Source organism: Gordonia asplenii (assembly GCF_012933505.1).
GTDB lineage: Bacteria > Actinomycetota > Actinomycetes > Mycobacteriales > Mycobacteriaceae > Gordonia > Gordonia asplenii.
This window is the reverse complement of sequence record NZ_JABBNB010000007.1, coordinates 115,159-230,501: the sequence shown is the minus strand read 5'-3', so window position 1 is coordinate 230,501 and position 115,343 is coordinate 115,159. Positions and strand designations below refer to the sequence as shown.

Sequence of the window (115,343 nt, the reverse complement as noted above, 5' to 3'; positions counted from 1 at the left end):
GACCTGCGCGGCATCCGCGACACCCTGCTGGCCGATCACGCGGCAGCGTGGCAGGCACGTCCGTTGAGCGCGCCGATGGTCGACGGCGTACCACTCGACGTCATCGCCGCTCCGTCGAAAGTCGTTGTGCCGCCACTGATGCGGGGCTACCTGCGCCTCGGCGCCAAGGTCTGCGGCGACCCCGCCGTCGACGATGTGTTCGACGTCGGCGACTTCCTCACAGTGCTCGACGGTGACGCCACCTCCTCTCGCTACCGCAGGCGCTTGCAGGACACGGTGTTGCGGCTCACCGCGCAGGGCGACGCGTGACCACCGCCGTCGATCACCGACACGCGTGGTTTCCGTCGAGCCCGTGCGACGCGAGCTGCGTGCGAACGACGTCGCAGCCGGCCGGGCCGATGCGTCGGGTGTGGCGGTACTGTGCGCTGGCCACGGTGCTCGGTTGCCTCGCCCTGACGTTCCCGTTCGTACTCGTCGCGCCGCGCATCGTCCGGCGCCGCTATCTGAAATCCTTCTCGCGAAAACTGTTGGGTTCGTTGGGGATTCGCATCGACGTCGACGATCGTCGCCCGTTCCCGGCGCGGGCCCGCGGGCTGGTCGTCGCCAACCACGTGTCCTTTCTCGACGTTCTCGCGATCGCCGCGGTCAGTCCCGCACATTTCGTCGCGAAGTCCGATGTGCTGGAGATGGGCCCCGTCGCGGTGGTGGCCCGGATGCTCGGCGTGATCACCGTCGAGCGGGGTTCACTGCGACAGCTGCCCGCGACGGTCGACGCCGTGGTCGATGCGCTGCACCGGGACAAGTGCGCCGCGGTCTTCCCGGAGGGCACCACCTGGTGCGGTCGCAGCTCGGGTCGGTTCCGCCCGGCGTTCTTCCAGGCCGCCATCGACGCCGGGGTACCCGTGCTCCCGATGACGCTCAGGTACTCCGATTCCGATGGAAATCTCTGTCCCGCACCGGCATTCATCGGCGACGACGAAGTGGGCGACACGATGGGCCGGATCCTGGCCCAGCGGTCGATGACGGTGACCGTCGTCGTGCACGAGCTGCAGCTGCCGGTTCCCGACCGCCGTTACCTCGCGTCGACCTGCGAACGCCTCGTATTCGGCGACCGCTCGGACGACCTCGGGCCCCTGGTCGTGGCCGATCCGCGACGCCCGCACACGCACCCGATCGCGGCGTAGCGCCGCGCTTACCCGCTCATCGAGTGCCGACGCGAGGGAAGTGCTGCGAGCCCTCCTCCGCTCATCGAGTGCCGACGCGAGGGGAGTGCTGCGAGCCCTCCTCCGCTCATCGAATGCCGACGCGAGCGCAGCGAGTCGTCGGTGTATCGAGATGTGGTGAGCCGAACTCGGGAGACGACCCCGGTGCGGACTGACCGACGAACACTCTGACCGGTTTGATGTGTCTTCCCCCGCTCATCGAGTGCCGACGCGTGAGGGGAGCGCGCCGCGCTTCCCCCGCTCATCGAGTGCCGACGCGAGCGCAGCGAGTCGTCGGTGTATCGAGATGTGGTGAGTCGAATTCGGGAGACGACCCTGGTGCGGACTGACCGGCGAACACTCTGACCGCTTCGATGTGCACCGGCTTGGATACTTCGTGTCACCGGACCCCTCGTTACACCGAAGCTCGTACCTCGCTTCGGCACTCGGGGATCGATTGTGGCCGAGCCCTTCCCCCGCTCATCGAGTGCCGCGCCCTCCCCCGCTCATCGAGTGCCGACGCGAGCGCAGCGAGTCGTCGGTGTATCGAGATGTGGTGAGCCGAACTCGGAAGACGACCCAGGCGACAACCGAACGATCGCGCCTTCGGCAACTCGGGGTCGATGGAATGCGCTGAGCTTTCGGCACTCGATGACGCACATCGGGCGGCGGGAATTTGTTCGACGCCGTTGCGCGTTTATCCTTGACACGACCATGTCTTCTTCACCTCGTGCCACCGTCTACCTCGACAATGCCGCGTCGCAGGCCATGTTGCCCGTCGCCCTCGAGGCAATGATTCATGCGCTCACCCTGGCGGGCAACGCGTCGTCGCTGCACGGCTCGGGCCGACGCACCCGTAGGCTCCTCGAAGAGTCGCGCGAGACCATCGCTGCAGCGCTCGGCGCACGGCCTTCGGAGGTTCTGTTCACCTCCGGCGGCACCGAGGCCGACAACCTCGCCGTCAAAGGCATCTTCCTGGCTCGCCACCGTGCTGACCCGCGCCGCAGGCGCATCGTCCTGTCCGCCGTGGAGCACCACGCCATCCTCGATTCAGCGGAGTGGCTGGCCGCCGCCTACGACGCCGAGCTGGTGATCCTTCCGGTCGACGCGCAGGGTTTCGTCGACCCCGACGATCTGCGACGCGACCTCGCCGAACACGCCGAGCACACCGCACTCGTCTCGGTGATGTGGGCCAACAACGAGGTCGGCACCATCGAACCGATCGCCGAGTTGGCCGCCATCGGCAGCGAGTTCGGCGTTCCGGTGCACTCCGACGCGGTGCAGGCGGTCGGCCACGTGCCCGTCGACTTCGCCGCCAGCCAGCTCTCGGCGATGAGTCTCGCTGCTCACAAGTTCGGCGGTCCGCAGGGCATCGGCGTCTTGCTGATCGGCCGCGACGTCGAGTGTGTTCCGCTGGCACACGGCGGCGGGCATGAGCGCGATCTGCGGTCGGGAACGCAGAATGTCGCCGGAGCGGTGGCCATGGCTGCCGCATTGCGCTACAGCGTCGACCACCTCACCGAGGCCGCGGCATCGACGTCGGCCCTGGCCGATCGTCTCACCGACGTCCTGCTCGCGTACCCGGACACCGTCCGCAACGGACCGGCCGATCCTGCGTTGCGACTACCCGGCATCGTGCACGTCACCTTCGAACACTGCGAAGGGGACTCGCTGTTGATGCTGCTCGACGCCCAGGGCGTCGAATGTTCCACCGGCTCGGCTTGCACCGCCGGGGTCGCCCAGGCCAGTCACGTACTGCTCGCCATGGGTTTGTCGATGGAGGCGGCCCGCGGTTCGTTGCGATTCAGCCTCGGCCCCGCGACGAGCCTCGACGACATCGCCGTCGTCGCCGACGTATTCGGGCCGATCCTCGATCGGGCCCGCGCCGCGGGGCTGGTCGGATCCGGCAGACTCCCCATCGCTGTTCAGGAAGGAAGCCACGCATGAGAGTTCTCGCGGCCATGAGCGGCGGCGTCGACTCGGCGGTGGCGGCCGCCCGCGCCGTCGACGCCGGGCATGACGTGGTCGGCGTGCATCTCGCGCTGTCCAGCGCGCCCGGTGCCCTGCGCACCGGCTCGCGGGGCTGCTGCTCACGCGAAGACGCCGACGACGCCCGTCGTGCCGCTGACGTTCTCGGCATCCCGTTCTACGTGTGGGACTTCGCCGACCGGTTCAAGGAAGACGTCATCGACGACTTCGTCGCCGCCTACGCCGCCGGCGAGACACCCAACCCGTGCCTGTCGTGCAATGAGAAGATCAAGTTCTCCGCGCTCGCCGAGAAGGCCATGGCACTGGGCTTCGACGCGTTGGCGACCGGCCACTACGCACGCCTCGACGACGGAGAGTTGCGGCGCGCGGTCGACGACGACAAGGACCAGTCGTATGTGCTCGCGGTACTCACCGCCGAGCAACTGTCTCGTGCGCTGTTCCCGGTCGGTGACACCCCGAAGGAACAGATCCGCGCCGAAGCCGCCGAGCGCGGACTGTCAGTCGCGAACAAGCCCGACTCCCACGACATCTGCTTCATCCCGACCGGAGACACCCGAGCCTTCCTCGGTGCCAAGATCGGCATCCGGCCCGGCGCCGTCGTCGACGCCGACAGCGGAGCCAAGCTCGCCGACCACGACGGCGTGCACGGCTTCACCATCGGCCAGCGCAAAGGACTCGGCATCGAGGCGCCCGCCGCGGACGGCAAACCCCGCTACGTCACCGGCATCGACGCCGAGTCCGCGACCGTCACGGTCGGCTCGGTTGAGCATCTGCAGGTGTCGTCAATCGTTGCGACACATGCCATTTGGACGTCCGGGCAGGCACCGGACGCGCCGGTGGACTGCATCGTGCAGGTGCGCGCGCACGGTGGTCTGGCCCCCGCTACGGCTACGCCGACCGTCGTCGACGGCGAGGCGGGCATCGAGATCACGTTGCACCGGCCGCTCACCGGCGTCGCCAAGGGACAGGCCGCGGTGCTCTACGCACCCGACGCCGCCGCGGGCGACCTCGTACTCGGGTCGGGGCGGATCACGGCGACCGTCAGCACACCCGAGGTGGCGTTGGCCCGGTGAGCGGCGACATCTCGCCGACGATCCCCGCCGGGATCGGCACCGGCGTCGGCTCGATGCCCGGAACCGATCCTCGCTCCACAGCGAAATTGGTTGCCGCAGAGCTCGATTGGCCGTTTCTCGCCGAACTTCCCGCGCGTGGCCTGGGGGCTGACATGATCGGCCGAACGGCGTCGGTGCTGGTCGAGATCGCGCTCGACACCGCCCGCGTGTCGCCGGGTGAGCACCCCACCTACCGGATCGCCGGTCGGCCCGGACACCTGGTCAGCAGAGCGCGCGGATACCTCGACGCCGATCTTGACGCCGCCGAAGAGGTCTTCGAACGCACCGGGCTGCGCGGCGATGGCCGGCCGTTCACCATCACTCTGTGCGGCCCGTACACGTTCGCCGCGACCGTCGAGTTGGCGTCGGGCCACAAGGTGCTGCATGATCGCGGCGCTGTGCGCGACGTCGCCGCGTCGATGGCCGAAGGGCTGGCGGAGTTGGCCGCCGACGTCGAACGGCGCCTCGGCTGCGCCGTCATCGTGCAGCTCGACGAACCGCTGATCGGCGCGGTCCTCGACGGCCGCGTCCGACCGCTCACCCGGCTCGACGTGATGCCGGAAGTGAGCGCCGAGGGAGCCGCGGCGCTGTTGGGATCGATCGCCGCGCGAGTCAACCGCCCCGTCGTCGTGCACAGCTGCGCGACGCCGCGCTGGGATGTGCTGAGTCAGCTGTCGAATATTGCGGTATCCCTTGATGTTTCGACGCTCGACGCCGCCCAGTACGACAGCTTCGGAAGCTTCGTCGACCGTGGCGGCCGGGTCGTCGCCGGCGTGATCCCGACGACGCGTCCATCGCGCCCGATCAGCGTCGATCGGACCAGCAGCCGACTGGCCGACCTGATCGACCGGATCGGCTTGCCACGCAAGGTGTTAGCCGAGCAGGTCGCCGTGTCACCGACCTGCGGGCTGGCCGGCGCGGATCAGGCGTGGGCGGGCAAGGCGCTGGGGATCGCGGCGCAGATCGGTCAACTGTGCGCCGAAGATCCGATGGCGCTGTAGGCGATTCCGATCGGCGATCGCTGGGGAATCGTTGTCGGGTGGCCGGATCGGCGAGCCGGCGTGAAGAAGATCGGCAAAGTAGTAGGTCGGCAAGGGCAGAATGCCCTCGCGGGGACAACTATCGACAGATTTTCGCAAGCGCCGTTCGACTGCCACTACCATCGAACAGCATGCGTTCACACACACTCGCGCGACGTCGTCGAGGCTGACAGATGTGCTTGCAATGTAACGCGGCACCCGTCTATTTCGGGGAGCCCATTCCAGGGTGGCTTCTTGCTCGTTCTCGGGTGGCTGACCCCGATTGGCCGATGGGCTTTTGGGGGTTGATCGAAGGCCGGGACGACCCCACCTTCATCTGGGAACTCACTCCGACGCCGAGCCCGACATGGGCAATGACCGAGGAGCAGGAGCAGGCCTGGTGGGACGCCGAGACGACATCAACGGAGGATAAGGCACGCGAGTTCTTCTTCGACGAGCCACTCGGTGAGCAATACCGGGAAGTGTTCGCTCGTACGACTATCCGGGTGGGTTATCGGCTGTCCGTCGCGGCTATGCAGCGTGGCTACGACCCTGATCTGGCCTGGGACCTCTGGTTCTTCGACTATCTGGGGGAGTACCTTCGGACCGCGCCCGCTCAGTTCGACGAGGAGTTCGACCGCGACTTCGTCGCGGCTGGCGGGCGTATCAACACTGCGATCGGCCGAGGCCCGTTTACACCGCCGCTGACGATTTCGACCTTGCCGTCGAAGCATTGAATGGCACGGCCCTGATCGGTGTCGGAACGCATCGAGCCAGCAGAAGCTGACACGCACCTCATTCGCATGCATACACCTCACGCATCCGGTGAGGTGTACGCACGTGAACGAGGTGAATCCGAGAGATCGCCTGCCCAATCCGAAAGACTGACTTCCCAGCGCAGGCGTATTGCCTACGGGTTCTCAGTCGATCGCTGGCCGTCCAGCTTCGCCAGCGACTTCTTGGGCGCGATCAGGCGATAACTCGCATCGAGCAGTTCGGCGACCTCGGTCCAGTCGGTCTCGTCGTCGAGGACCAGCCCGACCCACCCGTACGCACCCAGGTAAGCGGGCAGAAAGAAGCGTGAATCGGTAAGCAGCGCTTCGCGTTCGGCCGGATCGGCGATCACCAGAATCGACTGGTCGTGGCGCACCCGGTTGCCCTTCTCGCCGCCACCGTAGTTGCCGAACATCTTGCCGCAGCGGAACGTCGGGCGCCCGTGTGCCACGACTTCGGTGGTATCCGGCAGCTCGAGAGCGACCTTGCGGACGCGGGCGAGTACGGGATCGTCGTCGTCGAACATGATCGGATGGGGCATGCAGTCGAGCCTAGTGCCCCGGTCGATCGCCTGCCGGTGGTCAGTAACTGAAAGTCACCGCGGGCTCCGTGCCGATCCACTCCCACAATTGCACCGTGCCGCCGAGGTCGGCATTGGGCAGGGTGAGGCTGCCGGTCAGTGCCTTTGCCGTGAAACAGATGGGGCAGATCAAGAATCGGCCACCCGCATCCGAAAACCGTTGCAACAGTGCGGCTATCGGCGGGCATCCGTCGCAGGCGGTCCCGACCGCGGTGCCCTCGACGGCGAGCCGCACCGCCTCCTTCGTCAGGAAGATCAACGTCGGGCGTCCCTGTTCCGCCGCGCCGACCGCGACAAGCAGTGCGACAGTGACCTTTTCGGGGTCCTCCAATCCTGTGCACAGGCTTACCGCCGCGCGTGCGAGCGCGGTCATGCCCGTGCGTCCTGCCACCCGCCGCACAGCAGGTCGATCACCTCGACGGTGGCGCCGAGGTTCACATACGCGTGCTGCTCGGCGACGAGCGGCCCGGCGTCGGGCGAATCAGGTGTGCGCCGGATCGTCCACCGCGCGTGCACCCGAGAACCGATGACGTCGGTCGAATGGCCGAGCACTTCGAACGTTCGGCCGCCACCGAACCAATGCTCGAACTGCGCGACGACGGCCGCCGTGCCGGTGAGCTCGAACGGTCCGGGCGGCACCAGGGCCCGCAGGCGGACGTCGGGGCTCAAGGTGGTTCCGAGAGCGGCGAAGTCGCGGGTGACTATCGCCGTCGTCATGCGGTCGTAGGCGGGGACGTCGGAGCTGGTGGACGGGACTGAGCGGGATTCTGAAATGGTCATAGCCAAGTTCTACGAGGATCGGCGGGCCCGATCATCGGGCATTTACCGGATCTTTCGGCCACCGTGCCCATGCATCGGGTTGCAGAGCACCCGGCCCTATTCCGCTCCCACCAGCCCGTGTCGCATCGCGAACATCGCCGCCGCGCCCCGCGTGCTCACGCCGATCTTGGCGTAGATGTGCTCGACGTGGGTGCCGACGGTGCGCCGTGAGATGTGCAACCGCTCGGCGATCTCCTTGTTGGGCGTCCCGCGGACCAGCAGTGCCAGGACCTGAATCTCGCGATCGGTCAGCCCGGCGACCGCGGAGGTTCGCCGCGATACCCGATGCCCGGCCGCCGTCAGCACCGCGCGCGCCGCGGCGTCGTCGAATCTGCCCTCGCTGACCTGCTGGCGGAGCATGGCGGCGCGCTGCTCGGAGGGCACCGCACCCCGATGCGGGCGTTCCTCGGCCATCGTCTGATACCAGTCGGCGACGGCGAGAATTCGGGCGGTCATCGGCAGGGCGGCACCCGATAATCCGCGCGGATATCCCGAACCGTCGACGCGCTCATGCACCATGGCGGCCAGGGAACCGAGTTCGGCGAGGCGCGGTTGACGCCGCAGGATGCTCTCGGTCAGATAGGGGACCGATCGGATCCGCTCGATCTCGGCGGTGGTCAACGGACCGGTCTTGTCCCAGATCCCAGTCGACACACCCGTCCGCCCGAGATGGCACACCAGTGCCGCGTTTCGCACCAGACGACATTGCGCCTCGGTGAGTCCCGCCGCCGACGCCGCCGCCTGGGCGAGGCGTGCGCTGGCACGCGAGTGGCCGGTGAACCAGGGCGATTTGAGGTCCGCGTAGTCGCCGAATACTTCCATCGCAGAATCGAATTCCATTGGTGTCAAAGGACTCTCGAGTGTTTTCGCGACCTGCGTCACCATCTCGCAGACATCGGTGTGCGTGAGTTCGTCGAAGATAGTGGGTGCGTGTTCGATGAGGAGATCTACCAGATCGGGGTCGAACTCGGTGCCTCGACGATCACGCAGCATCTCCACTGCGGCGTCCAGTCCGCTTTGCCGGTGCAGCACTTCGGCGTCGTCGGCGATCTGGACCACCCGGACCACCGGGTCGATGGCGAGGCCGCCGATCCCGTCCGGGGTGCCGTTGCCGTCCCAACGCTCGAACACCTGGCGTAGCGACTCGCGGACCCGCGGTGACAGTTCCAGCCGGTCGGCGATGTCACCGGTCGTCTGGCAATGTGTCACAAACGAATCGGTGGCGTCGGAAAAGCCGCTCGCCAGTGCTCGGGCGACCATGGCGACGCCCTCCAGCGGCGGGCGTCCGCGCATCACCTGGGCGAGCATGAAGCGCATCATCTCCATGCCGGTCTTGTCGACGAGGTAACTCTGTGAGCGCACGCGCAAGTCGTCGCCGAAGGAGCGGGCCATCTCGTGCGAGTCGGAGATGCAGCCGACCCAGGCGAGCAGCGACACATAGAACACCGACGTCCGCTGTTCCGGCGTGAACCCCGCCCGGACGCCCAGTTCGGTGGCGATGAGTGTCTGGCGCAGCACGTGATCCTCGGGCAGCCCGAGTCCGAGGTCGGTGGCGATCGACAGCGATGCAACCAGTTCGGCCATCCGCGGCATCGGCGCTGACTCATGCACCGTCCCAGCGTACGGCCGGTTCGGATGGGCTGTCTGTGGGCTGGGCTAGGCTTTGCGACGTGGCAGAAGTGAGTGCGCAGGCACGTGAAGAGTGGTCGAAGTTGGCCGACGAGGTCCGTGAGCATCAGTTCCGGTACTACGTCAAGGACGCGCCGGTCATCACCGACGGCGAGTTCGACGAGCTGCTGCGCCGCCTGCAGGCCCTCGAAGACGCCAATCCCGGTCTGGCGACAGCGGATTCGCCGACCAAGCTGGTCGGCGGCGGCTTCTCGACGGCCTTCACCTCCGTCGATCATCTAGCGCGGATGATGTCGCTGGACAACGTTTTCGACGCCGACGAGATGCGTGCCTGGGTGGCGCGCACCGAGGAGGCCGCGGGCGGCGGCGGTGAGGGAGCCGACGGCGAACCCAACCGGATCGAGTTCCTCTGCGAACTCAAGATCGACGGTGTCGCGCTGAACCTCGTCTACGAGAACGGCGTACTCGTCCGCGGGGCGACTCGCGGCGACGGCCGCACCGGTGAAGACGTCACGCTGAACGCACGCACCATCGACGACATTCCCCATCGACTCGCCGCGAGCGAGGCCTACCCGGTGCCCGCGGTCCTCGAAGTACGCGGTGAAGTGTTCTTCCGAGTGGAGGATTTCGAAGCGCTCAACGCCTCGCTCGTCGCCGACGGCAAGGCGCCGTTCGCCAATCCGCGCAACTCCGCGGCGGGCTCGCTGCGCCAGAAGAATCCGCAAGTCACCGCGCGTCGCCGCCTCGGCATGATCTGCCACGGCATCGGCCATACCGAGGGGTGGCGGCCGCAATCATTGCACGATGCGTATCTCGCGCTCGGCGAGTGGGGCCTGCCGGTATCGGCCCACACGTCGAAAGCTGTTGGCGCGCAGCAGATTCTGGACAAGGTGGCGTACTGGGGAGAGCATCGCCACGACGTCGAACACGAGATCGACGGGCTGGTGGTCAAAGTCGACGACGTGACGGTGCAGCGTCGGCTCGGCGCCACCTCACGCGCACCCCGCTGGGCGATCGCCTACAAGTACCCACCGGAAGAGGCGACCACCAAACTTCTCGACATCAAGGTCGGCGTCGGTCGTACCGGCCGGGTCACGCCGTTCGCGTTCATGGAGCCGGTGCTGGTGGCCGGCTCGACGGTGGCCCGCGCGACGTTGCACAACGCGTCGGAGGTCGTGCGCAAGGGCGTGCTCATCGGCGACACGGTCACCATCCGCAAGGCAGGCGACGTGATCCCCGAGGTGCTCGGACCCGTCGTCGAACTGCGCGACGGTTCCGAGTACGCCTTCGAGATGCCTGCCAACTGCCCGGAGTGCGGTGCGGAGCTGCGGCCCGAGAAGGACAGCGATGCCGACATCCGGTGCCCCAACCAGGAGTCGTGTCCCGCGCAGCTGCGGGAGCGGCTGTTCCATCTCGCCGGGCGCGGCTCATTCGACATCGAGGCGCTCGGTTACGAGGCGGCCACCGCGCTGCTGAGCGCGGGTGTCATCACCAACGAGGGCGACCTGTTCTCGCTCACCGCCGACGACCTGATCAAGACCGATCTGTTCACCACCAAGGCCGGAGCATTGTCCGCGAACGGCAAACGGCTGCTCGCCAACCTCGACGGCGCGAAGAAGGTCGCGCTGTGGCGGGTGCTGGTCGGACTGTCGATCCGCCACGTCGGGCCGACCGCCGCGCGCGGGTTGGCCACCGAGTTCGGTTCGTTGGACGCCATCGAATCCGCCGACGAAGAACGGCTCGCCGCCACCGACGGCGTGGGGCCGACGCTGGCGAAGAGCGTCATCGACTGGTTCGCGATCGACTGGCATCGCGACATCGTCGAAAAGTGGCGTGCCGCAGGCGTTTCCATGGTCGACGAGCGTGACGAGTCGATCGAGCGGACGCTGGAGGGAAAGACCATCGTGGTGACCGGGTCGCTCGTGGACTTCTCGCGCGACAGCGCCAAGGAGGCGATCCTGAGCCGAGGCGGCAAAGCCTCGGGGTCGGTGTCGAAGAAGACCGATTACGTCGTCGTCGGGGAGTCGGCCGGCAGCAAGGCCGAGAAGGCCGAGTCGCTGGGCGTGCCGGTGCTCGATGAAGACGGGTTCAAGCGGTTGCTGGCGACGGGTGCTCCGTAGTCGGGTTTCGTTGCGTCAGCAGCGTGGTCCGGGGTGCGCAGACGGTGTGCGGCAACCACAGTGCCTGCACCGGCACCAGCGGAGGTTCGGCGACGTCGAGGACGACGACTCGGCCGTGCAACGTCGTTCCCGCCTCGTCGGTGACGAACGCGCAGGCGTCCGGATAGCTGACGACCGCGCTCGCGGGCGGTACGCCCTGAATCCGGCTCACGATCAGCGTCGGGTCGAAACCCGCACGGCGGCAATGGGATACGAGATAGTCGGTGTAGAACGATCGATGTTCGGGCGCCCACACGACGATCGGGCGTCCGGACAGCTCGGCGATGTCGACCCGATCGCGCCCGGCCCACTCGTGCGACGCGTTGACCGCGATCCGCAGCGTTTGGTAGGAGTGGATCGCGCAGGCGAGGGTGTCGGGTGTCGCGACGCCGCGGCGCAGCACCACGTCGACGTCGCTGTCGAGCAGCATGGGTTCCATCTGTGCGGGATAGACCTGCCGTACGGTGATCGAGAGGTCGGGGTGGGCGTGCACCACCGGATCGATGAGGGCGTAGATCTCGTCGCGGGAGAACGCCGGTGAGTAGCCGACGGTGAAGGTCTCTGCTTCGTCGGCGGCGACGCGGAGCACCTCGGCGGCCATTCGATCGGCGCCCGCCAGTAGGGGCAGGGCGCGATCGAACAGTTCGCGCCCCGCGGTGGTCAGTTCCAGCTTGCGGCGAGATCGATCGAACAGTGCCACGCCGAACTCGCGTTCGAGACTGCGGATACTGACCGAGAGCGCTTGTTGAGTGATGTATGTCTGCTCGGCCGCGGCGGCGAGCGACGGCGCGGACACGACGGCGACGAACTGTTCGAGTTTGCGGAGATCGAGCCTGGTGGGCGGCATGAAACAAACAGTAGTTCAGCGCGGGCACCGCTCGTGGTCGTCGGGTCGCCACCATACCTGGACTCATCAATGGCGGCTCCAGTTCGCTGATTGAGCCGTGAGGAGCGTGAGCGCCGAGCGTGTCGAAATCCCAGGTTTTCGACTCGGCTTCGCCTCGCTCAACCCCCTGGTGGCTGCGCATTGCGGACTGCCGGTGATTCCGGGTTGCCCGCGATGAGGGCCGATCAGTTGCCGGCCGAGATCACTTTCTTGCTCGCCAGCACTGTGGACACGATGCCGGTGAGGTAGCCGAGCCGGGCGATCTCCGACGGGCGGAAGTCGGGACCGCCCATCCGGCCGAGCAACAGCGCCTTGCGGCCGTCGCCCAACGGAGCGGCGGCCATCCGGGTGTCCATCGCGCTCCACGGCTCCGGCACCCAGTCGGCGTCCGAGTCAAGCTGTGCGGGCACCGTCAACGGCAGCCAATCCACTTGTGCCAGTTGAGTTTCCGGAGCTCCAGAACTTCCGAACAACTGCACGACGCCGGTCGGGCCGGCGGTCACGACCGTCGCCCAGGACACCCGCAGCACCCGTGGGGCCTCGTCGACGAGCACCTGCAGGCGCTGCGTCGACTTCGCGGTGGCCACGTGGTCGACCAATTCGAGTTCCCGATGGGTGTCGAGGACGCCGTCGTACGGCCGGATCGAGTCGACGCGGACCCCGTCGACGCGCTCGGCGGCGGTGATCAGTGCGTCGGGCAGCGAGCCGGGGGACAGATCGACGACGATGTCGTCGACGGCATAACCCTGACCGCGCTCGACGACCTCCAAGGACGCGATGTCTGCGCCGACGGAACCGAGTGCGACGGCGAGCATGCCGAGGCTGCCGGGACGGTCTTGCAGATACACGCGTAGGAGAAATGCCACGCTTGCCATTCTGGCACCGCCCCGCGCCGCGTGCCCGACCAAGGTGTCTCGGTCACATTTCCGAGAGGGCTGTGGCGAGCCGATAGGACGACGCCGATACGCTTGTCGCAACCACGTGCATCAATTGTGAAGGGGACGATCTTCAAGATGTCCGCAGACTCTGCGAGCGAGAAGCAGACCATCTCGCGCGACGAGGTGGCCCACCTCGCCCGGCTGTCGCGCCTGGCGCTCAGCGACGACGAACTCGATCACTATGCGACCCAGCTCGATTCGATCCTCGCGCACGTTGCGCAGGTGACCGAAGTCGCCGCCGACGATGTCCCGCCGACCGCACACCCGGTTCCGCTTGCCAACGTGTTGCGCCCCGACGTCGCGGTGCCGTGCCTGACGCCGGAGGAGGCGCTCTCGGGCGCGCCCGCCGTCGAACAAGATCGTTTCGCCGTTCCGCAGATCCTCGGGGAGGAATAGTGGCAGACCCACGCAGCAGCAATGAGATCACCGGTCTGACCGCAGCCGAGCTGGCGGGCAAGATCGCCGCCCGCGAGATCTCCTCGGTAGAGGTCACTCAAGCGCATCTGGACCGGATCGCCGAGATCGACGACTCGCTCGGCGCATTTCTGCACGTCAGCGGGGCCGAAGCGCTCGTGGCGGCCAAAGCCGCCGACGACGCCATCGCCGCCGGTGAGCCCGCATCGGCGCTCGCGGGCGTGCCGATCGCGCTCAAAGACGTCTTCACCACCACCGATGCACCCACCACCTGTGGATCGAAGATCCTCGAAGGCTGGGTTCCGCCGTACGACGCCGCGGTTACTGAGCGGCTGCGCGCCGCCGGACTGCCCATCCTCGGCAAGACCAACATGGACGAGTTCGCGATGGGCTCGTCCACGGAGAACTCCGCGTACCAGGTCACGCGCAACCCGTGGGACACCGACCGGATCCCCGGCGGTTCCGGCGGCGGCAGCGCGGCGGCCCTGGCGTCGTACCAGGCTCCGCTCGCCATCGGCACGGACACCGGCGGGTCGATCCGTCAGCCGGCCGCGGTGACCGCGACCGTGGGCGTGAAGCCCACCTACGGGACCGTTTCCCGCTACGGTCTGGTCGCCTGCGCGTCGTCGCTCGATCAGGGCGGCCCGTGTGGACGCACCGTGCTCGACACCGCACTTCTGCACCAGGTGATCGCCGGGCACGACCCGCGCGACTCCACGTCGGTCGACGTCGCAGTGCCCGACGTCGTCGCGGCCGCGAAAGCCGGTGCGACGCAAGATCTTTCCGGCGTGAAGGTCGGCGTCGTGAAAGAACTGCAGGGCGAGGGTTACCAGTCCGGTGTGCTGGCGTCGTTCAATGCCGCGGTCGACACGCTCACCGCGCTCGGCGCCGAAGTGGTCGAGGTCTCCTGCCCGCACTTCTCCTACGCGCTCGGCGCCTACTACCTGATCCTGCCGTCGGAGGTGTCGAGCAACCTGGCCCGCTTCGACGCGATGCGCTACGGATTGCGTGTCGGCGACGACGGCACGCACAGCGCCGACGAAGTGATGGCGCTGACCCGCGACGCGGGCTTCGGGCCAGAAGTCAAGCGGCGCATCATGATCGGCACATACGCATTGTCGTCGGGCTACTACGACGCGTACTACGGTCAGGCGCAGAAGGTGCGCACACTCATCGCACGCGACTTCGCCGCCGCCTACGAGAAGGTCGACGTTCTGGTCAGCCCCACCACCCCGACCACCGCGTTCAAACTCGGCGAGAAGGTCGACGACCCACTGGCCATGTACCTGTTCGACCTGTGCACCCTGCCGGTCAACCTGGCGGGTGTCGCCGCGATGTCGGTGCCGTCGGGACTGTCGGTTCCGGACGCTGGGAGCGAAGCGAGCGGGTCCACTCCCAGCCGCGGATTGCCGGTGGGCTTGCAGATCATGGCGCCGGCGCTGGCCGACGACCGACTGTACCGCGTCGGCGCGGCCTACGAAGCGGCGCGCGGAGCGATCTAGGGGGCCTGCCGCTTGGTTGGGTCGGGCTGGAGCGCTAGCTGTAGCAAGGGCCGTCCATCCCGCTGGTTGAGCCGGGCTGGAGCGCTAGCGAAAGGCCGTGTCGAAACCTCGTAAGACGTCGTTGCCAGATCGCAGAATGCCTTGAGACGGTTGGCAGTTCGGCTCGCTATGGTTTCGACTCGCTGCGCTCGCTCAACCGGCGGGAGGGTGCGTCATCCCGCTGGTTGAGCCGGGGTGGAGCGCTAGCGAAAGGCCATGTCGAAACCTCGTAAGACGTCGTTGCCAGACCGCAGAATGGCTTGAACCGGTTGGCAGTTCGGCTCGCTATGGTTTCGACTCGCTGCGCTCGCTCAACCGGCGGGTGGGTGCGCCATCCCGCTGGTTGAGCCGGGCTGGAGCGCTAGCGAAAGGCCGTGTCGAAACCTCGTAAGGCGACGTTGGCAGATCGCAGAATGCTTTGAAATGGTTGGCAGTTCGGCTCGCTATGGTTTCGACTCGCTGCGCTCGCTCAACCAACGGGAGGGTGCGCTCGCCCAACCAGCGGGCGGGTGCACTCGCTCAACCCGCAGGCTCGACTCCACCTTGTTCGGTTCCGTACCGGTGGCCCGACCCTGTCGGAACGTCAAGGGCGCCAAGGAGATCTATCGACGTCTGCAGAAAGCTCACCACCGGTAGCCAGGGCGGGTGGGGTGTCGCGCGGCCGATGATTCGCGCATCGTCGGGCAACCGTGCGGGACGCCAGAGCAGGCTCGGCGACCACTGAGCCACCGGATCGCTGGCGTTGACGAGGATCGTGCGGCGCGCCGCCGACCTCGGGACCGAGTCACCCGGCACTCCAGCCTCGACGGTGTCTGTCACCTCGACGCCGTGCGCGGCCGCCCATGCTCGTGCGGCGTCGGCGCCGATCGCCCCGAGGCTCTGCCCGTACAGGACCAGTGCCGGCCTGGCACAGGAAGCAGTCTTGCGCATGGCCGCGTCGAGCTGCGCGACCAGCGTGATCGCGCTGCGGCCGGCGGCGTCGCGGTCGGTGACGAACGCCTTCCACGACGACACCGCCGAGTACTGCAGGCTGATGATCGACACGTCGTCGTCGAACCGAGAGCGCATGCCCTCGATCGCCGCGGCGTCGACCCACCCGGAACCGGTCGGCACCGCGACGACGACCGCGCGCCGGCACAGCCCGCCGCCGTCGACCCACCGCCCGACGACCGCATCCGCACGCCGGGTCAAGCTGCCCGGTGTGAGCGAGCCGTAGTCGACGCGATCAGGGACGGAAACCGTTGCGACGACTGCGGGTTCAGCCGCGGCATCGGCGGGCGACACGTACCCGACGACGACGGTGCCGACCAGCACGGTGGCCCACGCGGCAACCCTCGGCGTCATCGAGACGAGCGCGCACACCGCCACCGGGAGCGCCGCTACCGCCAGCGCCCACCCGCCCCCGACGTCGGGGACCCCGATCTGAACTCGCAGTAGGTGTTGCCACCACGTCGCAGCGATGACACAGGCGGCGAATCCACCGCCGCACCACGAAAGTGCGCGTAGACGAGCTCGATCAGACCCGGGCCCGGCGACCCGGCTCACCGCGAGACCCGCGATCGTGCCCGCCGCCGCGCACACCGTGACCACGACGCTCGCGAGTATGGCTCCGCGCGGCAGCATTCCGGGGTAGAGCCCGACCGCAGCCCCGGCGAGTGCGCCCGCCGAAGCCGCCACCGGCGGGATGGTCAGTGCCGATGTTCGGCCGACTTTCATCATCGCCCCACCAGCGATTCGACGCCGCGCTCGCCCACGCCGACGGTGATGTCGAGGACGGTCTCGCCGCGCGCCGGTGGTCCGTCGTGTTGACGCCAGGTGTTGATCCCCAACCCGGCCTTCGCCAGGTATGCGGCTGCGACGCAGCCTGAATCGACGCAACTCGAACGCATCCGGTCGACGAGCATGGTGTCGAGCGCCAGACGCGCCCAACCACCGAGCGGATGGCCGATCTGCTCGGCGTAACGCAACAGGTCGTAGCCGAAATCGTGTGTGCGGCAGAGGGGTTCGAATCGGGCGGGCAACGTGATCGGCGACGAGCACGACCCGGTCGGATTGGTTGGAAACCACCCGTCGCGCAGATGCTCGACGACGGGCCGGTATCCCATCGTCGTTGCGAAGCCGGCGGGGAGCAAACGCTGCGCGTCGGCCGGGTGCGCACCGACCAGCGCGGTGACGACTGCGGCAGTCGCCCGGTCTTCGGTCGCGGCCGGTGCGGGTTGGTCGCGCGTCGCGGACGCGGCCGTGCCGCCGCCGAGCATCGCAAGCACGCAGACCGATACCACGGCAAGGGCAAAGACGGCTCGGTGGAATAACTTTCGGGCTCGATGGAGGCTCATGACAGTGACGCTATGGACGCAGCGCACTGAGCCACATCGTGCTCAGGAACAGAACCGGCGTCGTCGAACCGAGGGAGTCGGCGAGTGCGCGTCGCACCTGTGGGGGAGACGAGAATCGCTCTGGAGTATGACGACATCGGGTAGGGCGCGGCATACCGTGGCACACATGGGTACGAGCAAAGACAAACCGCGCCGGCGCCCGCTGCGCGCATTGCGACGCACGGCGTCGAACTCGCTGTCGGGGGTTCCGGCACTGCAAGATCCGGCGATTCACGCCTATCTGTCGCGCTCGACGAATGTGTTCTTCCTGGTGGTCGCTCTGATTCTGTGGTCCGTGGCCTGGCCGACGTTACCGATCACCCACGACCTGCCCGCCTACGCGCTGCCGGTGATGTCGGGTGCGGCTGTACTACCGGTGGCTCTCGCCTGGGCGAGCCCGACGATCGGTTGGGGAGTGTCGGTGGTCGCCGCCGTCGTGATGGCGCTGTTCGTGCCGACCGTCGACGGCTGGCCGTGGTCGATTCAAGTCACCCATCTCATCGCGCTGTTGGTCCTGACGTTGATGACGTGTCTTCGCGGGCCGCTGCGTCAAGTTCCGCTGGTCGCCGCGTCCATGATGGTGCTGCTGTGGTTCGTCGCACCCGGCGATCAGCGCGGCGGGTGGATTTTCGCGATCGGATTCATCGCCGTCGTGTCAGCACTGCTGCGCTATCTGTTCGCGTCGCGGCGCCAACTCGCCGAACAAACCGAAGAGACCGAACTGGCGCAGTCGCAACAGGCCGTGCTGCGCGAACGCGCCCGTATCGCCCGCGACCTGCATGACGTTGTGGCACATCGCATGTCGATGGTGGTCGTGATGGCGCAGACCGCGCAGTACCGCCTGCCCGACGAACTCACCCCGGCGACCGTCGACGAGTTCGACGCGATCGCGTCGGCCGCCCGTGAATCGCTCGACGAGGTCCGCCAACTACTCGGAGTACTGCGACTCGACAACGGTGCACTCGCCGCGCCGAATCCGGGTATGGCGGATATCGATTCGCTGATCGCGGCTACCCGCGGCGCCGGCGTCGCGGTGACGTTCACCGACGCGACCGACCATGAGCAGATCGGTGAATCGGCGGCACTCGTCATCTACCGGATCGTGCAGGAGTCACTGGCGAACGCCACCCGGCATGCGCCCGGCGCACAGGTGATGGTCGCACTGGTGGGATCGTCGGAGGCGACCACACTGTCGGTGGTCAACTCCTTCCCGACTGCCGATCCGATCGACGCGGGCGGCAGCGGCGTCGGACTTCTCGGAATGGGTGAACGCGCGAAAAGTGTTGGGGGACAGGTGACTAACGGCCCGACCACGGACGGCGGGTTCGCCGTCCACGCGGTGATTCCGCACCGCGCGCCGGCCGCGCGCGAGACCGCGGACACGCCCGACCTGCGCCGCGACGACCCGGCGGGCGGTTCCGATCGCGTCGACCTATCGAAACCCATTGGAACCGAACAGCTTTCAGTGTCCGGGAGCGGCACCGACGACGATGCATCCGTCGCCGCCGAGGATCCGTCGCACCGATAGACTCTCCACGTGTCGATAACGGTAGTCGTCGTAGACGATCAGGCCATGGTGCGAGCCGGATTTTCCGCGTTGCTGGCCGCGAGCCCCGACATCTCGGTGCTCGGTGACGCCGACGACGGCGTCGCAGCCGTCGAAGCCGTCGCCCGACTGCGACCCGACGTCGTGCTGATGGATGTCCGGATGCCGCGTCGAGACGGGTTGTGGGCGGCCGAGCAGATCATCGCCGGCGGGTCGTCGACGAAAGTACTGATGCTGACCACCTTCGACATCGACGACTACGTGTACGAGGCGTTGCGGATCGGGGCATCGGGTTTCATGCTGAAGGACGCACCCGCCACCGAGCTCACCCGCGCGGTGCGCGTCGTCGCAGGTGGAGACGCATTATTGGCCCCGTCGATCACCAAGCGGCTGATCGCCGAGGTGACGTCGACGCGACGTCGGCCGATGCGCAGCCGTGCCGCCGACGAACTGACGCCGCGGGAGCGCGAAGTGCTCGACCTGGTGGCCGACGGCAAGTCGAACGGCGAGATCGCGGGCGAGTTGTTCGTGTCCGAGCAGACCGTGAAAACCCACGTGTCGAGCGTGCTGGGCAAGCTTGGCCTGCGCGACCGCGCGCAAGCGGTGGTGTTCGCCTACGAGAACGGGCTGAAATAGCCGTAACACACGGTCCGAGGTCGGCGACAGTGGATACGGCGCGCGCAGGCACAGCCATCGCACTACATTTGAACGCATCCACCGAACTGCGCGACCTGAAAGGTGATTCATGGCCAAGCGGCTGGGCATCCTCACATCCGGCGGTGATTGTCCGGGACTCAATGCGGTGATCCGTGGTGCGGTCCTCAAGGGTGATTCCGTCTACGGCCAGGAATTCGTGGGCTTCATCGACGGCTGGAAGGGGCTGGTCGAGGGAAACGCGATTCCGCTCGACCGGCGCTCGGTGCGAGGGTTGTCCAGCCAGGGCGGCACGATCATCGGCACCAGCCGGGTGGGCCCGTATCGGGAGCCCGACGGTGGGGCGGACAACATTCGGCAGCGGATGAAGCGGCTGGGTATCGACGGGATCATCGCGATCGGCGGGGAGGGCACCGCCAATGCCGCCAAGCGGTTGTTCGAGGACGGCGTGAACATCGTCGGGGTGCCCAAGACCATCGACAACGATCTGGCGGCGACGGATTACACGTTCGGGTTCTCCACGGCGGTGGAGATCGCGACGGAGGCGATCGACCGGTTGCGGACGACGGGCAATTCGCATAAGCGGTGCATGGTGCTGGAGGTGATGGGCCGCCACGCCGGGTGGATCGCGTTGTTCTCCGGTATCGCCGGTGGGGCGCATGCGATCTTGATTCCGGAGCAGCCGGAGACGATCGAGCAGATCAGTGAGTGGGTGCGCAGTGTGGTGCATCGCGGTCGGGCGCCGATGGTGGTGGTCGCCGAAGGATTCACGTTTCCGGATATGGATCAGGCGCATTCGACCAAGGGGCTCGATGGGTTCAACCGGCCACGGCTGGGTGGGATCGGTGAGGTGCTTGCCCCGTTGATCGAGGAGCACACCGGGATCGAGACGCGGGCGACGGTGTTGGGGCATATTCAGCGTGGTGGTGCGCCGTCGGCGTTCGACCGGGTGTTGGCGACCCGGATGGGGATGGCGGTCAGTGACCTGGTCGCCGATGAGGGGTGGGGCAAGATGGTCGCCCTGCACGGCACTGACATCGTGCGGGTCGACTTCGCCGACGCGCTGGCCAATCTGAAGACCGTCCCGCCGCAAAGCTACGCCGACTACCGCCAACTCTTCGGCTAGAGTGTGTTTCGCTAGAGCCGATCTTCACGTTCTGAATGGTTGCGGTCGGAGTCTGAGTACAGTCGGATCATGGCCGCAATCAGCCCCGGATCGCCGTCGGCGCTGCGCACGCTGAATCGCTCACGTGTGCTGGAGGTACTCGCCGCCGGATCCGACGTGCATCAGGCCGAGTTGGCGCGGATGACGGGACTCGCACCGGCGACCGTCTCCAACATCGTGCGCGAACTGCACGACGACGGAATGGTCACCACGGTGCGCAGCGGGCGCCGTACCTCGGTGCGACTGGTGCGCCGCAGCGGCTACGTCGTCGGGATCGACGTCGGGCACCGGCACATCGGCGTGGCCGTCGCCGACACCGACGGCACCATCCTCGGCGAGGATTTCCGTCAGCTCGACGATCCGGTCACGGCGTCGAACACGCTACGCCGCGGGCGCCAGATCCTCGACGGCCTGTTCGCCCGGACCGGCGTCGACGCCGAGGACATCACCGCGATCGGCGTCGGAATTCCGGCGCCGGTGGATCGCGCGGGGTTCGTCGGGTCGCCGACGATTCTGCCCGGCTGGGTGGGGGCCCACGCAGCCGACCTGGTCGGCGCGGAATTGGGCGTCGACGCGCCGGTGACGGTCGCCAACGACGCGAATCTCGGTGCGCTGGCCGAACATCGGTTCGGCGTCGGCGTCGGAACGCAGAACATGGCCTACGTCAAAGTCGGGGCCGGGGTGGGCGCCGGGCTGATCGTCGACGGGAGACTGCTCACCGGCGCCAACGGCACCGCGGGGGAGATCGGGCACAACTGCTACGACGAGTACGGGGAGGTGTGCCGGTGCGGAAACCGGGGCTGCCTGGAGACGCTGGTAGCCGCTCCGCAGGTGGTGTCGCTGCTGACCGCCACCCACGGGGTCGCGACCCTCGACGAGCTCGTCCACCGGGCCACCGCCGGCGATCGGCCGAGCGTGCGCGTGCTGCAGGACACCGGGCGGCAGATCGGCCGCGCGATGGCAGATCTGTGCAACCTGATCAATCCGGAACTGATCGTGATCGGCGGTGAGCTGGCCCGCGCCCACGAAGTGCTGCTCCCGTCGATCGAAATGATCATCGCGCGCACCGCCGTGCCCGCGGCGGCGAGTGATCTGCGCTTGTCGGTCGCGCGATTCGAGGGGCGGGCCCAACTGATCGGAGCCGTCGCGATCGCCGTCGATTGCGTATCAGTAATGTTCAAGTAATGAACAATTGAAGAGTTGCTTAAGAAATTTTCAGTCATTGTCTGTACATGAAGCGTTCCAGCTTCTAATGTGAGTTGACTCACATTACGCCCGGCATAAGGTCCGGCGGAGCGAAAGGAACGCAGATGAGCGAAGGCGGTGCGTTGCCCGATGAACCCTCCATCTTCGGCGACGAAGATGAAGGCAGTGGCAAGGGCGTGATTCGCATCGCGTCCGTAGCCGCTCTCGGTGGCCTGCTGTTCGGATACGACAGCGCGGTCATCAACGGCGCGGTGGACGCGATTCAAGTGAAGTTCGACGTTTCGGCTGGAGTGCTCGGCTTCGCCGTCGCCTCCGCACTGCTCGGTGCCGCGGCCGGCGCGATGACAGCCGGCCGCATCGCCGACCGGCTCGGCCGACTGCGCGTGATGCAGATCGCCGCGATTCTGTTCCTGATCAGCGCACTCGGCACCGGTTTCTCGCCGAATCTGGAGATCTTGGTGCTGTTCCGGATCATCGGCGGTGTGGCGATCGGCGTCGCATCGGTGATCGCACCCGCATACATCGCAGAGACCTCGCCCGCGCGAATCCGCGGTCGACTCGGATCGCTGCAGCAGCTCGCCATCGTGCTCGGCATCTTCCTGTCGCTGCTGGTCGACTATCTGTTCGTTCAGCTGGTTCCGCAGTCGACGATCGACGCCGCGGACGCAAAGGTCGACGGCGAGAACATGAAGGCCGCGATGGACCTCGCCACGTCGAAGGGCCTGACGCCCCCGGCGATGACGTCCTCGCCCGACGCGGTTCGAGACTTCATCAGTCAGCACGGCGGGACCGCGGTGAAATACCTTCCGCACGCCGTCATGGACGTCGGCCCCCTCGAGGCATGGCAGTGGATGTTCCTGGCCATGGCCATTCCGGCCATCCTGTACGGCGCCCTGGCCCTCACCATCCCCGAGTCGCCGCGATTCCTCATCTCGCAGCAGCGTATTCCGGAGGCGCGGGCGGTTCTCGAACGTCTGCTCGGCGAACAGAACCTCGAAATCACGATCAACCGTATTCGTTCCTCGCTGAACACGGAGACGAAGCCGTCGTGGAAGGATCTCAAGCGCCCGGCCGGGGGGATCTATCCGGTCGTCTGGGTGGGTCTGCTGCTGTCGATCTTCCAGCAGGCCGTCGGCATCAACGTGATCTTCTACTACTCCAACATCCTGTGGCAGGCCGTCGGATTCAAGGAGAGCCAATCGTTCCAGATCAGTGTGGCGACCTCGATCGTCAACGTTCTGGTGACCATCGTGGCGATCGCCCTGGTCGACCGCATCGGCCGAAAGCCGTTGCTGCTCATCGGTTCCGGCGGCATGTTCGTCACCCTCGGCGTGATGGCGGCGTGCTTCGGCACAGCGACGGTCGTCGACGGCAACCCGAAGCTGGACGGGGCCGCGGGCCCGATCGCACTCGTCGCCGCCAACCTCTTCGTCATCTTCTTCGGTGTCAGCTGGGGTCCGGTCGTCTGGGTGCTCCTCGGTGAGATGTTCCCGAACCGCTTCCGTGCGGCCGCGCTGTCGGTCGCCGCGGCGGGTCAGTGGGCCGCCAACTGGGCGATCACCGTGTCCTTCCCGCCGCTGAAGGACTTCTCCCTCGGCGTCGCCTACGGCATGTACTCCTTGTTCGCGTTGTTGTCGTTGCTGTTCGTGAGCAGATTCGTGCAAGAGACGAAGGGGAAATCGCTCGAAGACATGGATGCGATGGCTGGAATCGTCGACGAACCGGCACCGAAGGCAGGCTGAACCGCTATGCCACGCAAGATCGCAGTACTGGGTCCCATTCCGAAAGACCACATCGTCACCCACCGGGGCGAGGTCTTCGACAAGTACGGGTGTGTCATCTACACGACGGCTGCCCTCGCGTCGATGCTCGGACCCGACGACGTCGTCTGCCCGATCGTGCACGTCCGCAAGGAAGACCGTGCACCGATCACCGAGATCCTCGGCAGGTTCGACAACATCGACATGACCGGCATCCGCGACGACCACGACCGCGGTGACGTCATCGAGTTGATCTTCCGGGATCAGAACTACCGCGACGAGAAGCAGGTCGGCTTCATGCAGCCGATCAAGCCGAAAGACGTGGAATTCGCGCTCGACGCCGACGCGTTCGTGTGTGTTCCGGTGACGGATTACGAAGTGGGCCAACAGACTCTGGCCTACATCCGGCAGAACAGCGACGGAGTGATCTTGCTCGACGGCCACGGCCCGACCGTGTCGTTGACCACCGGCGGACAACGGGTGCCGCGCATGTGGATCGACCGGGACTACTGGCTGCCCAACATCGACATCCTCAAGATGAATCTCGAGGAGGCCGGGTGCAGCTGGTTCCCGCCGCCGGGCGGAGATCCGGACCTGCTCGGCAAAGAATTGCCGCTCGAGCAGCTGCCGGAGTTCGCCGAGCACTGCTTGCGCAAGGGCGTCAAGGCGGTGTGCGTGACGCTCGACGAAGAAGGGTGCCGGGTGTTCTGGCTCGACACCGCAGGGGTGATGCAACAGCAGACCGTTCCGCGTATTCCGGTACAGGAGGTCGTCGACACCACCGGATGCGGCGACTCCTTCGCTGCCGGAATGGGTTTCGGAATGCTGGAGTCGAACGGCGACGTGGTGGCCGCGGCTCAGTTCGGCAACGCGATGGGTGCCCAGCGGTGCGCGGGACGCCAGATCGACGTGTATCTGTCACTGGCGCAGACCAAGGAGCAAATCGAATCCGTGTACGGAAAGGTCGGGATCGGATAGTCATGGATGTTCAGTCGCCGGAGTCACTCGAACTCGCCGCGCCGGCTCAGCGCGGCGCGTGGACGGTCACCGAATCCGGTTGGGATCCCACGCGGGCCAACTACTTCGAGACCGTGTTCACGGTCGGCAACGGACGGCTGGGCACCCGCGGGTCGTTGGAGGAAGGTCACCTCGGCGATGTGTCGGGGACCTTCCTGGCCGGTGTGTACGACGCTCACGATTCGCCGGTCATCGACCTCGTCAACGCGCCGGATTGGCTCAACACGGTGGTGTACGCGGATTCGGAGCGACTCGACGTCGACACTCTCGACGTCGTCGAGCACGAGCGCGTATTGGATCTGAAAACCGGTGTGCTGCATCGTCGTACGGTGTTCGCACTCGGCGACGGCGCGCGCGTCGAGGTGGCCACCGCGCGATTCGCCAGCATGGCCGACCGCAATCAGTGTCGGTTGCGGGTGCGGGTCACCCCGCTCGACCGGGCCGTCGACCTGTCGATCACCACGCGGATCGACGCGCATCGGCGGAACATGGAGTCGCTGCCGATCTACCCGGAGGGCACCACGTTCGACTACGAACGCAAGTGGGACAAGTGGTCGTTGTCGCGGCATCTGCGGGAGAAGGGCCGCGGCTTCACCGGCGACGTCGGGTCGATCGTCACGCAGACCATCGACTCCGACGTCGAGATCGCCTATGCCATGCGGGTTTGCGCGGTCGGCGACCTGACCGGCCGGTCGCGCAAGCAACGCCACGAACGCGTCGAGGAGACCCTGGAGTTCCGCGCCGAGCCGGGGGTCGCCGTCGGCTTCGACAAGGTGGTCGGCATCGCAACCTCACGTGACGTCGGCGTCGAGCGGAGTCCCGCGCAAAGAGCCTCGGCCGCGACGGAATCGGCTGACTTCGATGCCGCGCTGGCGAAGTCCGAAGCGGTATGGGCGCAGCTGTGGGAGTCCTCGGAGTGCGAGATCGTCGGCGACGACCGTGCCGCGCTCGCACTGCGATTCTCGGTGTACCACTTGCTGATCGCGGCCAACCCCGACGATCCGACGGTGAACATCGGGGCCAAGTCGCTGTCGGGTGAGGGCTATCGCGGTCACGTGTTCTGGGACACCGAGATCATGATGCTGCCGTTCTTCCTGTTCACCCAGCCGCGCGCGGCGCGCGCACTGCTGGGCTATCGGCATCACACCCTGCGCGGCGCGCGGGAAGTGGCCGCCGACAGCGGTTTTCGTGGCGCGCGCTATCCGTGGGAGTCGGCCGACACCGGCCGCGAGGAGTGCCCGGTCACCACACCGGACGGAAAGAATCGGTTCTACACGCGCGACGAGGAGTTGCACGTCACCGCCGACGTCGCGTATGCGATCTGCCGCTACGCGGAAGTCACCGGCGACGTCGACTATCTGTACGGCGAGGGAGCCGAAATCCTGTTCGACACTTCGCAGTTCTGGGTGAGCCGCTGTGTCGACGACGGTGACCGAGCGGTGCTGCTGACGGTAATGGGACCCGACGAGTTCCACTCGCATATCGACAACAACGCGTTCACCAACCGCATGGTGCAGTGGCATCTCGAGCAGGCGGTGCGGGTCTATCGGGAGATGGCCGAACACCGTCCCGACGAGCTTGCGCGACTGCGCGACGCACTGTCGATCAGCGACTCCGACGTCGAGGTGTGGGCCGATCTGGCGGCGCGGATCGTCGCACCAGTCGATCCCGACGTCGGGCTCATCGAGCAATTCGACGGATACTTCGAGCGGCTCGAAGTCCCGATCACGGTCTGGGACGAGAACGACATGCCCCAATATCCCGCGGGCTATCACCACTTCAACTGCGAAGACACCACGCTGCTCAAGCAGCCCGACGCGGTGATGCTGATGTTCATGTTGCCCGACGACTATTCGATGGAGACCCGGCGCGCCAACTATGACTTCTACGAGGCGCGGACCCTGCACAAGTCGTCGTTGAGTCCGTCGATCCACGCCATCGTCGGGTTGCAGGTGGGCAACAGCTCCAAGGCCGAACAGTACTTCGCGCGTTCGGCTTTCGTCGACCTCGACGACAACCAGGGCAACACCGAAGAAGGCATGCACATCGCCTCTGCGGCCGGCACCTGGCAGGTCGTCGTCCACGGATTCGCGGGATTCCTCGCGGGCGTCGACGGACTGTCGTTCGCGCCGGCTCTGCCGGAATCGTGGGAGCGGGTGAAATTCTCCATCCACTGGCGTGGGCGAGTGGTGAAGGCCGACCTCGGCCACGACGTCAACCGCTTCACACTGGTGGGCGATGGTGAGCCCGAGGAAATTCACGTCCACGGCGCGGCGGTCGTGCTGACGCCGGGCGTCGAGGTGGAGGTGGAGGCCGTCGCGACCGTGTGAAATCGCAACCGCTACGCGCCGACGTCCTTGCCGAAGTCCACACTCGCCGGGGCGATCGCGGCTGCCGGCACGATCGGCTCGCGCGGGATGATGATCCACAGCAGCAGATAGAGCAGGAACTGCGGACCGGGTAGCAGAACCGAGGCTACGAAGGCGATGCGCACCAGATTCGCGTCCCAGCCGAAGTATTCGGCGATGCCTCCGCATACCCCGCCCAGCCAGCTCTCCGAGCGGGACCGGTACAGCTTGCGGGGCTCGGCCGGGGGAGTGGAGCCGGGGAGGTTGGAAAAGGCGTCGGCGGTCATATCGGGTTCTCCTGATCGTTGTCGGTTGCCGTTGACCACCACGGTAGGTTCGCCGACGTCGGGCCCGCATCGGTGAAACCCCCGACCTGCACCTGAACTCTGGCCGAATACACTGGTGAACATGACTGCGGCGACCACTGACTCACTGCTCGACTACGACGACGTCATCGCGTCCTACGACCCGGTGCTCGGCATGGAAGTGCACGTCGAACTGTGTACGACGACCAAGATGTTCTGCGGCTGCCCGACGACGTTCGGCGCCGAACCCAACACACAGGTGTGCCCGGTGTGCATCGGCCTGCCGGGGTCGCTGCCGGTGGTCAACGCCAAGGCCATCGAGTCGGCGATCCGCATCGGTCTCGCGCTGAACTGCTCGATCCGACCGTCGTCGCTGTTCGCGCGCAAGAACTACTTCTACCCCGACCAGCCGAAGAATTACCAGATCAGCCAATACGACGATCCCATTGCCTACGAGGGCCACCTCGACGTCGTGCTGCCCGACGGTACTCCCTGGCGCGTCGAGATCGAGCGCGCGCACATGGAAGAGGACACGGGTAAGTCGCTGCACATCGGCGGCACCGGACGCATTCACGGTGCCAGTCACTCGCTGCTCGACTACAACCGCGCCGGCGTCCCCCTCGTCGAGATCGTCACCAAGCCCATCGAAGGTGCCGGTGAGCGCGCCCCCGAGGTCGCCCGCGCCTATGTGACCGCGCTGCGCGATCTGCTCAAGGCGCTCGGCGTCTCCGACGTCCGGATGGACCAGGGGTCGCTGCGCTGCGACGCCAATGTGTCGCTGATGCCCAAGGGCGCAACGGAATTCGGTACCCGTACGGAGACCAAGAACGTCAACTCGCTCAAGAGCGTCGAGGTGGCGGTTCGGTACGAGATGCGACGCCAGGCCGCGGTGCTGCGCGACGGCGGTGAGGTGATCCAGGAGACCCGGCACTTCGCCGAAGCCGACGGCACCACCTCGGCGGGGCGTCGAAAAGAAACCGCCGAAGACTACCGCTACTTCCCGGAGCCGGATCTGCCTCCGGTGCAACCGGATTCGGCGTGGGTCGCCGAACTGGCAACCACGCTGCCGGAGTTGCCGTGGGTGCGCCGGGCGCGGATCCAGGCCGAGTGGGGAGTGTCCGACGAGGTGATGCGCGACCTGGTCAATGTCGGGGCGATCGACCTCATCATCGAAACCACCGAAGCCGGCGCACCCGCCGAGGCGTCGCGCAGCTGGTGGGTGTCTTTCCTTGCGCAGCAAGCGAATACGCGCGGGGTGGAGTTGGCCGAACTGGCCATCACGCCGGCGCAGGTGGCGAAGGTGATCGCTCTGGTCGACGACGGCAAGCTCACCAACAAGCTGGCCCAGCAGGTCGTCGCCGGCGTGCTCGACGGCGAGGGGGAACCCGAGCAGATCGTCGCCGACCGGGGACTCGAAGTGGTCCGCGACGACTCGGCACTGCAGAAGGCCGTCGACGAGGCGCTCGCCGCCAACCCCGACATCGCCGACAAGATCCGCTCCGGCAAGGTCGCCGCGGCGGGCAAGATCGTCGGTGACGTGATGAAAGCGACTCGCGGACAAGCTGATCCGGCTCGGGTTAAGGAATTGGTGCTCGCCAGCGTCGGCGTCGAATAGCGTTCGGATACCCGCCCGCCGGGACACAGACAATCGGCGCCCTCCGCACGGAGGGCGCCGATTGTCTGTATCAGCGTTTGTCTTCCTGAGGCGTCGGAGCCAGGAACCGCACGACGCGATCGTCGGTGCTGACGGGCTTGCCCGACTCCCGGTTCACGGTTGCGAACTGGAGCATGCCGTTGGCCAGTCCGGTGATTCGGCCGAGCGCGCCGTACTGGTCTTTGAGCACGACGGTCGGCTTCTGTACGGTCGGCTTCGACTGCGTGGGCTCATTGAGGGCTTCGATGTGCTTGGTGCGCGTCGTCGTGACGTAGATGGCGTTGTTGGTCGCGGCACAGCCGGCGATCTGCGGCTTGTCGGGCCAGGTCCACAGCGGCTTGAGACCGGCCTTGCTGACCACCGACAGGCGATCCTCGGTGGCGGTCTGGTCGGCGAGGTAGAGATTCGACGTCGACAGGCTTGGGCACAACGACACGTTCGAGCCGAGTCCCGAAGCGAGAATCTTCGGTGCGACGTTGCCGCCGGACGTGAGCGAGGTGATCGACAGTAACTTGCCCGCCAACGAGGCCGGATTGTCGGCGGCCGCCGGATCGCCCGCATTGCCGGTCGCGACGATCAGTTCGGTCGGGGAGTTGAAGAACATCGCCCCCATGTTGCCGGTCGGCCCCTTGGGGATGCCCACCAGAATGGGCTTGGCGACGTCGCCGGGCGCGATCCGCACCACCCGGTTGTCGGACGGAGTGGTGATCAGGGCGTAGATCAGCTGATCCTGGCTATAGGTCGGGGACTTCGCGAAGGCGATGAGGCCGCCGTCGCCGGAGCCGTCGACGGAGAAGCTCGCCACTACTTTGTGCTCGCTGTAGCGCTTGGCGGTGATGATCTTGCCGGTCGTCCGCTCGGCGACGACGGTCACCGCGCCATCGGCGTCGCCGGGTACCAGATCACCGGTCGACGCGAGGCAGGTCGTGATGACATTGGGGTCCGGGTCGACGCAGGGCCCGGGGGGCGGCGGCGATTCGGTCTCCGTCGACGGCGGTGTGGTGGACGTGCGGACCGGTACCATCGGCGGCTCGGAGCTGAACTGGCCAGCCTGCGCCTGCCGGTCCTGAACGGAGAAGTCGGTGCAGGCGGTCGCCGCGAGCAATGCGGCCACCAACACCGTGAGCAGCGCGAAACGATACCCGCGCGAACGACCGCTTTCCATGCACACCACAGTAGGGGATCGGTCACCGCGCCCGCGTTTTCGCTGCCGGCCGGGCCGGCACGGTTGCTCTGCGCGGTCGACGAATACGCCCACGCTGGCGTGATTCCTCAGCTGTCGGTGCCGCGACGCGCGGCCCGGCGTCGAGGCCAGGAGCGTCGCATGGGACTAGAGTGGCTCAAGTGAGCAAACGTAACGATTCGTCGGGCCCGGACGCCGACACGGCGACGTCCCCGTACGACGACCCGACGTCGGCGTTCACCGTTCCCGCAGGCCTGCGGCGCGTCGAAGACCTCGACGACATCGACCCCACCGAACTAGCCACGACACCGCTGGTCGTGCCCAGTCGAAGCAAGCTCGACCGGCGGCCCGCCGGCGCGCAGCGATCCGAACAAGCCGACAGCCTCGATGCCGCCGACGACGATGCGATCTCCCGCGACACGTCCCCGCGGGTGGTCAAGCGAGTGCAACCGCGCACCCCGACGCCGATCACCGAACTCGGCGGCGAACCCCCGCTGCCGCTGACGAAACCGCTCGACGACGACGAACCGTACGGCGACCAACCCTATGACGACTCGCCGACCGAAGCCGTCGACTTCGGCGATGTCGGGGCGACGACCGAAGCATTCGACGTCGAGCCGGCGTCGAAGGGCGAAGCCAGGGCCACCCGCGTCGATCCGGTGCCCGACGTCGAGGCCCGGCGCGGAACCCTCGACGCAGGTCTGCTGCTGCTGCGCGTCGCCGTCGGACTGATAGCGCTGGCGCATGGGGCGCAGAAACTGCTGGGCTGGTGGGGCGGTCCGGGACTGAGCGGGTTCGAAGCATTCCTGCTCAACGCGGACAAACCGGCCATCGGCTTCGCGCCGCAGGCCGCGCACTACCTGTCGATCGTCGGGCCGATCATCGAAACGGGTGCCGGCGCGCTGCTGGTACTCGGTCTACTGACGCCGCTGGCGGCATCGGGACTGCTCGGCACGATGATCATCGCGGCAACCTACCGCGTCACCCTGCACGGCAGCTTCTCCTTCTTCGCCGCCGCGGACGGCGTCGAATACGAACTGCTGCTGGTCGTCTGTGCGGCCGCGCTGGTGCTGACCGGGCCGGGTCGAATCGCGCTCGACGCCCGCTGGGGTTGGTCGCGGCGACCGATGTGGGGCTCGCTGGCCTTCCTCGTCATCGGCATCGCGGGAGCGATCACCACGTGGATCGTGTTCAACGGGGTCAACCCGCTGCGCTAACTCGCCCCGGCCGGCCCTACCCGCTGGTTGAGCCGGGCGGAGCGTCCTACCCGCTGGTTGAGCCGTGTCGAAGCGCGCCCCGCCCGCTGGTTGAGCCGGACCGGAGCGTTAGCGAAGGCCCGTGTCGAAACCTCGCAAGTCAACGAAGCCAGCGCATCCAAACAGACCGTGGAACAGCGGAGGATTGACTCACCGTGGTTCGACACGGGCGCGTCTCGCTGCGCTCGGCGGGCCCGGCTCAACCAGCGATTGCTCGGCGGGCCCACCAGCGGATGGGTCGGCGGGCCCGGCCACCGCTCGCCTCTAGTCGACGCGGCGCACGGCACCCTTGTCGGCCGATGTCGCCAACTTCGCGTAGGCGCGCAACGCGGTGGTGACCTTGCGGTCGCGATTCGCCGGCTGCCACGGCCGCTCGGAGGCTTCCATCTTGGCCCGACGTTCGGCCAGCACGTCGTCGTCGACGAGCATCTTCAGCGTGCGGGTCTTGACATCGATGAGGATCTGGTCGCCGTTCTCGACCAGGCCGATGTCGCCGCCCGAGGCCGCCTCGGGGGAAGCATGGCCGATGACCAGGCCCGACGACCCGCCGGAGAACCGTCCGTCGGTGACCAGCCCGCATTTCTTACCCATGCCGGTGCCCTTCATGAAGGCGGTAGGGTGCAGCATCTCCTGCATGCCGGGACCGCCCGCCGGTCCCTCGTAGCGGATCACCAGCACCTCGCCGGCCTGCAATTCCTTCGACAGAATGGCGTGGACGGCGTCCTCCTGGCTTTCGACCACCCGAGCCGGACCCTGGAAGTGCCACAGCGCTTCGTCGACGCCCGCGGTCTTCAAGATGGCGCCGTTCTCGGCGAGGTTGCCGTGCAGCACGCACAGACCGCCCTCGACGGTGTAGGCGTGCTCCTTGTCGCGAATGCACCCGTCGGCGGCGTCGGTGTCCAGCGACTCCCACTGGTTCGACGTCGAGAACGGTTCGGTGGTGCGGACTCCGCCGGGCGCCGCGTGGAAGAGCTTCACGGCCTCGTCGGTGGCGCTGCCGCCCCGAATGTCCCAGTCGGCGAGGTATTCGTCGAGCGATGGCGCATGGACGGGGTGCACATTCCGGTTGAGCAGCCCCCCGCGGTTGAGTTCACCGAGGATCGCGGGGATGCCGCCCGCCCGGTGGACGTGCTCCATGTAGTACTTCGGCGAGTTCGGCGCGACCTTCGCCAGGCACGGAACGTTGCGGGAGATGCGGTCGATGTCCTTCAGATCGAAGTCCACCTCGCCCTCCTGAGCGGCGGCCAGGATGTGCAGGACGGTATTCGTGGAGCCGCCCATCGCGACGTCGAGCGCCATCGCGTTCTCGAACGCCTCACGCGTCGCGACGCTGCGCGGCAACACGGACTCGTCGTCGTTCTGGTAGTACCGCTTGGCGATGTCGACGATGAGGTCGCCCGCCTTGGTGAACAGATCGCGGCGGGCGACCTGCGTCGCCAGGGTGGAACCGTTGCCGGGCAGCGACAGACCGAGCGCTTCGGTCAGGCAGTTCATCGAGTTGGCGGTGAACATGCCCGAGCACGATCCACAGGTCGGACACGCCGAGCGCTCGACCTCGAGCAGTTCCTGGTCGTTGACATTGCCGTCGGCCGACGCGGAGATCGCGTCGATCAGGTCGGTGCCCGGACGGACCACGCCGTCGATGACGACCGACTTGCCCGCCTCCATCGGACCGCCGGAGACGAAGACCGTGGGGATGTTCAGTCGCATCGCGGCGTTGAGCATGCCGGGAGTGATCTTGTCGCAGTTGGAGATGCACACCAGCGCGTCGGCGGTGTGGGCGTTGACCATGTACTCGACGGAGTCGGCGATGATCTCGCGGCTGGGCAGCGAGTAGAGCATGCCGCCGTGGCCCATCGCGATGCCGTCGTCGACGGCGATGGTGTGGAATTCACGGGCCACGCCACCGGCGGCACGCACGGCCTCGGCGACGATGTCGCCGACGTTCTTGAGGTGTACGTGACCCGGGACGAACTGGGTGTAGGAGTTCGCGATCGCGACGATCGGCTTGCCGAAATCGTCGTCGGTCATGCCGGTGGCGCGCCACAATGCGCGGGCTCCGGCCGCTTCACGTCCAACGGTCGTGGTCCGTGACCTCAAGGTAGGCATGGGAATTCCTCTATTGATGTTGTGCCCGCGAGCTGTGCGGGTATACCGGGTCTCGCCCGGGTGAACAGTGTCAACGCGACGACGGTCAGCGATAATTCCGTCGTGTGCCGGCCGCTGCAAGGGTCACCCGCGCGGGGTGACTGTCACGTTACTCCGCTGATCAGGCCAGATCGTCCACGCCGTCGAATGGATCGGGAATCCGGCCGCGGCTGGCCAGCGACAGCAGGGGCAGATCGCCGAACCCGACGGCGGGCAGGCGCACGAACGACTTGTCGGTGCGGACCGCACGCGCCGGGCCCCACTTGGGGAATTGCAGTCCGTCGAGCTGCGACCACGCGATGTCGGTGGTGCGCAGCGTCGACACGACGCGCAGTCCGTCGTCGGTGACGACGGTGCGCAGCCGATAGATCCAGTAGGCGAGCGCCACCGGGATCAGCAGTACCCACCCCAGGGCGACGAGGTTGATGCCCGCGATGACGATCGCGACCAGTGCGGTCAGCAGTACCGCGAGGTAGGCGACGCCGGAGATGCGGATCGTCACGGGTAGTTCGACGGTTTCGCTGGTTTCGGTGTCTGACACAGGCCTATTGTGGCACTGTTGGAAACGATCCCAATATCTGGGATTCGCGTGTCATCAGTTTGACTCGGCAACGTCGATCGACCTAACGTGAATCCCGTGATGAATGAAGGACTCCTCGTAGTAATCGGTCGGCGCGTCGCCTGACCGGTCACTTCGTAGACCTCCACCATCGACGCGCCACCCTCGCACAGCATCGCTGTCGGGGGTTTTTTCTTGTCCAGCAATCGAGATGGGACGCCACCGTGAGCGCACCAACTGTCGGAAACGGCAACGCGACACAGACACCTGCAGCCCCGGCTGCACCTACCGCCACCGTTCGCGCGGTGGGCACGATCGGACAGCACACCGTAGCGCCGGAGCGCGTCTCCGGTGCGCAGTCGGTCGTGCGTTCGCTCGAGGAGCTCGGCGTCGACGTCGTATTCGGCATTCCCGGTGGTGCGGTGCTCCCGGTCTACGATCCGCTGCTCGACTCGCAGCGGGTGCGCCACGTGCTGGTCCGCCACGAGCAGGGCGCCGGCCACGCGGCCACCGGATACGCGCAGGTCGCGGGTCGGGCCGGGGTGTGCATGGCGACGTCGGGTCCGGGTGCCACCAACCTGGTGACGCCGCTCGCGGACGCCCAGATGGACTCGGTGCCGGTGGTCGCGATCACCGGACAGGTCGGGCGCAGCCTGATAGGCACCGACGCCTTCCAGGAAGCCGACATCTCCGGTATCACCATGCCGGTGACCAAGCACAACTTCCTGGTCGCCAACGCGATCGACATCCCGCGGGTGATCGCCGAAGCCTTCTACATCGCCGAGAGCGGCCGCCCGGGCGCGGTGCTCGTCGACATCCCCAAGGACGTGCTGCAGGCCCAGACCACGTTCTCCTGGCCGCCGCAGCTCGACCTGCCCGGCTACCGTCCGGTCACCAAGCCGCACGGCAAGCAGGTGCGCGAGGCGGTTCGGCTGATCAACGCCGCCAAGGCGCCGGTGCTCTACGTCGGCGGCGGCGTGATCAAGGCGGAGGCGTCGGCCGAGCTGCTGGAGCTGGCCGAACTCACCGGCATCCCGGTGGTGACCACGCTGATGGCGCGCGGCGCATTCCCTGACAGCCACGACCTGCACATGGGCATGCCCGGTATGCATGGAGCCGTGGGAGCCGTTGCGGCGCTTCAGCGTTCGGATCTGCTGATCACCCTCGGCGCCCGCTTCGACGACCGCGTCACCGGGCAGCTGTCGTCGTTCGCGCCGAACGCGAAGGTGATCCACGCCGACATCGACCCCGCCGAAATCGGCAAGAACCGCGAGGTCGACGTGCCGATCGTCGGCGACTGCAAGGCCGTCATCACCGATCTGGTCGAATCGCTGCGCAGCGACCGGGCGACCGGCAGCACCGGGCAGGACCTCACCGAGTGGTGGACCTACCTCGACGACATCCGCAAGACCTACCCGCTGAGCTACGACGCTCAGTCCGACGGTTCGCTCTCGCCGGAGTTCGTCATCTCCGAACTCGGCAAGGCCGCCGGACCCGACGCCGTGTACTGCGCGGGTGTGGGACAGCATCAGATGTGGGCCGCGCAGTTCATCTCCTATGAGAAGCCGCGCACCTGGCTCAACTCGGGTGGCCTGGGCACGATGGGCTATTCGGTGCCCGCGGCGATGGGCGCGAAGATGGCGGCACCCGACACCGAGGTGTGGGCCATCGACGGCGACGGCTGTTTCCAGATGACCAATCAGGAACTGGCCACCTGCGCCATCGAGGGCATCCCGATCAAGGTCGCGCTGATCAACAACGGCAACCTGGGCATGGTCCGGCAGTGGCAGACGCTGTTCTACGAGGAGCGCTACTCCAACACCGACCTCGCGACGCATTCGCGGATGATCCCCGACTTCGTCAAGCTGTCCGAGGCACTCGGGTGTGCCTCGTTCCGCGTCGACCGCGCCGAGGACGTCGCCTCCACGATCGCCGCGGCCCGCGAGATCAACGACCGTCCGGTCGTGATCGACTTCATCGTCGGCGCCGACGCCCAGGTGTGGCCGATGGTCGCCGCGGGCACCGGTAACGACGAGATCATGGCGGCCCGCGACATCCGTCCGCTGTTCGACGAAGAGGACGCCGCCGACGAGCCGGCGACCATCCACCAGACGATGGGCCAGACGACCAACGCTGCGATCAAGGAGAACGACCAGTGACCACACATACCCTGTCCGTGCTGGTCGAGGACCGTCCGGGCGTGCTCGCCCGGGTGTCCAGCCTGTTCTCGCGGCGCGGCTTCAACATCAGTTCGCTCGCGGTGGGCCCGACCGAACTCAAGGGACTCTCGCGGATGACGATCATGGTCACCGTCGACGACTTCCCGCTCGAGCAGGTGACCAAGCAGCTCAACAAACTGATCAACGTGATCAAGATCGTCGAGCAGGATCCGACCAACTCGGTTTCGCGCGAATTGATGATGATCAAGGTGCGTGCGGATGCGTCGGTGCGCAGCGAAGTCATCGAGGTCGTTAATCTGTTCCGTGCAAAGGTCATCGACGTCAGCACCGAGTCGTTGACGATCGAGGCCACCGGTACCACTGAGAAGCTTGAGGCACTGCTCAAGATGCTCGATCCCTACGGCATCCGGGAGATCGCGCAATCGGGCGCGGTCACGCTGGGCCGCGGCCCGCGCAGCATTTCCTCGAACCGCTAGCCGGTTCGCGGTGCCGGGAGCGATGGCGAGCGGCCCGAAGCAACAACCAACAACACCTAGAAAATAATGTGAAGGGACAATAACTGTGGCAGTCGAGATGTTCTACGACGACGATGCCGACCTGTCGATCATCCAGGGCCGTAAGGTCGCTGTGATCGGCTACGGCAGCCAGGGCCATGCGCACTCGCTGTCGCTGCGTGATTCCGGCGTCGACGTCGCGATCGGCCTGCGCGAGGGCAGCGCGTCGCGCGAAAAGGCGGAGGAGCAGGGCCTCAAGGTGCTGACCGCAGCCGAGGCAGCCGCTTGGGCCGACGTCATCATGGTGCTCGCACCCGACACCAGCCAGGCCAAGATCTTCACCGAAGACATCGAGCCGAATCTGAAGGACGGCGACGCGCTGTTCTTCGGGCACGGACTCAACATCCACTTCGACCTGATCAAGGCGCCGGAGAACGTCACCGTCGCCATGGTCGCCCCGAAGGGACCCGGTCACCTGGTCCGTCGCCAGTTCGTCGACGGCAAGGGTGTGCCCTGTCTGATCGCGGTGGACCAGGATCCCAAGGGCGAGGGCCAGGCTCTCGCGCTGAGCTACGCCAGCGCCATCGGCGGTGGGCGTGCCGGCGTCATCAAGACCACCTTCAAGGAAGAGACCGAGACCGACCTCTTCGGTGAGCAGGCCGTGCTCTGCGGCGGCACCGAGGAACTCGTCAAGACCGGCTTCGAGGTCATGGTCGAGGCCGGCTACGCGCCCGAGATGGCCTACTTCGAGGTGCTGCACGAGCTCAAGCTCATCGTCGACCTGATGTACGAGGGCGGCATCGCCCGCATGAACTACTCGGTCAGCGACACCGCGGAGTTCGGCGGCTACCTGTCGGGCCCGCGTGTCATCGACGCCGACACCAAGGAGCGCATGAAGGCGATCCTGGCCGACATCCAGGACGGCACCTTCGTCAAGCGCCTCGTCGCCAACGTCGAGGGCGGCAACAAGGAACTCGAGGGGCTGCGCAAGGCGAATGCCGAGCACCCGATCGAGGTCACCGGCAAGAAGCTGCGCGACCTGATGAGCTGGGTCGATCGGCCGATCACCGAAACTGCCTGAGTTTCAACAGTTTTCACACATCGGCGCCGCTGGGAGATGTCCCGGCGGCGCCGTTGTCGTCGGTCCCGGCGGCCGGGGTCAGTCGCCGACGACCAGCGTCGCTCCCGACGCCAGCAACGTCGACGCCGACAATCCGAACATCGCGTGGAACGTGTCGCTGAAATGTGACGGACTCGCGAACCCGGCGTCGACGGCGGCGGTCGTCAGATCCCCGCCTTTCGCGATGCTCTCGCCGACCCGGCACATCCGTGTCCACAGACGATAGCGCCGGAAGCTGGTGCCGGTGTGTGCGGCGAACAGCTGAAGGAAGCGTGACGTCGACAGATGCACCTGCGCCGCCAGATCTGCGGCGGAGTAGTCGTGACCGGGGTGTGCTCGCAATGACGCGGTGGCTTGCGCGATGCGCTCGTCTGCGATCGAGTCCGCTCCCGCGGCGACGTCGAGTACCGTGACCGGATCGATCGGGGACGCGCGCAATGTTCGCAGAATTTCTTTCTCGCGCACGTGGTGGAGCGCCAGCGGCCCCTCGATCTGTGACATCGCGTCCCGGCAGCGCTGCACGCGCCGCGACCCGGCGTCGAAGTAGCAGAACGCGACCGTCGACGCGGTGCTGACCCGGTGGATCGTTCGGGGTGGGATCAACACCGTCCGACCGACGCAGGTGTGGCCCGCCGCGCGGACCTCGACGTCGGCGCCGACTCCCGTCACCATAACGCTGACCGCCGTCGAATGTGGTTGCAGCGCAAGGGAGGGGCCGACGTACAAGGCATGACCCGCCCACAGCCACACGACAGCGGCAGGATCGTCGGTTTCCGGAAGCGGGGCGACCGTCACATCGGCGATGATTCCACGAAACCGGGCTCGAGTGGGCCGGACATCTCGCAGGAGCCGCCGTGAACATGACCTTGACAGTGCTGTTGGTGATCGTCGGGCTGATCAATGCGGTACCGGGACTCGCCGCGGTGGTCCCCGGCGCGATCGGACGGGCGTACGGGGTCGACGCCGGTGACCGCGACGTCGCGACGTTGTTGCGTCACCGAGCGGTACTGCTGTTCCTCGTCGGCGCCGCACTGACCGCGGGCGCGTTCATCGAGCCGTTGCGCGACGCCGCGATGATCGGGGGAGCGGTATCGATGATCAGTTACGCCGCATTGGTCTTCGGCGGAGCGGCGAACCGGCGACTTCGAGTGGTGGCCGTCGTCGACGTCGGCGCGCTGGGACTGCTCGCCGTCGCAGTGTGCCTGCGACTGGCCGCATGAACCGACCGAAAGCACCGCGCCCCGGACGAGTCGTCCGGGGCGCGATGAAAAACGTTGTGCGGCAGGAATGCCCTAGATCGGGGTGTATCCGCCGTAGGCCGGCAGCGAGCGCACCCGAGCGAGGATCGGCTCGATGTTGGTGCCGGTCTCGGGTCCGATGCACGAGGTGAAGTAGTAGGCGTTCACCATTCCGATGAGGCGGTCGCCGACGACCACCGGGCTACCGGAATCGCCCTCCACCACGCAGATCTGGCTGTAGTGAGCGGTGTCCTCGGAGAACCAGACGATGCCACAGGTGTTGCCGGTGGTACGGCCTTCTTTGCAGGCGATGGTCGGGAACGACGCTGCCCGCGGGTCGATCGCACGGATCGTGACCCCGTGCACCGTGCGCAGCGGCACGACCTTGGCGGGGTCGAAGGCGATGATCGCCATGTCGAGATCGCTGGCCGAGTAGGTCACCGTGCCGATCTGACCACGGTTCTGGTAGGTCTCGGAGTACACCCGCTGGCCGGGGGTACCGCAGTGGCCGGCGGTGATGCCGATGAGCTTGCCGGTCTTGGAGTGGCCGATCGTGGTCAGGGTGCACGCCGCGGCGCTGTTGCCGCCCTTGAGGACCAAAATGCCTGAGCCACCGCCGATAAATGCCTTCGCGGGTGCCGCGACCGCTCCGCCGGCACCCCAGCCGGCCAGCACGGTCGCCGCCATGATGGCGAACAGCGCAGACAGCTTCCTAATCATTCAGTCTCCAAGTCATCGAGGTACCGGGCAACACAAACACCGTCACCGTACCGGCCTAGTCTGAGAGATCGATGCTGCGGAATCCAGTCGGCCCCCAGCCGCAACCAATCTGTGATGTCAGTAATGCTCGTCACAACGTACCCGCTGAAATGTCTTGTGCCTAATCGGACGCCTCATCACGTGCGCATATCAGCAGGTGACCGGCTGCAGGCGCCGCGTCCGCGCCATCTAGACTGATCGCGGCAGCAGACTGCGCGTCGCTCGGGTGCGCCGTCGGGTCGCTGCCGAAGACTTAGTCGACACCGAATGCGGGAGTTTAATCGTGACCTCAGCTGGACGTCCAGTTGTTCTGATCGCCGACAAATTGGCACCTTCGACCGTGGACGCCCTGGGCGACGACGTCGAGGTGCGGTGGGTGGACGGTCCCGACCGTCCCAAACTGCTTGAAGCCGTCGCCGACGCGGACGCGATCCTCGTACGCTCGGCCACCACCGTCGATGCCGAGGTCCTGGCGGCCGGACCGAAGCTGAAGATCATCGCGAGGGCCGGCGTCGGCCTCGACAACGTCGACGTCCCCGCCGCCACCGAGCGCGGCGTGATGGTGGTCAACGCTCCGACGTCGAACATCCACACCGCTGCCGAACACGCCGTCGCACTGCTGATGGCGGCCTCGCGCCAGATCCCGGCCGCCGACGCCACCCTGCGTGAGCACACCTGGAAGCGGTCGTCGTTCAACGGTGTCGAGATCTTCGACAAGACCGTCGGCGTCGTCGGACTGGGCCGCATCGGTCAGCTGGTGGCCGCACGGATGGCCGCGTTCGAGACCAAGATCATCGCCTACGATCCCTATGTCTCGGCCGCGCGCGCCGCGCAGTTGGGCATCGAGCTCGTCACGCTCGACGAACTGCTCGAGCGCGCCGACTTCATCACCGTGCACCTGCCCAAGACTCCGGAGACCCTCGGGCTGATCGGCGCGGATCAGCTGGCGCGCACCAAGAAAGGCGTCGTCATCGTCAACGCCGCGCGCGGTGGACTCGTCGACGAGCAGGCACTCGCCGACGCCATCACCTCCGGTCAGGTCCGGGGTGCGGGTCTCGACGTGTTCTCCACCGAACCGTGCACCGACTCGCCGCTGTTCGACCTCCCGCAGGTCGTCGTGACGCCGCACCTCGGAGCGTCGACCAGCGAAGCGCAGGACCGCGCCGGCACCGACGTCGCCAAGAGCGTGCGCCTGGCGCTGGCCGGCCACTTCGTCCCCGACGCCGTGAACATCACCGGTGGCGCCGTCGACGACGAGGTAGCACCGTGGTTGGAGGTCGCGCGCAAGCTCGGCGTGCTCATCGGCGTGATCAGCCCGGAGGTCCCGGCGTCGATCGTCGTCGACGTCCGCGGCGAGCTGGCGTCGAGCAACGTCGAGGTGCTGGGCCTGTCCGCGCTGCGCGGTCTGTTCTCGGCCGTGCTGGACGACCCGATCACCTTCGTCAACGCTCCCGCGGTGGCGCAGGAGCGGGGCGTGACCAGCGAGGTCACCACCGCCACCGAGAGCCCCAACCACCGCAGCGTCGTGGACGTCAAGGCAGTCCTGGCCGACGGCACCGTGCACAACGTGGCCGGCACCGTCAGCGGCCCCCGGCAGGTGGAGAAGATCGTCAACATCAACGGCCGTAACTTCGACCTGCGCGCCGAGGGCAACAACCTCATCGTCAGCTACGCCGATCAGCCGGGCTCGCTGGGCAAGATCGGTACGGCGCTCGGCAACGCCGGGGTCGACATCCTGGCCGCCGGTCTGTCGCAGGACGCCGAGGGTGACGGCGCCACCGTGCTGCTGCGTGTCGACGACGTCGTGGCCGACGACGTGGTCGCCGCGGTCGGCGAGGCCGTCTCCGCAACTCTGATCGCACAGGTGGATCTGTCATGACAACATCGCTGAAGCTCGCCGTCATCGCCGGAGACGGCATCGGACCGGAGGTCGTCGACGAGGCACTCGCGGTGCTGCGGGCGGTGGTGCCCGACGTCGAGACCACCGACTACGACCTCGGCGCCCGCCGCTACCTGCGCAACGGTGAGCTGCTGACCGACGCCGACCTCGAATCGCTGCGTGAGCACGACGCGATCCTGCTGGGCGCCATCGGCGACCCGCGGACCGTGCCGTCGGGCGTCCTCGAACGTGGCTTGCTGCTCAAGATGCGCTTCGCGCTCGACCACCACGTCAACCTGCGCCCGTCCAAGCGCTACGACGGCGTGACGTCGCCGCTCGCCGGAAATCCGGAGATCGACTTCGTCGTGGTCCGCGAGGGAACCGAGGGGCCCTACACCGGCAACGGCGGCGCTCTGCGTATCGGCACACCGCACGAGGTGGCCACCGAGGTAAGCGTCAACACCCGCTACGGGGTAGAACGTGTGGTGCGCAACGCTTTCCAGCGCGCATCGGCTCGCCGTAAGAAGCTCACGCTGGTCCACAAGACCAACGTGCTGACGTTCGCCGGGTCGTTGTGGCAGCGCACCGTCGACGAGGTCGCGCCCGAATTCCCTGACGTGACAACCGATTACTGCCACGTCGATGCCGCGACCATCTACCTGGTCACCGATCCGGGCCGCTTCGACGTGATCGTCACCGACAACCTGTTCGGCGACATCATCACCGACATCGCCGCGGCTATCGGCGGCGGCATCGGTCTGGCGGCGTCGGGTAACATCGACGCGACCGGCACCAATCCGTCGATGTTCGAGCCGGTCCACGGCTCTGCTCCCGACATCGCCGGCCAGAACAAGGCCGACCCGACCGCGACGATCCTGTCGACCGCGATGTTGTTGCGCCACTTGGGCAAAACGGTCGAGGCCGGTCGCGTCGAGGCCGCAGTCGTGGCCGATCTCGCCGAGCGTGGCGACGCCGCCCGCTCGACCACCGAGGTGGGCGAGAGCATCCGAGCACGCCTGTAATAGGGGCGCAAACCCTGCACTATCTATCGTTCCCAGCACCTCTCAGGTGCTGGGAACGATGTATTTTGCAGGGTTTGCGGGCAGGTGGATCTAAACGGGGCCGTGCTGCGTCTAAGAGACATGCATCCATTTCCGATCGACGGCGACGGTTACATCCGCGCCGATACCGCACTGTCACTCGGTTTCAGTCCCCAGCAACTTCAACGGGCAGCAGCTAAGGGAGACCTCGACTGGATCGCGTCCGGTGTATACGCTGTCCCCGCCGAGCGGACTCCCGAGGCACAGCATCGATTCGAGGTGATGGCGGCGACCACCTCTCCTGCTGTCGCGGTCAGTCACGCGTCGGCGGGTGTCGTGCACGGACTATCGATGCTCGATGCCGATCTCAGTCGGCTTCATCTCACCTCGGCGACCTCCGACGTCGGATACAAACGCACGCGCCGACACGTGCATCCGGGCCCCTTGACGCCGGACGACATCGTGCAGGTCGACGGTCTGTGGGTGACCAGTCGCGAACGCACCGCGTTCGACGTCGCGCGCACGTCGACGTCGGGATTCCCGGCGGCGCTGGCCGCATTCGACTCGGCATTGCGCACCGGGGGCGACCGAACCGTGATGCAAGCGTATGGCGCGCAACCGCGCACCGGCGTCGGCGTCGCCCGGCGGGCGTTGACCTTTGCCGATCCGTTGTCGGAGAACGCAGGCGAATCGTGGGGGCGTGCGCAGATGATCGAAGGCGGCCTCGTCGTTCCCCGGTTGCAGCATGAGGTGTTCGACGACGCTGGGACGTTCATCGCCCGCACCGACTACGACTGGGTCGATGAGAACGGAGCGATCGCGATGGTAGGCGAGTTCGACGGCCTCGGCAAGTACCTCAAGTATCTGCAGCCTGGGGAGGATGCGCAGGACGTGATCCGGCGCGAAAAGAGGCGAGAAGGCAGACTGCAGGACCTCGGGATCATCGTGGTGCGCTGGACGTGGGCGGATTTGAAAGCTGGTCGGGTGGTCTCTCGGATCGTCGCGCAGATGCGGGCGATCGGGCTTCCCACCCCGCCGCCGTCTCGGCCCAATCCGGCGCTCGCCCGGCGTCGTCGGTCCGCGTGATCTTTACAAACCCTGCACTATCTGCCTTCCCCACCACCCACTGATGGCTGAAAATGGTGGATAGTGCAGGGTTTGCGGCCACATACCTACCGCGGATCCCTCGGCACCAACGGCAACGCGATCAGCGGCGCGATCGCGGTGACGGCAAACGCGATCGGGTAGCCGACGCCGTCGATGGTCGTCGCGATCAGCGGCACCGCGGCCGAGCCCGCCAGATACTGTGCGGTGTTCTGGAAAGCCAGTGCACGCCCGCTCCACGACGGCCCCGCGAATTCGGCGACCGAGGTGAATGCGAGACCGTTGTCCGCGACGGTGATGATCGACGCGGCGACCATGATCGCGATGGCCACGGGGGAGTTGAAGGCGTCGGTCACGGCCAGCAGGATCGTCGCGGTCGCTGCCGCCGCGGCGATGATGCGGATCGGCCGCATCCGCGAACCCCACTGATCAGACCACCGTCCCGCGGCGATACGGCCAAGCGCCCCAACGATTTGCGTCACCGTCACCAGCACGCCCGCCGTCGCCGGGGCCCAACCGCGATCCACCATCAGCCACACCGGCACGAACGTCCACAACGCCATCTGCGGTATCACCAGCAGCACGCTGACGCCGTGCACCCGCCACAGAAAGTCGCTGTGCCGGTACGGGTTGGGCGCCGCAGCGGCCGAGGCGCCCGCGGGATGCGGAGGGTCGATGATCACCAGCGCGGTCACCGCCAGCGCGATCGTCGCCAGGATCGGGAACACCGCGGTGCCCGCGGCCAGCCCGACGTGCTGTGCGAGCACCGGAACCGTCATCGCGCTGACCCCGACGCCCAGCGGCTGCGCCATCTGCCGGATGCCCATCGCGGTGCCGCGCTGCGCAGCCGGAAACCAGCCGACGACGATCCGCCCGCCCGCGCCGTTCGTCGACGCCGCGCTCGCGCCGGCGAGCAGCAGAGTCGCGCCCAACAGCCACGTGGGCGCTGAGAACGCGGCCGCGACAACGGTTCCCGTCGTCGCGGCGACGGTCCCGCCCAGGGACAGCAGCAGGATGCTGCGCTCTCCGTAGCGATCCAGCGCCGCGCCCCACGGGATCGTCGTGATCATCAACCCGATCGAGGCCATCATCGCCAACAGTGACGCACTCGGCAGACCGATGCCCGTCGAGCGCTGCAGTTCGGGAATCAGGAAGGCGCCGCCATTGACGACGCACGCGGTCGACAGCGCGGCGAGCGTCGACGCCCCCAGGATGCTCCAACGTCGTGCTGTTCCGATCTCGCGGGGAACTGTAGCGATGGTCACGTTCACCTCCCGGATGGGGCCGCATGCGCGGCAGTCTCAAATATTGGGATGACAATTCCAAATGTTAGAACACGAGCCGACCCCGTGTCCATGCGCGTCCCGGCATCTGGGATAGGCTCTAGCCATGCGTTTAGGTCGAGTAGCGAGCCCCGACGGTGTCGCCTTCGTCGCCGTCGAGGGCGAACAAGGTGCAGAAACCGTTCGGGAAATCGCCGAGCATCCCTTTGGAAATCCGACGTTCACCGGCCGTAGCTGGCCCCTCGCCGACGTGCGCGTGCTCGCGCCGATCCTGGCGAGCAAGGTGATCTGCATCGGCAAGAACTATGCGGCGCACATCGAGGAGATGGGTGGGGTGGCCCCCGACGGAACGACGATCAAGGTGGCCGATCCCGTCATCTTCATCAAGCCCAACACGTCGATCATCGGGCCCGAGGTGCCCATCGTTCGCCCGCCGTCGTCGGAGCGAGTCGACTACGAAGGCGAACTCGCCGTCGTCATCGGCCGCCCCTGCAAGGACGTCAAAGCGGCTCAGGCGAAGGACGTGATCCTGGGCTACACCGTCGCCAACGACGTTACCGCGCGCGATCAACAGGCCGCCGACGGCCAGTGGACCCGCGCGAAGGGGTACGACACGTTCTGCCCGCTCGGACCGTGGATCACCACCGACGCCGACGTCTCCGACGTCGAGATCCGCACCGAGCTCGACGGCGTCGTCAAACAGCAGTCGCGCACCTCGCTGATGCTGCACGACGTCGGGGCCGTCGTCGAATGGATCTCCGCCGTGATGACGCTGTTGCCGGGCGACGTCATCCTCACCGGCACGCCGTCGGGCGTTGGGCCGATGACGGCCGGTCAGCGGGTGTCGGTCACCGTGGAAGGTATTGGGACACTGAGCAATCCGGTGGTGGACAAGCAATGAGTCGACATGCGGTGAGAAATCTCCCGAAGACCGCCCGCCTCAACGGCATCGAGATCTCCTACGAGGACTCCGGCGGCACCGGTCAGCTCGTCGTGATGGTGATGGGCACCGGCAGCCCCGGCCGCGTGTGGAAGGCCAATCAGCAACCGGCGCTCGTACGGGCCGGTTACCGCGTCGTCACTTTCGACAACCGCGGCATCGCCCCGACGTCGGAGTGCGCCGACGGTTTCACCCTCGACGACATGGTCGCCGACACCGCGGCACTCATCGAACACGTCGGTGGCGGACCCGCCGTCGTCGTCGGGACGTCGCTCGGTGCGCGGATCACCCAGGAACTCGCGCTCGCGCGCCCGGATGTGGTGAAGGCGGCCGTGATGATCGCGACCTACGGCCGTACGACGCCGCTGCAGGAAGCGATTTCGGTGGGTGAGCGGGCGCTCTACGACAACAAGATCACACTGCCCAAGGAGTACGAGGCGGCGATCACCGCGCACCTCAACCTCTCGCCGCACACGCTCGCCGACGACCGCTCCGCGCGCGACTGGCTCGACATCATCGGCTACTCGCCGCAGACCGTGACGCCTGGCGTGCGCGCGCAATTCGAGCTCCACAACGCTGAACCCAATCGTCTCGACGCCTATCGGGCGATCTCCACGCCCGCGCTCGTGATCGGGTTCGCCGACGACCGCACGCTGCCGGTACATCTCGCACGCGAGGTCGCCGACGCCATTCCCGGCGCGAAATACGAACAGGTGGAGAAGGCCGGACACTTCGGGTATCTGGAGCAGCCGGCGGCGGTGAACAAGCTGCTGCTCGACTACCTCGCGAGCGTGACCTAAGAAGTCCGTCCGTCTCGCACAAATCCCGCTGAACTCGGATAATTCCCCCTCGTGACGGTGGATTGTCCGAGTTCGGGGGGATTTTGAGTTTGTCGTGCACGCGCGGCTACCGTTTACCCCATGACTTCTGCAGTACGCGTCCGTTTCTGCCCATCACCGACCGGCACCCCGCACGTCGGCCTCGTCCGCACCGCACTGTTCAACTTCGCGCAGGCCCGTCACACCGGAGGCACCTTCGTCTTCCGCATCGAGGACACCGACGCCGCTCGCGACAGCGAGGAGTCCTACCAGGCGATCCTCGACGCCCTGCGCTGGCTCGGCCTGAATTGGGACGAGGGGCCCGAGGTCGGCGGACCGTACGGGCCCTACCGGCAGTCGCAGCGACGCGACATCCACCGCGACGTCGTGGCTAAGCTCCTTGAGGCGGGCGAGGCGTATGAGGCGTTCTCCACTCCGGAGGAGGTCGAAGCCCGGCACAAGGCAGCCGGCCGCGATCCGAAACTGGGCTATGACAACTTCGACCGCGACCTCACCGCCGAGCAGCGAGCCGCATATCTGGCCGAGGGTCGCAAACCCGTTGTGCGCCTTCGTATGCCGGCCCAGGACATCGTCTGGGACGACCTCGTCCGCGGCACCATCACCGCCAAGGCGGGCACCGTGCCCGACTACGCGCTGACGCGTGCCTCGGGCGATCCGCTCTACACGCTGGTCAATCCGGTCGACGACGCCATGATGAAAATCACACACGTGTTGCGCGGCGAGGACCTCCTCTCGTCGACCCCGCGACAGATCGCGCTCTATCAGGCGCTGATCCGCATCGGCGTCGCCGAGTCCGTGCCTGAGTTCGCCCACCTGCCGTTCGTGATGGGGGAGGGCAATAAGAAGCTCTCCAAGCGTGACCCGCAGTCCAACCTGTTCCACCACCGCGACCGCGGGTTCATTCCGGAGGGTCTGCTCAACTACCTGGCACTGCTCGGCTGGGGCATCGGCGGCGACAACGACATCTTCTCGATCGACGAGATGGTCGCGGCTTTCGATGTGCGGCAAGTGAATTCGAATCCCGCGCGCTTCGACCAGAAGAAGGCCGACGCGATCAACGCCGAGCACATCCGGCGACTCGAACTCGACGACTTCACCGCCCGGCTCAAGAAGTTCTTCTTCGATCGCGGGTACCTCAGCGAGCCGCTCGACGACGCGATGTTCACCACGCTGGCCGACCTGGTGCAGACCCGAATCCAGGTACTCGACGACGCCTGGGGGCTCGTTTCGTTCCTCTTCGTCGACGACGCCGACTTCGTCGTCGACGAGAAGGCCGCCGCCAAGAATCTCGGGGCCGACGCCAAGCCGGTGCTCGACGCGACCGTCGCCGCGCTCGACGCCGTTGCCGACTGGACCACGCCGGCCATCGAGGAGGCGCTCAAGACCGCGCTGATCGACGGTCTGGAACTCAAGCCGCGCAAGGCCTTCGGACCGGTGCGCGTCGGCGTTACCGGATCGCAGGTCTCGCCGCCGTTGTTCGAGTCGATGGAACTGCTCGGCCGCGAGCGCAGCCTGGCCCGTCTGCGTTCCGCCGCAGAGGTGGCCGCCCAGGCCTGACGCTGTGCGGGGACGGCTGCCCGCCGCTGGTTGAGCGAGCGTAGCGAGTCGAAACCGCCTTCCCCGTTGGTTGAGCGAGCGTAGCGAGTCGAAACCACGCAACTGACGCCGAGAATCCACGACGATGCGAAGACCGGCGCGATGCGCGAAATCGGCTGTGTCACCGTGGTTTCGACTCGCTCGTCGCTGGCGCTCCTGTCGGCTCAACCGGCGGAGGGAGCGTCGCAGCAACCCCACCCGAAGAAATCGACCGAAAATATAGCCTGACCTCAACGTTTGTGCTTTTACCCGGTGGTGGTGATAACCTCTTTCTCGGCCCAATCGAGGGCGTCAGGAACGCGAACTGACGACCGAGAAGGGGTTATCCCATGGGGTATGGTGTAATTGGCAACACAGCGGTTTCTGGTACCGCCATTCTAGGTTCGAGTCCTGGTACCCCAGCGAACACCAGTTGTTTGCGATGCCGTAAGGTAGTGCGAGCAAAAGGAAGTTCCTTGGCCCCGTCGTCTAGCGGCCTAGGACGCCGCCCTCTCAAGGCGGTAGCGCGGGTTCGAATCCCGTCGGGGCTACAACGAAAAGGTCCCTCCCGAGATTTCGGGAGGGACCTTTCTCATTTCCGAGTCGGTCGAACTCAGCGAGCCGTGAGTCTCACAGGTACTGCGCCGTGGATCCGGCGAGCGGCAGTTCCGGCAGGCCCAGTTTGCGATGATCCCACGACCGAACCCGTTGCGGCACAACGCGAACAGCGACGCGCTTGTTCATCATCTGCTCGACGGCGGGCTTGAGATCGTCGCTGTAGGGCCCGTTGTAGCGTTCCCACACGCTGATGCCCGCGCGCAGGCAGGTGTCGGGGTCGTCGTAGATCTCGGCCGTGCCCTCGATCGCGACGCCGCGCAATTTGTCGTAGGTGAGGCCGTCTTCGACGCTCACCGACACCTGCGGATTGCGACGCAGATTGACCGCTTTCTGCGACTTCGCCTTTGTCTCGAACCACAATTCGCCGTCGATGAGGCCGTACCACATCGCGACGAGATGGATTCGTCCGGTGAGTCCGGTCGTCGCGAGTGTCGCGGTGCGGCTGCGCGTGAGGAATTCGGTGATCTCGTCGTCGGACATGACGATCTGATTGCGTTGATTTGCTCCCATAGCCGCACATTACCGGCGCGGGTCAATGCGGCGACGAGAGCCTCTTGTGAATGGCGTCCGCCGCCGCCACGAGGTCGGCCGCCCACCGGGCGCCGGGGCGTCGGCCGATCCGGTCGATAGGCCCGGACACCGAGATCGCGGCCACCACCTCGCCGTCCGCGTCGCGGACCGGGGCCGACACGCTCGCGACACCCGCTGCCCGCTCACCGGCGCTCTGCGCCCATCCGCGACGCCGGATCTCGACGAGGGCGCGCTCGCCGAAGGTGCTGTCGGGCAGCAGCGCTCGTTGAGTCGACGTCTCCGCCCACGCGAGCAGGACCTTGGCGGCCGAACCGGCGTTCATCGGCAGTCGACTGCCGACGGGCACGGTGTCGCGCAGACCGGTCGCCGGTTCCATCGCGGCGACGCACACCCGCTCGGCGCCTTCCCGGCGATACACCTGCACGGATTCGCCGGTGATGTCGCGCAGGCGCGGCAGCACCATCAGCGCGGCCTCGGTAACGGGATCGGTCGCCGACGCCGACAGTTCGGCCAGCGCCGGACCGGGTATCCACCGGCCGCCCGCGTCGCGGGCCAGCATCCGGTGCGTCTCCAGTCCGATGGCGAGGCGATGCGCGGTCGCGCGGGGCAGTTCGGTGGCCTCGCACAGTTCGGTGAGATTGCGCGGCGCATCCGCGACGGCCCGAACGACGGCCATCGATTTATCCAAAACGCCGATTCCGCTGACCGGCGCCGATGCGGTATTGTATCCCATAGACCGATACTAGCTGTCCACATAGTGAGATGCCAAGACCGAATAGCGGTATCCCGCCGGACATCAGCCCGCTCGTGTCGGTGACCCGATTGCCGAACTATCAAGGTGCGTTTCTTCATGAGTAACAGCTCCAGCCGACCCCGCACCCTCGCCGAGAAGGTGTGGGACGACCACGTCGTCGTGCCCGGCGAGGCCGACGCCTCCGGTGCGCGCAACCCCGACCTGATCTACATCGACCTGCACCTCGTCCACGAGGTCACCAGTCCGCAGGCGTTCGAGGGTCTGCGGTTGGCCGGTCGACCGGTGCGGCGCACCGATCTGACCATCGCCACTGAGGATCACAACGTCCCGACGATCGACATCGACAAGCCGATCGCCGACCTGACCTCGCGCACCCAGGTGGAGACCCTGCGGCGCAACTGTGAGGAATTCGGCGTGCGGCTGTATCCGATGGGCGACGCCGACCAGGGCATCGTGCACGTCGTCGGGCCGCAGCTCGGACTCACCCAGCCCGGCATGACGGTGGTGTGCGGCGACAGCCACACCTCGACGCACGGCGCGTTCGGCGCGCTGGCGATGGGCATCGGCACCTCGGAGGTGGAGCATGTCCTTGCGACACAGACGCTTTCGCTTCGCCCCTTCAAGACCATGGCCATCAACGTCGACGGCGAACTGCCGCCTGGGGTCTCCAGCAAGGACCTCATCCTGGCGGTGATCGCGCAGATCGGTACCGGCGGCGGACAGGGCTACGTGCTGGAATACCGCGGCCCGGCCATTGAGAAGCTGTCGATGGAGGCCCGAATGACCATGTGCAACATGTCTATTGAAGCGGGTGCACGCGCAGGCATGATCGCGCCCGACGCTATAACCTATGAATTCCTCAAAGACCGGCCGCACGCGCCGCAGGGGGCCGAATGGGATGCCGCGGTGGCCTACTGGGACAGCCTGCGGACCGATGACGGCGCCGTCTTCGATGCCGAGGTGCACATCGACGCCGCGTCACTCACCCCGTTCGTCACCTGGGGTACCAACCCGGGGCAGGGCGCTCCGCTGGGCTCGGCGGTACCCGACCCCGCCGCGATCGCTGACGAGACCGACGCGCTGGCCGCGCGGAAGGCGTTGGAGTACATGGATTTGACGCCGGGCACGCCGCTGCGCGACGTCGAGGTCAACACCGTGTTCGTCGGGTCGTGCACCAACGGCCGCATCGAAGACCTGCGGGTCGTGGCCGATGTTCTCAAGGGCCGCAAGGTTTCCGACGGGGTGCGAATGATGATCGTGCCCGGGTCGATGCGGGTGCGCGCGCAGGCGGAGACCGAGGGGCTCGGCGACATCTTCACCGCCGCCGGCGCCGAATGGCGACTGGCCGGTTGCTCGATGTGCCTGGGCATGAACCCCGACCAGCTCAACCCCGGCGACCGCTGTGCGTCGACCTCGAACCGCAACTTCGAGGGACGCCAGGGCAAGGGCGGCCGTACCCACCTGGTCTCACCGGCCGTTGCCGCCGCCACCGCGGTACGCGGAAAGCTCTCCGCCCCTGCCGATCTCGCCTGAGATCGTCCGCCCCGACCCTCTCTCCACAAGCTAGGACTCATCATGGAAGCCTTCGAAAGCCACACCGGAATCGGTGTGCCGCTGCGTCGCAGCAATATCGACACCGACCAGATCATTCCCGCCGTGTTCCTCAAACGCGTTGCGCGGACCGGATTCGAGGACGGTCTGTTCGCCGGCTGGCGCACGGATGCGGACTTCATTCTCAACAACGAACCCTGGAGTGCGGGTTCGGTGCTCGTCGCCGGACCCGACTTCGGAACCGGTTCTTCTCGTGAACACGCTGTGTGGGCGTTGATGGACTTCGGATTTCGCGTCGTCATCTCCTCACGCTTCGCCGACATCTTCCGCGGAAACTCCGGCAAGGCCGGCCTGCTCGCCGCTCAGGTGGAGCAATCCGACGTCGAATTGTTGTGGAAGCGGCTCGACGCCGAGCCCGGCCTGGAGATCACGGTGAGCCTCACCGACAAGACCGTCACCGCGGGAGATCTGGTGGTGCCCTTCGCAATTGACGATTACACCCGGTGGCGGCTCCTGGAGGGACTCGATGACATCGGGCTCACCCTGCGGGAAGTCGAGGCGATCTCCGCGTACGAGTCGCAGCGGCCCGAATTCAAGCCGACGACGGTTTCTGCCGACTGATCCCGTTCCCCCACAAAGGACTTCCGGCACTGTATGCCGTAACCTCGTGCCGCGTCGGCGATTTCGACGCGGCACGCTCTAATCAGCGTGGAAGATGGACGTTTTCAAATTTGACGTTTACCGTGTTGTGTTAGCTGCCCAACCGGTGGGTTGCTGGAAGCTTGCGGAGGATTCATGAACAAGGCAGAGCTCATCGACGAGCTGAGCAAGAAGCTCGAGACGGATCGCAAGACCGCGACCGATGCCGTCGAGCACCTCATCGACACCATCGTGCGGGCCGTGCACCGCGGTGACACGGTGACGCTTACCGGTTTCGGCGTATTCGAAAAGCGCAAGCGCGCACCGCGTGTCGCACGTAACCCGCGCACCGGCGAGACGGTGAAGGTGCGCGCGACGTCGGTGCCGGCGTTCCGCCCGGGCGCTCAGTTCAAGGCTGTGGTGGCGGGCAAGCAGAAGCTGACCGCGTCCGGCCCGGCGGTTCGCCGCGGCGGTGCCACCGCGGCACCCGCGAAGACCGCGGCCAAGAAGGCCGCGCCGGCCAAGCGGGCCACCGCGACGAAGACGACCGCTGCGAAGAAGGCCACTCCGGCCAAGAAGGTGACTCCCGCGAAGAAGGCCACCCCGGCTAAGAAGGTCACCGCCGCGAAGAAGGCCACTCCGGCCAAGAAGGTGACTCCCGCGAAGAAGGCCACCCCGGCTAAGAAGGTCACCGCCGCAAAGAAAGCCGCACCCGCCAAGAAGACCGCGGCGAAGAAGGCTCCGGCCAAACGCGCCCGGTAGCACGGCCCGACACGCGCATGGGTCCTCGACGGCTCTTCCCCCGTCGAGGACCGAATTGCCCCGCCGACGGCCGAATTGTTCTGTGAGTCAGTTCTGATCGGCTACGAGGGCAGCGGCGACGCGATGTGGTCGGCGGCGACCACATCGCCGTCGGACATCGAGACGACCCAGACGCTGGCCTTTCGGTTGCGATTGGGTGCCAGACGCACGCCGTCGTGGTGAGTCCACCAGCTCATCACCGGCGGAATCACTTTTCCCTGACTGCAGACAGCGCGGACATAAGTTGTGTCGCATGCCAATTCGACGACACGTTCGCGGGTCGTAGCAGGGTCGGCCGCAAATGCCTCTTCGGTCAACAGCGGTTCCACCACGACGTCGGTCCCCAGCCGATCGGCGAGTGGCCGGACCGTCTGGATGCAGCGCACCCGGTCCGCCGCGTGTACCCGTTGCGCCCCAAAGGCTTCGAGCACATCGGTGAGCGCTTCGGCTTGCGCACGCCCGTTCTTGTCCAGCGGCCGCAATCGGTCGTCGCCCCGGTACTGCGAGCGGCGGCCCGCCTTGGCGTGCCGGACCAACAGGAAGGTGTGCAGTTGCGCGGGCGTGGATGCGAACTGCGCCAGGATCTTTCGATCCAATTGGTAGGTGAGCCGGCGTCGGGCCTTCGCCAGATCGAACCAGTCGAACTCGTCGACCTCGTGGTTCGCGACGAACTCTCCGCCGGTCGCGCGCGCCGACCAGTAGTGGACCTTCTTGACCGTATGGTCGTTGAGGTCGTAGGCCACCCTCGACAGATGGCGGCCGAGGACGGTGGAGAAGCCGGTCTCCTCGGCGATCTCACGCACCGCGGTCCGGAAGATCGACTCGCCCGCTTCGGCTTTGCCTTTCGGGAGAGTCCAATCGTCATAGCGGGGCCGGTGCACCAGCCCGATCTGAACGCCGGATCCCGCCGGGGCGGTGCGCCACAGCACACCGCCGGCCGCCCACACGATTCGCCGTCCGTTGGAAGGATTCTTCGTCGTCATCGTCTCGTGAGTCTATGGTCGTCAGGTTACGAACTGCCAACCGCGAGACGGCGATGTCGTGCCATCAGCTCGCGCTGATGATCATGGACTTCTTCGCCCTCGGCGGGCGATGCCGTCCAGTTGCCGTCGGAATTCAGCGTCCAGCAGCGCGTACGCGGATCCAGCGCTGAGGCAAAGACATCGGCGAGTTCGGCGGTCAGCCGCTCGTCACGCACCTGGACCATCACCTCGACGCGCCGATCGAGATTGCGGTGCATCATGTCGGCCGATCCGATCCAGTACTCGTTCTGCGCGCCGAAATGCAGCATGCGGGAGTGTTCGAGGAACTGTCCGAGAATCGACCGGACGACGATGTTCTCGCTGATGCCCGGCATACCCGGCCGCAGCGCGCAGATGCCGCGCACCACCACTTCCACCGGGACGCCGTTCTGCGACGCCCGATACAGCGCGTCGATGACGCCCTCGTCGACGAGCGCGTTGGCCTTCAACTGAATTCGGGCGGTGGTGTCCCCGGCGCGGAAACGCTCGATCTCGACGTCGATGCGGTCGACGATGCCGGCCCGGATGCCGGCGGGTGCCACCAGCAGATTTCGGTACTCCTGCTTGCGCGAGTACCCCGTCAGGGTGTTGAACAGGTCGGTCAAGTCGGCGCCGACCTCGGGCGCCGCGGTGAACAAGCCCACGTCCTCGTACAACCGCGCGGTCTTGGGGTTGTAGTTGCCGGTACCGATATGGCAGTACCGCCGGATCGCCGAACCTTCGCGGCGCACGACAAGGCAGGTCTTGCAATGTGTTTTCAGCCCGACGAGGCCGTACACGACGTGCACGCCCGCCTGCTCCAGCTGCCGCGCCCACTTGATGTTCGCCTGCTCGTCGAAGCGTGCCTTGATCTCCACGAGCGCCACCACCTGCTTGCCCGCCTCGGCTGCGTCGATCAGCGCGTTGACGATCGGCGAGTCGCCGGAGGTGCGGTATAGCGTCTGCTTGATGGCGAGCACCTGCGGGTCGGCCGCGGCCTGCTCGATGAAGCGCTGGACGCTCGTCGAGAAGGAGTCGTAGGGATGGTGGACCAGCACGTCGCCTTCGCGCAGGGTCGAGAAGACGCTCTTGGGGGTTTCGCGTTCGCCGAAAGCCGGATGGGTGACCGGCACGAACGGCCGCTCCTTGAGATGCGGGCGGTCGAGGCCGTAGATCTCGAAGAGCGACGAAAGGTCAAGCAGCCCCGGCACTTCGATCACATCGCCGGGATCGACGTCGAGCTCGCGCAGCAGCAGCTCGAGCATGTGCTCGCTCATATCGTCGGCCACCTCCAGGCGGACCGGCGAACCGAAGCGGCGGCGGGCCAGCTCGCGTTCGAGCGCCTGCAGCAGGTCCTCGTCGCGGTCTTCCTCCACCTCGAAATCGGCGTTGCGGGTGATCCGGAAGGCGTGGTGCTCAACGACTTCCATGCCGGGGAACAGCAACGACAGATTGGCCGCGATGAGCTCCTCGAGCGGCATGAACAAGGCAGGGCGATGCGCGGGCGGAGTGTCCTCGCCGTGGCGGCCGGTCGACTCGGCAGGCACCAGTTTGTCGACACGGACGAAACGCGGAACGTTGTCGGGCACCTTGATGCGTGCGAAATGCTCGCCCGGCTCTCCCGAATCACGCACTGTCACAGCCATATTCAGCGACAGGCCACTGATATACGGGAATGGGTGGGCCGGATCGACGGCCAGCGGGGTGAGGACCGGGAACACCTGCTCGGTGAAGTACTCGACCAGGCGGGCCTGCTGGGTGGGATTGAGATCCCCCCACGAGACCACGTGAATGTTGTTCTCCGCCAACGCCGGTTGCACGGCGTCGAGAAAGACGCGCGCGTGCCGGTTGGCGACCGTCTGGGCGCGGCCGGCGATCCGCAGCAATTGCTCCCGTGGTGACAGTCCGTCTGCCGACCGCACCGACAGTCCCGTCTCGTCGCGGCGTTTGAGCCCGGCGACGCGGACCATGAAGAACTCGTCGAGATTCGACGAGAAGATCGCAAGGAATTTCGCCCGTTCGAGCAATGGCATCGACGTGTCCTCGGCGAGCGCGAGAACGCGGGAATTGAAGTCGAGCCAGCTCAATTCGCGGTTGAGGTAGCGATCTTCGGGAAGGTCGGCGGACGCGTCGGGAAGTGGAGTGGCGGCCGGGGGAGCCCCGGGACTGGGATCGGTCGGGCGGACTGCGGCATCGTCGGGACTCACCGGTCAATCATGACGCATCTCGTTCGCGTGCGAGTGCAGACGGTCGAGCTTCGATCCACTGACTCGTGTGCTTGCCCATCCCGAGCGCCGCGGCGGCCCGGAGATCGGCCAAGGTGTCGACGTCGGTGCGTAGACCCGGCCAGTTGTCACCCAGCGGATCGAGGTCGACGGCACCGGCCGCCCGATGCGCCGCGGCCGATCCGCGGCCGAAGGCGGTCGGTTCGTCGATGTCGGTGTGACGCACCAACATCGTCGTGCCGGTGCCTTCGCGGTCGGCGACCACCGCACGCGGATGGGCTAGGGCCGCGGTCAGCGCGTCGTCGAACTCGGCGGGCCGTACGGCGGGGATGTCTGCCTGCAGCAGCGCGATGGCGACGAGATCGCGGTCGGCCGACCGCGCGGCGTCGGCGCCTATCGCGAAGGCGGCGTTGAGCGAGGAATCGCGGCGGGGGTCGTCGACGTGTGTCACGCCATGGCGTCCGGCCCAGTCGGCGATGTCGGTGTCCGGGCTCACCACGACGATGTGTTCGACACCGGCCGCACGTACGGCATCGACGGTGTCTGCGAACATCGCGAGTACGAGGCCAGCGCGATCGGGGATCGACGGGGCCAGCCGGGATTTGGCGTTGGCGAGTTCCTTGACCGCCAGCACGACGGCGACCTCGCCGCGCGTGGCACCCAGGATGGGCGGGGAGTCCATGCGTCCATCATGACCGCCGAACGGGGCAGCCGCTTTGGCGGGGCGGAGTCGGCACCGCCGATCTGCCCCACCGGATACTCTTGGATCGGTCAGTTGACGGCGGTTCCCGGTGAGACGGGCTGGGCGTGAAGGAGTCGCAGGTGCAAGCGGTAGTGATGGGCGCAGGGTCGTGGGGCACGACGACGGCGAAGGTTCTGGTCGACGCGGGCACCGACACCCGGATCTGGGCACGACGCCCCGAGATGGCCGATCGCATCAACGCCGAGCATCGAAGCGACTACCTGCCGGGTGTCACGCTGCCCGACGGCCTGCGGGCGGTCACATCGGTCGCCGAGGCACTCGACGGCGCCGACATCGTCGTCTGCGGTGTGCCGTCGCAGACGCTGCGCCCCAACCTCGCCGAATGGAAGCCGCTTATCGCGCCGAACGCGTCGTTGGTGTCGCTGGCCAAGGGCATCGAGACGTCGACCCTGATGCGGATGACCGAAGTCATCGGGCAGGTGACCGAGTTCCCGGCCGACCAGATCGCGGTGCTGTCCGGACCCAACTTGGCCCGCGAGATCGCCGAGCAGCAGCCGGCCGCCACGGTGATCGCCTGCACCGACGAACAGCGCGCCATCGAGATTCAGAATGCGTTCTCCACCAACTACTTTCGGCCCTACACCAATACCGACGTCATCGGCTGCGAGATCGGCGGCGCGGTGAAGAACGTCATCGCGCTCGCGTGCGGCATGGCGTCGGGCGTCGGGCTGGGGCAGAACACCCTGGCCACGATCATCACCCGCGGTCTGGCCGAGACCATCCGGCTCGGCGGTGCCGTCGGCGCGAGCATCGAGACGCTGGCGGGGTTGGCCGGCATCGGTGACCTGGTGGCGACGTGCTCGTCGCCGCTGTCGCGCAACCGGACCTTCGGCGCTCGCCTCGGTGAGGGAGCCACCGTCGCCGAGGCGCAGGAGGCCACCAACGGTCAGGTGGCCGAGGGAGTGAAGTCGTGCTCGTCGGTGCGGGCGCTGGCCGAGAAGCACGGTGTCGACATGCCGTTGACCGCCGCCGTCAACGCGGTCTGTCACGAGGGACTGTCGGTACCCGACGCCATCAGTTCGCTGCTCGGCCGCAGCACCAAGGCCGAGCGCGGCTAACGCGGGGGTTGCGCCGTGTTGACGTAGTTCCGAGCGGCGCAACCCCTCTGCCGGTTGAGCGAGGCGCAGCCGAGTCGACACCGCGGTGAGGCGAATTCCCAACGGAGTCAGGGCGTTTCGTGCGTTGACACCGTTGGGTTGCGTGGTTTCGACACGGGCCTGCGCTAGCGCTCCGGCCCGGCTCAACCGGCAGATGGTGGTTGAGCGAGGCGCAGCCGAGTCGAAACCACGGTGAGTCGAATTCGCGACGGAGTCAGGGTGTTTCGTGCGCTGGCACCGTTGGGTCGCATGGTTTCGCACGGGCCTGCGCTACCGCTCCGGCCCGGCTCAACCGGCAGCAGGTGGCAGGCTCAGCCGCCGACGAGGGTGGCGACGTCTTCTTCGCGCTCGGCCTTGGCGCGCAGGCGGGCGACCAGTCGGGCGCGGCTCTCTTCGAACTTGAGTACATCGCGCTCGAGCTGCTCCATGTATAGGCCCAGCTCTTCCTGAGCCTTACGACCCTCGGGGCCGTAGTCGTCGCGGTCGAAGACGCGCCAGATCTTGAGGATCGGTCGGACCACCTCGTCGAGGTGCTGGCGGAGGTCGTAGATGCCGTGCTTGACCATCAGCGCGCCGTTGCGGCGCCAGTTCGGCATTCCGGTGCCCGGCATGCCGAAGCTCTTGAGGATCTTGACCACGGACACGATGGCCTGGTCGGGAGTGAGGTCGAAGGCCGCGGTCGCGAGGTTGCGGTAGAAGATCATGTGCAGGTTCTCGTCGAGGGCGATGCGCTTGAGCATGGCGTCGGCGACCGGGTCGTTGCACACCAGGCCCGTCTGGCGATGGCTCACGCGGGTGGCCAGCTCTTGGAAGCTGACGTAGGCCACCTGGTCGAGCGGTCCGTTGAAGTCGTCGGGTGCGTGGACGCCGCGGGTCATGTGGACCATGCGGTCGTTCTCCAGCTGCACCGGATCGACGCCGCGGGTCACCACGAGGTAGTCGCGCATGGCGACGGCGTGGCGGTTCTCCTCGGCGGTCCAGCGCCCCACCCAGGTGCCCCACGCGCCGTCGAGCGTGAAATGCTCGGCGATGGTGCGGTGATAGGACGGCAGGTTGTCCTCGGTGAGCAGATTGGTGATCATCGCGACGCGTGCGACCTCGGACAACTGCGACTGCTCGATGTCCCAGTCGACGCCGCCCATCGCCGCGAAGTCGCGGCCCTCGCTCCATGGGACGTAATCGTGCGGGTACCAGTCTTTGGCGATCCCCAGATGCCGATTCAGGTTGTCTTCGACGACCGGTTCCAACTCGGTCAAGATCTCCAAGTCCGTCATCACGCGGGTCATGCAGGTACCTCCAACTCGGCTTGAGATGTGCACGCCGTTCGTCCGGAGCGGGCCGGAACAACGTCGGGCGTCCGCGCTATTGTATGGCCTGGGTCACGTCTAGGCGCGGTAGGGTCGCGGGTTATCGGCCCAGCCGGGCGTCAGATCGCACGTGTGGTCGACTCGCGGACGGCCAGTCGGCCGAAGGTGTCGTCGCCCGGCTCGACGTCGCGGCCGGCCAGCAGATTGATCAACGTCGTCACCGCGACCCGGGCGAGCGACTCGGGCCGCAGGTCGACCGCGGAGATCGACGGCGTCGTCGCGCGGACCTCCTCGGCGTCCGAGCCGCAAACCAGCAGTACGTCGTCGGGCACTCGGATTCCGTTGTCCTGCAGATACTTCAATACTCCGACCGTATGCCGCCCGGTCAAGCAGTACAGCGCATCGGGCGGCTGGTCGTGCTCGAACAACTCGGCGGCCGCGTGGCGTCCGGCTGCCGCGCCGTCGTCCTCGCGGCAGCCGACGACGCGCGGGGTCGTCGACGTCGTCGCACACCACGCCCGGTAGGCCTCGGCGGTGTCGAGGTTCCACGAGTTGGCCGCCAGTCCGGTGACCAACGCCACTCGGCGGGCACCCGCCGCGGACAGGTGATCCAGGACCATCCGGGTGATCGGGCCGGTCTGGACGTCGACGGTGCGGTCGTCGGGCGCCCGCGCGACGTCCCGGCCGACGGTCACGGTGGGGATCTCCTTGCGATACAGGAGGTCGAGCAAAGGGTCGTTCGACACCGGCTCGGTCACCAGGCATCCGTCGCACGCGAGCGCCGCGCCGGGTCCGTCGTCTTGGGACGGGTCACCGACGAGCATCAGTCCGTATCCGGCCGCGAGCGCGGTCAATGCGGCGGCGCCGGTGAACCGCAGGAAATAGTCGACGCCCGACGGCGCGGAATCACTGTAGTCGTCGAGTGGGCGCAGGATCAGCGCGATGACGCCCAACCGGTTGCTGCGCAGCCCCTGCGCCAGGATGTCGGGGCGATAGCCGAGAGCGCGCGCGACCTGCCGCACGTGCTGGCGAGTAGCCGCGGAGACCACACCCTTTCCGCTGAAGGCATGCGACACCGTCGTCGCCGACACTCCGGCCCGGCGAGCCACGTCGTGAATGGTGGGTCGTGTCGCCATGGCCCGAGCGTAGTCCACCTCTCCCGAGTACCAAACACGTTTGGTGTCGAAAATCGTGCCTTCTGACCTTGCCCAAATCGATTTGGGTCCATAGCGTGATCGCCATCACGGAAACAACGACACGCCGTGAGCGCCACTTTACGGCGCGACAGTGCAGCATCAGGAGAACCGATGGAAACCACCGCCCACGAGACAGTCCCGCGCGACGACCTACCGCCGCACCCCGAACGTCGGGGATCGATCGAGGCGCACGGCATCGACGTGATCGGGCCCGATGAACGCCACGGGCGCGCTCGCGACCTCTTCGGCGTGTGGGCCGCGCCGAATGTGAGCTACCTCGCCCTCGTCGTCGGCGGTGCGCTGATCCTGATGGGGTTGAACCTGTGGCAGGCGATCGGAGTGATCGTCGTCGGCAACCTGTTGTCCGCGGGGGTGGGTCTGCTCGCCGTCAGCGGCCCGGCGTCGGGCACACCCAGCGAAGTGATCATGCGGGCGATGTTCGGCATCCGCGGAAATCGAGTGAACATCGCACTCACCGGTTGGCTGGTGTCGGTGTGCTATCTAGCGCTGAACTGGGCGGCCGCGTCCCTCGCGGCTTTCGCGGTGGCCGACCGCTTGGGCATCGAGGTGACGACGCCGGTGAAGATCGCGCTCATCCTGCTCATCGCGGCGATCACTCTCACCATCAGCGTCTACGGACACGGCACCATCGTGCGGCTGTACACGCCGCTCACCGTCGTGCTGACCGTCGTGTTCACAGTGCTCGCGGCATATGTCATCGGTCATGCGGACTGGTCGTATCAGCCGCAGGAGACGCTGCACGGGACGTCGTTGTGGGCGGTGCTCACCGCCGGCCTCGCCCTGGTCGCCTCGGGTCCGTTGTCGTACAGCAACAGCGCCGACTTCGCCCGCTATCTGCCCGCGGACACGTCGTCGGTCGCGGTGGCGTCGTGGACGGCGATAGGTTCGTTCGTGCCCAGCGTCCTGTTCACCTCGATCGGCGCGCTCGCGGGCACCGCCATCGACATGACCGACCCGCAGACCTCGCTCGGGCAGGTGCTGCCCTCCTGGTTCATGCCGATCTTTCTGATCGCCGTCGTCATCGGAACGATCGCGAACAATGCGATGACCGCGTACAGCTCGGGGCTGGCGCTGCAGGCGATCGGTATCCGGCTGCGTCGGTCGGTCACGGTGCTGCTCGACGGCACGGTCGGCGTGCTGATGACGCTCTACGCGCTGCTGGTGTCGAACTTCCTGGACACGGTCAGCAGCTGGCTGCAGTTCCTGGTCGCGGTCCTGGGGCCGGTCATGGCGATCTATGCGACAGACATTCTGTTGCGCCGCAACAGGTATGACGGCGTGGAACTGAGCGACGAGTCGGCGTCGAGCGAACACTGGTACCACTGGGGCATCAATTGGGCGGGCGCGATCGCACTGGTCGCCGGCAGTGCCGCCGCCCTCGCCTGTATCCACACCGAGACCTTCGAGGGCGTCGTGTCGGGGTGGATCGGCGGCATCGATCTCTCACTGCCGGTCGGGGTCATCGTCGCCGCCGTCGTCTATGGAACGCTGAGCACCGTGCTGTACGGACGGAGCGCCGACTGATGCGCGCCGGTGAACCGCTTCATCTGTCGATCGACGCCAGTTCTGCCGCCGACCGGGGGCGAGCCCGCGGGCAGGTCCTGCGCGAGGTCCTGCCGGGGGTGCTGGAGCTGTACTCGAGGTTGTTCGCCTCGATCGGCGTCACCGAACGACAGCTTCGCGAACACGCGGGCCGGATCGGCGATTCGGTGGCCCGCTGGCACGAGGCGACCGCCGCCGAACTCGCCGGTGTCGCGACGGGCAGCGGGCTGGAGCCGTGGAATGTCCTGGCGCTCAACGGACGCACCGAGATTCTGGCGCTGGCCGGCTCCGCATCGCCCGAGTGCTCCACCCTGGTAATCGATCCGACGCCGGAATCGGTGAGCCCCTTCGGTATTCAGACGTGGGATTGGCATGACGAGCTGAGTCGCGGTTGGCACACGCAGAGCGTGGCGGGTACACGCGTGGGATACACGGGCCTGACCGAGGCCGGCATCCTGGCGAAGATCGGCATCAACGACGCCGGAGTCGGCGTGTTCTTCAACATCCTCGGGCACCGCGACGACGCGCCCACGGCGGTGCCCATCCACCTGCTCGCCGCCCGACTGCTCGCCGACGCGGAGTCGGTCGCCGAGGCGATCGACATCGTCGCGCAGACGCCGATGGCCAGCTCAGGTGCCCTCACGCTGGTCGATCGCGACTCGGTTGCGTGCGTGGAGATCAGCCCGGCAGGCACAGCGATACTGTTGCCGCGCAACGGGTTCGTCGTACACACCAACCACTTCCTGGCGGCGTCGAACGCGATGGGCGAGAAGTCGGGCCTGTACGACCCCGACTCCCAACAGCGCCTCGCGCTCATCGAGGCCAGAATGGCCGACGCCGTGCGCGCCGGTAGCGTTCCGACGTGCGCGGTGGACCTGGCGCAGGTGCTGCGGTCGGGTCCGGGGGAGCCCCAATTGTGTTGCGTCCCAAGCCCCGATGCGCAGTTCGGCGATCGATGGTCGACGCTGGCGACCATCGCGCTGTCCCCGGCGTCGTGTACCGCGCAGATCAAGGTCGGCTCGCCGGTGGCCGATACCGAGTTTCGAACAATGGTCGCGCCGGGCGCGACGGTGGGAGGTCTTCGATGACGACGGTTCACTATCGTGGCGGCCGGGTGTTCTCGCCGGGCAGCACATGGGCGGAATCGGTTGTGGTGCAAGATGATCGGATCGTGTTCGTCGGTGACGCCGACGTCGCCGACCAGCGATTCGAGCGCGCGGAGGTAGTCGATCTACACGGCAGGCTGACGATGCCGGGATTCATCGACGCGCACACGCACATCGTGGGTTTCGGCGAGTCGCTGGCCCAGATCGACCTGCTCGACGCCGGTGACCTCGCCGAGATCGCCCGGCGGATCACCGCGTTCGCTGGTGCCGATCCGGCGGCCCCGCGCATCGTCGGACACGGCTGGTTGTATACCGCGATCGACGGCGGACGGCCGACGCGCGCACTGCTCGATGCCGTCGAACCCGACCGCCCGGTGTATCTCACGGCCAATGATCAACATTCCTCGTGGCTGAACTCCGCGGCACTGCGCGAGCTGGGCATCGACTCCTCGACGCCGGATCCGATCGGCGGCCAGATCGGCCGTGACGCCGCGGGCGAACCCGACGGCATGCTGTATGAAGCCGCGTCACTTCAGCTCATGCGCACGTTCCTGGATGCGCAGGTGACCGATCAGCAGCGTGACGACGCCCTGCGACTGGCCTTGCACCGTTATCGCGCCGACGGAGTCACCACGGTGGTTGATATGGCCACCACCGACGATGACCTCGGCGCTCTCGAACGCGCGCTCGCCGCCGGTGACGGACGGCTTCCGGTGCGCGTCGCGATGCATTGGCTCGTCGAACAGCGGGCCACCGACGCCGAGAACCTCGCCCAGGTGGCGCGCGCGGTGGAGCTGCGGGCTCGGCTGGACTCGCCGTGGCTGTCGGTGCGCGGCATCAAACTGATGGTCGACGGCGTCATCGACAGCTGTACCGCGGCGATGTCGCATCCGTTCGCCGACGGTTCGCATCCGGACCCGCTGTGGGATCGCGACGCGCTGACCGCGGTGGTGGTGGCCGCCGACGCGGCGGGCTTGCAGATCGCGATGCACGCCATCGGTGATGCGGCGTCGGATCTGGCCTTGGACGCGCTCGAACAGGCTGCGATACGCAACGGTCCCCGGGCGACTCGGCGTCACCGGCTCGAGCACCTCGAGTACGTTGCGCCGCACAACGTCGAGCGGCTCGCGGCACTGGGCGTGGTGGCATCGATGCAGCCGGTGCACAGTGATCCCGCCATCGGCGAGAACTGGGCCGCGGTACTCGGTGACCATCGCGTCGAGCGCGGCTTCGCCTGGCCGGAGTTCACCGACGCGGGCGCGGTCGTGGCGTTCGGCACCGACGCGCCGACAGCGCCCAACGCACCGCTGCCCAACATGTTCATCGCCACCACCCGCCGGTCGGCCATCGATCCGACACTGCCGCCGAATAATCCGCGGTATGCGCTGTCGATGGCGGAGGCGTTCGCGCATGGCACATCCGACGCGGCGTACGCGAGTCAGATGGAATCGTTCACCGGTCGATTGACTGCGGGTTACGCCGCCGATTTCATCGTTCTCGACACCGATTCGTTTGTGCGAGGGCCCGATTCGCTGCTCGTCGCGCGCCCGGTGATACACGTCGTCGGCGGTCGGCGGACGTCACTGCCCGGGTGAGGTCACCCCAGGTCGAGTGGAGCGCGGGGCAGCGTGCGGTCGATGATTCCGGACACTTCGGTGATCGCCGCGTTGCCCGCGTTGATCGGCACCCACATCGCGACGTACGGGCGATGATCGACGGCCACATAGGCCTGGCCCCGCCCGTCGATCGTGTCGGTGATGAACCACTGCACCGGGTGCACCACCTGCAACTTCGACGACGGCGCCAGCCCGTCAGGGCGCCCGACGCCGCAGCGCAGGCTGATCGCCTCGCCGCCCGACGTCGAGGCCCAGCGCACGACATCCCCGTCGACGCTCTTGCTCTCGTAGCCGTTGAAGGTCGCGGGCAGCGCACTCACCAGCTTCGCGCAGTCGGCGGAGGTGTTCGACGCCGAGGCATAGGCATCGATCGGGGAACCGGCGTCGGGCTTGAGCGCGGCGAAGGCGATGAACCCGACCAGCACCATCACCGGAATCGCGACGAGCGTCGCGATCAACGCGGGATGCAGGCGCCCCGGAGTCGACGCGCCGGTGGTCTCGGCGACGGTTTCGTCGGGGGCGGGAGTGTCGTCGGAAGCATCGCTCACGGCAGCCCAGTTTAATGTCCGGTCCGATCGAGGGTGCACCTACACTGACCGCTGTGGTCAACGAGGTGAATCAGACGATCGCCGACGTCGGCGAGCGGGCGCTGCTCGCGGTGATGCGCTCCGCCGGTGCCGATTCCGAGGTCGCCGAAGACATCGTGATCGGTACCGGCGACGACGCCGCCGTCCTCGCGGGCAACCGCCAGACCGTCCTGTCGGTGGATACCGCGGTGCAGGACAGGCACTTTCGGCTGGATTGGTCCACCCCGTGGCAGATCGGCGCGCGGTCGGTGATCGCCAGCGCGGCCGACGTCGCCGCGATGGGCGCCCGGCTGTCGGGGGTGCTGGTATCGATCGCCATGCCCCCGACCACGCCGGTCACGACCCTGCTGGAGATCAATCAGGGCATCATCGATCAGACGCACCGACTCGGCGGGCGCGTCCTCGGCGGCGACCTGGTCTCGGCGTCGGAGATCTCCCTCGCCGTGACGAGTGTCGGTGTGCTCGACGCCGGGCCCGTGACGCTGGCGAATGTCAGACCCGGCGACGTGCTGGCGGTCAGCGGACCGCTGGGCGCAGCCGCCGCCGGATATGCGGTCCTCGCCACCGGGGTCGACGGATTACGCAGTCGCACAAGGCGATCCGAGCACTGGGCGATCGACGAGGCGGTCAGTGCCTTCGTGCTGCCCGCGCCCGACTTGGCGCAGGGCCCTCGCGCGGCGGCGGTGGGAGCCGACGCGATGACCGACGTGTCCGACGCGCTCATCGAAGAACTCATCACGATGTCGGCGGCTTCGCTTGTGCGACTGGATGTGTCATCGCGGTCCATCCCGACGCCTAGGTTCGCGCCGGTCATCGCGGAGCTGATCGGCGACGACGATTCGGTTCGACGCTGGGCGCTCGCCGGTGGCGAGGACCACCAGTTGCTGGCGGCGTTCGGCGACGCCCCGCCGCACGGCTGGACGATCATCGGCCGCGCATCGGCGGGCGCCGGGGTGTTCATCGACGGCGCGGAGCCGAATCTTCATGGCTGGCAGTCATTTTGATCTCAGCCGCACGGTGTCCCATCAACCGCAGCGCGAAACCCACGTAGTCGGCGGCGATGTCCTCGGGATGCAGCCGGCCGTCGGGCTGCCACCAATTGGGCAGGGACGTGCACATCGTGACGACCGCGCGCGCCGCGTCGCCGGGATCGCGGACGTGGAAGTCGCCCGCGCGCACGGCGTCGAACACGAAGCCGTCGAGCGTCACCTGCTGCCGATTGCGACGCGCCGCGATCGCTTCGTCGTTGGCCGGTTCGAGTGCGCGCACCTCACTGGTGCCGAGGAAGCCGAGTTGGCGGCGATGGGTGTGGAACAGGGCGAGATTCTCGACGATGAGGCAGAACTTGCCGACGGGGTCGTGGCCCTCGGCGACGGCCGCGTCGGCTCGCCATTCGAGTTCGCTCATCGTCTCCGACAGGACCGTCATCAGGAGGTCTTGCTTGCTGGCGTAGTGCCCGTAGATGCCGGGTACCGAGACACCGCAGCGCGCCGAGATCTTGCGCATGCTGGTGCCGTGATAGCCGACGTCGAGGAACTCGTCGAGCGCGCCGAGCAGAATCGGGTCGAAGTCGAGCGGGGAGTAGGTGCGCCAATGCGTGCCCGCCTCACGCGGGCGGCGCGGGGAGCTCGCCGACGCCGCGTCGTCGCGCCCGTCGAGGAGGATGCCCGCACTCACGCCCAATGCGCCGGCGATGGCTTCGAGGCGTCGCACGCTCAGTCCGGTGTGTCCGTTCTCGATCTGACTGAGCGTCGCGGGGCTCACGCCGATCGTCGAGGCGAGTGAGCGCAGCGAGATCGAGCGCGCCGTCCGGGCCGCGCGGATCCGGCGGCCGGGGTCGGACGATTCGGTTTCAGCATCCATGGTGTTTAGAATATCTGAACACTTGAGTCAGCGCGTGTCGAATCTTTCTGCAGGTATTGACAAGAAATGTCGCCAACCGGCACAGTCAGTACGACCGATCGTTAGCTCGTGGTCTCCTCTGCGAGCGTGAAGAAAGGACGTGACGATGACGTCACAAGACCGTCCGCTCGAAGGCCGTACCCTGATCATGTCCGGCGGCAGTCGCGGCATCGGCGAAGCCATCGCGGTCCGCGCGGCACGAGCCGGAGCCAACGTCGCACTCGTCGCGAAGACCGCCGAGCCGCATCCCAAGTTGCCGGGCACCATCTACACCGCGGCCAAGGCGATCGAGGAGGCGGGCGGACAGGCGCTGCCCATCGTCGGCGACGTTCGTGACGAAGAGTCGGTGAATGCCGCTGTCGCGGCGACGGTGGAGAAGTTCGGCGGCATCGACATCGTCGTGAACAACGCGAGCGCCCTCGATCTCACGCCGACCGAACACATCAGCATGAAGAAGTACGACCTGATGCAGAGCATCAACGCGCGCGGAGCGTTCATGTTGTCGCGCGCGGCGATTCCGCACTTGCGCAAGTCGCCGAATGCGCACATCCTCACCCTGTCGCCACCGCTGAACCTCGACCCCAAGTGGTTCGCGAACATCGGCACCGCCTACACGATCTCGAAGTTCTCGATGTCGCTGGTGACCATCGGCTTGGCCGCCGAGCTCGCGGCCGACGGCGTCGCCGCCAACTCACTGTGGCCGCGCACCACCATCGACACCGCCGCGGTGCGCAACATCCTGTCCAACGAACTGGTGTCGCGCAGTCGCACCGTCGACATCATGGGCGACGCCGCGATGAGCATCATCACCAAGCCGTCGTCGGCGGCCACCGGACAGTGCTACATCGACGACGCGGTGCTCGCCGCCGACGGCGTCACCGATTTCACCGCCTACCAGGTGTCGCCGTCGGAGACGGATCTGGAACTCGACTTCTGGATGGAATGGGATTAGACGTCTGCCTAACGGCGGGCCGCCGGGTCGGGGTGCGGCGTAGCGCGCTATCTTGCCCCCATGGCGATATATGCACTCGGCGATCGTGAACCGGTCCTGGGCAAAGACGTATATGTTCACCCCGATGCCACAGTGATCGGCGCCGTCACCCTCGGCGACGGCGTGTCGGTGTGGCCGGGGGCGGTGCTGCGCGGCGACTACGGCACCATCACCGTCGGGGCCCGCACAAACATCCAGGACGGCACCGTAATCCATTGCACGCCAATGGATCCGACAGTCATCGGCGCGGGGTGCGTTGTCGGGCACAACGCGCACATTGAAGGCTCCACGATCGGCGACGGTTGCCTCATCGCGTCCGGGTCGATCGTGCTCAACGGCTCGGTGGTCGGCGCGGGTGCCATCGTCGGGGCCGGTGCCGTGGTCCCGTTCAATTTCGAAGTACCCTCGCGCGCAATGGCTTTGGGTGTTCCGGCGAAAGTCCGCGCCGGCTACGAGGTGCCCGAGGGGCATCTCGACGGCAACGTCGAAATGTACTTTCAGAACGGTCAGTACTACCGCACCGCGCTGCGTCGGCTCGACGGCCCGGAGGCCGAGGCGTGACGTCCGCTCCCAAGCCGCTGTCCGAACTCCTCGATCCGAGGTGGGCGCTCGCTCTGGAACCGGTCGCGCCGGTCATCACCGAGATGGGCAAGTTTCTGCGTGCCGAGATCGCCGACGGGCGCGGCTACCTGCCGGCGGGCGTCAACGTGTTGCGGGCGTTCACCAAGCCGTTCGACGACGTGCGCGTCCTGATCGTCGGGCAGGATCCCTACCCGACGCCGGGACATGCTGTGGGACTGAGCTTTTCGGTCGCACCCGACGTCTCGCCGATCCCGCGTTCGCTGGCCAACATCTACACCGAGTACTGCGACGACCTCGGCTACGACAAGCCGGCCAACGGTGATCTGACGCCGTGGGCAGACGCCGGCGTGCTCCTGCTCAACAGGGTGCTGACAGTGTCGCCGGGCGCCCCCGCGTCCCATCGAGGCAAGGGGTGGGAGGCGGTCACCGAGTGCGCGATCAAAGCGCTCGTGGCCCGCGAAGGCGAACCGCTCGTCGCGATCCTGTGGGGCAACGACGCCCGCAACTTGAAGGAATGGCTGCCCGACGTCCCGGTGATCGAATCGCCGCACCCGTCGCCGCTGTCGGCGTCGCGCGGCTTCTTCGGCTCGCGCCCATTCAGCCGAGCGAACGAGGCATTGGAGGACCTGGGGGCCGACCCAGTGGACTGGAGACTGCCGAGCTGAGGTTCGTGGAAGCGAACCTGATCCGCCCAGATCCCCGAGTGCCGAACGAGCTCGCGAGTTCGGGCCACCCCCGCTCCCCGAGTGCCGACCGAGCTCGCGAATTCGGACCGCCTCGCCCCCCGAGTGCCGAACGAGCGTGCGAGTCCGGGCCACCCCCCGCTCCCCGAGTGCCGAACGAGCTTGCGAGTTCGGTGTAACGAGGGGTCTGGTGAGCCGAGAAGACCAGCCCGGCCACTGCGACGTGGCTGCTAGACGAACTTCAACACGTTTTCTCGCGGTCAACCCGGAACTATTGGTGTTGAGTGTGAGAGAACGTGTTGCGGCGTGAAATCTGTTGGGTGCATTCGGTTTTGGGTGCGTGGTGCGGTGGTCTGTTTGTGTCGCCGGCCCCTCGTTACACCGAACTCGCAAGCTCGGTCGGCACTCGGGGAGCGGGGTTGGCCCGACCTCGCCCCAGCCGATCTAACCGAACACGGCTTTGCGCTTCTCGACGGACGCGTCAACGCCGTCTGCGCCGGCGGCCGGTGTCGAGATGCTCACGCTCTCGGCGAGCGAGGTTAGGGTCGACGGCGCGGGCATCCTCCGATCCCCGAGTGCCGAACGAGCTTGCGAGTCCGGGCCACCCCCTGCTCCCCGAGTGCCGAACGAGCTTGCGAGTTCGGTGTAACGAGGGGTCTGGTGAGCCGAGAAGACCAGCCCGACCACTGCGACGTGGCTGCTAGACGAACCTCAACACGTTGTCTCGCGGTTAAACCGGAATTATTGGTGTTGAGTGTGAGAAGAAGTGTTGCGGCGTGAAATCTGTTGGGTGCATTCGGTTTGCAGTGCCGGGGTGCGGTGGTCTGTTTGTGTCGCCGGCCCCTCGTTACACCGACCTCGCGAAGCTCGGTCGGCACTCGGGGAGCGGGGGCGGGCACGCGACCACGCCGCGGCTGATTTGCGCCCCAGCCGATCTAACCGAACACGGCTTTGCGCTTCTCGACGGACGCGTCGACGCCCTCTGCGCCGGCGGCCGGTGTCGAGATGCTCGCGCTCTCGGCGAGTGAGTTTGGGATCGATGGCGTGGGCATCCTCCGATCCCCGAGTGCCGAACGAGCTCGCGAGTTCGGTGTAACGAGGGGTCTGGTGAGCTGAGAAGACCAGCCCGACCACTGCGACGTGGCTGCTAGACGAACCTCAACACGTTTTTCTCACGGTTAACCCGGAACTATTGGTGTTGAGTGTGAGAAGAAGTGTTGCTGCGTGAAATCTGTTGGGTGCATTCGGTTTTGGGTGCGGGGTGCGGTGGTCTGTTTGTGTCGCCGGACCCCTCGTTACACCGACCTCGCAAGCTCGGTCGGCACTCGGGGATCGGGGGTGGCCCGACCTCGCGAGCTCGGTCGGCACTCGGGGAGCGGGCGGTCCGAACTCGCGAGCTCGGTCGGCACTCGGGGAGCGGGGCGACCCGACCTCGCGAGCTCGGTCGGCACTCGGGGAGCGGGGGGTTTCAGCACTCGACCACGCCCCAGCCGAACTAACCGAACACGGCTTTGCGCTTCTCGACGAACGCGTCGACGCCTTCTCGGCCCTCTGCGCCGGCGGCCAGTGTCGAGATGCTCGCACCCTCAGCGATGAGCTGTTCGGGCAGCGAACGGGTGGCACCCGCCTGGATCAACCCGACCGTCGCGGCATACGCCGCGGCTGGACCGGCGGCGAGTTGCGCCGCGATCTCGTGCGCGCGAGCCTCCACGGCATCGTCGTCGACGATCTCCGAGAGCAGGCCGAGCGACAGCGCCTCGTCGGCGTCGAGGATCTTGTTGGTGAGAATGATGTGGCGGGCGCGCGCGGCGCCGACGATCCGGGGGAGCATCCAGGTCATGCCGCCGTCGGGGCTCAAGCCGATACCGCTGTAGGCGGGACGCATCTTGGTCGATGTTCCGCCGACGGCGATGGTGGCGTGCGTGACGACGCTCATCCCCGCGCCCGCGGCCCAGCCCTTGACCGCGGCGACGACGGGCAGGCGCGACTCGTGCAGGGCGTTGACGAAGGCGTGGAAGTTGTCGGCCAGGTCGCGCAGGAATGCCGAGCGGTCGTCGGCGCCCGCGAACGACAAGACGTCGCCGCCCGCGCAGAAGTTGGCTCCGTTGCCGACCAGCACGACCGCTGCTACGTCACGCTGCCCTCGGGCCACCTGCTGCAGGGCCAACGCGCCTTCGGTGACGCCCTGACGGTTGAGGGAGGTGCCTTTCTCGGCGGTGGATATGGCGATGGTCAGGACACGGCCGTCCTGGGTGACGAGCGGAGTTGGGGAGGTCATGATCCGAGGTTATCGTGCGGTCCGCAGACAGCGAAAACCCGCCGGGCACTTGGCCGGGCGGGTCATCGAAAGTTGTTACGCGGTGCTCTGACTCAGGCGTGCAGCGCGGTCTTGCCGGCCTTGAGGCACGAGGTGCACACGTTCTTGCGCTTGCGGTTACCGGGCGCAACTTCGACACGCACAGACTGGATATTCGGGTTCCAGCGGCGGTTGGTGCGCCGGTGCGAGTGCGAAACCGACTTGCCGAAGCCGGGGCCCTTGCCGCAAATGTCACAAACGGCAGCCATATCGAACTCCCTCATATTGTTGGAAACTGGTCTTGTCGAGCCCGTGAAACAGCGCGCGCCGCTTTCGGCGTGACCGTCGTGGTAGTCCGCGGTGCAGACAAACCACCCCACAAGGCAACCCTGCAAGAATAGCGGTCGGACGCGGATCGGACCAAATCCGGTGTTGTCGGGGGCTGCGGGTAATCTGAGTCACTGATGTCACCCACCGGTCCCGTGCACCCGCCGTCACCCGCGTCAGCCGCGATGAATCCGCAGTTGCTGCGCGATTGGGCGCGCGCGAGCGCGCAGACGCTCGCAGCCCTGCGCGGCGAGATCAACGACCTCAACGTCTTCCCGATTCCCGACTCCGACACCGGCAGCAACATGGTCTTCACGATGACGGCGGCCGCCGACGCCGCGGGCGAGATCGACGCCGGGGCGTCGGTCGCCGACGTCGCGCGAGCCATCGCCGACGCCGCGGTTGCGAACGCGCGGGGCAACTCGGGAATCATCCTGTCGCAGGTCCTCGTCGGCATCGCCGACGCCGCCGACCTCGCCACCACCGAAGCTGAGCAGACGTTCAATCGGCTGTGGTCGACGGGACTGCGCCTGGCGTCGCTCGCGGCGGTGCGCGCCGTCAGCGAGCCGCGCGAGGGCACTGTGCTGACGGTGCTGCGCGTCGCGGCGAAGAGCGCCGCAGAGTACGTGGCGGCGTCGGCGGCGGACCAGGCGCGCGCAGTCGCCGACGACAGCGCCGAAGCTCTCGAACACACTCCCGAGCAACTCGCCGAACTCGCCCACGCCGGCGTCGTCGACGCGGGCGGCCGCGGCCTGCTGGCACTGCTCGATTCGATGGTGCTGGTGCTGACCGGGGTGTCCAACAAACGGCGTCCGTATCGCGGAATCCTCGTCGGCGGCGGTGATCTGACCGGCCACGACTTCGCCGAACCGTGCGCCACCGACAGTGACATGGACTTCGAGGTGATGTACTGCCTCGACTCGTCGGCGGGTGAGCGCATCGGCCGCCTGCGCGACTACCTCAATGAGATCGGCGACTCGGTGGTCATCGTCGGCGACAGTTCCGGTGGCGGAGAACGTTTTTCGGTGCACGTGCACACCAGCGACCCGGGCAAGGCCGTGGAGGCGGGCACCGTCGTCGGGCTGATGTCCGACGTGCGGATCAGTTGTTTCGCGCTCGACGCGCTGCGGGCGCAACCGGACAATCACGAGCCGCCCCCTCGGCATAAACGTGCCGTGGTGGTCGCAGTGAAAGGTGATGGGGCGCAAGAACTTTTCAGCGATGCAGGCGCTGCGACGGTGCGGGCCGACACCGGCGTCTCCGCCAGCGTCTTCGCCGACGCGATCCGGGTGGCCGACGCCGCGCACGTGATCGTGATGGCCAACGGTGTGCTGCCGGCTCAGGAATTGGTGAGCGTCGCCGCGGAGGCGCGGTCGAGTCAGCGGTCGGTGGTCTTCATTCCGACGCTCTCGATGGTGCAGTGCCTCTCGGCGCTGGCCGTTCACGATTCCGCCGAGAGCCCCGACGCCGACGCGTACGCGATGGCCGAGGCGGCCGCCTCGACGCGGTGGGGGTCGATCGTGGTCTCCAAGCGCAAGATGATGACGCTCGTCGGGCTGTGCGAGGTCGGCGATCTGCTGGGGTTCATCGGCTCCGACGCCCTGGTGATCGGTGCTGATCCGCTGACCGCGACGACGGCGCTCGTCGACCTGTTGCTGGCCACCGGAGGTGAGCTGATGACGGTGCTCGTCGGCGCGGGCTTGGCCGAATCAGAGTCCGGCGCAACGGTTCTCGACGGACTCGGGGCACATTTGCGTGATCGCCACGCCGGCGTCGAGATGGCGGTCTATGAAACCGGGCAACCCGATCAGCTGCTGCAAGTGGGAATCGAGTAGTGGCCGGGCAACCTCCGATCCCGCTGACCGCGCCGCTGGAGGCGGTGATCAGTCCGGCGACGGCTCAGGGCCTCGCCGACCTCGGGGTGTACACGGTGGGGCAGTTGCTACGGTACGCGCCCCGACGCTATGTGCGGCGCGGGCAGGTCAGCGAAGAACGGCTGCTGCCGGAGCCCGGCGAGTGGATCACGGTGATCGGCAGGGTGATCAAGGCCGACATGATCCAGATGCGCAAACGGCACGGCCAGTTTCTGAAAGTCGTTGTGGCAGATGAGCGTCAGACCTACGACGTCAGCTTCTTCAACGCCAGGTATCTGCAGAAGAAGCTGAGGCCGGGCACGCGGGTGATGCTGGCCGGCGCGGTGAAGTACTACAACAACAAGATTCAACTGTCCCACCCGGCGCACGTACCGCTGCCCGACGGCGACGTCGGCTTCGACGAGGTGGCCGGCCCCGACATGCTCGCTCAGGCGCTCGGCGTCGACAAGTCACTCGTGGAGGGCAAGGCGGGGGAGCAGTTCCTCGCCGACCTCGACCGATCCATCCTGCCCATCTACCCGGCGAGCCAGAAGGTGCAGACCTGGCAGATCTGGGCGTCGATCCGAGACCTGTTGGGGCGCATCGAGAAAGTACCCGAAGCGCTCACCGAGAAGCAGCGCGGCGAGCGTGGGCTCATCACGCTCGACGAAGCGCTGTGGAAAGTGCACCTGCCCGACGTCGACTCCGACGTCGAGCGGGCACAGGATCGGTTGAAGTTCGATGAGGCGTTCGCCATGCAGCTGGTCCTCGCGCAACGCCGCGCCGTCGGACGGATCGAGTCGGCGCCGTCCTGCCCGCATGTCGTCGGTGGCCTGGAAGATCAACTGCGCCTGCGGCTTCCGTTCGAGTTGACCGCCGGGCAGCAAGAGGTGTCGGCGGAGATCGGCGACGACCTTGCCGGGTCCGCGCCGATGAGCCGACTGCTGCAGGGCGAGGTGGGCTCGGGCAAGACGCTCGTCGCGTTGCTCGCGATGCTGCGGGTGGTCGACAACGGGCACCAATGCGTCCTGCTCGCGCCGACCGAAGTGCTTGCCGCGCAGCATCACCGGACCATCACGACCATGCTCGGCGAGTTGGGACGGGCGGGTGAACTCGACGGAGTCGATGGGGCGACGTCGGTCGCGCTGCTCACCGGGTCGATGCGTACCGCCGCCAAACGGCGAGTGCTGCTGGAGATCGTCACCGGCAACGCCGGACTGGTCATCGGCACCCACGCCCTGCTGGAAGATCACGTCGACTTCTTCGACCTCGCGATGGTCGTCGTCGACGAGCAGCACCGGTTCGGCGTCGAGCAGCGAGACAGCCTGCGCGGCAAAGCGATTGACGGGATGGTCCCGCATCACCTGGTGATGACGGCGACGCCGATTCCGCGTACCGTCGCGATGACCGTCTTCGGTGATCTGGAGACGTCGATCCTGGCGGAGTTGCCGAAGGGGCGTCAGCCGATCACCACCAACGTGGTGCCGCTGGGCAACGAGCGATGGATGGAACGCGTCTGGCAGCGGGCCGCGGAGGAGATCGACAAGGGCAGACAGGTCTACGTGGTCTGTTCGCGGATCGGCGACGAGGACACCAAGACTGGCGGCAGAAGTAAGGCCAAGTCCGGCACAGGCGAAGAGCCGCAGACGATTTCAGTGCTCGACCTCTACGAGATGCTCAGCGCCGGTCCGTTGGGGCAGTACCGCCTCGGACTGCTGCACGGTCGCCTCCCGGCCGACGAGAAGGCTGCCGTGATGGACGACTTCACCTCGGGCGCATTGGATCTGGTGGTCGCCACGACGGTGATCGAAGTCGGCGTCGACGTCCCCAATTCGACGATGATGGTCATCATCGACGCCGACCGCTTCGGCGTCAGTCAACTGCATCAGCTCCGTGGCCGCATCGGCCGCGGGCAATGGCCGGGGCTGTGTCTGCTGGTTTCCGGGGCCGCCGAAGTGTCGCAGGCGCGCGAGCGGCTCAACGCGGTCGCGGCGTCGACGGACGGATTCGAACTGGCCCGCGTCGACCTCGAACAGCGTCGCGAGGGTGACGTTCTCGGCGAATTGCAGTCCGGCGGAACGTCATCGCTGCATTTCCTGTCGTTGCTCGACGACGCCGAGGTGATCTCCGACGCTCGCGAACTCGCTGAGGAAGTCGTCGGCGAGGACCTGTCGCTCGCCGATCATCTCGGGGCGGCGCGCCTCATCGACGACATTCTGGCGCCCCGGCTGGAGTACCTGGACAAGACATGATCGCCCGCGAATATCGGCAACTCGCGCGGGCCGCGGACCGGACCCGGCTGGCCGTTCAAGTGCGCGGAACCGGCCCGACGCTGTTGCTGCTGCCCGGGCAGGCGAACAACCACCACTGGTGGGACCGCACGCGTCCCGACTTTGACGAGCGGCACACCACGGTCACCTTCGACTATCGCGGCACCGGCGGCAGCGACTCTCCCGACGGGTCGTATTCGACCAGGCAGTTCGCCGAAGACGCAGTGGCGGTGATGGATTCGCTCGACGTCGGGCGCTTCGACGTCTACGGAACGTCGATGGGTGGTCGTAGCGCACAATGGCTGGCCGTCATCGCGCCGAAACGCGTACGACGTCTGGTCCTCGGCTGCACGACACCGGGCGGTGCGCACGCCGTCGAGCGCAGTCAGGAGATTCGTCGGCAACTCAACGGTCCCGACGCGCAACGAGTTCTGATCGACCTCATGTACACGCCGCGCTGGCAGGCCGCCAATCCCGGTCCCTACCATGTCCTCGGTGATCCAGACATGAGCGACAGGGCCCGCCGGCAACACCTTTCGGCGAGCAACGGTCACGACGCGTGGGAGGTGCTGCCGCAGATCGCCGCGCCGACCCTGATCCTGCATGGCTCCGACGATCAGTTCGCACCCGTCGTCAACGCCGATCTCCTCGCCGGCCGGATCCCGCCAAGCCACCGACACGTGTTCGACGGTGCGCGGCACGCCTACTTCGACGAGGCGCGCGAAACGGCGAGTGCGGCGGTGCTGGAGTTTCTCGCATAATCCGCACGGTTCGGGTGGAACCGGTCGTACCCCGTGCTGCGTCTCATTCCCATGCGTCTCATTCCGTCCGGACTCGACCCTTCTGCACTCGACGACGCCGTTCCCGCGATTCGACGTTGGCTGCGTCGTCGCGCCCGGCGTCGACGCTGGCGAATCGCCTCAGCGCGCTACCCGTATCGGCGGCTATCGATGCGGGCGTGGCTCGCGGTATGGGCGTTCGTCGGGTCGGCGATCATCGTCGTCGGCGGACTGGCCGTATCGTCGTCGCACCGGTCGGTGAGTCCGGTGGCCCGGAACATGTTGGCGCAGTTGGCGATCGTCCCGGTCCTCGCACACCGTCCACCCCATCGCGCCGACTACGACCGGTCCGCGTTCGGGATCGCCTGGACCGATGACACCGGCGTCGCCGACGCGGGGAACGGCTGCGACACGCGCAACGACATCTTGCGGCGCGACCTCACCGACGTGCGCACCGACGCGACGAAGGGCTGTGCTCGCGCGGTGCTGTCGGGCGAGTTGCGCAGCCCGTACACGGGATCGTTCGTGGCATTCCGGCGGGGCCGCAACTCGTCTGCGGTGCAGATCGATCACATCGTGCCGCTGTCCTACGCGTGGGACATGGGTGCGAGTGGCTGGTCGGCGTCGCAACGGGCCGATCTGGCCAACGATCCGGCCAACCTGGTCGCCGTCGACGGGGCGTCGAACATGGACAAGAGCGATCAGGAACCGGCGCGGTGGATGCCGCCCGCGCCGGGGTTTCACTGCCAGTACGCGACGCAGTTCGTCACGATCCTGATCGCCTACCGGCTGTACCTCGACGCGCCGTCGCGGGATGTCTTGGCTGCGTCATTGTCGGGGTGTTAGGCCGTCGCTGTTCCCGGTTTTGCCCGCGACGAGCGCGCGTCTCCCGATTCCCGTTGCGGCTCTCGGCCGCTCGCCGAATTGTCGTCCGCCCGTAGTCGGGCGGCCTCCAGATCCGACCTTGTGGACAGGCCATATCGGGCCTAGCTTGGACATATGCCCAATGTGATTGCCCAGTGCAAACGCCCGAGGAGAACCCCGTGGTGACGGCCGCGGAGCAGGGGCGAGAAACTCGACGGCGATTGATGGATGCCGCCGTCGAGGTGATCGCTGAAGAGGGTTGGGGTGCGGCGAGTACTCGTTCGGTGGCCCTGCGCGCCGGCCTGCCGCCCGGGCTGGTGCACTATCACTTTCCGTCGGTGACCGATCTGTTGATCGACGCGTCTTTGCGTCTGGCGCAAGAGGAAGTTGCGGGCGTGGTGCGGGCAGCGGTTTCGGACACGGGAGCTGCCGGACTCGCGACACTGTTGGACGCGTTGGCGTCGTACCGTGCCGACCAGGCGGCCACGACTGTATTCACCGAAATGCTGTTGGCGGGCACCCGGCATGAGCGAATGCGTGCCGGCCTCGCCGAGGTGTTGCGCGAATCCCGCACCGCGATAGCCGACTGGTTACGACGAGAGGGGGACGTGATCGATCCGGAGGCGTGTGCGGCCGTGGTCCTTGCGGCCATGGACGGCCTGGTGCTGCATCAGCTGATAGCGCCGGAACTTCGTGACCTCGGTCTGGCGACGCCGTTGCGTCGGTTGGTCGGGATCTCGCAGCACCCGAATGGCGACTGAGGAGTCGAGAAATGATGGTTAAGCGCGGCGGACTTCGCTTACGCGGGGTCGAGAAAGCATATGGAACAGGGGAAGCCGCGGTATGTGCGCTGCGCGGCATCGACCTGGATGTGGCGCCCGGTGAACTCGTCGCGATTCTCGGGGCGAGTGGATCAGGCAAGACAACGCTGCTGAACGTTATCGGCGGCATCGAGTCCGTCGACGCCGGCTCAGTGTGTGTCGCCGGAGAAGAAGTATCGGCCAGGTCGCCCTCAGCGTTGAGTGAGTTCCGGCGCACTCATATCGGCTTCATCTTCCAGTTCTTCAACCTGATCCCGACATTGACGGCGCGCGAGAACGTGGAGGTGGTGATGGAGCTGACTGGCCGCGGCGACCGACGCCGCGTGCCCGATCTACTAGCCGCCGTCGGATTGACCGATCGTGCCGACCATTTTCCGGCGCAGCTCTCCGGTGGTCAGCAGCAGCGAGCGTCGATAGCACGGGCCATCGCGACCGAGCCCGACCTACTTCTCGCCGACGAGCCGACCGGAGCGCTCGATGTCGCCACCGGACGCATCGTCCTGGGCCTTATTCAACAGATCAACAAGACTGGAAGGGGGGTGGTCATGGTGACGCACAACGAGATGGCCAGCCACATCGCCGATCGTGTCTTGCGGATGGGGGATGGGCGGATCGTCGCCGACGAACTGAACGCCGAGCCCACCGACGCTGTTGCTCTGCGCTGGTGACCTAGCCATGATGCGCTCGATCATGTACCGAAAGTTGCTGCGGGAGCTGCGACGTCGTGCGGCCCAGACAGCCGCGATCGCCGGTACCGCTATGCTCGGTGTGTTGCTTTTCGTGGCGAGTTACGACTCGTACCAGAACTTGAAGGCGTCCTACGCGCAGTCCTACGACCGAATGCACTTCGCTGATCTGACCGCGATCGGCGGCAATCCCGATGCGATCGCGCGTGTGGCGCGTGCAGCGCACGGAGTGGTCCGCGTGTCCACCCGCGTTCAGGCGGATGTGCCGATGACTATCGGCGGCGCGAAACTCGTCGGACGGGTCGTCGGATTCTCGGGGACTGCGCAGAGCGCGGTCAACGGATTCGATGTCACTGCGGGCAGGGTGCCGGACGGTCCGGGGCAAGTCGCCGTCGAGGTGCATACTGCCGACACGTTTCACCTGTCGCCGGGCGACACGATCCAGGTGTTCGACGGCACCGCGGCACATTCGGTGCGAATCTCGGGGGTGGTGCAGTCGCCGGAGTACCTGTGGCCCGCCCGAGACCGGCAGAACGTGCTGGGTGACCCGCACGCGTTCGCAGTCGCCTTCGCGATCGAACCGGTAGCTCAAAATCTCGTCGGCACGAACAGTCCGAATCAAACCTTGATCGAATTGCACGGTGATCCCTCGGCCGACGAGCTCGCGACCCTGTCAGGCACGTTACATCGTGCCGGTGCTGTCGACGTTCAGACCCGCGACGACCAGCCGTCGGATGCGGCGCTCTCCGAGGACGTCAACGGCTTCTCCGAACTGGCAGTCGGCTTCCCGGCATTGTTTCTCGCTGCTGCGGCTATTGCCGAATACATCCTGATCACCCGGTTGGTGTATAGCGAACGTCCGATCATCGGCACGCTCCTCGCGGTTGGCGCTCGTCGCGGCGCGATCATGCGGCATTACCTGTCTTACGGCGTGGTGGTCGCCGGGTGCGGCGGAATTCTGGGCGTCGTCGCGGGCGCGGCGGCCACCTCCGTCGTCACCCGGGCGTACACCGGAGCTCTCGCGGTGCCGGACACCGTCGTCGAGTACCGGTGGGGCACCGCACTTATCGGTCTTGCGCTGGCCGCCGCGACCGGGCTGGTGTCGACCGTCGCACCGGCGATGTGGGCCTCCCGAATGTCGCCCGCGCAAGCAATGCGTGGCGACGGTGATGCACTCAGAGCTGTCCGGTCGGCGTCACACCCGAGGCCGGCGTGGCATCGAGTGCCAGTATCGGTGCGCATGGCGCTACGGTCGCTGGTGCGGAGTCGGCGACGTACCTTGGCGACGATGTTCGGCGCGGTGCTGTCTCTGGTGCTCATCCTCGTCTCCATGGGGATGATGACGAGCATGCTCGCAGCCATCGACGTCCAGTTCGACCAGGTCCAGCGCGAAGACGCGACCGTCCTCACCGCATCGGGGGCGAGCGATCTCTCTGGACAGCTGACCTCGCTGAAGGGAGTCGCCGCGGCTGAACCCGCGACGCTGACCCGGGTGACCGTCGCCGCCAACGGGATCAGTTACACCACCGACCTGACCGGACTCGAGCCGCACACCACCATGCACGGATTCGTGCGCTCGAACGGGGTGGCAGGTCTCCCGGACGACGGCGTGCTCGCCGGATCGGCCATCGCGTCCAAACTGCACGTCAAGGTCGGCGACCGAGTGACAGTCACGTCTGCGGCAGGAACCGCCCATCAGGTCCGTCTAGCCGGTCTGGTGGACGAGCCGCTGGGCTCCGGGATGTACGCGACGAATGCGACTGTGCGGGCAGTCGGCGGCCGCAGCACAAGCGCGGAGCTGCTGCGATTCGATGCTGGTGCCGACCATGAGGCGCTACGTGCTGCAATCACAGCAATGCCCGGTGTCGTCGCCTACGTCGACACCGACGCCGTGCACGACCAACTCGACTCGTTCCTCGGCCTGTTCTGGATATTCATCGGTGTGATGTTGATGCTCGGTGCGATCCTCGCTTTCACCGTCATCTACGTCACGATGACCGTGAACCTCTCCGAACGCACACCTGAACTCGCGACGTTGCGTGCCGCGGGAGTCTCGACGCGACGCCTTACCGCCGCCCTCGCCGCGGAGAACCTGGTGGCTACTCTGGCGGCGGTCCCGATCGGGCTCGGTGCCGGGGTCGGCGCAGCGTGGTTCTTCCTGCGCTCTTTCGACAGCGATCTGTTCACGATGAAACTGTCCTTGGGATGGGTGCCGTTGACGCTGGCGGCAGCCGCAGTGCTCGGCGCTGCTGGACTGTCCCAATTGCCGGCGGTGCGCATAGTTCAACGCATTGACATGGCGCGTGCTATCCGCGAGCGCTCGCAGTGACCTTCCGCACAGGTGACTGTGCCGCTCGGCCGATGTACTTCGCGATCGTCGACTGATATTTGCGTTGTCGGTCGAGGTTTCGTCGTCCTCGATTCGACGGTCCATGCGCAAGACTCCACGACGATGTGAATCGCTCGAGTTCACTGGCAGGTACGTGTCACTGCCATCCGTCAACCGGTGCGGATACCGCCGGTTCGCCGCCGGCCATGCTGAACGCCGTCAGCGCGCGAACCAGGTCGGCGCGCTGCTCGACGTCGAGCCCTCGGATGACATGTCCGATTTCGCGACGGCGGCGGGCTGTCACCTCGGCCACGGTCGTACGGCCCCTGGCTGTCAGCTCGACAGTGAGTTCACGCCGGTTGCGTGGGCTCGGCACCCGTACGACCAGGTCCGCATGGGACAGCCGATCAGCCATTCGGGTAGCCGTCGACGGCTGCACCGACAGCTTCTGTGCGAGTGACGCGAGATTCATCGGACCGCTGGTGTCGAGGAGAACGAGCACCCGAAACTGGGTGATGGTGATCGAATCATCGACTTCCGCTATCGATTTCGCCGACAGCGCCACCAGCAGCCGTGACGCGGTCAAGACTGCGTCGGCGACGTCGTCGACGCCGACTTCAGTCGTTTCCGCAGCCTGCGAGCCCCTCATCACCACACCCCGAACGTACCCCACGGGTAGATTGCTATCAGCAACTATTGCATACTGCAATGGTGGGAATCGCTGGAGAATCCTGGTCCGCCGCGCTCATGCCGCGACACACCTCGCTACTCCGGTGGCTGCGGGAATCGCCACCCGGTGTGGTGCCCACCGCCGTGGCCGTGGGAGCCTTCGTCGGAGCGGCCGCAGTCGGCTTCCGATGACTGATCGTCGCGGTCACCACTGTGTTCACCGGCTTTCCCGACTTCTCCGGCCAGGGCCGGGTGGGGCATGCGGGGTTACCAGGCGTCGGGTTCTGGTTTGTGATCATCGCTCCGGTCATCGCGGGACTGATCTATGGGCCGCTGGTCGCGTGGCTCGCCCCCGAGGCACGCGGGCATGGGGTGCCCGAGGTCATGTTCGCCGTCGCCGAGCGCGGGGGCCACATCCCCGCCCGGATCCCCGCCGTCAAATCCCTGGCATCGGCGCTGTGCATCGGCGGCGGCGGATCAGTCGGCCGAGAAGGGCCGATCGTGCAGATCGGGGCCGCATTGGGGTCGACCGCGGCGCAGATCTTACGAATGGGCAGCACTCGGATGCGAGTACTGGTCGCGTGCGGCGCCGCTGCCGGGATCTCCGCCACGTTCAACGCACCGCTGGCGGGCCCATTCTTCGCGATGGAACTGATTCTGCGCGACTTCGCCGCTGAGTCGTTCGGCGCGGTGGTGTTGGCCAGTGTCACCGCGAGCGTCGTCGGCCGCACACTGCTGGGAAATGCTCCGTTTCTGGTACTACCGGCACTGGTCCCGCGTGGGGGAGTGGAATACCTGCTGTTTGCCGTGGTCGGGGCGCTCATCGGCGTGGTGGGGGTGGGCTTTTCCAAGGCGTTGTATCTGATCGAGGACTTGTGTGACTGGGCGTGGCGGGGTCCTCAGTGGCTGCGGCCCGCGGTCGGCGGGTTGCTACTGGGCGGCGTGTTGTGGCTTCTGCCGCAGCTCTACGGCGTCGGATACCCGGTCTTGGAGAACGCGATCGCCGGACGATATACGATCGCGCTGCTCGTGGCGCTGATGGTCGGGAAGATCGTGGCGACCAGTTTGACGATCGGGATCGGCGGATCAGGCGGTGTCTTCGCGCCGACGCTGTTCATCGGTGCGGTCTCGGGCAGCGCGGCCGGTGCCATGATCCACCATTGGCTGCCGACCGCCACCACGACACCCGGCGCCTACGGGCTGATCGGCATGGGTGCCGCTCTAGCCGGCGCCACTCGAGCACCCATCACGGCTGTGATCATTCTGTTCGAACTCACCGGCCAGTATTCGATCATTCTTCCGCTCATGGCCGCGGTCGTTCTTGCGGCCGGCGTGAGCCACCTGCTCAGTTCAGACACCATCTACACCGGCAAACTCACCCGGCGCGGCGTCACCCTCGCCAAACCATCGACCGATCGCACTGTCGCCGACATCGTAGGAGCATGCCCGGTACCGTTGCCAGAGACCGCCTCGCTGCAGACCGCCGCACAGCGCTTACGGGCGAGCGCTTCCGGCGCGCTGCCCGTCGTCGACGCGGCCGGTACCTACCTGGGAACGTTGAGTACCCCTGATCTCGCTGACGCGCTCGCAGGATCCAACCCGCCCACAACCATCGCCGAACTGGTCGTCCTTCCACCAACAGTCCGTGCCGCCTCGTCGATCCGTGACGCTCTCGACGCTCTCGACACCGCGCCCACCAGCGGTGTCCCCGTCCTGTCCGACGATGGCACCCGGATCGTCGGCTGGCTTACGCACCGAGACATCCTCGCCGCGCATGCGGACGGAAGCACCGCGTGAACGCCCCGCCGCCGCACTGGCCGCAGGTTCTGACTCACTGGTCGATAGCGCCGGTCGGGACGATCCTGATCGTTGTGGCCACCATCGCATACGGCTATGGCGTGCATCGGCTGCGCAGTCGTGGCGGGCGCTGGCCCGTGAGTTGCCAATTGTCGTGGCCTGCAGTGTCGTCGTTTTCATCGTCAGCCGCCGGTCACAGATGGCAACGTCGGCTGGTCTCACCGCGTACAACACCGAATTCGCCGCAGTGCTCGGCATTAGCGCCCACCCGAAATAGGAGCCATCCGATGCCGATCACGCACCTCGACCGCCCCGTTCGCGTCGGTCTGCGGGTAGTCATCGCCGCGCTCGCTGCCGCGTGCACACTCGCCGCGTGTACCACCTCAAGTAGCGATAGCCATTCGTCCATCAACGCGCAGTCGCTGATACTTGACCCCGCCAGCGTCATGGACATCATCGGCGCGTATCAACGAGCGGGCCTGCCTGCCACGGCGCCCCACGACGTCACCGCGACCACGTGCGAGACTGGTCAGGATCACTGCCGCGGCGCTGCAGCTACCGACGAAACCCTCGTCATCAAGTTCGACGCCACGAGCGACGCCACGGCCTACAGCCAACAGCACCCGGGCACATTCCAAATCGAAGACATTGCGGTCGTCTTCGCACCGTCGGTGAGTCCACCCGACCGCGCTCGATACGCCAGCATCACCACTCTTGCGGTCGAATAGCTCGGAGTACTCCGCCGAACTCGCGTGCGACCGCGAGGGCGATGTTGTTCGACTGCGGTAAGCGATAAACGGCAGAGCAATCGTCACACTGAGACCCGCTCGGCTGGCCTGGCGGGCAGGGATCTGGCTTCCGATGTTTCGATGGCATTGTTGCGGGGCCGCAATTCGTCTGCGGTGCAGATCGATCACATCGTGCCGCTGTCCTACGCGTGGGACATGGGTGCGAGTGGCTGGTCGGCGTCGCAACGGGCTGATCTGGCCAACGATCCGGCGAACGATTGCTGTCGACGGAGCGTCGAACATGGATAAGAGCGATCAGGAACCGCGGGATGCCGCCGGCGCCGGGGTTTCATAGCCAGTATGCAACGCAGTTCGTCACGATCTTGATCGCCTACCGGCTGTACCTGGACGCGCCGTCGCGGGACGTCTTGGCTGCGTCATTGTCGGGGTGTTAGGCCGAGTGCTCGACTGAGGTTCCACTGCTGGTGACGCGTTGAGCTACCCTGCCCGCTGGTTGAGCGAGGCGAAGCCGAGTCGAAACCCGGGCATGGCGCGCGAGTTTGATTGTGTCACGTGGTTTCGACACGGGCCTCCGCTTGCGCTCCGGCCCGGCTCAACCGTCGGTTGGGTCTGCGCTTGCGCTCCGGCCCGGCCCAACCAGCAGGAATCGGTGTTGATCGGTCGCTTGCCCGCCGACACTTGACCTTGACACTGTGACAACCAGTTGAGTGGTCGGTGAAGGAGGTGTTCACCATGAACCCATCGAACCACCGACACATCGTCGACGCCCTTACGGCGCCGAGCGCCTCGATCCGGCTGCGCGGCGCGCTCGCGGCGGGCACCACGCCCGACGTCGCGTTCGCTGACCTTCTCGTCGCCCGGTGTGGCGTCGAGCCGGACTTCTTCGTCCGTGACATGCTGACGTGGGCGCTGTGCAGGCTGCCCGCCGACGTCGTCGTACCCAAGGTGCTTGCCGAGCTGACTGCACCGACGACGCAGGCGCGCAGCCAGGCACTGCACACCCTGTCCAAGATCGGCGACGCCCGCGGCTGGCCCGCGGTATCGGCGATGGTGCACGACGCCGACGACGACGTTGCCCGGGCCGCGTGGCGGGCCGCCGTCGCGCTGGTCCCGCCCGCCGCCGAGGCGGAGTTGGCGAGGAACCTGGCGGCGGAGTTGGGAAGAGGAGACCGGGAGATGGCGCTGAGTTTGAGCCGTGCGCTCGTCGCGCTCGGCGAGTCCGTCGTCGAAGTACTCGATGCCGCCGTGCAGAGCCCGAACGACGCGGTGCGCGCCCATGCCGTTGCGACGCAACACCTCTGGGCCGATCCCGACAGCGGGTTCAGTCTCGCGACCGACTACGCGACCCGCGTGGCCGTCACCGGGCGCGGAGACTGACGATGTTGATCGGCGACGTCGCGCGCAGAACCGGGGTGAGCGCCCGAATGCTGCGCCACTACGACCGCGTCGGGCTGGTCCAACCGACGGGCCGGACGTCGGGCGGCTACCGCGAGTATTCCGCCGCCGACATCCGCAGGCTCTTCCACGTGGAGAGCCTGCGGACGCTCGGACTGTCGCTCGCCGATGTCAAACGCGCTCTCGACGAATCCGACTTCGCTCCAACCGAACTCGTCGCCGAGCTGATCGAGCACACGAAGGCCCGCATCGCCGCCGAACAGGAACTACTGGCCAACCTCGAACGCGTCGATGCCGCCGCGCCCGCCGCCTGGGACGACGTACTGCGGATGATCGGGCTATTGCGAGCCCTCGATTCGGATTCGGCCGGCCGTCGCCAACAAGCGGTGCTGACCGCCGACGATCCGACGGTGCTGCCGCCCGACGAACTGGTGGCGGCGTTGCTCACCGAGGATGATCAGAACGTCGCCGGCGCGCTTCGATGGGCTCTCGCGCGAGTTCCCGGCCATGGAATCGATTCTCTCGCAACCGGTCTCGCGTCGCCCGACGTCGACATTCGACGCCGCGCCTTCGTCGCACTCGAGGGACTGCCCGGTGAGCGCGCGCTCGAGCTGCTGGCCCGCGCGCTGCACGACACCGATCCCGACGTCGTACAACGCGCGGCCTTATCGCTGGGGCGCAGCGGAATCGACGCCGCCGTGCCGAGCTTGCTGGCGATGGTCGTCGATGGTGAGCGTGACGTCGAAGCCGCCGAAGTCCTCGGCGCGCTTGCGGAATCGTCGGGGTCGGAGCAGATCACCGAACTCGTCGCAGTGGCGCTCGCCGATTCGCCGAGTCGAGCGGTCCGGCTACGGATCACCCAGGCGTTAGCGGAGATTCCCGGCCGGGCCGCAGCGTCGGCACTCGGCGAATTGAGCAACGACGCCGATCCGGTGATCGCCGCGACGGCGGCCGGGATTCTGAGATCCCACGAGAGGTGAACGCTCACAACTGAATTGTCAGCCCCTTGTCGATCGCGCGGGCCGCGGCCTTCACGATGTCGATCTGCGACGCCGCGCCGGTGATGTTGATCTGGACGAGATAGGCGGTGTTCGTCCCGGGAAGGATCAACGTCGATTGGCCGACGACGGTGTCGGCACCGTCGAGCCGATAGGTGCCGGCGATCTTGTACGCCTGGTATCCGGCGAGCTTCTCGACGCCGGGTTTGCCGATCGGAGCGAAACCCTCCAGATTGTGGAGCTCGCCCGGAGCAGCCGCGAGGATCTTGTCGGGATCGATGACGCGGCCGGTCAACTTCGACACGAAGACCACGACATTGGGACTGTAGTCGGTGGCGGCGATTCCCGGGGTGTACTTGAGTGCCCGGTAGGTGCCGGCGGGGGCCTGTCTGGTGGCCTCGACCCAACCCGGCAGCTCCGGCAGCACGATCCGCGGCGCCGTCGAATCCCCTTGTTTCACCGCCACTTCGGCGATATCCGTGTCGCGCACGTAGTCGGCGATCGTGTAGTGCGTGCCAGGCGTCGACGCCGGACTCGACGGAGTGGGATGTTGGGTCGTCACCGAGCGCGATGCCGCGGCGTCGTCGACGGTGGTCTGGCTGCACGCGCTCAGTGTGACGACGGCGGCGCAGGTGAGCGCGGTGGCGGAGAGGGATCGGAACAATGCGATGAGAGTCATGGTGAGACCCTCGCGCGCGGTACTAGTGAACGACTTGCAGACGACTGCGCGCCGTATTCGCCCACGCCTCGTTTCCGCAGCGCAGCGCCAGTTCTACAGCCGACGCGTAGAACGTCGCCGCGCGTCGCCGATCGCCGAGCAACGAGCACAGATCGCCGAGCACCGTGTCGACCGGCCCCACCGCGTAGCAGCCGGTGTTCGCGCCGCCGATCTGTCCCGAATAGCGGAGCAGATCGTCGAACAATCCTGCCGCCTCCCGCCTTTCGCCCAACGCGGCCACCGCGATACCCCGCGTGGTCAGCAGCAGAGAGTGGAAGAAGTCCTTGCGGACCGGGCGTACACCGCGGCGCTGTGCCCGAGCCTCGTCCGCTCGACCGGCCTCGAGCAGGGCGAGCGCAATCGGATCTTTGAGCACGTCGCGAGCGCTGGAATCGATCGAGGTCAAGGTCGAGACGTACTGGGCCACATCGCCCGTCGACAATCCCACGCTGAACATCGCCAATGCGGTCATACCCGCGCCGTCGGCGAGTGCCTGCTGCTCGAATACCGCGTAGGCCTCGCGGTAACGCTGCATCGATGCCGCGAAATCGCCGCGCGCGTGTGCGAGCATTCCGTGGATCAGCAGATTCGACGCCCGGGCCTGCCCCCACCGGAACTTCCTCACCAGGTCGTCCATCTCGGCGAGATGGATTGTTGCAGAGTCCAGCTCGCCCCGGGCACCGTGCAACTGCACGTGTCCGAAGTGCCCGATCAGTGCGAACACCTCCTGCCCGCTGTCGTAGCCGAGGGTGATGAGTTCGTCGGCCATCGCGGCGCGCTCGGCGTCGGGCGTCAGGTGGTGGGGCAGCATCAGGTATGCGTTGATGCCGAGGCCGCGCACATTCGGATCACAGCTGTGCGCCGACAGGTCCGCGACTTCCCGCGCCGCGCTGACGGCGCGTTCTTCATGCTCCCCGTACACCTCGTCGACGAGCACCGCGAGTAGCCGGCACCGATCATCGACGGCCTCGCCGCGCTCGTCGGCGAGGCATTCTTCGACGGCGGCCACGATGTCGGCGTCGACGAACCCGTAGCGCCGCGTGATCAGCGGGGTGGGCAGACTCCATGCGGTCACGGCGGGGACGACCAGCTCGGGACGGTTGGACGTCTGCGCCAATCGCACTGCGCGAAGCCGTGTTTCACGAGACGATTCGGTCAATCCATCGGCCAGCAACGCGCGACTGAGTCGGGCGAGGAGGTCGACGCGCTCGGCGACGTCCACACCGGCGATCCTGGTCAAAGCACGGTCGGCGGCGCGCAGGTTGTCTGCGGCGACGTCGTAGGCGAAGTTGCTGTCCGCGAGATCGGCAGCGGCGACGGCATAGTCGGCGGCGATGCGCGCGTTGTCGATCGTCAGCGCCGCACCGTGGTGATAGGCCAGTGCCGCAACGTCATTCGGATGAACACGCTCGACGGCCGCGGCGATTCGACGATGCCATCGCAGGCGGCGGAACCGGGGGATGTCGTCGACGAGGGTGTCCCGAACGAGCGCGTGAGTGAAGCTCATCGTCGTGTCGCCGACGTCGAGCAGGCCCGCCAGCACGCCGGCGTCGAGGCCGTCGAGGACGGTGTCCTCGTCCACCTCGGCAGCGTGCAGCAGCACATCGAGATCGGCGTGCCGACCGACCAGTGCCGCTAGCCGCAAGACCGACACGGCGATGTCGGGGAGTCGACTAAGCCTGCGCCGCAACACGTCTCGTACTCCGGCGGGCACCGCGGACACCGCCACCAGAGCGCCCTCGCTGCGCAGCAGCCGTGCACTTTCCTTGAGGTAGAACGGATTACCGCCGGTCCGTTCCAACAGCACCTGCATCACTTCGGGTTTCGGTGTCGACGCCGCCTCGGCCTCGACCAACTGCGTCGCGTCCGCGAGCGCCAGTCCCGCGAGGTCGATGCGCAGCGGCGCGGATGCGGCCAGCGACGCGAGCGCCGACTCGAGATGGCGCCCCACCTCGTCGCGGCGATAGGCGACGACGAGCAGGACGGGCGCCTCGCCGGCTACTTCGGTGAGCAGACTCAGCGTCTCCGACTCGGCGCGGTGGACGTCGTCGAGGAACACGGCGACCGGCGCGTCGGCGGCCCGCTCGCGGAGGAAGTCAACGACCTTGCGGTGCAACAGGAACCGGGACATCTCCGCGGACGTCTCGGCGTTGGGTGCGGCATCGTCGGCGCGGGCGAGCAGCGTGGCCAGCGCGTCGTCGGCGACACCGTCGGCACAGAGTGCTCGCAGAGCCTGACTCCACGCCCACGCGGGGGGAGCCCCGTCCGCCTCCGGACAGCGGCCGAAGGCGACCTGCCAGCCGGCGGCGGCGAGGTCGTCGGCGATCTGGGTGAGTAGCGCGGTCTTTCCATCACCGGCCGACCCGGTGACGAGGCACAGGCCCGGTCGGCGGTCAGCTCCGGTGTCGTCGGCGACGGTGCGCACGGCGTCGATCTCGGTGTCGCGGCCCAGGATTCGCGTTCCGGGGCGTCCGCGGGCGGGATCGTCGGCGGTGAGCGTGACCGCGACTGCCGGGCGGACCGCCGTCGCCTCCACCGGAACCCGTTGTGCTAGAACATCGGACTCGAGTGCGACGAGCGCGGGACCGGGGTCGAGGCCCAGCTCGTCGGACAGCATCGCCCGCGCCTCGCGGATGACGCCGAGTGATTCCGCCTGCCGCCCACTCAGATACAGGGCGTGGGCCATGATCCGCCACGCGTCCTCGCGGAGGGGATGGTCTCGGCGCAGGGCGTCGGCGAGCAGTGCCGCGGTGGCGGCGTCACCGCACTCCAGGGTCGCGGCCGCCTGACGTTCCCGAGCCACCGACCGCAGTTCCTCCAGGCGGGCCGACTCCGCCCGCGCCCAGGGGGCGTCGGCGAAGTCGGCGAACGCCGATCCCTGCCAGAGCCCCAGCGCGGCGTCGAGGCGTCGGCGCCGCTCGTGCGGGTCATCGGCGTCGGGGGCACGCAGCGCGGCCTCGAACCGCCACGCGTCGACGTCGTCGACGCCCAGCCGCAGCGCGTAGCCGGGCGCCTGGCTGACCAGCAATGTCGCCGGACTGCGCGGCGGGCGGTCGGGCTCGAGAATGCGACGCAGGTTGGAGACATAGGCCTGTAGCGCACCGAGTGCGCGGCGCGGCGGTTCGCCGTGCCAGAGGTCGTCGGCGAGCTTGTCCACGGAAACGACGTGGCCGTGTGCGATCGTCAGCAGCGCGACGACGGCACGCTGCTTGGGGCCGCCCAGTTCGAGCGCTCCACGCGCATCGGCGGCCGCAAGCGGGCCGAGGACCTGTATGCGCACATTCGGAAGTTTAGAGGTTGCGTGTGCGGTGGTCGGCTCAGCGCATTACAAGTACATCGCAAGTGCCGGCGGCGATGATCGAGTAGTCATTCACCGCTACCTCAGGAGATCGCCATGGCGTCGCCGGACTCGTCCACCCGTCCACAGACCGAAGAAATGGTCATCGTTCACAACGTGTTCCGCAGCAATCTGGAGGCATTGCCCGATCTGATCCGTGCGGTCGCTGACGGCGATCGAGGCCGTGCCGCCGTCCTCACCGGGTGGCTCACCGAGCTGATCACCGGGCTGCATCATCACCACACCGGGGAAGACGAGTTGATGTGGCCGCTGCTGACGAGCCGCGCGCCCGCCGACAACGCGCTGGTCCTGCGGATGGAGGAACAGCACGCCCGGATCGCCGATCTCGTCAGCGTCGTCCACGCGCAGGCCACCGCATTCACCACGAGCGGATCGCGCTCGGCCGGCGCATCGTTGGCGGCGTCGATCACCGAACTCAACGGGGTCCTCGCCGAGCATCTGGGCGAGGAGGAGGCGCGTATCCTGCCGATCGTCGAACAGGTGATGACCCCCGCGGAATGGAAGGTCCTCGCTGACCGCGGCAATGCCTCCATCCCGAAGGATCGTCGACTGACCTTCCTCGGATTCATGCTGTACACGGCGTCGGACTCGCAGCGGACGCTGCTGATGTCACAATTGCCCGCGCCCGCCCGGGTGATGTGGAGGCTGATCGGGAAGCGGTCGTTCGCCAAGGCGTACCAGGAGATCTACGGCGTCGCACCAGCGTGGCGGTAACCGACGCGGCATCGGCCACCGTCAATGCCCGTCGCCGGTGCGCGTTAGCCTAGGAAGGATCTGTTCACGCAGCTTTGCAAGGCGAGGAAACAATGAGCGCACCCACCGTCGGCCCGGACACGGTCGCCGACATCAAAGCCACGGTGACCCAACAGGCCACCGCTGCGCGCGCGGCGTCGCGCGAACTGGCACGACTGTCGACCGCGGACAAGAACGCGGCATTGCTGGCCGTCGCCGAGGCGATCGAAGCGGCGGCGGAGTCGGTGCTCGCAGCCAACGGCCGTGACATCACCCGCGCCGAGGAGGCAGGCACCGAGGCCAGCCTGCTCGACCGGCTGCGGCTGACCGCCGACCGCGTCACCGGCATCGCCGACGGACTACGGCAAGTCGCGTCGCTCGCCGACCCGATCGGCGAGATCGTCGCGGGCAAGACGCTGCCCAATGGGCTGCGCCTGCGTCAGGTGCGGGTACCGCTCGGCGTGGTCGGCATCGTCTACGAGGCCCGCCCGAACGTGACCGTCGACGCCTTCGGCGTCGCCTTCAAGTCGGGTAACGCGGTGCTGCTGCGCGGGTCGTCGTCGGCGGCCGAGTCCAACGCCGAACTGGTTCGCATCATCCGCGCGACGCTGACCGGGCGCGGTATCACCGCTGACGCCGTGGATCTACTGCCCGCCCAGGATCGCTCCAGCGTTACCGCACTGATCACCGCGCGGGGCCTCGTCGACGTCGTGATTCCGCGCGGCGGAGCGGGGCTGATCAACGCCGTCGTCGCCAACGCGACCGTCCCGACCATCGAGACCGGCACCGGAAACTGTCACGTCTATGTTCACGCCGACGCCGACCTCGACGTCGCGACCCGGGTGATCGTCAACTCCAAGACACGTCGTCCGAGTGTCTGCAACACGGCCGAGACCGTCCTGATCGACGCCGCGATCGCCGCTGAGGCGATGCCTCGCATCATCTCCGTGCTGCAGGCCGAGGGCGTCGTCATCCACGGCGACGAGGCTCTGCTGGATTCTGCGCGCTCGCTGGCGCTCCCGGCGCAGGGCATGGTCGCGGCGACCGACGTCGACTGGGGCGACGAGTACCTCTCCCTGGACATCGCGATGAAGACCGTCGAGAACCTCGACGCGGCCGTTGCGCACATCGACCGCTGGGGGACCGGGCACACCGAGGCCATCGTCACACGAGATCTGGCCGCCGCCACCGAATTCACCGACCGCGTCGACGCCGCAGCCGTGATGGTCAACGCCTCGACCGCGTTCACCGACGGCGAGCAGTTCGGTTTCGGCGCCGAAATCGGCATCTCCACGCAGAAGCTGCACGCCCGCGGCCCGATGGGACTGCCCGAATTGACCTCCACCAAGTGGATCGTGTGGGGCGATGGACAGGTTCGGCCCGTCTGATGAGCGATAACACCACCCCTTCGGTCCGCACGCTCCAGACCGCCCCCATCGTCTCCTCGTTCGCCGACATCGGCGATGTCACCACGCGTCTGGAGGCGACCGGCTATCTCGCCGACGACGCGACGTCGACCGCGGCGTTCCTGGCCGATCGCCTCGGCAAGCCGCTGCTGATCGAGGGACCCGCCGGCGTCGGCAAAACCGAACTGGCTCGGGCACTTTCGCTGGCCACCGGCGCCGAGTTGGTCCGCCTGCAATGCTACGAGGGCATCGACGAGGCCCGCGCACTCTACGAGTGGAACCACGCCAAGCAGATCCTCGCCATCCAGGCCAGTGACACTCGCGATTGGTCGGAGACCAAGGCGGACATCTTCTCCGAGGAGTTCCTGTTGCCGAGACCGTTGCTGACGGCGATCTCGCGCACCGAGCCGACCGTGCTGTTGATCGACGAGGTGGACAAGGCCGACGTCGACATCGAGGGCCTCCTGCTGGAGGTGCTCAGCGACTTCGCGGTGAGCATCCCGGAGATGGGCACGGTGGTGGCGACGCGCCGCCCGATCGTGATCCTCACCTCCAACGCGACCCGCGAGCTGTCCGAAGCGCTCAAGCGACGCTGCCTGTATCTGTTCATCGACTTCCCGGATCCGGTGCGGGAGCGGGCGATTCTCGCGTCGCGGGTGCCGGAACTGTCGTCGGCGCTGGCCGCGGAGATCGTGCGGGTGGTCGGAGTGTTGCGCACCTTGGACATCCGCAAGAAGCCGTCGGTCGCCGAGACCATCGACTGGGGAAACACGTTGCTGCAGTTGGGCGCTGACGGCTCCGACGAGAAGCTGGCGTCGGGCAAGCTCGACGACGGGCTCATCGCACGCACCCTCGGCGTCGTACTGAAGCACCGGCCCGACCTCAAGACCGCGCTGACCGAACTCAAACTGGGCTGAGCGTCGTGCCGACCGCCACCCATCCGCTGGCCGAACATCTGACCGGGTTCGTCGAGGAGCTGCGCCGCCGCGGTATGCCGATCGGGCCGTCGCAGCTGATCGACGCCGGACAGGCGGCTGAAGTCCTGGATCTGCTGAACCGCAACAGTTTTCGTGAAGGCCTGGCTGCGACGCTGCTGCGGGATCAAACGCATCGGGTGGTCTTCGACAAGACCTTCGATCTGTGGTTCCCACTCGGCGTCGGAGCACGCAGCGAGGCGACTGCGATACCGCGCGACGCCGACGGTGCCGTGGACATCGCGGCGCTGCGGGAGATGCTCGCGGAGGTGCTCGCCGACGACTCACCGGAGGCGCAGGCGCAGCAGGCCGCGCTTGTGGCGATGATCGTCGACGAGGTGGGATCGTACGAATCGGCTCGGGGACAAGCGTTTTCGGCGTATCAGGCGTTGTCCGCGGTGTCGCCGCAGACGTTGATCGCGGCGATCGCAGCGGCGATGGCGGCCGGCGACGCCCCGGAGGGTGGTCGGGCCGGGACGCAGCCGATGTACCGGCGGGCCGCGGCTGACCGCGTGGCACAGTTCCGGGCCGAGGTGGAAAGCGAGACGCAGCGTCGAATGGCGTTGCGAAACGGTCGGGACCGTGTCGCCGACTACGCGGTGCCCAAGTTGCCCGAGCACATGAACTTCTTGTCGGCGGGAGCGAAAGACCTCGCCGAAATCCGCCGAACGGTCGCGCCGCTGGCGCGACTGTTGGCTTCCCGCTTGGAGATTCGGCGACGTCGGGCCCATCGTGGGGCCGTCGACGTACGAAAGACGTTGCGTGCGTCCATGTCCACCGGCGGCGTGCCGATCAACCTGAGCCATCGCAAACCGCGGCCGGGACGCCCCGAGTTGGTGATCATCTGTGACGTGTCCGGGTCGGTCGCCGGATTCTCGCAATTCACACTGCAACTGGTCTACGCGCTGCGCCAGCAGTTCGCGAAGGTACGGGTGTTCGCGTTCGTCGACACCGTCGACGAGGTCACCGACTACTTCGATCGGGGCAACAGCGACGAGCGCTTCGGCGAGGTGATGACGTCGATGATCACGCAGGCACGGATCAGCACCCGCGACGGACACTCCGACTACGGAAACATGTTGCGCGGATTCACCGACGAATACCTGGACTCGCTGACCCACCGGGGCGCTCTGCTGATCCTCGGCGACGCCCGGAACAACTATCACCACCCGCGCAGCGAAAGCCTGCGCGAGCTGACGGAGAGGGTGCGCCACGCGTACTGGCTCAATCCGGAAGACCGAAGCCAGTGGGGCGTCGGCGATTCCGAGGCCGACGTTTACGCCGACGTCATCGAGATGCACGAATGCCGCACCGCCAACCAACTGGGAAAGGTCATCGCGGACTTGTTGCCGGTGTAGGACGGGGCCGCGCGGTTCGGCTCGCGTCCGTTTGTCGTGGGTTGTTGGTAGTGCTGGCCGTGACTCTCCGCTCGCGGTGGGTTGTTGGTGGTGCTGGGCGTGAGTCTCCGCTCGCGGTGGGTTGTTGGTGGTGCTGGGCGTGAGTCTCCGCTCGCGGTGGGTTGTTGGTGGTGGTGGCTGTGACTCTCCGCTCGCCGAGTGCCGAAGCGAGGAACGAGCTTCGGTGTAACGAGGTGTGGCGACCCGACCGCCGCAACGAGTCGTCGCGCAGGAGTGCCACGAGATCGCGACGCCACCTGTGCGATTTGTGAGTCGTAACGTATCGCCCTTCGCGTCGCGGAATGCCTTCTGTGAGATGGTCTTTCGTCTTGCGTCCCCTCGATACACCGACGCTCGTTCCTCGCGTCGGCACTCGGGGAGCGAGTGGTGGGCCTTGGGAACGAGGGGTGGGCCTTGGGAACGAGGGGGTGGGCCTCGCGTCGGCACTCGGGGAGCGAGGGGTGGGCCTTGCGTCGGCACTCGGGGAGCGGGGTCGGCACTCGGGGAGCGAGGGGTCGGCCTTGCGTCGGTACTTGGAACACAGCGCGCCGGCAGCAGTGGCGGCCACCGACTCCACCAACCCATCCGAGTAGTGTCAGATCTCATGTCAGGAGCCAGACGGCGTCGTATCGGTGTGATGGGTGGGACGTTCGATCCCATCCACAACGGGCACCTCGTCGCCGCGAGCGAAGTGGCCCACCGGTTCAAGCTCGACGAAGTGATCTTCGTGCCCACCGGCCGGCCGTGGCAGAAGGATCAAGCGGAATCGAAGCCCGGACATCGGCCGGTCAGCCCGGCTGAAGACCGTTACCTGATGACGGTGATCGCCACGGCGTCGAATCCGCAGTTCAGCGTGAGCCGGGTCGACATCGAACGCAACGGCGACACCTACACCGTCGATACTCTGCGCGACCTGCGCGCGATCCTGCCCGACGCCGAATTGTTCTTCATCACCGGCGCGGATGCCCTCGAGTCGATTCTGTCGTGGCAGAACTGGGAGGGACTGTTCGAGCTGGCGCATTTCATCGGCGTCAGCAGACCCGGTTACGAACTGAACGCAACACACCTGGCGCAGCACCTGGAAACACTGCCGCCCGATACGCTTCAGATGTTGGAGATTCCGGCGTTGGCGATCTCGTCGACGGACTGTCGTGAGCGTGCCCACGCCGGGCGTCCCGTCTGGTACCTGGTGCCCGACGGCGTCGTGCAGTACATCAATAAAAGACAGCTCTACCGGACACGCCGTGCATCATCGCCGGGCGTGTCAGCACCGTGACGGTGCACCCGCCACCGGCCACCGCGCCGGGCAACTGAAAGGAGTCGCGTGACCGCTGCACCAGAGGCGCAGGAGATGGCGCGGATCGCCGCATTGGCGGCCGCCGACAAACTCGCCCACGAAGTCACCGTCATCGACGTTTCCGAACAACTCGTGATCACCGATGCCTTCGTCATCGGATCCGCCGACAACGAGCGCCAGGTCAACGCCATCGTCGACGAGGTGGAGGACAAACTGCGGCAAGCAGGTCATAAGCCGATCCGCCGCGAAGGCGCGCGTGAAGGTCGCTGGTCCCTGCTCGACTACAACGACATCGTCGTGCACATCTTCCACGCGGACGAACGCGAGTTCTACGCCCTCGAGCGACTGTGGAAGGACTGCCCGGTGATCGACGTCCCCGGGCTCGACGAGGCATCGGCGGCAGCGGCGTCGACTGAGGCAGGAGAACAAGCATGAGCGGCGGACCCGACGAGCACGATTCCAGCGTCGAACGACTGACTCCCGTCGTCCGCCGGCTGATCCTGCTTCGTCACGGACAGACCGACTTCAACGCCGAGAGTCGCATGCAGGGGCAGCTCGACACCGACCTGTCGCCGGTCGGCATGGAGCAGGCCGAGCTCGCGGCGCAGGCGCTGGCCGTTCGGACCCCGCGCGCCATCTGGTCGTCGGATCTCAAGCGTGCCCGGCTCACCGCTGACGCGCTGTCCGCCGCGACCGGCGTGCCGATCACCATCGACGACCGACTGCGCGAAACGTTCCTCGGCGAGTGGCAGGGAAAGACGCACGTCGACGTCGACGCCGCGCTGCCCGGTGCCAGGCGTAAGTGGCGCGACGACGCGTCGTGGTCGCCGCCCGGTGGCGAGAGTCGAGTCAACGTCGCCACCCGCGCGACCCCCGTCGTCGCGGATCTTCTTGCGGTACTTCCCGATTGGGGCTCCGGCGACACACCCGAGGCACCGGTGGTCCTGGTGGCGCACGGTGGTGTGATCGCCGCGATGACCGCATCTCTGCTCGGTCTGCCGCAGGCCAACTGGCCGGTTTTCGGTGGACTGGCCAACACCGGTTGGGTGCAACTGAGCGGGCACAGCTTCGACGGTGAGCCGCCGGTATGGCGCCTGGACGTGTGGAACGCAACGGCGGAGGGCGTGTAGGCGCGTGCACACACACAACCGGGTGGTCCGCGCATGACCGCCGGTCAACCGGTCGACGGGCCGGGCACCATCGTCGTGCTGTCCGACTCGCTCGCGTACTACGGACCCACCGGGGGACTTGCCGCCGACGATCCGACGATCTGGCCGAACATCGTCGGTGCGACGGTGGGCCGCCGCGTCGAACTGTTCGGTCGGATCGGATGGACAACCCGCGACGTCTGGTGGGCGGTGACGCAAGACCCGCGGATCTGGGCCGCGCTGCCGAAGGCCGACGTCCTCGTCTTCGCGATCGGCGGGATGGACAGCCTGCCCTCGCCGCTGCCGACGGCACTGCGCGAACAGATTCGGTACCTCCGGCCGGCCGGTCTGCGGTCGGCAGTCCGCGACGCCTACGCGTGGTTGCAGCCGCGCCTGTCGCCGCTGGGCTGGCCGATGGCGCTGCCGCCGAAGATCACCGTCGAATATCTGGAGAGGGTGCGCGGGGCCGTCGCCCATCTACGTCCCGACCTGCCGATGGTCGTCTGCCTACCGCCGACCCATGCGAGTCCGTATTACGGCGATGTTCATCTCGGACGCGTCCCCACCACGTCCGCGATGCGCCGGTGGGCTGCCGAACATGACCTGGTCACGGTCGATTTCTACCCGACGACGCGAGACGCCTTCGCCGATCCCGAGTCGGGGATGAACCCCGATGGCATTCACTGGGGCACAGCGTGCCACGCGTCGATCGCCGCCGTGACGGCACCCGTCGTGGCGTCGGCGTTGGCTGCGGGAGAAGTCGCCGCGGCGACCGACTAATCTGTACAGGTGCCAGTCGTCGTCGTCACAGATTCTTCCGCCCGGTTACCGCAGTCACTGACCGAGCAGTATCGCATTAAGCAGGTGCCGCTTCATCTCACGCTCGACGGCGTCGACTACCGCGAAGGCATCGACGACATCCCCGCCGACATCATCGACACACCCGGTGTCACGACGTCGGGTGCGATCCCCAACGATCTGGAGACCGCGTTCGGCGAGGCGATCGAGGAGAGCCGAGGTGACGGTGTGGTGGCCGTGCACATGTCGCGCCGGCTGTCGGGGACGTGGAGCAATGCCCGCCTGGCCGCCGAGCAGTACTCGGGACAGGTGCGGGTGGTCGATTCGCGATCGGTCGGATTGGCCGTCGGCTTCGTAGCGTTGGCGGCGGGGCAGGCGTCCGCGGCCGGAGCCGACCGCGACCGCGTTTACGAGGCCGCGATCCGTGAGGCCGCCACCGTCGAATCCCTTCTCGCGGTGCAGAACCTGGACAATCTGCGTAACAGCGGCCGGATGAGCGCCGCGAGCAAACTGCTCGGTTCGGCGCTGTCGATCAAGCCGATACTGCACACCGTCGACGGCTCGCTGGTGCTGCGCGAGCGTCACCGCACCTTCTCCAAGGCGATGGCGAAGATGCTCGACGCCGCCGCCGAGATGTCCACCGACGGCGAAGTGACGGTCGGAGTTCAACACTCGCAGGCCCCCCACCTCGCCGACGAAGTGCTGGAGAAAGTCACCGCGCGGATTCGGAAGGTGACGTCGACGCTGGTGGTCGACCTGGGGCCGGTGCTCGGCTGTCATGTGGGACGCGGAGCGGTCGGTGTGGTGATCGGCTCGGGGTTGACGCCGCTGGGGGAGTAGGCCGCCTGCTGCCTGAGTGTCGAGGCGGAGAGTAGACCGCCCGCTCCCTGAGTGCCGAGACGAGGGGGAGAGCACCCGTTCCGCGTGTGTCGAGGCGGGGAGTAGATCCCCCGCTCCCCGAGTGCCGAGACGAGGAACGAGTCTCGGTGTATCGAGGGGCGGCGAGACGAATTCGTCGACGCAACCACTCCATACGACGACACGGTCAACGATTCGGTGTGATCGGTGGGGCAGATGGTGTTCAGCATGATGCCGACCCGGTACCTATCCACAATCGCGGTTATCCACAACAACGCCGGATTCGACGCCGGTGCGGCCCTATCTGTTGCCGGCCGACCCCTACGGTGTCGGCATGGGGAGGAATGAGCAACTTCGCGATTCGCCGTTGAATCGGTTGGGGAGTCCGACTGGACGGGGCAGTCCTCGTCGACCGCGGACGGTCTCCGACGACGTCGGTGACGCCGACTCGGGCGCGGCACCGCCTGATACCGCACCGCCCGATACGGGCCTCCTCGACGACGAACCGCTCGACGGTGGATCACCACGACCGGTGCCCCGAGCGACGTCGGCGCGCGGCATCGGCTCGCTGCCCGCCTGGCTCGGGGCACAACCCATTCCCGACGAGATGCTGCCGCCCTACCCCGACGACCACGCCTTCGGATTCGACGCCGGCTCCCGTCGGCCTGACGGCGACGTGGACGACAACGCATGGGATTCACCGGCTTCCGACGACGACGCGCTCGACAATCCGGGTCGCCGATCACATCGCGTGCTCCCGGCGCCGCCGGCCGCATTGGCGCTCGTCATCGTGGGAATTCTCGCCGTCGTCGTGGCCGCGGTTCTGTTGGTGCGCAGCGCTCCCGCGGACATCAGTCCCATCTCCTTTCCGTCAACGGCCGGTCCGACGGCCGGCCCGACGTCGGCATCGATGGCGAAACGCGCTGCCGGCCAGTCGGATTCACCCGTTCCGCGATCGGAGGTCGCGCAGCTCGTGATCAGCGTCGTCGGGCTTGTGCATAAGCCGGGGCTGGTGCGCCTGCGTCCACAGGCGCGCGTCGCCGACGCGATCGCGGCCGCCGGAGGAGCTCGGCCGGGTGCAGATCTGTTGTCGCTCAACCTCGCCCGGCCGCTGCACGACGGTGACCAGATCATCGTCGGGCTCAGCGGCGACGGCGGGCGAGCAGCCCTGCGCAGCGCGGTCATCGGCGTCGACGGATCCGGTGGGTCCCCGACGCCGGGTGCTGCCCCGGCTCCCGGCGGTGGGTCGCCGACGCCTGCGGCGACAGCCGGGAAGGTCAATCTGAATACCGCGACCGTCGCCGAACTCGACGCGCTGCCCGGCGTGGGGCCGGTGACCGCTGCCGCGATCATCGACTGGCGCAACCGCAATGGGCGATTCACCTCGGTGGATCAACTCGCCGAAGTCGACGGCATCGGCCCGGGGCGGCTGGCCAAGCTGCGCGACAAAGTCACCGTGTAGCAGAACCGAAGGAAACCTGTTGTCTCCCATCGACTTTCGCCTGATCCCGCCGGCACTCGGCTGCTGGGCGATCACCATCGTCGGGTTGATCACACCGCGGCCGGTGACGGTGGCGGTGGTCATCATCGGCGTGCTGCTATGTCTGGTGATGGTGTACCGCGCCGTCGTCGACGCCGCGCGGTGGCCGGTCGCGGGCGCCGTGATCGCGACCGCGGGGCTGATCGCCGGAGTGGGTGCGGTGTTGTTGTTGCGGATCGACGTGGTCGACCACCACGGGTTGCGAAGTGAGATCGGGCACCGGACGAGTGTGGTGGCAACCGTGTCCGACGATCCGCAATGGTTGTCGCCCAACGGGTCTCGGCTACGTATCAAGGTCTCCGTGCAGGCAGTCGGGCGTGGTGCCGACGGCAGGCCGCGACCGGTGCGCAGTGTGGACGCCGTGGTGTTCGCCAGTGGCAACCTGCGCAGCGAATGGGCACTGGTGTCACCGGGGCAGCGGTTGGAGGCCGTCGTCGCCGTACGGGCGCCGCCGGGGCACGACCTGACGGTGGTGGCGATGAACGCGGCGTCGGAGCCGCGGATGCTCGACTCCGGGCCGTGGTACATGCGTGCGTCGGCGGTCGTGCGATGGCGGTTCGCGCAGGTGGCGCAGCGGGCGCTGCCCGACGATCAGGCCGGGCTGCTGCCGGGGCTGGTCATCGGCGACACGTCGGGCATCGACGACGCCACGCGCGCCGACTTCCGCGCGGCCAGCCTCTCGCACCTCCTCGCGGTGTCTGGGGCCAACTTCGCGTTGGTGACGGGTGCGGCGATCCTTTTGATCAGCGCCCTCGGCGCCGGCCCGCGGGCGACCGCGGTGATCGGGATCGTGGTGATCGTCGGGTTCGTGATCTTGGTGCGGCCGTCGGCGAGTGTCGTCCGCGCTGCCGGGATGGGCGTCGTCGGGGTGCTGGCGTTGGTGGCGTCGAGACGATCGCATGCGATGCCCGCGCTGGCCACCGCGATCATCGTCGCGGTGCTGTGGTGGCCGTCGATGGCGCTCGACGTGGGTTTCGCGATGTCGGTCGCCGCGTCGGGGGCGCTCATTGCGTGGGGCAGTCCGTGGGCGGAATGGCTTCGGGCCCACCGTGTTCCGAACGGACTGGCGCAGGTGCTGGCGATGGCTGCGGTGGCTCAAGTGGTGACCGCACCGCTCGTCGCCATGATCAGCGGACAGTTCAGCGTCGTCGGTGTGCTCGCGAATATTCTGGTCGCGCCGGTCGTCGGGGTGATCAGTGTGTTGGGTGTCGTCGCGGCGGTGGCGGCGTCGTGCGGTGCGATCGGTGAGGTGGCGGCGGAGCTGCTGGCACGGGCGATGGGCCCGGAACTGTGGTGGATGCTGACGTGGGCGCGGGTGCTCGGACGGCAGGGGTGGGCCACGGTGTCGGTGCCCGACGGCCCGACCGGCGCGCTGTTGGTCGCCGGGCTCACCGCAGTCGGCGTCGGCGTTGTCAGAGCGTTCTGGCAGCATAGGTCCGGTGGTAGACCGGTTGCACCTCTTGCTTGGCGACGACGACTTCCTGGCCGGCCGGGTGGTGACGGAGGTGGCCGCGCAGGTCAGCGCGGAAGCGGGGCAGCAGGTGCCGACCACTCGGGTCCGAGCCGGTGATGTGACGGTTCCCGAGTTGGCTGAGTTGCTGAGTCCCTCGCTGTTCGCCGAGGAACGCATCATCGTCGTCGAGGCGGCCGCGGAGGCAGGCAAGGAGCCCGTCTCGATCATCACCGAGACGGCCGGGCAACTGCCCGACGGGGTGACCCTGCTGGTGATGCACAGCGGCGGTGGTCGGGCCAAGGCGATGGTGCCTGCCCTGAAGAAGGTCGGGGCCGTCGAGCACGACTGTGTCGCACCGAAATGGCCGGAGCAGAAGGCGAAGTTCGTGGTCGCCGAATTCCGGAACCTCGGAGTCAAGGTGTCCTCGCCGGTGGCGGAGTTGATCGTGCAGAGCGTCGGCGGCGAGTTGCGCGAGTTGGCGGCCGCATGCAGTCAGCTGGTCGCCGACACCGGCGGCAAAGTCGACGCGAAGGCTGTCACACTCTATTACTCGGGCCGCCCGGAGGTGACGGGCTTCGAGATCGCCGATCAGACGGTGACCGGCAACCTCGCGGGCGCGCGGGAGTCATTGGCGTGGGCCATGCACCACGGCGTGCCGCGGGTACTGCTCGCCGACGCGCTGGCCGAGGCGGTGCACGGCATCGCGCGGGTGCGCTCGATCGGTAACGCCGATCCGTACTCGGCGGCGTCGGAGCTGGGCATGCCGCCGACTCGAGTGAAGAAACTGCAGGCGCAGGCCCGAGCGTGGGATTCGGAGTCGATCGCGCGGGCACTGGTCATCGTCGCCGCGCTGAACGGCGATGTGAAAGGTCAAGCGGCAGACGCGGATTTCGCGCTCGAACACGCGGTCGCGCGGATCGCGGGTCTCCGGCCGGAGCGGAGCCGACGGTAGGGCGAGTGTGGACCGGTTGAGCACTTCGGCCGGTGGCTCGCGGGTGCTCGGCTACCGCCCGACGCCGAAACCCCGGCGACAGCGTGGCGTGTCACCGGGGTTTCGGAAAGACTGAGGTTCGAGAAAGACTCTGGGAAAGCGTCAGAGCTTGTTGACGGCCAGCGCCATCGCCGACTTCTTGTTGGCGGCCTGGTTGGCGTGGATGATGCCCTTCGATGCGGCCTTGTCGAGCTGGCGGCTGGTGCTGGTCAGCAGGGTCTCGGCCTTGTCCTTCTCGCCGGCGTCGACGGCCTCGCGGAAGTTACGGATCGCGGTGCGCAGCGCCGACTTGGCCGACTGGTTGCGACGACGGGCCGCCTCGTTGGTGCGGATCCGCTTAACCTGCGACTTGATGTTTGCCACGCGTTTCTACCCTTTTCATGTTGCTCGTGTTGAGTGTTGCTGATGCGAACCCACACGGAGGATTCCGGGGTTCGGCGGTCAGCGATTCACTTTACCCTGACAGTGCGTGACGCCCAAATCGCCGTCGGCGTCGTCGGGCGGTCGGCGAATTGAGATCAGCGTGATCGTATGGTTGACCCATGTCATCGGTTTATGTGCACATCGGACTGCCCAAGACCGGGACGACGCACCTGCAGGACAGACTCTGGCGTAACCGCGACATCGCGCTGCGCGTCGCTGACCTGCTCTATCCCGGCAACGCCATCGACGACCACTTCCATGCGGCAGTACACCTGCAGCCGGGTCGCTACCTCGACTGGGTTGATCCCGAACACGCGAAGGCGTGGCCGACGATGGTCGCGCAGATGCGTGCGTGGAACGGAAACGCGCTGCTGTCACACGAATTGTTCGCTACCGCGACGGCCGAACAAGTGGGGCAACTCACACGCGACCTGTCCTTCGCGGACGAGATCCACGTTGTGGTGACGGTTCGCGACCTCGGCAGGCAACTGCCGTCGGTGTGGCAGGAGAACGTGAAGAATCAGCGTCGGGCACGCCTGGACGAATTCGTGCAGCGCGTCGCCGCGATCGCCGACGATCCGTCGCTGCCCGTCGGCGAAGAAGGTCCGTTCTGGGAATTCCAGGACTACGTCACCATCCTCAAGCGATGGGAGCAGTACGTACCGGCCGAACGCATCCACATCGTCACGGTCCCGGCGAAGGGTTCGAGCGACTCGCTGTGGGAGCGCTTTCTCCTCGCACTCGGCGTCGACGCCACGCAACTCACCGAAACCGTCCCGACTGCCAACGCGTCGCTGTCGGCGACGCAGACCGAATTCCTCCGGCGCCTTAACGACCGTCTGCAACCGGACAGCATTGACTGGGCCCGCTACGAACGCATCGTCAAAGGGCAGCTCATCGGCGAGATCCTCTTCGCCGACGCCGCCGGGCCGCCGGCGGAACTCGGACCTGCACAACGAGATTGGGCCGCCGCACAGGCGTCGCGCATGATCGGCGCGGTCGCCGACGCCGGATACAGCGTCGTCGGGACCCTCGATGACCTCGATGTCGCAGCCGAATCGTCAGCCTCGACGCATGACGGCCCGACGCAGGACGAAGTGCTGACCGTGGCTCTTGACCTCATCGCCGAGCTGGTCCAGCGGGCTCCGCTGCCGCGAGTACGTCCTCGGTGGGAAACTAAGGCGCGCAACGTCGTTCGCCGCGCACAACGTCGTGTGACAGCCGCCGTGCGCCGATAGCCGACGACCCCGGGGGCGCGGTCACACGTTCGTAATCTGTTTGCAATGCGGCGGGGTGGACTTTGTAGCACGATAAGCCGATGAACGCCGCGACCGCACCAGCAGCAACCAAGGTCAAACCCCCAGCGAAGCGGGCGAAAACGACTAGGGAGAAATCGACGCCGGACGGCCTCGACACGACCGACATCTTCGCGGCATACGCGCAGGGCGAGCCGCGCGCATCGGCCGCCTATGACGAGATGTTCGACGCCTCGGGCGGAGTCCGGGCACCGTACCGGGGTGTGCTGCGGGCGATGTCGGAGACCGACAGCAGCGACATCCAGAACCGCGTCGATGCCCTCGGACGCGCCTTCATCGACCAAGGCATCACCTTCTCGCTCTCCGGCAAGGAACGGCCGTTCCCGCTCGACGTCGTGCCGCGCGTGCTCTCCGCCGCAGAATGGTCGAAGCTGGAAACCGGTATCGCACAACGGGTTGCCGCGCTGGAGATGTTCCTCGACGACGTCTACGGCGACCAGCAGATCTTGCGCGACGGCGTCGTGCCCAAGCGACTCGTGGTCTCCTGCGAGCACTTTCACCGGCAAGCCGCCAACATCCGCCCGCCCAACGGCGTCCGCATCCACGTCGCGGGAATCGACCTGATCCGTGACGAGAAGGGCGAATTCCGCGTCCTCGAAGACAACGTCCGCTCACCGTCCGGCGTGTCCTACGTGATGACCAACCGGCGCACGATGGCCCGGGTGTTCCCGGATCTGTTCTCCTCCTACCGGGTCCGGCCGGTCGCCGACTACCCGAGCCACCTGCTTCGCGCGCTGCGCAAGGCCGCCGTCGTCAACGAATCCGACCCCACCGTCGTCGTGCTCACGCCCGGCGTCGCCAACTCCGCCTACTTCGAGCATTCGCTGCTCGCACGGCAGATGGGCGTCGAACTCGTCGAAGGCCGTGACCTGTTCTGCCGCGACAACGTCGTCTACATGCGCACCACCGACGGCGAGCAGCGCGTCGACGTGATCTACCGCCGCATCGACGACGAGTTCCTCGACCCGATGCAGTTCCGTCCCGACTCGATGCTGGGTGTCGCAGGTCTGGTCAACGCGGCTCGAGCGGGCAACGTCGTGATCTCCAGCGCCGTCGGCAATGGCGTCGCGGACGACAAATTGATCTACACCTACGTCCCGGAGATCATTGAGTACTACCTTGGCGAGAAGCCGTCGCTGGCCAACGTCGACACCCTGCGCTGCTGGCTCGACGCCGAGTGTGAAGAAGTGCTCGACCGCATCGAGGAACTCGTCGTCAAGCCGGTCGACGGATCCGGCGGCTACGGAATCGTCTTCGGGCCAGAGGCCACCGCAGACGAACTGGCGACGCTCACCCGCAAGATCCGCAACAACCCCCGCGGCTGGATCGCGCAGCCGGTGGTGCAGTTGTCGACGACGCCCACCAAGATCGGCGACGCCCTGGTGCCGCGGCACATCGACCTGCGGCCATTCGCCGTCAACGACGGCGACTCGGTCTGGGTGCTGCCCGGCGGCCTGACGCGCGTCGCACTGCCGGAGGGATCGCTCGTCGTCAACTCCAGCCAGGGCGGCGGATCGAAGGACACCTGGGTTCTGGCGTCGCGAACCGCGCCGCGGGAAGCCGAAAACGACGACGACAAGGTGGTCGCCGAGTCGGCCGTCAAACAGCCGCAGCCCGCGGCGTCGGGTCCGGATTTCTCGGCGTCGCAGCAACAGCAGCAACAACAGCAGAACGCACGTGTGGGAGGTGATCGCGGTGTTGGCGCGTAATGCCGAATCGCTGTACTGGATCGGACGATACGTCGAGCGGGCCGACGACATCGCCCGCATCCTCGACGTCGCCGTTCATCAGCTCCTGGAAGAGCCGACGGCCGACCCGAACCGCGCCGCCCGTCTGGTCCTGGCGGTCCTCGGGTTCGACCCGGACGCATCGGCCGACTGGGACGTCTGGTCGCTCGCGGAATACCTCGCCTACGACCGCGACGTCACCGGGTCGATCGCCGACCTTATCTCCTCGGCACGTGAAAATGCCCGCGGTGCAAGGGAAGTCACGTCCAGCGAGATGTGGGAGTGCCTCAACAGCACCTACAACGGACTGTCCGACGCCGAGCGCCGGGCCCGCCGTTTGGGGCCGCACGAGTACCTCGCCTACGTCAAGAACCGCGCCGCGATGTTCGCCGGGCTGGCCGACGCGACGCTCTCGCACGACGACGGCTACCGCTACCTGCTGGTGGGGCGCTCCGTCGAACGCGTCGACATGACGGTTCGCATGCTGCTCTCGCGTGCGGGTGACCGCAACAGTTCGCCGTCGTGGGTCAGTGTCTTGGTCTCGGCGGGTGCGCACGACACCTACCTGCGTACCTATCGGGGCTTGCTCGACGCCGAGAACGTCGTCGAATTCATGGTCCTGGATCGTTTGTTCCCGCGGTCGATCTTTCACGCGCTGCGCGTCGCCGAAGTCAATCTCGCGGAATTGGAGAAGCGACCGAGCCGCGTCGGTGAACAGTCGAGCGCGTTGATGATGCTGGGTCGGGCACGCAGTTCACTGGAATTCCTCGAACCGGGCCGGCTGCTCGTCGATCTGGAATCGCGGCTGCTCGACATCCAAGCCACCTGCCGCGCCGTCAGCGAATCCATCGCGGCCGATAATTTCCACATCTCACAGTACGTCGCGTGGGCCGACGCCAACGCGCGGCCGACTGTTCAGGAGGTTCGATGACCGCGCGCCTGCGGATCGTGCACGCCACCGGCTTCGCCTACAACGGCCCGGTCACCTCGTCGTTCAACGAGGCTCGGCTCACTCCGCGAAATGACAACCGGCAGAACGTGATCGTCGACCGCGTCGAGACCGCCCCGGCGTCGAGGCAGTATCGCTACACCGACTATTTCGGCACCGTGGTCACCGCCTTCGACCTGCATGCGCCGCATGAAGAACTCGAAGTGTCGGGGACGTCGGTGGTCGAAACGGAGAACGAGGAACTGCCCGAGGTCGCGGCCGGCACCGACTGGGACGATCTGCGCAGCGACTTCGTTCTGGATCGCTACGACGAAATGCTCACGCCCACGACATATGTCCCGAAGAACCGTGCGCTGGCGGCGACGGCGAAACGGATCACCAAGGGGCTCAGCCCGGCTGACGCGGTGACCGCCGTCGCCAAGTGGGTGCACGCCGAGATGGACTACGTTCCAGGGACCACCGGCGTGCACACCACCGCCGTCGAGGCGTGGAAGGAACGCAAGGGCGTCTGCCAGGACTATGCGCATCTGACGCTGCTGATGCTGAGGAGTCTCGGCATTCCGGCGCGCTACGTCTCGGGATACCTGCACCCGAAGGCGGTGGCGGAGATCGGCGAGGCGGTCGAAGGCGAGAGTCACGCGTGGGTGGAGGCCTGGACCGGCGCATGGTGGGGCATCGACCCGACCAACAACAAGTCGATCACCGAACTGCACATCGGCGTGGGCGTCGGGCGCGACTACTCCGACGTGCCGCCGCTCAAAGGCATCTATACCGGCGGCGGGGCGTCGGATCTCGACGTCGTCGTGGAGATAACTCGGTTGGCGTGAATTGGGGCGCAATTGCTTAGGTTAGTTATCTGACCTGCGAAGATAATCGACGTGTGATGTTCGCCATGTCTTCAGCGAATCTGAAGGTCGCAGACAGTAAGTTGCCAAGATGTGGACCGTCGAACATTTATGACGATGCTCGCGGCGGGGTCGGTCGCTGCGATCAGTGGATGCGCAACTGAACCGACGACGTCGCCGCAACTGGTCGGGGTGTCGTCGTCGGTGGCGGCGTCGAAGCAACTCGCACCGACGACTGCCGTACCGACGCCCGTCGCACTGACATCGACGCCCGGACCTCCCGTCAAACGCCCCGCCGGTACTTTGACGCGGCTCGACGGCGTACCCGGTCACCCGATCGCCCTGACGATCGACGACGGCACGAGCAGCGAAGTCGTCGGAGCGTATGTGAAGTTTGCGAAAGACACCGGAGCGCGATTCACCTTCTTCGTCACCGCATGCAACGACAGCTGGCGTGATCACGCCGCCGAATTGAAGCCCCTCGTCGAATCCGGTCAGATTCAACTCGGAAATCATACGTGGGATCACCCGGATTTGACGGGCTTGTCAGAGATTGCGGTCGCTGAACAACTGTCGAAGACGAAGACATTTTTGCGCAACACCTACGGCGTCGACGGCACACCGTACTATCGCCCGCCGTACGGGTTTCACAACGAGGTCGTCGACAAAGTCGCAGCCGATCATGGATATTCGACGCCGGCCCTTTGGTACGGGTCATTGTCGGATTCCGGTGTGATCACCGAGAAATACCTCGTTCATTGTGCGCGACAGTATTTTCATTCGAACTCCATCATCATCGGGCACGCGAATCATCCCGCGGTGACGCACGTTTACGGACAATTGGCGGAGATCATTCGGGAGCGTAAGTTGTCGATGGTGACGTTGAACGATGTTTATGTGAAATAGAGGCAGGTGGAGTTCGGAACGCGCGTCTCGACAGGTGTTGTTCGGGTGCGTTTCGGCTTGCGTCGCATGTGAGGACGACGCCATGTTTGTGTAGTTCGGAGATTGGCTGGGCACAGGATCTTGAGTCATCGTCGTCCGCCGGGGGAGGAGCGTCGAGGGTCGGTGCGCCGAATTCGCGGGCTCGTCCGGCACTCGGGGAGCGGGGGTGGGTTGGACTCGCCGGCTCGTTCGGTACTCGGCCCGGATCCGCCGATGGCACCCCCTCTTGCTGGTTGAGCCGGTCCGAGCGCCGTGCTGAGCGAGGCGCTAGCCGAGTCGAAGTAGCGCTAGCCGAGGTCCGTATCGAAACAACTTGTGGCACAATAGATTACACGCGAACGCTTGTCTCGCGTTCCGATCGTGGTGATGATCTTCAGCCGCACACGCAGTAGGTGCATCCGGTGGTGGAAGGTGCTGGGCGCGTTGGGTTCTTGGGTTGCGGTCCCCTCGTTACACCGAACTCGCGAGCTCGTTCGGCACTCGGGGAGCGGGAGTTACGCCGGCTCGTTCGGTACTCGGCCCGGATTCGCGGACGGTGGACCCATTTCGCTGGTTGAGCCGGTCCGAGCGCCGTGCTGAGCGAGGCGCTAGCCGAGTCGAAGTAGCGCTAGCCGAGGTCCGTATCGAAACAACTTGTGGCACAATAGATTACACGCGAACGCTTGTCTCGCGTTCCGATCGTGGTGATGATCTTCAGCCGCACACGCAGTAGGTGCATCCGGTGGTGGAAGGTGCTGGGCGCGTTGGGCTTTCGGGTTGCGGTCCCCTCGTTACACCGAACTCGCGAGCTCGTTCGGCACTCGGGGAGCGGGGATGGGCCGAACTCGCGAGCTCGTTCGGCACTCGGGGAGCGGGGGTTACACCGAACTCGCGAGCTCGTTCGGCACTCGGGGAGCGGGTTACACCGAACTCGCGAGCTGGTTCGGCACTCCAAAAGGCGGCCGCCCTACACCGACCACCCGTAACGTTCGCACAACTCCCGCGCTATCTGATCGAAGCGCCGGCGCTCCAGGATCGCGCCCTCACGTCGTATGCCATGCTCGGCGACGATCAGTACCCGGTCGAGTCGCACGTAGCTGTCCCGACCTTCCCGGTCCCATACGCCTGGGCCCAGGGCGAACCAGTCCGCGTCGCTGCGGTGATAGTCCTTGCTGGACAACATCAAACCGAGCAGGTCGTCGGTGCCGCGGCCGACGACCAGCACCGGGCGGTCCTTGCCCTGCGTCGGATCATCCTCGAATGGGACCCATGTCCACACGACTTCGCCCGGGTCGGCGGCGCCGTCTAGATCTGGCGCGTACGAGATGACCCGGGCGAAGTCGGCGGTCGGAGCCGTCTGGGGGTAGGAGTTACGGTTAGCGGGATGTGCAGGCATACGCCGCAACGTACTTGGGACCGCTGAGGCGGCTCAAGGCCGCTCGCTCAGCGCCTCCTCGTGTCGAGTAGCCACGGGCCCACGCCGAGTGGCGTCGATCCGAGGTGTAGGCGACGGCGCCGCACGAGTTGTAGAAGGTGAAGTATCCGCACTGCGAACCGCAGCGGGCCTTCACCGCGTAGCGAGCGGCAGGCTCGCTCGCGTAGTTGACGGCCCATGCGGTACGACCGTTCCAGTCGTAGGCGATGGCGCCCCAGTTGTATTGAGCGGCGGACGCGGGCGCGGCCGGGGTGAGAGTGGTTGCGCCCGCGGCGATTGCGAGGGCGAGGACGAAAGCGGCGAGAAGGCGACGTGTGATCATGAGAAAATACTAAGGCGACAAAGCTGTCATGCCGCCTCCCTATCCGTCGATCGAATTACCCTCGAACAGGAATGAGCACGCTGCGTCGACCGCGAGTCGCACGACGCCGGTTCGTGTCGGGTTGAGGCTGTGCGGTGCCTTGACGGTGACGATTTCGGTGGGTGCGTCGATCAATCCGATGGCCTCGGTCAATTCCTCCGGTGTCGCGAACGGGTCGCTGCTGCCGTGAATCACCAACGTGGGCACCGTGATCGACGGCAGATGCTCGGTGCGCATCCGCTCCGGCTTGCCCGGCGGATGCAGCGGATAGGAGCTGAGGAACAGCCCGGCGGCATGCGACGGGTCGTCGGCGATGAGCATCGACGCCTGTCGGCCGCCGTACGAGTGCCCGCCGACGACGAGCGGTCCGGCCGACAGTCCGCGGAACCGCTCGCAGGCGGCGGCGATCCCTTCCCGGTCGTCGGCGGCGGTCGACGGACTAGGCGGCCCCTTCGGGCGACGTCGGCGATACGGCAGGTCGATGCGGGCCACCGCGATGTCCCGCTCGACGAACGCGTCGGCGTAACCGCGCAATATCGCCGCGTCACGATTTCCGCCCGCGCCGTGAGCCAGCACGACGACGCCGATCGCCGGTCCCTCGGGACGCTGGACGCTGGCGGCCACATCGTCGTCGACGACGATATCCACTCCCGAGTCGGCACTCATGGTCGCCAACCCTACTCATCTCGAACCGACCACTGCCGCCCGCCGACGCCGACTCATGAGAAACTGGAAGCATCTGCCCGGACGACGCCGGGAGCGAGGCGAACGGGCCGCGCACAACTGTTAGGGAGCAAGAGCATTTCCAGTTTCGCCGACACGACGTTCACCGATCCCGACCGGATCCGGAACTTCTGCATCATCGCCCACATCGACCACGGCAAATCGACGCTCGCCGACCGGATGCTGCAGCTCACCGGGGTCGTCGAGGAGCGGGCCATGCGCGCGCAGTACCTCGACCGGATGGACATCGAGCGCGAGCGCGGCATCACCATCAAGGCGCAGAACGTCCGCCTGCCGTGGCAGGTCACCGACGCCGACGGCGTCACCACCGACTACGTGATGCACTTGATCGACACACCCGGCCACGTCGACTTCACCTACGAAGTCAGCCGCGCCCTCGAAGCGTGTGAGGGTGCGGTCCTGCTGGTCGACGCCGCGCAGGGCATCGAAGCCCAGACGCTCGCCAACCTGTACCTGGCGATGGAGAACGATCTCACGATCATCCCGGTGCTGAACAAAATCGATCTGCCCGCAGCCGATCCGGATCGGTACGCCGCGGAGATCGCCCACATCGTCGGGTGCGAACCCGACGATGTGCTGCGTGTCTCCGGAAAGACCGGCGTCGGCGTCGGCGAACTGCTCGACGCCGTGGTCGCTCAGATTCCCGCGCCCGTCGGCGATTCCGATGCGCCCGCCCGCGCGATGATCTTCGACTCCGTCTACGACACCTACCGCGGCGTCGTCACCTATGTCCGCGTGGTCGACGGAAAGATCGTGCCGCGCGAGAAGATCCAGATGATGTCCACCGGCGCGACCCACGAGTTGCTGGAGGTCGGCATCGTGTCGCCCGAGCCGAAACCCACCAGAGGACTCGGCGTCGGCGAGGTGGGCTACCTCATCACCGGTGTGAAAGACGTGCGGCAGTCCAAGGTCGGTGACACCGTGACCACCGCGCGCAACGGCGCTTCCGAGGCGCTCACCGGTTACCGGGAGCCGCGGCCGATGGTGTTCTCGGGGTTGTACCCGCTCGACGGCTCCGACTATCCGGTGCTACGCGAGGCGCTGGAAAAGCTGCAGCTCAACGACGCCGCGCTCACCTTCGAGCCGGAGACGTCGGTGGCACTCGGCTTCGGTTTCCGCTGCGGCTTCCTCGGCCTGCTGCACATGGAGATCACCCGTGAGCGGCTCGAACGCGAGTTCGGCCTCAACCTCATCTCGACCGCCCCCAACGTGGTGTACCGGGTCGTCATGGAAGACGGTACCGAGCACGTCGTCACCAATCCGTCGGACTGGCCGGACGGCAAGTCGAAGGAGATCTGGGAACCGATCACCAAGACGACGGTCATCGCGCCGAGCGAATTCGTCGGCACCATCATGGAGTTGTGCCAGCAGCGTCGGGGCGAGCTCGGCGGCATGGACTATCTGTCCGAAACCCGTGTCGAACTGCGTTACACGCTGCCGATGGCCGAGATCATCTTCGACTTCTTCGACGCCCTGAAGTCGCGGACGCGCGGCTACGCGAGTCTCGACTACGAAGAGGCAGGCGAGGCGGAGGCCGACCTGGTCAAAGTCGACATCCTGCTGCAGGGCGAGGCCGTCGATGCGTTCAGCGCCATCGTGCACCGCGACGCGGCCTACGGCTACGGCAACAAGATGACCACCAAGCTGCGCGAACTGATTCCCCGCCAGCAGTTCGAGGTGCCGATTCAGGCGGCCATCGGCTCCAAGATCATTGCGCGCGAGAACATCCGCGCGATCCGCAAGGACGTGCTCGCCAAATGCTACGGCGGCGACATCAGCCGTAAGCGCAAACTGCTGGAGAAGCAGAAAGAAGGCAAGAAGCGCATGAAGACCATCGGACGCGTCGAGGTGCCACAGGAGGCATTCGTCGCCGCGCTGAGCTCCGACGCCGTCGGCGACAAGCCGAAGGGAAAA

At 66.8% G+C, this 115,343-nt stretch carries 101 protein-coding genes, 2 tRNA genes and 2 pseudogenes (2 of these 105 only partly in view); 72 read left to right on the top strand and 33 right to left on the bottom strand.

Going from position 1 to position 115,343, the window contains the following annotated elements:
- The 6 genes from HH308_RS09200 to HH308_RS09175 all read left to right on the top strand — a co-directional run.
- Positions 1-309, top strand: the 3' end of a protein-coding gene (locus HH308_RS09200) for a GNAT family N-acetyltransferase (RefSeq protein WP_246284418.1). The gene continues 546 nt to the left of window position 1, outside the view; 309 of the gene's 855 nt are visible here — the last part of the coding sequence; its start codon lies beyond the left edge, outside the window; its stop codon occupies positions 307-309.
- Positions 306-1,184: a lysophospholipid acyltransferase family protein gene (locus tag HH308_RS09195; protein WP_170193881.1), complete on the top strand. Its 879-nt coding sequence runs from the start codon at positions 306-308 to the stop codon at positions 1,182-1,184. The genes HH308_RS09200 and HH308_RS09195 overlap by 4 nt, the downstream gene beginning before the upstream one ends.
- A gap of 732 nt (positions 1,185-1,916) precedes the next feature.
- Positions 1,917-3,149 (top strand): cysteine desulfurase family protein, encoded by a 1,233-nt coding sequence (locus HH308_RS09190; RefSeq protein WP_170193880.1) that lies wholly within the window; start codon positions 1,917-1,919, stop codon positions 3,147-3,149.
- Complete coding sequence (gene mnmA / locus HH308_RS09185) at positions 3,146-4,264, top strand: tRNA 2-thiouridine(34) synthase MnmA (protein WP_170193879.1); 1,119 nt, start codon at positions 3,146-3,148, stop codon at positions 4,262-4,264. The genes HH308_RS09190 and mnmA overlap by 4 nt, the downstream gene beginning before the upstream one ends.
- Complete coding sequence (locus tag HH308_RS09180; RefSeq protein WP_312870498.1) at positions 4,261-5,304, top strand: uroporphyrinogen decarboxylase/cobalamine-independent methonine synthase family protein; 1,044 nt, start codon at positions 4,261-4,263, stop codon at positions 5,302-5,304. The genes mnmA and HH308_RS09180 overlap by 4 nt, the downstream gene beginning before the upstream one ends.
- Before the next feature lie 287 nt (positions 5,305-5,591).
- A complete protein-coding gene (locus tag HH308_RS09175) occupies positions 5,592-6,059 on the top strand; it encodes a hypothetical protein (RefSeq protein ID WP_170193878.1) in 468 nt (155 codons plus the stop codon).
- A gap of 173 nt (positions 6,060-6,232) precedes the next feature.
- Here the strand turns inward: HH308_RS09175 and HH308_RS09170 are convergent, their stop codons facing one another.
- The 4 genes from HH308_RS09170 to HH308_RS09155 form a co-directional block, all read right to left on the bottom strand.
- A complete protein-coding gene (locus HH308_RS09170) occupies positions 6,233-6,637 on the bottom strand; it encodes an MmcQ/YjbR family DNA-binding protein (protein ID WP_170193877.1) in 405 nt (134 codons plus the stop codon).
- 40 nt (positions 6,638-6,677) lie between these two features.
- Positions 6,678-7,049, bottom strand: coding sequence for a DsrE family protein (locus tag HH308_RS09165; protein ID WP_170193876.1), 372 nt, complete (start codon positions 7,047-7,049; stop codon positions 6,678-6,680).
- Entirely contained in the window at positions 7,046-7,456 is a 411-nt protein-coding gene (locus tag HH308_RS09160) for a nuclear transport factor 2 family protein (RefSeq protein WP_170193875.1), read from the bottom strand. Before HH308_RS09160 ends, HH308_RS09165 begins: the two co-directional genes overlap by 4 nt.
- Positions 7,457-7,552: 96 nt before the next feature.
- Positions 7,553-9,106 (bottom strand): HD domain-containing phosphohydrolase, encoded by a 1,554-nt coding sequence (locus HH308_RS09155; RefSeq protein ID WP_312870497.1) that lies wholly within the window; start codon positions 9,104-9,106, stop codon positions 7,553-7,555.
- Between the two features lie 59 nt (positions 9,107-9,165).
- Here HH308_RS09155 and ligA point away from each other — a divergent pair, with 59 nt between their 5' ends.
- Entirely contained in the window at positions 9,166-11,244 is a 2,079-nt protein-coding gene (ligA, locus tag HH308_RS09150; protein ID WP_312870496.1) for an NAD-dependent DNA ligase LigA, read from the top strand.
- Here ligA and HH308_RS09145 read toward each other — a convergent pair.
- Both HH308_RS09145 and HH308_RS09140 read right to left on the bottom strand, forming a co-directional pair.
- The gene (locus HH308_RS09145) at positions 11,213-12,130 is read right to left on the bottom strand and encodes a LysR family transcriptional regulator (protein WP_170193873.1); all 918 of its coding nucleotides are present in this window, start codon (positions 12,128-12,130) and stop codon (positions 11,213-11,215) included. The genes ligA and HH308_RS09145 overlap by 32 nt on opposite strands.
- 224 nt (positions 12,131-12,354) lie before the next feature.
- Positions 12,355-13,044: an ACT domain-containing protein gene (locus tag HH308_RS09140; RefSeq protein WP_170193872.1), complete on the bottom strand. Its 690-nt coding sequence runs from the start codon at positions 13,042-13,044 to the stop codon at positions 12,355-12,357.
- A 138-nt stretch (positions 13,045-13,182) separates the two neighbouring features.
- Here HH308_RS09140 and gatC point away from each other — a divergent pair, with 138 nt between their 5' ends.
- Positions 13,183-13,503, top strand: a complete 321-nt coding sequence (gene gatC / locus HH308_RS09135; RefSeq protein ID WP_170193871.1) for an Asp-tRNA(Asn)/Glu-tRNA(Gln) amidotransferase subunit GatC — start codon at positions 13,183-13,185, stop codon at positions 13,501-13,503.
- Positions 13,503-15,023 (top strand): Asp-tRNA(Asn)/Glu-tRNA(Gln) amidotransferase subunit GatA, encoded by a 1,521-nt coding sequence (gene gatA, locus HH308_RS09130; RefSeq protein ID WP_170193870.1) that lies wholly within the window; start codon positions 13,503-13,505, stop codon positions 15,021-15,023. The genes gatC and gatA overlap by 1 nt, the downstream gene beginning before the upstream one ends.
- Before the next feature lie 558 nt (positions 15,024-15,581).
- Here gatA and HH308_RS09125 read toward each other — a convergent pair.
- Together HH308_RS09125 and HH308_RS09120 are read right to left on the bottom strand one after the other, a co-directional pair.
- Positions 15,582-16,781, bottom strand: a complete 1,200-nt coding sequence (locus HH308_RS09125; RefSeq protein ID WP_170193869.1) for an alpha/beta-hydrolase family protein — start codon at positions 16,779-16,781, stop codon at positions 15,582-15,584.
- Complete coding sequence (locus tag HH308_RS09120; protein ID WP_170193868.1) at positions 16,778-17,398, bottom strand: hypothetical protein; 621 nt, start codon at positions 17,396-17,398, stop codon at positions 16,778-16,780. The genes HH308_RS09125 and HH308_RS09120 overlap by 4 nt, the downstream gene beginning before the upstream one ends.
- Positions 17,399-17,564: 166 nt before the next feature.
- Between HH308_RS09120 and HH308_RS09115 the strand changes: the two genes are divergently transcribed.
- From HH308_RS09115 to HH308_RS09085, 8 genes and pseudogenes are all read left to right on the top strand, one after another.
- Complete coding sequence (locus HH308_RS09115; RefSeq protein ID WP_170193867.1) at positions 17,565-18,965, top strand: sensor histidine kinase; 1,401 nt, start codon at positions 17,565-17,567, stop codon at positions 18,963-18,965.
- A gap of 9 nt (positions 18,966-18,974) precedes the next feature.
- On the top strand, positions 18,975-19,619 hold the full coding sequence (locus HH308_RS09110; protein ID WP_170193866.1) for a response regulator: 645 nt from the start codon (positions 18,975-18,977) through the stop codon (positions 19,617-19,619).
- 109 nt (positions 19,620-19,728) lie between these two features.
- Positions 19,729-20,763 carry an ATP-dependent 6-phosphofructokinase gene (locus HH308_RS09105; protein WP_170193865.1) on the top strand — a complete coding sequence of 345 codons (1,035 nt, stop codon included), beginning with the start codon at positions 19,729-19,731 and terminating at the stop codon, positions 20,761-20,763.
- Between the two features lie 69 nt (positions 20,764-20,832).
- Positions 20,833-21,987 carry an ROK family transcriptional regulator gene (locus HH308_RS09100; protein WP_170193864.1) on the top strand — a complete coding sequence of 385 codons (1,155 nt, stop codon included), beginning with the start codon at positions 20,833-20,835 and terminating at the stop codon, positions 21,985-21,987.
- 125 nt (positions 21,988-22,112) lie between these two features.
- A pseudogene (locus HH308_RS30680) lies at positions 22,113-22,655 on the top strand (MFS transporter); the annotation flags it as partial.
- A gap of 114 nt (positions 22,656-22,769) precedes the next feature.
- Positions 22,770-23,750, top strand: a pseudogene (locus HH308_RS30675) (MFS transporter); the annotation flags it as partial.
- Positions 23,751-23,756: 6 nt separating this feature from the next.
- Entirely contained in the window at positions 23,757-24,746 is a 990-nt protein-coding gene (locus HH308_RS09090) for a carbohydrate kinase family protein (RefSeq protein WP_170193862.1), read from the top strand.
- Positions 24,747-24,748: 2 nt separating this feature from the next.
- Entirely contained in the window at positions 24,749-27,115 is a 2,367-nt protein-coding gene (locus tag HH308_RS09085) for a glycoside hydrolase family 65 protein (protein ID WP_170193861.1), read from the top strand.
- A gap of 11 nt (positions 27,116-27,126) precedes the next feature.
- On the opposite strand, the gene HH308_RS09080 is transcribed toward HH308_RS09085, so the two are convergent.
- Positions 27,127-27,420, bottom strand: coding sequence for a PspC domain-containing protein (locus tag HH308_RS09080; RefSeq protein ID WP_170193860.1), 294 nt, complete (start codon positions 27,418-27,420; stop codon positions 27,127-27,129).
- 121 nt (positions 27,421-27,541) lie between these two features.
- Here HH308_RS09080 and gatB point away from each other — a divergent pair, with 121 nt between their 5' ends.
- Positions 27,542-29,053 carry an Asp-tRNA(Asn)/Glu-tRNA(Gln) amidotransferase subunit GatB gene (gatB, locus tag HH308_RS09075; RefSeq protein WP_170193859.1) on the top strand — a complete coding sequence of 504 codons (1,512 nt, stop codon included), beginning with the start codon at positions 27,542-27,544 and terminating at the stop codon, positions 29,051-29,053.
- Positions 29,054-29,123: 70 nt separating this feature from the next.
- On the opposite strand, the gene HH308_RS09070 is transcribed toward gatB, so the two are convergent.
- Positions 29,124-30,257: a PQQ-dependent sugar dehydrogenase gene (locus HH308_RS09070; RefSeq protein ID WP_170193858.1), complete on the bottom strand. Its 1,134-nt coding sequence runs from the start codon at positions 30,255-30,257 to the stop codon at positions 29,124-29,126.
- A 179-nt stretch (positions 30,258-30,436) separates the two neighbouring features.
- Between HH308_RS09070 and HH308_RS30395 the strand changes: the two genes are divergently transcribed.
- The gene (locus HH308_RS30395) at positions 30,437-31,492 is read left to right on the top strand and encodes a DoxX family protein (protein ID WP_170193857.1); all 1,056 of its coding nucleotides are present in this window, start codon (positions 30,437-30,439) and stop codon (positions 31,490-31,492) included.
- 303 nt (positions 31,493-31,795) lie between these two features.
- Here the strand turns inward: HH308_RS30395 and ilvD are convergent, their stop codons facing one another.
- Together ilvD and HH308_RS30390 are read right to left on the bottom strand one after the other, a co-directional pair.
- A complete protein-coding gene (gene ilvD / locus HH308_RS09060) occupies positions 31,796-33,640 on the bottom strand; it encodes a dihydroxy-acid dehydratase (protein ID WP_170193856.1) in 1,845 nt (614 codons plus the stop codon).
- Positions 33,641-33,800: 160 nt separating this feature from the next.
- Positions 33,801-34,220, bottom strand: coding sequence for a PH domain-containing protein (locus tag HH308_RS30390; RefSeq protein WP_170193855.1), 420 nt, complete (start codon positions 34,218-34,220; stop codon positions 33,801-33,803).
- A 242-nt stretch (positions 34,221-34,462) separates the two neighbouring features.
- Between HH308_RS30390 and HH308_RS09050 the strand changes: the two genes are divergently transcribed.
- The 3 genes from HH308_RS09050 to ilvC all read left to right on the top strand — a co-directional run bounded on the left by HH308_RS09050 (position 34,463) and on the right by ilvC (position 37,993).
- The gene (locus HH308_RS09050) at positions 34,463-36,397 is read left to right on the top strand and encodes an acetolactate synthase large subunit (protein ID WP_170193854.1); all 1,935 of its coding nucleotides are present in this window, start codon (positions 34,463-34,465) and stop codon (positions 36,395-36,397) included.
- The gene (gene ilvN, locus HH308_RS09045; RefSeq protein WP_170193853.1) at positions 36,394-36,894 is read left to right on the top strand and encodes an acetolactate synthase small subunit; all 501 of its coding nucleotides are present in this window, start codon (positions 36,394-36,396) and stop codon (positions 36,892-36,894) included. Before HH308_RS09050 ends, ilvN begins: the two co-directional genes overlap by 4 nt.
- A gap of 85 nt (positions 36,895-36,979) precedes the next feature.
- Entirely contained in the window at positions 36,980-37,993 is a 1,014-nt protein-coding gene (gene ilvC / locus HH308_RS09040) for a ketol-acid reductoisomerase (RefSeq protein ID WP_170193852.1), read from the top strand.
- Between the two features lie 78 nt (positions 37,994-38,071).
- On the opposite strand, the gene HH308_RS09035 is transcribed toward ilvC, so the two are convergent.
- Positions 38,072-38,827, bottom strand: a complete 756-nt coding sequence (locus HH308_RS09035; protein ID WP_312870493.1) for an AraC family transcriptional regulator — start codon at positions 38,825-38,827, stop codon at positions 38,072-38,074.
- A gap of 65 nt (positions 38,828-38,892) precedes the next feature.
- Here HH308_RS09035 and HH308_RS09030 point away from each other — a divergent pair, with 65 nt between their 5' ends.
- On the top strand, positions 38,893-39,252 hold the full coding sequence (locus HH308_RS09030) for a phosphopantetheine adenylyltransferase (RefSeq protein WP_170193851.1): 360 nt from the start codon (positions 38,893-38,895) through the stop codon (positions 39,250-39,252).
- Between the two features lie 72 nt (positions 39,253-39,324).
- Here HH308_RS09030 and HH308_RS09025 read toward each other — a convergent pair whose 3' ends face one another.
- Positions 39,325-39,990, bottom strand: a complete 666-nt coding sequence (locus HH308_RS09025; protein WP_170193850.1) for a chymotrypsin family serine protease — start codon at positions 39,988-39,990, stop codon at positions 39,325-39,327.
- A 322-nt stretch (positions 39,991-40,312) separates the two neighbouring features.
- Between HH308_RS09025 and serA the strand changes: the two genes are divergently transcribed.
- From serA to HH308_RS09010, 3 genes are all read left to right on the top strand, one after another.
- Positions 40,313-41,908 (top strand): phosphoglycerate dehydrogenase, encoded by a 1,596-nt coding sequence (gene serA / locus HH308_RS09020; protein ID WP_170193849.1) that lies wholly within the window; start codon positions 40,313-40,315, stop codon positions 41,906-41,908.
- Between the two features lie 8 nt (positions 41,909-41,916).
- Positions 41,917-42,930 carry a 3-isopropylmalate dehydrogenase gene (locus tag HH308_RS09015; RefSeq protein ID WP_170193914.1) on the top strand — a complete coding sequence of 338 codons (1,014 nt, stop codon included), beginning with the start codon at positions 41,917-41,919 and terminating at the stop codon, positions 42,928-42,930.
- A gap of 120 nt (positions 42,931-43,050) precedes the next feature.
- Positions 43,051-44,034 (top strand): type IV toxin-antitoxin system AbiEi family antitoxin domain-containing protein, encoded by a 984-nt coding sequence (locus tag HH308_RS09010; RefSeq protein ID WP_170193848.1) that lies wholly within the window; start codon positions 43,051-43,053, stop codon positions 44,032-44,034.
- Between the two features lie 86 nt (positions 44,035-44,120).
- Here the strand turns inward: HH308_RS09010 and HH308_RS09005 are convergent, their stop codons facing one another.
- On the bottom strand, positions 44,121-45,317 hold the full coding sequence (locus HH308_RS09005) for an MFS transporter (RefSeq protein ID WP_170193847.1): 1,197 nt from the start codon (positions 45,315-45,317) through the stop codon (positions 44,121-44,123).
- Between the two features lie 124 nt (positions 45,318-45,441).
- Here HH308_RS09005 and HH308_RS09000 point away from each other — a divergent pair, with 124 nt between their 5' ends.
- The 5 genes from HH308_RS09000 to HH308_RS08980 all read left to right on the top strand — a co-directional run bounded on the left by HH308_RS09000 (position 45,442) and on the right by HH308_RS08980 (position 49,240).
- Positions 45,442-46,236 (top strand): fumarylacetoacetate hydrolase family protein, encoded by a 795-nt coding sequence (locus tag HH308_RS09000; protein WP_170193846.1) that lies wholly within the window; start codon positions 45,442-45,444, stop codon positions 46,234-46,236.
- 11 nt (positions 46,237-46,247) lie between these two features.
- Entirely contained in the window at positions 46,248-47,075 is an 828-nt protein-coding gene (locus tag HH308_RS08995) for an alpha/beta fold hydrolase (protein WP_312870491.1), read from the top strand.
- A gap of 120 nt (positions 47,076-47,195) precedes the next feature.
- Positions 47,196-48,671, top strand: a complete 1,476-nt coding sequence (gene gltX / locus HH308_RS08990; protein ID WP_170193844.1) for a glutamate--tRNA ligase — start codon at positions 47,196-47,198, stop codon at positions 48,669-48,671.
- Positions 48,672-49,040: 369 nt separating this feature from the next.
- Positions 49,041-49,112 (top strand) — tRNA-Gln (locus HH308_RS08985).
- Positions 49,113-49,167: 55 nt separating this feature from the next.
- Positions 49,168-49,240: transfer RNA gene (locus tag HH308_RS08980), tRNA-Glu, on the top strand.
- 79 nt (positions 49,241-49,319) lie between these two features.
- Here HH308_RS08980 and HH308_RS08975 read toward each other — a convergent pair.
- Positions 49,320-49,817 carry a pyridoxamine 5'-phosphate oxidase family protein gene (locus HH308_RS08975; protein WP_170193843.1) on the bottom strand — a complete coding sequence of 166 codons (498 nt, stop codon included), beginning with the start codon at positions 49,815-49,817 and terminating at the stop codon, positions 49,320-49,322.
- 22 nt (positions 49,818-49,839) lie between these two features.
- The gene (locus HH308_RS08970; RefSeq protein ID WP_170193842.1) at positions 49,840-50,571 is read right to left on the bottom strand and encodes an IclR family transcriptional regulator; all 732 of its coding nucleotides are present in this window, start codon (positions 50,569-50,571) and stop codon (positions 49,840-49,842) included.
- Positions 50,572-50,688: 117 nt separating this feature from the next.
- Between HH308_RS08970 and leuC the strand changes: the two genes are divergently transcribed.
- The 3 genes from leuC to HH308_RS08955 all read left to right on the top strand — a co-directional run bounded on the left by leuC (position 50,689) and on the right by HH308_RS08955 (position 53,544).
- A complete protein-coding gene (leuC, locus tag HH308_RS08965; protein ID WP_170193841.1) occupies positions 50,689-52,125 on the top strand; it encodes a 3-isopropylmalate dehydratase large subunit in 1,437 nt (478 codons plus the stop codon).
- Positions 52,126-52,167: 42 nt separating this feature from the next.
- Positions 52,168-52,764, top strand: coding sequence for a 3-isopropylmalate dehydratase small subunit (gene leuD, locus HH308_RS08960; RefSeq protein ID WP_170193840.1), 597 nt, complete (start codon positions 52,168-52,170; stop codon positions 52,762-52,764).
- 174 nt (positions 52,765-52,938) lie between these two features.
- Entirely contained in the window at positions 52,939-53,544 is a 606-nt protein-coding gene (locus tag HH308_RS08955; protein ID WP_170193839.1) for an HU family DNA-binding protein, read from the top strand.
- A 101-nt stretch (positions 53,545-53,645) separates the two neighbouring features.
- Here the strand turns inward: HH308_RS08955 and HH308_RS08950 are convergent, their stop codons facing one another.
- From HH308_RS08950 to cofC, 3 genes are read right to left on the bottom strand one after another with little or no spacing between them, the layout of a single operon-like run.
- Positions 53,646-54,566: an NUDIX hydrolase gene (locus HH308_RS08950; protein WP_170193838.1), complete on the bottom strand. Its 921-nt coding sequence runs from the start codon at positions 54,564-54,566 to the stop codon at positions 53,646-53,648.
- 26 nt (positions 54,567-54,592) lie between these two features.
- Positions 54,593-56,791 carry an RNA degradosome polyphosphate kinase gene (locus tag HH308_RS08945; RefSeq protein WP_170193837.1) on the bottom strand — a complete coding sequence of 733 codons (2,199 nt, stop codon included), beginning with the start codon at positions 56,789-56,791 and terminating at the stop codon, positions 54,593-54,595.
- 7 nt (positions 56,792-56,798) lie between these two features.
- The gene (cofC, locus tag HH308_RS08940; protein WP_170193836.1) at positions 56,799-57,491 is read right to left on the bottom strand and encodes a 2-phospho-L-lactate guanylyltransferase; all 693 of its coding nucleotides are present in this window, start codon (positions 57,489-57,491) and stop codon (positions 56,799-56,801) included.
- Between the two features lie 140 nt (positions 57,492-57,631).
- Between cofC and HH308_RS08935 the strand changes: the two genes are divergently transcribed.
- The gene (locus HH308_RS08935) at positions 57,632-58,630 is read left to right on the top strand and encodes an NAD(P)H-dependent glycerol-3-phosphate dehydrogenase (RefSeq protein ID WP_170193835.1); all 999 of its coding nucleotides are present in this window, start codon (positions 57,632-57,634) and stop codon (positions 58,628-58,630) included.
- A 350-nt stretch (positions 58,631-58,980) separates the two neighbouring features.
- On the opposite strand, the gene HH308_RS08930 is transcribed toward HH308_RS08935, so the two are convergent.
- Both HH308_RS08930 and HH308_RS08925 read right to left on the bottom strand, forming a co-directional pair.
- Positions 58,981-59,955 (bottom strand): acyl-ACP desaturase, encoded by a 975-nt coding sequence (locus HH308_RS08930; RefSeq protein ID WP_170193834.1) that lies wholly within the window; start codon positions 59,953-59,955, stop codon positions 58,981-58,983.
- 140 nt (positions 59,956-60,095) lie between these two features.
- Entirely contained in the window at positions 60,096-61,112 is a 1,017-nt protein-coding gene (locus HH308_RS08925) for a LacI family DNA-binding transcriptional regulator (protein ID WP_170193833.1), read from the bottom strand.
- A gap of 171 nt (positions 61,113-61,283) precedes the next feature.
- Here HH308_RS08925 and HH308_RS08920 point away from each other — a divergent pair, with 171 nt between their 5' ends.
- From HH308_RS08920 to HH308_RS08910, 3 genes are read left to right on the top strand one after another with little or no spacing between them, the layout of a single operon-like run.
- Positions 61,284-62,717: a purine-cytosine permease family protein gene (locus tag HH308_RS08920; protein ID WP_170193832.1), complete on the top strand. Its 1,434-nt coding sequence runs from the start codon at positions 61,284-61,286 to the stop codon at positions 62,715-62,717.
- Positions 62,717-63,823 carry a C45 family autoproteolytic acyltransferase/hydrolase gene (locus tag HH308_RS08915; RefSeq protein ID WP_170193831.1) on the top strand — a complete coding sequence of 369 codons (1,107 nt, stop codon included), beginning with the start codon at positions 62,717-62,719 and terminating at the stop codon, positions 63,821-63,823. Before HH308_RS08920 ends, HH308_RS08915 begins: the two co-directional genes overlap by 1 nt.
- Positions 63,820-65,436 (top strand): amidohydrolase, encoded by a 1,617-nt coding sequence (locus HH308_RS08910; RefSeq protein ID WP_170193830.1) that lies wholly within the window; start codon positions 63,820-63,822, stop codon positions 65,434-65,436. Before HH308_RS08915 ends, HH308_RS08910 begins: the two co-directional genes overlap by 4 nt.
- Positions 65,437-65,438: 2 nt before the next feature.
- Here HH308_RS08910 and HH308_RS08905 read toward each other — a convergent pair whose 3' ends face one another.
- Entirely contained in the window at positions 65,439-66,005 is a 567-nt protein-coding gene (locus tag HH308_RS08905; protein ID WP_312870489.1) for a DUF3515 domain-containing protein, read from the bottom strand.
- A 53-nt stretch (positions 66,006-66,058) separates the two neighbouring features.
- Here HH308_RS08905 and thiL point away from each other — a divergent pair, with 53 nt between their 5' ends.
- A complete protein-coding gene (gene thiL, locus HH308_RS08900; RefSeq protein WP_312870488.1) occupies positions 66,059-67,048 on the top strand; it encodes a thiamine-phosphate kinase in 990 nt (329 codons plus the stop codon).
- Here thiL and HH308_RS08895 read toward each other — a convergent pair.
- Positions 67,002-67,907 (bottom strand): TetR-type transcription factor C-terminal domain-containing protein, encoded by a 906-nt coding sequence (locus HH308_RS08895; RefSeq protein ID WP_170193828.1) that lies wholly within the window; start codon positions 67,905-67,907, stop codon positions 67,002-67,004. The genes thiL and HH308_RS08895 overlap by 47 nt on opposite strands.
- 145 nt (positions 67,908-68,052) lie before the next feature.
- Between HH308_RS08895 and HH308_RS08890 the strand changes: the two genes are divergently transcribed.
- The 3 genes from HH308_RS08890 to HH308_RS08880 are packed head-to-tail and all read left to right on the top strand — an operon-like array spanning position 68,053 to position 70,184.
- Positions 68,053-68,898, top strand: a complete 846-nt coding sequence (locus HH308_RS08890; protein ID WP_170193827.1) for an SDR family oxidoreductase — start codon at positions 68,053-68,055, stop codon at positions 68,896-68,898.
- Positions 68,899-68,958: 60 nt separating this feature from the next.
- Positions 68,959-69,498: a gamma carbonic anhydrase family protein gene (locus HH308_RS08885; protein ID WP_170193826.1), complete on the top strand. Its 540-nt coding sequence runs from the start codon at positions 68,959-68,961 to the stop codon at positions 69,496-69,498.
- Positions 69,495-70,184: a uracil-DNA glycosylase gene (locus HH308_RS08880; RefSeq protein ID WP_170193825.1), complete on the top strand. Its 690-nt coding sequence runs from the start codon at positions 69,495-69,497 to the stop codon at positions 70,182-70,184. Before HH308_RS08885 ends, HH308_RS08880 begins: the two co-directional genes overlap by 4 nt.
- Before the next feature lie 1,513 nt (positions 70,185-71,697).
- On the opposite strand, the gene HH308_RS08875 is transcribed toward HH308_RS08880, so the two are convergent.
- Positions 71,698-72,480 (bottom strand): enoyl-CoA hydratase/isomerase family protein, encoded by a 783-nt coding sequence (locus tag HH308_RS08875; protein WP_170193824.1) that lies wholly within the window; start codon positions 72,478-72,480, stop codon positions 71,698-71,700.
- Between the two features lie 92 nt (positions 72,481-72,572).
- Positions 72,573-72,767, bottom strand: a complete 195-nt coding sequence (rpmB, locus tag HH308_RS08870; RefSeq protein WP_170193912.1) for a 50S ribosomal protein L28 — start codon at positions 72,765-72,767, stop codon at positions 72,573-72,575.
- A 195-nt stretch (positions 72,768-72,962) separates the two neighbouring features.
- Here rpmB and HH308_RS08865 point away from each other — a divergent pair, with 195 nt between their 5' ends.
- The 7 genes from HH308_RS08865 (at position 72,963) to HH308_RS08835 (ending at position 82,427) form a co-directional block, all read left to right on the top strand.
- Positions 72,963-74,660: a fatty acid kinase ATP-binding subunit FakA gene (locus HH308_RS08865; RefSeq protein WP_246284417.1), complete on the top strand. Its 1,698-nt coding sequence runs from the start codon at positions 72,963-72,965 to the stop codon at positions 74,658-74,660.
- Complete coding sequence (gene recG / locus HH308_RS08860) at positions 74,660-76,930, top strand: ATP-dependent DNA helicase RecG (RefSeq protein ID WP_376767197.1); 2,271 nt, start codon at positions 74,660-74,662, stop codon at positions 76,928-76,930. Before HH308_RS08865 ends, recG begins: the two co-directional genes overlap by 1 nt.
- Positions 76,927-77,709, top strand: coding sequence for an alpha/beta fold hydrolase (locus tag HH308_RS08855; protein ID WP_170193823.1), 783 nt, complete (start codon positions 76,927-76,929; stop codon positions 77,707-77,709). The genes recG and HH308_RS08855 overlap by 4 nt, the downstream gene beginning before the upstream one ends.
- A gap of 51 nt (positions 77,710-77,760) precedes the next feature.
- Complete coding sequence (locus HH308_RS08850) at positions 77,761-78,573, top strand: HNH endonuclease family protein (protein ID WP_170193822.1); 813 nt, start codon at positions 77,761-77,763, stop codon at positions 78,571-78,573.
- 197 nt (positions 78,574-78,770) lie between these two features.
- Positions 78,771-79,352 (top strand): TetR/AcrR family transcriptional regulator, encoded by a 582-nt coding sequence (locus HH308_RS08845; protein ID WP_170193821.1) that lies wholly within the window; start codon positions 78,771-78,773, stop codon positions 79,350-79,352.
- Positions 79,353-79,363: 11 nt separating this feature from the next.
- Entirely contained in the window at positions 79,364-80,080 is a 717-nt protein-coding gene (locus HH308_RS08840) for an ABC transporter ATP-binding protein (RefSeq protein WP_170193820.1), read from the top strand.
- Between the two features lie 7 nt (positions 80,081-80,087).
- Positions 80,088-82,427 carry an ABC transporter permease gene (locus HH308_RS08835; protein WP_170193819.1) on the top strand — a complete coding sequence of 780 codons (2,340 nt, stop codon included), beginning with the start codon at positions 80,088-80,090 and terminating at the stop codon, positions 82,425-82,427.
- A 157-nt stretch (positions 82,428-82,584) separates the two neighbouring features.
- Here the strand turns inward: HH308_RS08835 and HH308_RS08830 are convergent, their stop codons facing one another.
- The gene (locus tag HH308_RS08830) at positions 82,585-83,076 is read right to left on the bottom strand and encodes a MarR family winged helix-turn-helix transcriptional regulator (protein WP_170193818.1); all 492 of its coding nucleotides are present in this window, start codon (positions 83,074-83,076) and stop codon (positions 82,585-82,587) included.
- A 233-nt stretch (positions 83,077-83,309) separates the two neighbouring features.
- Here HH308_RS08830 and HH308_RS08825 point away from each other — a divergent pair, with 233 nt between their 5' ends.
- The 5 genes from HH308_RS08825 to HH308_RS08805 all read left to right on the top strand — a co-directional run bounded on the left by HH308_RS08825 (position 83,310) and on the right by HH308_RS08805 (position 88,017).
- Positions 83,310-84,893: a chloride channel protein gene (locus HH308_RS08825; protein ID WP_312870486.1), complete on the top strand. Its 1,584-nt coding sequence runs from the start codon at positions 83,310-83,312 to the stop codon at positions 84,891-84,893.
- Between the two features lie 287 nt (positions 84,894-85,180).
- Complete coding sequence (locus HH308_RS08820; RefSeq protein WP_170193817.1) at positions 85,181-85,621, top strand: hypothetical protein; 441 nt, start codon at positions 85,181-85,183, stop codon at positions 85,619-85,621.
- A gap of 141 nt (positions 85,622-85,762) precedes the next feature.
- Positions 85,763-85,930, top strand: coding sequence for a GmrSD restriction endonuclease domain-containing protein (locus tag HH308_RS30670; protein ID WP_170193816.1), 168 nt, complete (start codon positions 85,763-85,765; stop codon positions 85,928-85,930).
- Positions 85,931-86,374: 444 nt separating this feature from the next.
- The gene (locus tag HH308_RS08810; protein WP_170193815.1) at positions 86,375-87,019 is read left to right on the top strand and encodes a HEAT repeat domain-containing protein; all 645 of its coding nucleotides are present in this window, start codon (positions 86,375-86,377) and stop codon (positions 87,017-87,019) included.
- Positions 87,020-87,021: 2 nt separating this feature from the next.
- The gene (locus HH308_RS08805; RefSeq protein WP_170193814.1) at positions 87,022-88,017 is read left to right on the top strand and encodes a MerR family transcriptional regulator; all 996 of its coding nucleotides are present in this window, start codon (positions 87,022-87,024) and stop codon (positions 88,015-88,017) included.
- A gap of 4 nt (positions 88,018-88,021) precedes the next feature.
- Here the strand turns inward: HH308_RS08805 and HH308_RS08800 are convergent, their stop codons facing one another.
- Together HH308_RS08800 and HH308_RS08795 are read right to left on the bottom strand one after the other, a co-directional pair.
- Positions 88,022-88,714 carry an LpqN/LpqT family lipoprotein gene (locus HH308_RS08800; protein ID WP_170193813.1) on the bottom strand — a complete coding sequence of 231 codons (693 nt, stop codon included), beginning with the start codon at positions 88,712-88,714 and terminating at the stop codon, positions 88,022-88,024.
- A 22-nt stretch (positions 88,715-88,736) separates the two neighbouring features.
- A complete protein-coding gene (locus tag HH308_RS08795) occupies positions 88,737-92,033 on the bottom strand; it encodes an ATP-binding protein (protein ID WP_170193812.1) in 3,297 nt (1,098 codons plus the stop codon).
- A 114-nt stretch (positions 92,034-92,147) separates the two neighbouring features.
- Between HH308_RS08795 and HH308_RS08790 the strand changes: the two genes are divergently transcribed.
- The 12 genes from HH308_RS08790 to holA all read left to right on the top strand — a co-directional run bounded on the left by HH308_RS08790 (position 92,148) and on the right by holA (position 104,666).
- Positions 92,148-92,825, top strand: a complete 678-nt coding sequence (locus HH308_RS08790) for a hemerythrin domain-containing protein (RefSeq protein ID WP_170193811.1) — start codon at positions 92,148-92,150, stop codon at positions 92,823-92,825.
- Positions 92,826-92,917: 92 nt separating this feature from the next.
- Positions 92,918-94,231 (top strand): glutamate-5-semialdehyde dehydrogenase, encoded by a 1,314-nt coding sequence (locus HH308_RS08785; RefSeq protein ID WP_170193810.1) that lies wholly within the window; start codon positions 92,918-92,920, stop codon positions 94,229-94,231.
- Positions 94,231-95,166 carry an AAA family ATPase gene (locus HH308_RS08780; protein WP_170193809.1) on the top strand — a complete coding sequence of 312 codons (936 nt, stop codon included), beginning with the start codon at positions 94,231-94,233 and terminating at the stop codon, positions 95,164-95,166. Before HH308_RS08785 ends, HH308_RS08780 begins: the two co-directional genes overlap by 1 nt.
- A 5-nt stretch (positions 95,167-95,171) precedes the next feature.
- Positions 95,172-96,581 carry a vWA domain-containing protein gene (locus HH308_RS08775; RefSeq protein ID WP_512698884.1) on the top strand — a complete coding sequence of 470 codons (1,410 nt, stop codon included), beginning with the start codon at positions 95,172-95,174 and terminating at the stop codon, positions 96,579-96,581.
- 643 nt (positions 96,582-97,224) lie between these two features.
- Entirely contained in the window at positions 97,225-97,896 is a 672-nt protein-coding gene (gene nadD, locus HH308_RS08770; protein WP_170193808.1) for a nicotinate-nucleotide adenylyltransferase, read from the top strand.
- A 48-nt stretch (positions 97,897-97,944) separates the two neighbouring features.
- The gene (gene rsfS, locus HH308_RS08765; protein ID WP_170193807.1) at positions 97,945-98,352 is read left to right on the top strand and encodes a ribosome silencing factor; all 408 of its coding nucleotides are present in this window, start codon (positions 97,945-97,947) and stop codon (positions 98,350-98,352) included.
- Positions 98,349-99,047: a histidine phosphatase family protein gene (locus tag HH308_RS08760; RefSeq protein ID WP_170193806.1), complete on the top strand. Its 699-nt coding sequence runs from the start codon at positions 98,349-98,351 to the stop codon at positions 99,045-99,047. Before rsfS ends, HH308_RS08760 begins: the two co-directional genes overlap by 4 nt.
- 33 nt (positions 99,048-99,080) lie before the next feature.
- Complete coding sequence (gene octT / locus HH308_RS08755; RefSeq protein WP_170193805.1) at positions 99,081-99,845, top strand: diglucosylglycerate octanoyltransferase; 765 nt, start codon at positions 99,081-99,083, stop codon at positions 99,843-99,845.
- Between the two features lie 9 nt (positions 99,846-99,854).
- The gene (locus tag HH308_RS08750) at positions 99,855-100,703 is read left to right on the top strand and encodes a DegV family protein (RefSeq protein ID WP_170193804.1); all 849 of its coding nucleotides are present in this window, start codon (positions 99,855-99,857) and stop codon (positions 100,701-100,703) included.
- Between the two features lie 352 nt (positions 100,704-101,055).
- The gene (locus HH308_RS08745) at positions 101,056-102,183 is read left to right on the top strand and encodes a ComEA family DNA-binding protein (protein ID WP_246284416.1); all 1,128 of its coding nucleotides are present in this window, start codon (positions 101,056-101,058) and stop codon (positions 102,181-102,183) included.
- Between the two features lie 19 nt (positions 102,184-102,202).
- Entirely contained in the window at positions 102,203-103,831 is a 1,629-nt protein-coding gene (locus tag HH308_RS08740) for a ComEC/Rec2 family competence protein (RefSeq protein ID WP_246284414.1), read from the top strand.
- A complete protein-coding gene (gene holA, locus HH308_RS08735) occupies positions 103,713-104,666 on the top strand; it encodes a DNA polymerase III subunit delta (RefSeq protein WP_246284412.1) in 954 nt (317 codons plus the stop codon). Before HH308_RS08740 ends, holA begins: the two co-directional genes overlap by 119 nt.
- A 141-nt stretch (positions 104,667-104,807) precedes the next feature.
- On the opposite strand, the gene rpsT is transcribed toward holA, so the two are convergent.
- Positions 104,808-105,068, bottom strand: coding sequence for a 30S ribosomal protein S20 (rpsT, locus tag HH308_RS08730; protein WP_170193802.1), 261 nt, complete (start codon positions 105,066-105,068; stop codon positions 104,808-104,810).
- 179 nt (positions 105,069-105,247) lie between these two features.
- On the opposite strand from rpsT, the gene HH308_RS08725 reads away from it, so the two are divergent.
- From HH308_RS08725 to HH308_RS08705, 5 genes are all read left to right on the top strand, one after another.
- On the top strand, positions 105,248-106,366 hold the full coding sequence (locus tag HH308_RS08725; protein WP_170193801.1) for a sulfotransferase family protein: 1,119 nt from the start codon (positions 105,248-105,250) through the stop codon (positions 106,364-106,366).
- 80 nt (positions 106,367-106,446) lie between these two features.
- Complete coding sequence (locus HH308_RS08720) at positions 106,447-108,153, top strand: circularly permuted type 2 ATP-grasp protein (RefSeq protein ID WP_170193800.1); 1,707 nt, start codon at positions 106,447-106,449, stop codon at positions 108,151-108,153.
- The gene (locus tag HH308_RS08715; protein WP_170193799.1) at positions 108,140-109,102 is read left to right on the top strand and encodes an alpha-E domain-containing protein; all 963 of its coding nucleotides are present in this window, start codon (positions 108,140-108,142) and stop codon (positions 109,100-109,102) included. The genes HH308_RS08720 and HH308_RS08715 overlap by 14 nt, the downstream gene beginning before the upstream one ends.
- Positions 109,099-109,947, top strand: coding sequence for a transglutaminase family protein (locus tag HH308_RS08710; RefSeq protein WP_170193798.1), 849 nt, complete (start codon positions 109,099-109,101; stop codon positions 109,945-109,947). Before HH308_RS08715 ends, HH308_RS08710 begins: the two co-directional genes overlap by 4 nt.
- Positions 109,948-110,076: 129 nt before the next feature.
- Positions 110,077-110,871: a polysaccharide deacetylase family protein gene (locus HH308_RS08705; protein ID WP_170193797.1), complete on the top strand. Its 795-nt coding sequence runs from the start codon at positions 110,077-110,079 to the stop codon at positions 110,869-110,871.
- Between the two features lie 985 nt (positions 110,872-111,856).
- Here HH308_RS08705 and HH308_RS08700 read toward each other — a convergent pair.
- The 3 genes from HH308_RS08700 to HH308_RS08690 are packed head-to-tail and all read right to left on the bottom strand — an operon-like array spanning position 111,857 to position 113,351.
- Entirely contained in the window at positions 111,857-112,285 is a 429-nt protein-coding gene (locus tag HH308_RS08700) for a type II toxin-antitoxin system PemK/MazF family toxin (RefSeq protein ID WP_170193796.1), read from the bottom strand.
- Entirely contained in the window at positions 112,266-112,646 is a 381-nt protein-coding gene (locus tag HH308_RS08695; RefSeq protein ID WP_170193795.1) for a DUF4189 domain-containing protein, read from the bottom strand. The genes HH308_RS08700 and HH308_RS08695 overlap by 20 nt, the downstream gene beginning before the upstream one ends.
- 39 nt (positions 112,647-112,685) lie before the next feature.
- Positions 112,686-113,351, bottom strand: a complete 666-nt coding sequence (locus tag HH308_RS08690) for an alpha/beta hydrolase family protein (RefSeq protein ID WP_170193794.1) — start codon at positions 113,349-113,351, stop codon at positions 112,686-112,688.
- A 117-nt stretch (positions 113,352-113,468) separates the two neighbouring features.
- Between HH308_RS08690 and lepA the strand changes: the two genes are divergently transcribed.
- Positions 113,469-115,343, top strand: partial view of a translation elongation factor 4 gene (lepA, locus tag HH308_RS08685; protein ID WP_170193907.1) — the 5' portion only. The gene runs 3 nt beyond the window's last position; the window shows 1,875 of its 1,878 coding nt (coding positions 1-1,875); it begins with the start codon at positions 113,469-113,471; its stop codon lies beyond the right edge, outside the window.

Coding starts and splice junctions, on each gene's coding strand:
- HH308_RS08830 (WP_170193818.1), bottom strand. CDS start 83,076: ATGAGGGGCTCGCAGGCTGCGGAAACGACTGAAGTCGGCGTCGACGAC.
- HH308_RS09120 (WP_170193868.1), bottom strand. CDS start 17,398: ATGAGCCTCCATCGAGCCCGAAAGTTATTCCACCGAGCCGTCTTTGCC.
- HH308_RS08975 (WP_170193843.1), bottom strand. CDS start 49,817: ATGGGAGCAAATCAACGCAATCAGATCGTCATGTCCGACGACGAGATC.
- HH308_RS08920 (WP_170193832.1), top strand. CDS start 61,284: ATGGAAACCACCGCCCACGAGACAGTCCCGCGCGACGACCTACCGCCG.
- HH308_RS09125 (WP_170193869.1), bottom strand. CDS start 16,781: ATGATGAAAGTCGGCCGAACATCGGCACTGACCATCCCGCCGGTGGCG.
- HH308_RS08745 (WP_246284416.1), top strand. CDS start 101,056: ATGGGGAGGAATGAGCAACTTCGCGATTCGCCGTTGAATCGGTTGGGG.
- HH308_RS08805 (WP_170193814.1), top strand. CDS start 87,022: ATGTTGATCGGCGACGTCGCGCGCAGAACCGGGGTGAGCGCCCGAATG.
- HH308_RS08885 (WP_170193826.1), top strand. CDS start 68,959: ATGGCGATATATGCACTCGGCGATCGTGAACCGGTCCTGGGCAAAGAC.
- HH308_RS08890 (WP_170193827.1), top strand. CDS start 68,053: ATGACGTCACAAGACCGTCCGCTCGAAGGCCGTACCCTGATCATGTCC.
- gatC (WP_170193871.1), top strand. CDS start 13,183: ATGTCCGCAGACTCTGCGAGCGAGAAGCAGACCATCTCGCGCGACGAG.
- HH308_RS09145 (WP_170193873.1), bottom strand. CDS start 12,130: ATGCCGCCCACCAGGCTCGATCTCCGCAAACTCGAACAGTTCGTCGCC.
- HH308_RS09140 (WP_170193872.1), bottom strand. CDS start 13,044: ATGGCAAGCGTGGCATTTCTCCTACGCGTGTATCTGCAAGACCGTCCC.
- ilvD (WP_170193856.1), bottom strand. CDS start 33,640: ATGCCTACCTTGAGGTCACGGACCACGACCGTTGGACGTGAAGCGGCC.
- HH308_RS08785 (WP_170193810.1), top strand. CDS start 92,918: ATGAGCGCACCCACCGTCGGCCCGGACACGGTCGCCGACATCAAAGCC.
- HH308_RS09025 (WP_170193850.1), bottom strand. CDS start 39,990: ATGATTAGGAAGCTGTCTGCGCTGTTCGCCATCATGGCGGCGACCGTG.
- HH308_RS08895 (WP_170193828.1), bottom strand. CDS start 67,907: ATGGATGCTGAAACCGAATCGTCCGACCCCGGCCGCCGGATCCGCGCG.
- HH308_RS08875 (WP_170193824.1), bottom strand. CDS start 72,480: ATGACCTCCCCAACTCCGCTCGTCACCCAGGACGGCCGTGTCCTGACC.
- HH308_RS09160 (WP_170193875.1), bottom strand. CDS start 7,456: ATGACCATTTCAGAATCCCGCTCAGTCCCGTCCACCAGCTCCGACGTC.
- gatB (WP_170193859.1), top strand. CDS start 27,542: ATGACTGCGGCGACCACTGACTCACTGCTCGACTACGACGACGTCATC.
- HH308_RS08710 (WP_170193798.1), top strand. CDS start 109,099: ATGACCGCGCGCCTGCGGATCGTGCACGCCACCGGCTTCGCCTACAAC.
- HH308_RS08970 (WP_170193842.1), bottom strand. CDS start 50,571: ATGGGATACAATACCGCATCGGCGCCGGTCAGCGGAATCGGCGTTTTG.
- HH308_RS08780 (WP_170193809.1), top strand. CDS start 94,231: ATGAGCGATAACACCACCCCTTCGGTCCGCACGCTCCAGACCGCCCCC.
- HH308_RS08705 (WP_170193797.1), top strand. CDS start 110,077: ATGACGATGCTCGCGGCGGGGTCGGTCGCTGCGATCAGTGGATGCGCA.
- mnmA (WP_170193879.1), top strand. CDS start 3,146: ATGAGAGTTCTCGCGGCCATGAGCGGCGGCGTCGACTCGGCGGTGGCG.
- HH308_RS09100 (WP_170193864.1), top strand. CDS start 20,833: ATGGCCGCAATCAGCCCCGGATCGCCGTCGGCGCTGCGCACGCTGAAT.
- HH308_RS08725 (WP_170193801.1), top strand. CDS start 105,248: ATGTCATCGGTTTATGTGCACATCGGACTGCCCAAGACCGGGACGACG.
- HH308_RS09030 (WP_170193851.1), top strand. CDS start 38,893: ATGACCTTGACAGTGCTGTTGGTGATCGTCGGGCTGATCAATGCGGTA.
- rpmB (WP_170193912.1), bottom strand. CDS start 72,767: ATGGCTGCCGTTTGTGACATTTGCGGCAAGGGCCCCGGCTTCGGCAAG.
- HH308_RS09070 (WP_170193858.1), bottom strand. CDS start 30,257: ATGGAAAGCGGTCGTTCGCGCGGGTATCGTTTCGCGCTGCTCACGGTG.
- HH308_RS09190 (WP_170193880.1), top strand. CDS start 1,917: ATGTCTTCTTCACCTCGTGCCACCGTCTACCTCGACAATGCCGCGTCG.
- HH308_RS08695 (WP_170193795.1), bottom strand. CDS start 112,646: ATGATCACACGTCGCCTTCTCGCCGCTTTCGTCCTCGCCCTCGCAATC.
- leuC (WP_170193841.1), top strand. CDS start 50,689: ATGAGTAACAGCTCCAGCCGACCCCGCACCCTCGCCGAGAAGGTGTGG.
- HH308_RS08800 (WP_170193813.1), bottom strand. CDS start 88,714: ATGACTCTCATCGCATTGTTCCGATCCCTCTCCGCCACCGCGCTCACC.
- HH308_RS09085 (WP_170193861.1), top strand. CDS start 24,749: ATGGATGTTCAGTCGCCGGAGTCACTCGAACTCGCCGCGCCGGCTCAG.
- HH308_RS08865 (WP_246284417.1), top strand. CDS start 72,963: ATGTCACCCACCGGTCCCGTGCACCCGCCGTCACCCGCGTCAGCCGCG.
- HH308_RS08915 (WP_170193831.1), top strand. CDS start 62,717: ATGCGCGCCGGTGAACCGCTTCATCTGTCGATCGACGCCAGTTCTGCC.
- HH308_RS08810 (WP_170193815.1), top strand. CDS start 86,375: ATGAACCCATCGAACCACCGACACATCGTCGACGCCCTTACGGCGCCG.
- HH308_RS08720 (WP_170193800.1), top strand. CDS start 106,447: ATGAACGCCGCGACCGCACCAGCAGCAACCAAGGTCAAACCCCCAGCG.
- HH308_RS09165 (WP_170193876.1), bottom strand. CDS start 7,049: ATGACCGCGCTCGCACGCGCGGCGGTAAGCCTGTGCACAGGATTGGAG.
- HH308_RS09170 (WP_170193877.1), bottom strand. CDS start 6,637: ATGCCCCATCCGATCATGTTCGACGACGACGATCCCGTACTCGCCCGC.
- nadD (WP_170193808.1), top strand. CDS start 97,225: ATGTCAGGAGCCAGACGGCGTCGTATCGGTGTGATGGGTGGGACGTTC.
- HH308_RS08840 (WP_170193820.1), top strand. CDS start 79,364: ATGATGGTTAAGCGCGGCGGACTTCGCTTACGCGGGGTCGAGAAAGCA.
- octT (WP_170193805.1), top strand. CDS start 99,081: ATGACCGCCGGTCAACCGGTCGACGGGCCGGGCACCATCGTCGTGCTG.
- HH308_RS30670 (WP_170193816.1), top strand. CDS start 85,763: ATGGCATTGTTGCGGGGCCGCAATTCGTCTGCGGTGCAGATCGATCAC.
- HH308_RS09010 (WP_170193848.1), top strand. CDS start 43,051: ATGCATCCATTTCCGATCGACGGCGACGGTTACATCCGCGCCGATACC.
- HH308_RS08925 (WP_170193833.1), bottom strand. CDS start 61,112: ATGGCGACACGACCCACCATTCACGACGTGGCTCGCCGGGCCGGAGTG.
- HH308_RS08950 (WP_170193838.1), bottom strand. CDS start 54,566: ATGACGACGAAGAATCCTTCCAACGGACGGCGAATCGTGTGGGCGGCC.
- HH308_RS08855 (WP_170193823.1), top strand. CDS start 76,927: ATGATCGCCCGCGAATATCGGCAACTCGCGCGGGCCGCGGACCGGACC.
- leuD (WP_170193840.1), top strand. CDS start 52,168: ATGGAAGCCTTCGAAAGCCACACCGGAATCGGTGTGCCGCTGCGTCGC.
- HH308_RS08690 (WP_170193794.1), bottom strand. CDS start 113,351: ATGAGTGCCGACTCGGGAGTGGATATCGTCGTCGACGACGATGTGGCC.
- HH308_RS08790 (WP_170193811.1), top strand. CDS start 92,148: ATGGCGTCGCCGGACTCGTCCACCCGTCCACAGACCGAAGAAATGGTC.
- cofC (WP_170193836.1), bottom strand. CDS start 57,491: ATGGACTCCCCGCCCATCCTGGGTGCCACGCGCGGCGAGGTCGCCGTC.
- HH308_RS09080 (WP_170193860.1), bottom strand. CDS start 27,420: ATGACCGCCGACGCCTTTTCCAACCTCCCCGGCTCCACTCCCCCGGCC.
- HH308_RS09090 (WP_170193862.1), top strand. CDS start 23,757: ATGCCACGCAAGATCGCAGTACTGGGTCCCATTCCGAAAGACCACATC.
- HH308_RS08700 (WP_170193796.1), bottom strand. CDS start 112,285: ATGCCTGCACATCCCGCTAACCGTAACTCCTACCCCCAGACGGCTCCG.
- HH308_RS08850 (WP_170193822.1), top strand. CDS start 77,761: ATGCGTCTCATTCCGTCCGGACTCGACCCTTCTGCACTCGACGACGCC.
- HH308_RS09000 (WP_170193846.1), top strand. CDS start 45,442: ATGCGTTTAGGTCGAGTAGCGAGCCCCGACGGTGTCGCCTTCGTCGCC.
- HH308_RS08930 (WP_170193834.1), bottom strand. CDS start 59,955: ATGACCCGCGTGATGACGGACTTGGAGATCTTGACCGAGTTGGAACCG.
- HH308_RS08820 (WP_170193817.1), top strand. CDS start 85,181: ATGCCGATCACGCACCTCGACCGCCCCGTTCGCGTCGGTCTGCGGGTA.
- HH308_RS09115 (WP_170193867.1), top strand. CDS start 17,565: ATGGGTACGAGCAAAGACAAACCGCGCCGGCGCCCGCTGCGCGCATTG.
- gltX (WP_170193844.1), top strand. CDS start 47,196: ATGACTTCTGCAGTACGCGTCCGTTTCTGCCCATCACCGACCGGCACC.
- HH308_RS08910 (WP_170193830.1), top strand. CDS start 63,820: ATGACGACGGTTCACTATCGTGGCGGCCGGGTGTTCTCGCCGGGCAGC.
- HH308_RS08955 (WP_170193839.1), top strand. CDS start 52,939: ATGAACAAGGCAGAGCTCATCGACGAGCTGAGCAAGAAGCTCGAGACG.
- HH308_RS09105 (WP_170193865.1), top strand. CDS start 19,729: ATGGCCAAGCGGCTGGGCATCCTCACATCCGGCGGTGATTGTCCGGGA.
- HH308_RS08835 (WP_170193819.1), top strand. CDS start 80,088: ATGATGCGCTCGATCATGTACCGAAAGTTGCTGCGGGAGCTGCGACGT.
- HH308_RS08760 (WP_170193806.1), top strand. CDS start 98,349: ATGAGCGGCGGACCCGACGAGCACGATTCCAGCGTCGAACGACTGACT.